General features: G+C 42.4%; 89 protein-coding genes (1 of these 89 cut by a window edge). 77 read left to right on the top strand and 12 right to left on the bottom strand.

The annotated features are described in order from the left end of the window. The 64 genes from MLE17_RS07425 to MLE17_RS07110 all read left to right on the top strand — a co-directional run. Positions 1-1,479, top strand: partial view of a two-component regulator propeller domain-containing protein gene (locus tag MLE17_RS07425; RefSeq protein ID WP_243348123.1) — the 3' portion only. 1,287 nt of this gene lie to the left of the window's left edge; only the last 1,479 of its 2,766 coding nucleotides appear in the window; its start codon lies off the left edge, out of view; it ends in the stop codon at positions 1,477-1,479. 809 nt (positions 1,480-2,288) lie between these two features. Beyond that, entirely contained in the window at positions 2,289-5,630 is a 3,342-nt protein-coding gene (locus MLE17_RS07420) for a SusC/RagA family TonB-linked outer membrane protein (protein WP_243348122.1), read from the top strand. Positions 5,631-5,647: 17 nt separating this feature from the next. Further along, positions 5,648-7,816: a RagB/SusD family nutrient uptake outer membrane protein gene (locus MLE17_RS07415; RefSeq protein WP_243348121.1), complete on the top strand. Its 2,169-nt coding sequence runs from the start codon at positions 5,648-5,650 to the stop codon at positions 7,814-7,816. Positions 7,817-7,842: 26 nt separating this feature from the next. Beyond that, on the top strand, positions 7,843-8,787 hold the full coding sequence (locus MLE17_RS07410) for a DUF5017 domain-containing protein (RefSeq protein ID WP_243348120.1): 945 nt from the start codon (positions 7,843-7,845) through the stop codon (positions 8,785-8,787). A gap of 25 nt (positions 8,788-8,812) precedes the next feature. Further along, positions 8,813-9,415, top strand: coding sequence for a hypothetical protein (locus MLE17_RS07405; protein ID WP_243348119.1), 603 nt, complete (start codon positions 8,813-8,815; stop codon positions 9,413-9,415). 469 nt (positions 9,416-9,884) lie between these two features. Beyond that, the gene (locus MLE17_RS07400) at positions 9,885-11,723 is read left to right on the top strand and encodes a beta strand repeat-containing protein (RefSeq protein ID WP_243348118.1); all 1,839 of its coding nucleotides are present in this window, start codon (positions 9,885-9,887) and stop codon (positions 11,721-11,723) included. A gap of 227 nt (positions 11,724-11,950) precedes the next feature. Beyond that, positions 11,951-13,975: a carbohydrate-binding protein gene (locus tag MLE17_RS07395; RefSeq protein ID WP_243348117.1), complete on the top strand. Its 2,025-nt coding sequence runs from the start codon at positions 11,951-11,953 to the stop codon at positions 13,973-13,975. 233 nt (positions 13,976-14,208) lie between these two features. After that, on the top strand, positions 14,209-16,872 hold the full coding sequence (locus tag MLE17_RS07390; RefSeq protein WP_243348116.1) for a DUF4979 domain-containing protein: 2,664 nt from the start codon (positions 14,209-14,211) through the stop codon (positions 16,870-16,872). Between the two features lie 415 nt (positions 16,873-17,287). Beyond that, on the top strand, positions 17,288-23,275 hold the full coding sequence (locus tag MLE17_RS07385; RefSeq protein WP_243348115.1) for a beta strand repeat-containing protein: 5,988 nt from the start codon (positions 17,288-17,290) through the stop codon (positions 23,273-23,275). A gap of 107 nt (positions 23,276-23,382) precedes the next feature. Then, positions 23,383-25,731 (top strand): T9SS type A sorting domain-containing protein, encoded by a 2,349-nt coding sequence (locus MLE17_RS07380; protein WP_243348114.1) that lies wholly within the window; start codon positions 23,383-23,385, stop codon positions 25,729-25,731. Positions 25,732-26,003: 272 nt separating this feature from the next. After that, positions 26,004-27,941 (top strand): glycoside hydrolase family 127 protein, encoded by a 1,938-nt coding sequence (locus MLE17_RS07375; protein WP_243348113.1) that lies wholly within the window; start codon positions 26,004-26,006, stop codon positions 27,939-27,941. A 31-nt stretch (positions 27,942-27,972) separates the two neighbouring features. Then, positions 27,973-28,953: a family 43 glycosylhydrolase gene (locus tag MLE17_RS07370; RefSeq protein WP_243348112.1), complete on the top strand. Its 981-nt coding sequence runs from the start codon at positions 27,973-27,975 to the stop codon at positions 28,951-28,953. Positions 28,954-29,228: 275 nt separating this feature from the next. Beyond that, positions 29,229-31,124, top strand: coding sequence for a glycoside hydrolase family 97 protein (locus MLE17_RS07365; RefSeq protein WP_243348111.1), 1,896 nt, complete (start codon positions 29,229-29,231; stop codon positions 31,122-31,124). Between the two features lie 27 nt (positions 31,125-31,151). Further along, entirely contained in the window at positions 31,152-32,822 is a 1,671-nt protein-coding gene (locus tag MLE17_RS07360; RefSeq protein WP_243348110.1) for a hypothetical protein, read from the top strand. A gap of 19 nt (positions 32,823-32,841) precedes the next feature. Next, complete coding sequence (locus MLE17_RS07355) at positions 32,842-35,127, top strand: heparinase II/III family protein (RefSeq protein WP_243348109.1); 2,286 nt, start codon at positions 32,842-32,844, stop codon at positions 35,125-35,127. A gap of 227 nt (positions 35,128-35,354) precedes the next feature. Next, the gene (locus MLE17_RS07350; RefSeq protein WP_243348108.1) at positions 35,355-37,358 is read left to right on the top strand and encodes a glycoside hydrolase family 97 protein; all 2,004 of its coding nucleotides are present in this window, start codon (positions 35,355-35,357) and stop codon (positions 37,356-37,358) included. Between the two features lie 529 nt (positions 37,359-37,887). Beyond that, the gene (locus MLE17_RS07345; RefSeq protein WP_243348107.1) at positions 37,888-42,666 is read left to right on the top strand and encodes a T9SS type A sorting domain-containing protein; all 4,779 of its coding nucleotides are present in this window, start codon (positions 37,888-37,890) and stop codon (positions 42,664-42,666) included. A 237-nt stretch (positions 42,667-42,903) separates the two neighbouring features. Beyond that, positions 42,904-43,083: a hypothetical protein gene (locus MLE17_RS07340; protein ID WP_243348106.1), complete on the top strand. Its 180-nt coding sequence runs from the start codon at positions 42,904-42,906 to the stop codon at positions 43,081-43,083. A 315-nt stretch (positions 43,084-43,398) separates the two neighbouring features. Beyond that, complete coding sequence (locus tag MLE17_RS07335; RefSeq protein WP_243348105.1) at positions 43,399-43,953, top strand: sigma-70 family RNA polymerase sigma factor; 555 nt, start codon at positions 43,399-43,401, stop codon at positions 43,951-43,953. A gap of 67 nt (positions 43,954-44,020) precedes the next feature. Beyond that, positions 44,021-44,608 carry an RNA polymerase sigma-70 factor gene (locus tag MLE17_RS07330; protein ID WP_243348104.1) on the top strand — a complete coding sequence of 196 codons (588 nt, stop codon included), beginning with the start codon at positions 44,021-44,023 and terminating at the stop codon, positions 44,606-44,608. Positions 44,609-44,707: 99 nt separating this feature from the next. Further along, positions 44,708-45,715: a FecR domain-containing protein gene (locus MLE17_RS07325; protein ID WP_243348103.1), complete on the top strand. Its 1,008-nt coding sequence runs from the start codon at positions 44,708-44,710 to the stop codon at positions 45,713-45,715. 24 nt (positions 45,716-45,739) lie between these two features. Continuing rightward, a complete protein-coding gene (locus tag MLE17_RS07320) occupies positions 45,740-49,174 on the top strand; it encodes a SusC/RagA family TonB-linked outer membrane protein (RefSeq protein WP_243348102.1) in 3,435 nt (1,144 codons plus the stop codon). A 3-nt stretch (positions 49,175-49,177) separates the two neighbouring features. After that, positions 49,178-50,953 carry a RagB/SusD family nutrient uptake outer membrane protein gene (locus tag MLE17_RS07315; protein WP_243348101.1) on the top strand — a complete coding sequence of 592 codons (1,776 nt, stop codon included), beginning with the start codon at positions 49,178-49,180 and terminating at the stop codon, positions 50,951-50,953. Between the two features lie 607 nt (positions 50,954-51,560). Then, complete coding sequence (locus MLE17_RS07310; RefSeq protein WP_243348100.1) at positions 51,561-54,902, top strand: SusC/RagA family TonB-linked outer membrane protein; 3,342 nt, start codon at positions 51,561-51,563, stop codon at positions 54,900-54,902. A gap of 23 nt (positions 54,903-54,925) precedes the next feature. Next, the gene (locus tag MLE17_RS07305; RefSeq protein ID WP_243348099.1) at positions 54,926-56,710 is read left to right on the top strand and encodes a RagB/SusD family nutrient uptake outer membrane protein; all 1,785 of its coding nucleotides are present in this window, start codon (positions 54,926-54,928) and stop codon (positions 56,708-56,710) included. A 406-nt stretch (positions 56,711-57,116) separates the two neighbouring features. Beyond that, on the top strand, positions 57,117-59,915 hold the full coding sequence (locus MLE17_RS07300; protein ID WP_243348098.1) for a heparinase II/III family protein: 2,799 nt from the start codon (positions 57,117-57,119) through the stop codon (positions 59,913-59,915). Between the two features lie 83 nt (positions 59,916-59,998). Further along, positions 59,999-61,642: a glycoside hydrolase 43 family protein gene (locus tag MLE17_RS07295; RefSeq protein WP_410795604.1), complete on the top strand. Its 1,644-nt coding sequence runs from the start codon at positions 59,999-60,001 to the stop codon at positions 61,640-61,642. Positions 61,643-61,674: 32 nt separating this feature from the next. Further along, complete coding sequence (locus tag MLE17_RS07290) at positions 61,675-62,835, top strand: MFS transporter (RefSeq protein WP_243348097.1); 1,161 nt, start codon at positions 61,675-61,677, stop codon at positions 62,833-62,835. A 42-nt stretch (positions 62,836-62,877) separates the two neighbouring features. Next, complete coding sequence (locus MLE17_RS07285) at positions 62,878-64,080, top strand: glycoside hydrolase family 88 protein (RefSeq protein WP_410795603.1); 1,203 nt, start codon at positions 62,878-62,880, stop codon at positions 64,078-64,080. Between the two features lie 458 nt (positions 64,081-64,538). Beyond that, the gene (rpsL, locus tag MLE17_RS07280) at positions 64,539-64,955 is read left to right on the top strand and encodes a 30S ribosomal protein S12 (protein WP_243348096.1); all 417 of its coding nucleotides are present in this window, start codon (positions 64,539-64,541) and stop codon (positions 64,953-64,955) included. 149 nt (positions 64,956-65,104) lie between these two features. Continuing rightward, a complete protein-coding gene (rpsG, locus tag MLE17_RS07275) occupies positions 65,105-65,581 on the top strand; it encodes a 30S ribosomal protein S7 (protein WP_243348095.1) in 477 nt (158 codons plus the stop codon). Positions 65,582-65,605: 24 nt separating this feature from the next. After that, positions 65,606-67,729 carry an elongation factor G gene (gene fusA / locus MLE17_RS07270; protein WP_243348094.1) on the top strand — a complete coding sequence of 708 codons (2,124 nt, stop codon included), beginning with the start codon at positions 65,606-65,608 and terminating at the stop codon, positions 67,727-67,729. Between the two features lie 31 nt (positions 67,730-67,760). Next, complete coding sequence (rpsJ, locus tag MLE17_RS07265; protein ID WP_243348093.1) at positions 67,761-68,066, top strand: 30S ribosomal protein S10; 306 nt, start codon at positions 67,761-67,763, stop codon at positions 68,064-68,066. Between the two features lie 21 nt (positions 68,067-68,087). Beyond that, positions 68,088-68,705: a 50S ribosomal protein L3 gene (rplC, locus tag MLE17_RS07260; protein ID WP_243348092.1), complete on the top strand. Its 618-nt coding sequence runs from the start codon at positions 68,088-68,090 to the stop codon at positions 68,703-68,705. Next, entirely contained in the window at positions 68,705-69,325 is a 621-nt protein-coding gene (rplD, locus tag MLE17_RS07255) for a 50S ribosomal protein L4 (protein ID WP_243348091.1), read from the top strand. The genes rplC and rplD overlap by 1 nt, the downstream gene beginning before the upstream one ends. A 20-nt stretch (positions 69,326-69,345) precedes the next feature. After that, positions 69,346-69,636, top strand: a complete 291-nt coding sequence (gene rplW / locus MLE17_RS07250; RefSeq protein ID WP_243348090.1) for a 50S ribosomal protein L23 — start codon at positions 69,346-69,348, stop codon at positions 69,634-69,636. 7 nt (positions 69,637-69,643) lie between these two features. Next, positions 69,644-70,468, top strand: coding sequence for a 50S ribosomal protein L2 (gene rplB, locus MLE17_RS07245; RefSeq protein WP_243348089.1), 825 nt, complete (start codon positions 69,644-69,646; stop codon positions 70,466-70,468). A 21-nt stretch (positions 70,469-70,489) separates the two neighbouring features. Next, complete coding sequence (rpsS, locus tag MLE17_RS07240) at positions 70,490-70,759, top strand: 30S ribosomal protein S19 (RefSeq protein WP_243348088.1); 270 nt, start codon at positions 70,490-70,492, stop codon at positions 70,757-70,759. A gap of 49 nt (positions 70,760-70,808) precedes the next feature. After that, entirely contained in the window at positions 70,809-71,219 is a 411-nt protein-coding gene (gene rplV / locus MLE17_RS07235; RefSeq protein WP_243348087.1) for a 50S ribosomal protein L22, read from the top strand. A 10-nt stretch (positions 71,220-71,229) separates the two neighbouring features. Further along, positions 71,230-71,964, top strand: coding sequence for a 30S ribosomal protein S3 (gene rpsC / locus MLE17_RS07230; protein ID WP_243348086.1), 735 nt, complete (start codon positions 71,230-71,232; stop codon positions 71,962-71,964). Between the two features lie 27 nt (positions 71,965-71,991). Next, positions 71,992-72,423 (top strand): 50S ribosomal protein L16, encoded by a 432-nt coding sequence (gene rplP, locus MLE17_RS07225; RefSeq protein WP_243348085.1) that lies wholly within the window; start codon positions 71,992-71,994, stop codon positions 72,421-72,423. A gap of 7 nt (positions 72,424-72,430) precedes the next feature. Then, the gene (gene rpmC / locus MLE17_RS07220) at positions 72,431-72,628 is read left to right on the top strand and encodes a 50S ribosomal protein L29 (protein WP_243348084.1); all 198 of its coding nucleotides are present in this window, start codon (positions 72,431-72,433) and stop codon (positions 72,626-72,628) included. Between the two features lie 9 nt (positions 72,629-72,637). Continuing rightward, the gene (rpsQ, locus tag MLE17_RS07215; RefSeq protein WP_243348083.1) at positions 72,638-72,895 is read left to right on the top strand and encodes a 30S ribosomal protein S17; all 258 of its coding nucleotides are present in this window, start codon (positions 72,638-72,640) and stop codon (positions 72,893-72,895) included. A 5-nt stretch (positions 72,896-72,900) separates the two neighbouring features. Next, a complete protein-coding gene (rplN, locus tag MLE17_RS07210) occupies positions 72,901-73,266 on the top strand; it encodes a 50S ribosomal protein L14 (protein WP_243348082.1) in 366 nt (121 codons plus the stop codon). 15 nt (positions 73,267-73,281) lie between these two features. Next, positions 73,282-73,602, top strand: coding sequence for a 50S ribosomal protein L24 (gene rplX, locus MLE17_RS07205; protein ID WP_243348081.1), 321 nt, complete (start codon positions 73,282-73,284; stop codon positions 73,600-73,602). After that, entirely contained in the window at positions 73,602-74,156 is a 555-nt protein-coding gene (gene rplE, locus MLE17_RS07200) for a 50S ribosomal protein L5 (RefSeq protein WP_243348080.1), read from the top strand. Before rplX ends, rplE begins: the two co-directional genes overlap by 1 nt. 5 nt (positions 74,157-74,161) lie before the next feature. Further along, entirely contained in the window at positions 74,162-74,431 is a 270-nt protein-coding gene (gene rpsN, locus MLE17_RS07195) for a 30S ribosomal protein S14 (protein WP_243348079.1), read from the top strand. A gap of 55 nt (positions 74,432-74,486) precedes the next feature. After that, positions 74,487-74,882, top strand: a complete 396-nt coding sequence (gene rpsH, locus MLE17_RS07190) for a 30S ribosomal protein S8 (protein WP_243348078.1) — start codon at positions 74,487-74,489, stop codon at positions 74,880-74,882. 17 nt (positions 74,883-74,899) lie between these two features. Further along, positions 74,900-75,457: a 50S ribosomal protein L6 gene (gene rplF / locus MLE17_RS07185; protein WP_243348077.1), complete on the top strand. Its 558-nt coding sequence runs from the start codon at positions 74,900-74,902 to the stop codon at positions 75,455-75,457. Between the two features lie 21 nt (positions 75,458-75,478). Continuing rightward, positions 75,479-75,820: a 50S ribosomal protein L18 gene (gene rplR, locus MLE17_RS07180; RefSeq protein ID WP_243348076.1), complete on the top strand. Its 342-nt coding sequence runs from the start codon at positions 75,479-75,481 to the stop codon at positions 75,818-75,820. Positions 75,821-75,825: 5 nt separating this feature from the next. Beyond that, positions 75,826-76,344: a 30S ribosomal protein S5 gene (gene rpsE, locus MLE17_RS07175; RefSeq protein ID WP_243348075.1), complete on the top strand. Its 519-nt coding sequence runs from the start codon at positions 75,826-75,828 to the stop codon at positions 76,342-76,344. Between the two features lie 17 nt (positions 76,345-76,361). Next, positions 76,362-76,538, top strand: coding sequence for a 50S ribosomal protein L30 (gene rpmD / locus MLE17_RS07170; protein WP_243348074.1), 177 nt, complete (start codon positions 76,362-76,364; stop codon positions 76,536-76,538). Positions 76,539-76,567: 29 nt separating this feature from the next. Further along, positions 76,568-77,014, top strand: a complete 447-nt coding sequence (gene rplO, locus MLE17_RS07165; protein ID WP_243348073.1) for a 50S ribosomal protein L15 — start codon at positions 76,568-76,570, stop codon at positions 77,012-77,014. A gap of 4 nt (positions 77,015-77,018) precedes the next feature. After that, the gene (gene secY, locus MLE17_RS07160) at positions 77,019-78,353 is read left to right on the top strand and encodes a preprotein translocase subunit SecY (RefSeq protein ID WP_243348072.1); all 1,335 of its coding nucleotides are present in this window, start codon (positions 77,019-77,021) and stop codon (positions 78,351-78,353) included. A 5-nt stretch (positions 78,354-78,358) separates the two neighbouring features. After that, positions 78,359-79,141: a type I methionyl aminopeptidase gene (gene map, locus MLE17_RS07155; RefSeq protein WP_243348071.1), complete on the top strand. Its 783-nt coding sequence runs from the start codon at positions 78,359-78,361 to the stop codon at positions 79,139-79,141. A gap of 5 nt (positions 79,142-79,146) precedes the next feature. Next, positions 79,147-79,365, top strand: a complete 219-nt coding sequence (gene infA, locus MLE17_RS07150) for a translation initiation factor IF-1 (protein WP_243348070.1) — start codon at positions 79,147-79,149, stop codon at positions 79,363-79,365. Positions 79,366-79,376: 11 nt separating this feature from the next. Beyond that, entirely contained in the window at positions 79,377-79,493 is a 117-nt protein-coding gene (ykgO, locus tag MLE17_RS07145) for a type B 50S ribosomal protein L36 (protein WP_243348069.1), read from the top strand. Positions 79,494-79,523: 30 nt separating this feature from the next. Beyond that, complete coding sequence (gene rpsM / locus MLE17_RS07140; RefSeq protein ID WP_243348068.1) at positions 79,524-79,904, top strand: 30S ribosomal protein S13; 381 nt, start codon at positions 79,524-79,526, stop codon at positions 79,902-79,904. 9 nt (positions 79,905-79,913) lie between these two features. Further along, positions 79,914-80,303, top strand: coding sequence for a 30S ribosomal protein S11 (gene rpsK, locus MLE17_RS07135; RefSeq protein ID WP_243348067.1), 390 nt, complete (start codon positions 79,914-79,916; stop codon positions 80,301-80,303). Between the two features lie 111 nt (positions 80,304-80,414). Continuing rightward, entirely contained in the window at positions 80,415-81,020 is a 606-nt protein-coding gene (gene rpsD / locus MLE17_RS07130) for a 30S ribosomal protein S4 (RefSeq protein ID WP_243348066.1), read from the top strand. Between the two features lie 11 nt (positions 81,021-81,031). After that, a complete protein-coding gene (locus MLE17_RS07125; RefSeq protein WP_243348065.1) occupies positions 81,032-82,024 on the top strand; it encodes a DNA-directed RNA polymerase subunit alpha in 993 nt (330 codons plus the stop codon). A 4-nt stretch (positions 82,025-82,028) separates the two neighbouring features. Further along, a complete protein-coding gene (rplQ, locus tag MLE17_RS07120) occupies positions 82,029-82,502 on the top strand; it encodes a 50S ribosomal protein L17 (protein ID WP_243348064.1) in 474 nt (157 codons plus the stop codon). 234 nt (positions 82,503-82,736) lie between these two features. Continuing rightward, positions 82,737-85,055, top strand: coding sequence for a DUF5703 domain-containing protein (locus tag MLE17_RS07115; RefSeq protein WP_243348063.1), 2,319 nt, complete (start codon positions 82,737-82,739; stop codon positions 85,053-85,055). A 150-nt stretch (positions 85,056-85,205) separates the two neighbouring features. Then, positions 85,206-85,754 carry a hypothetical protein gene (locus MLE17_RS07110; RefSeq protein WP_243348062.1) on the top strand — a complete coding sequence of 183 codons (549 nt, stop codon included), beginning with the start codon at positions 85,206-85,208 and terminating at the stop codon, positions 85,752-85,754. Between the two features lie 78 nt (positions 85,755-85,832). Here the strand turns inward: MLE17_RS07110 and MLE17_RS07105 are convergent, their stop codons facing one another. Next, positions 85,833-86,360: a hypothetical protein gene (locus tag MLE17_RS07105; protein ID WP_243348061.1), complete on the bottom strand. Its 528-nt coding sequence runs from the start codon at positions 86,358-86,360 to the stop codon at positions 85,833-85,835. Between the two features lie 73 nt (positions 86,361-86,433). Beyond that, a complete protein-coding gene (locus tag MLE17_RS07100) occupies positions 86,434-87,186 on the bottom strand; it encodes a hypothetical protein (RefSeq protein ID WP_243348060.1) in 753 nt (250 codons plus the stop codon). An 807-nt stretch (positions 87,187-87,993) separates the two neighbouring features. On the opposite strand from MLE17_RS07100, the gene MLE17_RS07095 reads away from it, so the two are divergent. Next, positions 87,994-89,688 carry an Eco57I restriction-modification methylase domain-containing protein gene (locus MLE17_RS07095; protein ID WP_243348059.1) on the top strand — a complete coding sequence of 565 codons (1,695 nt, stop codon included), beginning with the start codon at positions 87,994-87,996 and terminating at the stop codon, positions 89,686-89,688. Here the strand turns inward: MLE17_RS07095 and MLE17_RS07090 are convergent. The 4 genes from MLE17_RS07090 to trhA form a co-directional block, all read right to left on the bottom strand. Continuing rightward, a complete protein-coding gene (locus tag MLE17_RS07090) occupies positions 89,685-90,800 on the bottom strand; it encodes a hypothetical protein (RefSeq protein WP_243348058.1) in 1,116 nt (371 codons plus the stop codon). The two genes, MLE17_RS07095 and MLE17_RS07090, sit on opposite strands and share 4 nt — an antisense overlap. Before the next feature lie 6 nt (positions 90,801-90,806). Next, a complete protein-coding gene (locus MLE17_RS07085; RefSeq protein ID WP_243348057.1) occupies positions 90,807-91,046 on the bottom strand; it encodes a helix-turn-helix domain-containing protein in 240 nt (79 codons plus the stop codon). Positions 91,047-91,287: 241 nt separating this feature from the next. After that, positions 91,288-94,110 carry a M16 family metallopeptidase gene (locus MLE17_RS07080; RefSeq protein WP_243348056.1) on the bottom strand — a complete coding sequence of 941 codons (2,823 nt, stop codon included), beginning with the start codon at positions 94,108-94,110 and terminating at the stop codon, positions 91,288-91,290. A gap of 123 nt (positions 94,111-94,233) precedes the next feature. Further along, positions 94,234-94,881 carry a PAQR family membrane homeostasis protein TrhA gene (trhA, locus tag MLE17_RS07075; RefSeq protein WP_243348055.1) on the bottom strand — a complete coding sequence of 216 codons (648 nt, stop codon included), beginning with the start codon at positions 94,879-94,881 and terminating at the stop codon, positions 94,234-94,236. Positions 94,882-95,092: 211 nt separating this feature from the next. On the opposite strand from trhA, the gene MLE17_RS07070 reads away from it, so the two are divergent. The 7 genes from MLE17_RS07070 to fucI all read left to right on the top strand — a co-directional run bounded on the left by MLE17_RS07070 (position 95,093) and on the right by fucI (position 103,460). Next, entirely contained in the window at positions 95,093-96,025 is a 933-nt protein-coding gene (locus tag MLE17_RS07070; RefSeq protein WP_243348054.1) for an aldo/keto reductase, read from the top strand. A gap of 351 nt (positions 96,026-96,376) precedes the next feature. Beyond that, positions 96,377-97,300, top strand: a complete 924-nt coding sequence (locus MLE17_RS07065; RefSeq protein ID WP_243348053.1) for an amidohydrolase family protein — start codon at positions 96,377-96,379, stop codon at positions 97,298-97,300. A gap of 42 nt (positions 97,301-97,342) precedes the next feature. Next, complete coding sequence (locus tag MLE17_RS07060; protein WP_243348052.1) at positions 97,343-97,723, top strand: L-rhamnose mutarotase; 381 nt, start codon at positions 97,343-97,345, stop codon at positions 97,721-97,723. A 224-nt stretch (positions 97,724-97,947) separates the two neighbouring features. Next, positions 97,948-98,964 (top strand): zinc-binding alcohol dehydrogenase family protein, encoded by a 1,017-nt coding sequence (locus MLE17_RS07055; RefSeq protein WP_243348051.1) that lies wholly within the window; start codon positions 97,948-97,950, stop codon positions 98,962-98,964. Positions 98,965-99,119: 155 nt separating this feature from the next. Beyond that, positions 99,120-100,439, top strand: coding sequence for an L-fucose:H+ symporter permease (gene fucP, locus MLE17_RS07050; RefSeq protein WP_243348050.1), 1,320 nt, complete (start codon positions 99,120-99,122; stop codon positions 100,437-100,439). 167 nt (positions 100,440-100,606) lie between these two features. Then, positions 100,607-101,590: a GntR family transcriptional regulator gene (locus tag MLE17_RS07045; RefSeq protein ID WP_243348049.1), complete on the top strand. Its 984-nt coding sequence runs from the start codon at positions 100,607-100,609 to the stop codon at positions 101,588-101,590. A gap of 82 nt (positions 101,591-101,672) precedes the next feature. Next, positions 101,673-103,460 carry an L-fucose isomerase gene (fucI, locus tag MLE17_RS07040; RefSeq protein ID WP_243348048.1) on the top strand — a complete coding sequence of 596 codons (1,788 nt, stop codon included), beginning with the start codon at positions 101,673-101,675 and terminating at the stop codon, positions 103,458-103,460. Between the two features lie 222 nt (positions 103,461-103,682). Here fucI and MLE17_RS07035 read toward each other — a convergent pair whose 3' ends face one another. Continuing rightward, positions 103,683-104,198, bottom strand: a complete 516-nt coding sequence (locus MLE17_RS07035; protein ID WP_243348047.1) for a V4R domain-containing protein — start codon at positions 104,196-104,198, stop codon at positions 103,683-103,685. 386 nt (positions 104,199-104,584) lie between these two features. Here MLE17_RS07035 and MLE17_RS07030 point away from each other — a divergent pair, with 386 nt between their 5' ends. Beyond that, positions 104,585-105,481, top strand: coding sequence for a prohibitin family protein (locus tag MLE17_RS07030; protein WP_243348046.1), 897 nt, complete (start codon positions 104,585-104,587; stop codon positions 105,479-105,481). Positions 105,482-105,547: 66 nt separating this feature from the next. Here the strand turns inward: MLE17_RS07030 and MLE17_RS07025 are convergent, their stop codons facing one another. The 4 genes from MLE17_RS07025 to MLE17_RS07010 form a co-directional block, all read right to left on the bottom strand. Further along, positions 105,548-106,609 carry a DUF4831 family protein gene (locus MLE17_RS07025; RefSeq protein ID WP_243348045.1) on the bottom strand — a complete coding sequence of 354 codons (1,062 nt, stop codon included), beginning with the start codon at positions 106,607-106,609 and terminating at the stop codon, positions 105,548-105,550. Positions 106,610-106,734: 125 nt separating this feature from the next. Next, complete coding sequence (locus MLE17_RS07020; RefSeq protein ID WP_243348044.1) at positions 106,735-106,980, bottom strand: hypothetical protein; 246 nt, start codon at positions 106,978-106,980, stop codon at positions 106,735-106,737. A 24-nt stretch (positions 106,981-107,004) separates the two neighbouring features. After that, positions 107,005-107,403 (bottom strand): NifB/NifX family molybdenum-iron cluster-binding protein, encoded by a 399-nt coding sequence (locus tag MLE17_RS07015; RefSeq protein WP_243348043.1) that lies wholly within the window; start codon positions 107,401-107,403, stop codon positions 107,005-107,007. A 219-nt stretch (positions 107,404-107,622) separates the two neighbouring features. Continuing rightward, the gene (locus MLE17_RS07010) at positions 107,623-109,140 is read right to left on the bottom strand and encodes an NAD(P)H-hydrate dehydratase (protein WP_243348042.1); all 1,518 of its coding nucleotides are present in this window, start codon (positions 109,138-109,140) and stop codon (positions 107,623-107,625) included. Between the two features lie 345 nt (positions 109,141-109,485). On the opposite strand from MLE17_RS07010, the gene hpt reads away from it, so the two are divergent. The 4 genes from hpt (at position 109,486) to pgeF (ending at position 112,821) form a co-directional block, all read left to right on the top strand. Beyond that, positions 109,486-110,019, top strand: coding sequence for a hypoxanthine phosphoribosyltransferase (gene hpt, locus MLE17_RS07005; protein WP_243348041.1), 534 nt, complete (start codon positions 109,486-109,488; stop codon positions 110,017-110,019). Positions 110,020-110,030: 11 nt separating this feature from the next. After that, positions 110,031-110,600, top strand: a complete 570-nt coding sequence (locus MLE17_RS07000; protein WP_243348040.1) for an adenylate kinase — start codon at positions 110,031-110,033, stop codon at positions 110,598-110,600. Positions 110,601-110,909: 309 nt separating this feature from the next. Continuing rightward, positions 110,910-112,043, top strand: a complete 1,134-nt coding sequence (gene obgE, locus MLE17_RS06995) for a GTPase ObgE (protein ID WP_243348039.1) — start codon at positions 110,910-110,912, stop codon at positions 112,041-112,043. Beyond that, entirely contained in the window at positions 112,030-112,821 is a 792-nt protein-coding gene (gene pgeF, locus MLE17_RS06990; protein WP_243348038.1) for a peptidoglycan editing factor PgeF, read from the top strand. The genes obgE and pgeF overlap by 14 nt, the downstream gene beginning before the upstream one ends. Positions 112,822-113,315: 494 nt before the next feature. Here pgeF and MLE17_RS06985 read toward each other — a convergent pair. Further along, a partial coding sequence (locus MLE17_RS06985) for a hypothetical protein (RefSeq protein WP_243348037.1) occupies positions 113,316-115,343 on the bottom strand: 2,028 nt, incomplete at its 5' end.

Raw genomic sequence — 115,343 nt, 5'->3', positions numbered from 1 at the left:
TATGGAGCCTCAAAAGCTCCGGATGGCTTTGTTTGGATTCCTACTCATAGCGGAGTCGTAAAATGTAATATCCAGGGAACTCCCTCTATTGTGAAAATTGTTAGTGGCGAAAATGAGTTAAAAACCAATGTCTTTGTATCCGTTTATTGTGATCGGTCAGGAAGAGTATGGGTGGGATGTGATAAGGGATTGGCTATCTATGACTCCAAAAAAGAGAAGTTTATTCGTTCGGAATTTTATTTATCGAAGACTAAAGGACAGGCTGTTTCCTTTTTGGGTGAAGAAAATGGCAATGTATGGGTTTGCGTATTCGACGCAGGACTTTATCTTTTTGATAAGAATCTTAATCTCAAAGCTCACTATACGGTTAAAGACGGATTACCTGATAACTCTGTCGTAGGTGTTCAAAAAGATCAGAGAGGTGATTTGTGGATTTCAACAAAAAATGGCTTTGCTCGTTTGTCCAAAGGGAAAATTCGTTCGTTCTCGTTGTTGGATGGGCTTCCCGGCCTTTTCTTCCTGCAATCGGCAAACGGACAGGATGATTCGGGTAATTTGTGGTTTGGGGGTGAAAACGGTCTGATGTATTTCAATCCATTGCATATCCAGGAAAATCCGATAGCCCCTGAAACCGTGATATCAGATGTGCAGATTAAAAACAGGGATGTTGTACCGGTTTTAGATAGAAGTTTTTTGGGTAAATATTATCCTATCACAGTCAAAGGTAAATCGAATAGCCTGAAAATCAGTTTTGCGGCACTTAACTTCTATAATCCGGAGGATAACCGGTTCCGGGTTATGTTAAAAGGCTATGATCAGGAATGGAGAAGCCTTGGTAATGTGAATAACGTGGAGTATAATAATTTACCTTCAGGGAATTATCAGTTCATTGTATATGGAGCTAACAATGAGGGCTTATGGACTAAACGACCAGCTGTATTGCCTATCGTCGTAAGTTACTATTTTTACCAAACGACCTGGTTTATAATTTTTTGTATTCTTATTGTTGTGGCTATTCTTTATTGGGTATTTATCTATTACTTTAAGCGGACAGCGATTAAAATCAAGAACCAGATACTTTCATCATTACCCACTAAAGAGCCAGTAAAACTTAAATTCAATGAAGATAAAAGTAAGGAAATTCTAGAGGTGGTGCGGAAATATATGGAAGAAGAGAAGCCATTTCTTAATGTCAATCTGAAACTATCCGATGTTGCTGAAGCCACCCAGATTCAACAAAATGAAATATCGCACGCCATTAACCAGTTTCAGGGGCAAAGTTTTGCCGATTATATTAATGGGTACCGGGTAAATGAGCTGATTGAACGGATGAAAACGGATAAAGAATCCAACCTGAAAATAACCGGTATTGCTTTCGACTGCGGATTTTTCTCAAAAGCCTCTTTCTATCGGGCATTTAAAAAAGCAACGGGTATGACACCTGGTGAATATTTCAAAGGAGCCGGTTCCGAGGTGTAATCATCTCAGCCGGGCTGCATTTTTCCACGGATATCAGATTTCTGAATTGTGAATCTGATGTCCGTTTTTTTTTACGTGTCATGTCTCACCTTTCTGCCTGATTTTTCACCACTTTCTTTTTGCGGATAGACTATTTTTAAGGCTCTATAACGGTTTGTATGGGTAATACTTTTTAAGGCAGATGCAGTCATAATTATTTAGCCACGAATACACGAATAAGAAAGTGTCTTTTCTTTTTTCAGTAATGAAAAAAGATTTGTGAAACTACGATTTCATTTCACCTGACTAACAAAAGGTTATATGCTGTTTTTAATTCGTGTATTAACTTCGTTGATTTTCAATTCGTGGCTAAAATCATTTAGATAGAGTTTATCATAATTTATTTCACGAAATCCTTTAGGGAAATTCTTTCCCAAAAGGAAGATAGAATTGATGACTACCAACACAAACCGTTATAGAGCCATTTTTAATGCCCCATGGACCTGATGTCCGGATTGAGCTGGTAATGTGTTGTGAAGTAGTCTTTTATACACTTGTAGGCTAAAATCGCAAAATGGTCGCAAAATGCATATTGAGACCACCTTTAATAGTTTATATAATGTGTTTCGGGAGTTTGTAGAATATTTTTGTGCCATACAAACAAACCTATTATACCCTTGATCCGTTTTTTAGAGAGACTAGTACATGGAAAATATTCTACAGAATTTTTTAGAAAAGCACACCATTGCCCTTCTGTTTTTTCGGGAATGTAAAGAGGTATTTTATGGATATTCAGAATAGATAAATCCCTAAATTAAAATCCATATTGCATGAAAATTAAATTCGATTTTCGACGGTTATTGTATAGCCGTTTATCCCGCAAAGCACGACTGATGTTGCTGCTTTGCCTGATGTCGTGCACGACTGTGCTCTATGCGAGTCCCGGTGTAATGGAACAAGCATCGATGCAGCAGACATCTCAGCAGAAGACTATTCTGGTAAATGGTATCGTAACAGATGCACAGGGCGAACCCTTAATCGGGGTCAATGTAATTGTCAAAGGAGCAGCAGGTGGAACCATTACCGATATTGATGGTAAGTTTAGCGTTAAGGTTCCTAATGAGAATTCTACCTTACAGTTTTCCTATATCGGTTTTAAAGCGAAGAGCCGTGTGGTTGGAAAAGACCGAATCCTGAAAATTACGCTGGAAGCGGATAATAAGATGATGGAAGAGGTTGTCGTTGTTGGTTATGGTACAGCAAAACGGAAAGACCTGACCGGTGCAGTTGGTCGCGTGGACGTGGAAGAGCTACAGAAAGCTCCGGTAAAATCACTGGATGAAGCTTTGGCCGGACGTGTAGCCGGTGTACAGGTCATTTCAGGTGATGGACAGCCGGGTTCTAATGCCGAGATTGTTATCCGTGGGGTGGGCTCGGTGACGCAAAGCACAGCTCCGTTGTATGTGGTAGATGGATTTCCTCTGGAAGAAGCCAATTTTAACTCCATCAATCCGAATGATATTGAATCGATTGATGTGTTGAAAGATGCTTCATCGACAGCTATCTATGGAGCCCGGGGTTCTAATGGTGTGGTTTTGATTACGACCAAACGGGGTAAATCAGAAAAACCGACAATTACTTATAATGGCTATTACGGAGCTCAGAAACCGGTGAAAACCATGGAATTGCTAGATGCATACGAATTTGTCCGTTTGCAGAATGACGTAACTCCCGGATATGCTACTGGGACTTATTTAACCACTGGTAGCGGATTGAATGTGAAAGATCTGACATTTGAGAACTATAAGAATGTCGCTGGGATTGACTGGCAGAAACTCTGTACCAGAAATGCTCCTGCTTTCCAGAATCACTCCATTTCACTCTCGGCAAAAACGAATAAGACAGCCTATACCGTCTCTGCATCCTATACAGGGCAGGAGGGTTTGGTCATTCAGAGTGGCTTTGACAGATATCAAGGGCGTTTTACCCTGGACCAAGATATAACGGATAAGTTGAAGGTAGGAATCAATGTAAACTATTCTAATGCCACGACTACTGGCATTGCCGGTAATTCACAATTTGGCGGTAGTGCATATTTTTCTTTTATGACTAACCTTTGGACGTATCGTCCTGTTCTAGGTGCGGAAATGTCAACTGAAGATTACGATTCTTATCTGAATACGTTGGCAGACAGTGAAGACCAGACCCGTATCAATCCTTACCTTTCAACTATTAATACGGATAATTCTTCTGTAAATAAAGTCTTTACTCCGAATGGATATTTGCAGTACAAACTGACTAAAGATTTAATGTTTAAATCGACTTTTGGCCAAACTGTAAACACGAATGAGGCTTACAACTTTAATAATTCAAGTTCAGCAAACGGAAATCCCTATTCCGGTTTTGGTAGAGTTTATGGCGTTAATGGAAGCCGAAGCAATTCACAAACAACAAGTACATTGAATGAAAATACGTTGACTTACAATAAAAAGTTCAATAAGAATAATGTCCTAAACGCATTGGTTGGTTTTACTTCACAGGAATATAAACTTACATCTTCTGGTTTTGCCGCAACGAACCTGACTAGTGAAAGCCTTGGGATCAATGGCCTATATTTGGGTACGCCTTATTCTGTTGCGTCATATGCTTCTTCCAACAGAATGGAATCTTTCTTAGGTCGTGTAAATTACACCTTGATGGATAAATATTTATTTACAGCCTCAATGCGTGCTGATGGAAGTTCGAAGTTTGCACCTGGTAACCGTTGGGGGTACTTCCCGTCAGGGGCTTTTGCCTGGAGAATTAATCAGGAGAAATTCCTGAAAAATGTTAAGGACCTGGATAATGCCAAACTCCGCATATCCTTTGGCGCAACGGGTAATAACAGGGTCGATGATTACGCTTATTTGTCAAAATTGACATCAAGCACATCTTCGAATCTGGTATCCTTTAATGAGGCAAATACTGCCGCCCTTTATCTTTCACAGATGGGAAACAAAGCGTTGAAATGGGAGACCGGAATTCAAACTGATATAGGTCTTGATGTTTCACTTTTCAAAAGCCGGTTGAATATTGAACTGGATTATTACAACCGTGAAACAAAAGACTTGTTATTGAATGCAACAATGCCATATTATTCTGGTGTAAGTAGTGCGCTTAAAAATGTAGGTAAAGTAAGTAATAGTGGTATTGAGTTGTCTATCAATACTGTGAACTTTTCGAATAAGACGTTTAAATGGACCTCAAACTTCAATATTACGTTTAACCGTAACCGCCTGAAAGCATTAAATAGTGGGGAGACAGAGTTGTTAACCTACAAGAATTTTTATGGCTCAAATACAGTATCTTATCCTGCGTATATAGGAAAGGTCGGTTCTCCTGTTGCCATGTTTTACGGATATATATGTGAAGGCAATTATCAGTTAAGTGACTTTTATAGAGTGCAAAATGGTGGGTCAGGATATACTTATGTTCTTAAAGAAGGACTTCCATACTATGGAACTAAACAGACAATTAACAGCATCAACTCCAATCCGGCGCAAAACTGTATCCAACCGGGAGATGTAAAATTTAAAGACCTGAATGGTGACGGGTACATTGATCAGAATGATATGACAACCATCGGAAGCCCTTATCCGGTTCATTTCGGAGGTCTTACCAATACATTCTCTTACAAAGGATTTGATTTGAGTGTGTTTCTGCAATGGTCGTATGGAAACGACATTATCAATGCAAACCGCCTGATAATGGAAGGTTCGTTGAATACACCTAGTACAAATACTACCGGTTATGTGGGTATGATTCGTTACAATCAATATGCTACCTATGCCAATCGTTGGACTTATACCAATCCAAGTAATCTTTATCCAAGAGTAGATGCGCATGCTGGAGGTAGCCGTGCCTGGTCAACCCGTCTGATTGAAGATGGATCATATCTGCGTCTGAAGACTTTACAATTAGCATATAATGTACCTGTGAAACTGGTTAAGAAAGTGGGTATTTCAAATGCCCGTTTTTATATTTCGGGACAAAACCTGTTGACTATTACAGGCTATTCGGGAATTGACCCTGAAGTGTCGACTGCATCGGGTAGCAACCTGACACCCGGATTTGACTTTTCACCGTACCCGAGAACCAAAGTGTTAACCTTGGGTACTACTATAACTCTTTAATCTTTAAACTACAATCTATGAAGCGAATAGTATTGTTTCTATCCATATTTGGCGTCATCCTGACATCTTGTAAGGATTATCTGGATACAGAGCCGACCGGTTCTTTGACTCCTTCAAATTCGTACGCTTCCAAAAGCCTGATTACAAGTGCACTGGCAGCAAGCTATCTGGGCCTTAAATCGGCTTATGTTTACGGTCAGTTTTATCCGGCCTATGAGAATGCTCCTACGGATGAATCATTCTTTTTTACATCCAATCCGACTTATCCGTATGCTTATTATAATAATCAGGCCAGTGATAACTCTCAGTTATTGAACTTTTGGCAGCAGTGTTATGTGTCAATTAATAATGCCAATACGTTGTTGGCAAATATTGATGCTTCGGCTGCAAAAGGAGGAGTGGATACCACCTATGTAAGAAAAGCAAAGGGTGAAGCTCTCTTTCTGAGAAGCTATTATTATTTTCTGCTTACACAGTGGTTTGGAGGTGTACCAATGTTGACTCAATCTATTGAAGATCCAAATAATATATTGATTGAACGTACTCCTGAAAAGGAAATGTATGATCAGATTATAGCTGATATGATCCAGTCAGAAAAATGGTTGGATGGACAGACATCAGCATCTATGGGATATTCAGACCGGGTAACGCAGGACGCTGTGCGGGGAATTCTGGCTCGTGTGTTTTTGTATGCAGCCGGAGAGCCTGTTAATGGTACCAATAAATTCTCTCAGAGCGAATGTTATCATCAATCGGCAATCTGGGCCAGTAAATTGATTAAGGCCGGAACTCATGACCTGTTGAGCTCCTATAAACAGGTATTTATTGATGAGGCGCAAAATGCATATAATACTGAAAATATCTGGGAAATCGGATTTAACCAGTTTGGAGTAGGGGTAGTCGCTGCGAGTGGTACAATTGGTGTGTATTGCGGACCGACTCACTCTTATCTGAGAAGTTCCACGACTGATGATTATGATGGTTATTGCTACAACTATCTGAGACCGCATCCGCGTCTGTTCCTTTCATACGAAGCAGGAGACTCGCGCAGAGACTGGAATATAGCTAATTATTCATTCAAAAGCTCCGGATACAGCACAACTGCTTCAAACTATTACAATGATGCAAAAGTACCATTGGATACTACTAAATTGTGGTCAAGATCAGCGGGGAAATGGCGTAGAGAGTATGAACCTGTATCAAGTCGTTTGGTGAAGAACAGTTCTGCTGAGAACTTTCCGGTATTGCGTTATGCTGATGTATTACTGATGTATGCTGAAGCTCTGAATGAAATAGATAGTACGACTGTCAATGGATGTACGCTTACCAAATTTGATGCAATCAATAAAGTACGGGCCAGAGCGATTTCAACAAGTCGTGTTGTAGATCACATAAGCTGGACTACAGGTACTGGGTATACATCAGATCCTGTTGTAACTGTTTCTGGAGGCGGAGGCTCCGGAGCTGAAGTTACGATTGCCAGTCAGTATCTGATGAGTACAACTACAAACAGAACAATTTATCCTCTGCTTACAGTACAAGGGAGTGGATATACCACGGCTCCGACCGTTACAATCGGAAATGGTTGGGCTGCAAATACACCTTACAAAGTCGGTGATCAGGTAGCAGCTCCTAATGGTAAGCTCTACACGGTAACGATGGCAGGTACTACCACGACAACTGCGCCAACCAACTCATCAGGTTCTTCAGCGGCAGCGACTACCGGTGCGGTATTCTATTATGTAGGAACAGCCGCTAAAGCGGTTGCATACCTCAGTGATATGCCAAATGTAAATCTTAGCGGTCTGAATAAGAATGACTTCCGTGCGGCTATCATGATGGAACGCTACCATGAGCTGTGTTTTGAAGCATTACGTTTGCAAGACCTTCGAAGATGGGGTATCCTGATTCCTATGGTTAAGGATTTGGCAAATGACCTGAATGCGACGAATCTTACCGGTTTTTATATCAAAAATGCAGATGGTTCAAACTCATCTTATTTCCAGAAGTTCAAATGGAAAATGATAATACCTGGAACTGCAGAGCTTTCCGCCAATGATGTCATTTACATAAACAGTGACGTTATGTATCCGGTTACCAACATTGGAACAAAAGACCTTTATTGGCCGATTCCTTTGCGGGAGCTTAATCTCAACTACAAATTAACTCAGAATCCGGGCTATTAATTTTTAATACTGAAAAAACTGAATTTATGAAGAAGCTAATATTCATATTACTCACATCAGTTGCGTTATTCTCATGTAACGACGTAGCTGTCAATACACCGGATGATTTTACCGTAAATACCAATATCGTTGCCAAAGCAGGAGATACCATTGTCATCACAAAGGGAGATACAGTGAATTTTAATTTTACGGGAAATCCGGATTATATAACTTTTTTTCCCGGGACACCCGGTTATGAATATCGTTATTCGGGAGTAGCCCAGCGTGATGGAGATTCGAGCCTTGTCTACTTCTCAACCAAACTGGGCGCAACAACAGGAACAACAGGGACGCTTACCGTGTTGGCATCTAACGACTTTACAGGAACAATGGATTCTGCCAATATCAAAAAAGCGACCTGGGTGCCGGTTACGCAAAAGTTTAAGTTAGCAACGACTACAACAGCTGTCGAATCTGGAAAAGTTCGTATAGATACCATTTCGGGGATTGATAAAAAACGTCCGGTCTATTTTGCTTTCCGGTTTGTCTCTGATTCTATCAAAACCACTACGGATATCACTAAACCATGGATGATTACTGCATTTTCATTTACCAATTATTTCTCCAATGGTATTACATATCAGTTAGCGAATGATATGAGATCAGCCGGTTTTGTAACTAAGAGTTTGAAAAACAGTTCCAACTATTGGTATTTCTCAAATTCGACGCTGACATTTGCCATTAATGCTAAAAGTGTTGGTACTGCAGGGGACGAAGACTGGGTAATTTCACGGGCATTGGATATGAGATGTGTGCCGGCTGATGCCGGACTTGTTGTTAAGAGTCTTAAAACAACAGGTTTAATCACTTCGTATTCTTATGTGTTCACACAAACCGGAGTGTTTACTGCATCATTTGTGGCTAAAAACCAATCTTACGATACCGCTAAAGATGTGGTTAGACAGATGATTGTAAAGGTTGTAAATCCGTAATAATAATCAGATAAATCAATTCAATATGAAGAGAAAACAATTTGTTTATACAATACTATCCGTGATGGCCATGTTTATCTTAATGGTAATGCCGGGCTGTAAGAATGCGGATGAAGAGACTCCCTATACTGATTATGGTGTGTCTGTATTTGAGGGCTATGGAGATGCAAAACAGGCAGGACTTGATACTACTCTGGCGACAGGAGACACAGCCCTGGCTCGCGTCAGAACAAAGTTCTATGCTACACTGGATAATAATTCCAAGGTATTTACCGTCCGGATTACATGGTACAATCTGCCTAATGCTGCTATAAAGGCGCAGATATTTTCTCCTGCTGATTCCAGCGTTTTTGTATCTGCCTATTCAATGTGGGATGTAAATACAGCGTTGTCCGGTAAATCCGGTTGGGTAGTTGCTTACAAGATGGAAAGTACAATGCTTCGAGATGAAGATGAAGTTCAACTGAGAGCCGGTAAATGGTATTTTACGGTTACGACTGCCGACTTAGATGCGGTTAGGAGTACCAGTAAAGCCCACACCGTTCCGATTAATGGCGTGAGTACGGTCGGATACGGCATTGCCCGTGGACAGGTGAAGTTCGTCCGAACATTCTACAAGAATGACTAACTAATCTATTGAATATTATGTATGCGACTCTTCCGATTTGATGGTAGAGTCGCATTTTTTTATACCCATCGAATAGATGGGTTAAATACTCGGGGCGTGGTGCAAGTGTTTGTTATATAACTGGTTGATGTTGGTGTGGCGGTCTCGTGTCAGTGAAAATAGTCGCAAAATGGGAAATGAGACCACTTGCCTGAATTAATTCTTCCACTTTTTTTTCTGGTATAATATATTTGCAGTGAACATTAGTTCCTGATTTATCAACCATTAAGAGAGCAATTTTGTTAAAGTAGAATTAACCGGATGCCTAGTGTTTTTTATAACTTAAAATAATACATGTAATAATGCAAACGCGAAAACACGCATTTCTAATGCTTCAATTGATGACTTAAAGAGTTTTTTAGCAGCTCAATCGAAATGATTATGATATTTGTATTTTGAAGATATTTTAAATAACTTAATTTGAACAACTATGAAAGTGAGAATTTTTACTTTAGTCGTCGTTTGTGCAGCGTTTTGGGGCATAAACACAAATGCATTTGCACAGGCTTCCGGCGAATATATCGCAATCGCAGACGGTGATTACAACACAGTCGCTACCTGGGGTATTTCGGATGGGGCTGGTGGAACTACTGCTGCAACTGTTCTTCCGGCAATAACTAATAATGTCTGGATACCCGTCGGTCGTTCTTTGACCATTACTACATCAACAGTAGGATTAGCGAAAGATCTGCACATTGCCGGAACATTAACCTTGGGCGCTTCGACAACATCCGGACAATCTGTTAAAGCAAACGGAAATCTTACTATTGAGAGTACCGGTATACTTACTTCTACAACTGCAAATGCGGGGTATGTTAGTAGTGTAACCGTGGGAAGTGGAATTAACTCCTCTTCTTCAACTTGCACTATTCAGGTGGATGGTCAATTTGGTTCTTCATCAGCAACAACTACTGCAGGAAGCGGTATCCGTTTGTTCTGTGATGCCGGATATACAACTCTGGTAACAGGTTCCGGGAAGTTTAATATTGCGAGATTCCAAATCGTATCAGGAAATGCACGTACTCAGAATATTGTCATTGATATGGATGCAGCTATTCTGAATAATGCCAGTGCAACTCCAACCTTAAGCATTGTAAGCGGAACCAATGGAGCAGTCGCAAAAACACTGACCATTAATGCGGGTAAAACGGTAACCTTCTCAAATAGTGGCAATGCGTTACTGCATGGACAAACAGGTACTGCATATCCTACAGGTACAGGCGGTAATATCACCTATGACATTCAGGGTACTTTGAATACCGGTACCGGAGGTGGATTGTGGTTGAATACAACTTCGAATACTTCAAGTTCTACTCAGGCACTCACTCTCCGAATTGGTGCTGCCGGAAAATTAATCTTAGGCGGAAAGATAAACACAGATGTGAGTCAGCCCGCTACACAGTCTATCGTTTATGATTTTGCAGCCGGTTCAACGGTTGAGTATAGCGGAGCTACAGCAGTGACATTTACAGGTACAAACCAGAAGTATATGACCGTTTTCTCTAACCTGATTATGAATAATACAGGAGGAGTAACCCTTCCGGTGGCTACGACCACCAATAATCTGACATTGACAGCCGGTACTATTTCTCTGGGTGCGAATAATCTAAACGTTTCGACTGCTATCAGCGGCGGTTCATCCAGTAGCTACGTTGTAACTGATGGTGCCGGTGTGCTAAACACTCCTGCAGCCGCATCTGCAACTACTGTTTTCCCGATTGGCCCATCCACTACGGCTTATGCTCCAGCTTCAGTAAATCCTGCTACAGCGACAACTTTTGCTGCGAGAGTGAGTGCCAGCCATGCCGGAGCTGCTCCAAGTGGTTATAGCCTCAATGCGGAAGAGTGGAAACTGACTCCAACTGCAGCTTCTTCAACTGTAGTTTCATTGACTCCTACTACTGCGACTTACAATGTCGGTACTGTTATTTTCCATTGGAATGGGACTTCATATGATGTTATTGCTGATACTTACAATAACGGAGTTTACACGGCAACAACCAGCACTTTTTCCAACTCTTTTGCGACAGGAGGATCAGGCACTACAGGTGTAAAATCAATTCAAAACGAGAGTGTATTAGTTTATAGTGCTAATGGGAAAGTGATTATTGCCAATGCAAATATTGGTGATGTAATAACTGTCTATACAGTAAGTGGAAGTAAAGTTATCGTTCTAACTGCTTCTTCTAGCCAAATGTCTATTGAACTTCCTAATGGACTATATATCGTAAATGCAGGAGGTAAATCCGTAAAAGTTTATGTGAGATAATAAGTTTAGTGTGTTGTAATATATCTATGAGTAACCGGAGGATTCGTTTTGTTTTCTCCGGTCTCTTTTTCTGACCTTATCCTATTGACCCTAATTCACCCATGATTCAAAAAATATACTGCAGAAAATTGCTTCTGATTTTTGTGATGCTTTTCTCTATTCAACTAATATTTTCCCGCAACTTTGTACACCCCGGTATTTCTCACAAATTATCAGATTTGGAGCGGATGAAATATATGGTACAGGCCGGCAAAGAGCCCTGGACTTCATCGTTTACAAAGTTACAGGCTAATAGTTATGCCAAATATACTTACACTGTACAGTGGAAAACAGACTCTGTTCGGGTAGTGGAAAATTTGTCATCTAATTACGAGAAGTTTAAATACGATGCATTGGCCGCTTACTACAACTCTCTGATGTGGTATATTACAGGAGATGTGCGCCATGCCCAAAAGTGTGTGCAGATATTTAATGCCATGAAGAATATTCGCAGCATCGTTTCTGCGACAGAAAGTCTGGGGGCAGGTCGTGTCATCTGGAAGTTGCTGGAAGGAGCTGAAATTATCAAAAATACCTACACCGGTTGGCAACAGACAGATATTGACGCGTTTAAAGCGATGTTGGTTTATCCCGGTTATTCTACATCAGTTGACCACTCAGGTGACGCAGAACATTCGTTTTACTGGGCGATGTTTAATGGAGACTTTGGACGTCATGGCAACCAAGGCCTTTTTGGAATCAGGGGTATCATGGCGATGGGTATTTTTATGGACAATGAGATAATGTTCGACCGTGCATTGCGCTATCTTAAAGGTCAGGCTCACCGTTCGGATGATTTGCCTTATGTGTCAGGTCCGACGATTGTCAGTTCTTCCCCTTCAGCTACGAATAGCTATTTTGATACATATACTCTGAGTGCACCCTATATTCAATCAACAATAGAAGATTATGGATATAACGAGGTGATAAAGAATTATATCTGGGAAAATGGTCAAAGCCAGGAGTCTTCCCGTGATCAAAGTCATGCTTTGTTGGGGGTATCCATCATTAATACGATGTGTGAGATGGCCTGGAACCAAGGGGAGGATATTTACAGCTTTTTGAATTATAGACCATTGTTGGGTCTTGAATTCTATAACCATTATAATGTCTCTTACAATTTTTCATTCACAGATCAGCTTACATCCTGGGAGCCAACGGTCTCTACCGGAGAATTTATTCAACGACGAGACCGTAGTGCCAGATGGTATTCAAAGGCTATAAATCCTTATTCCGAAAGCGACTTTGTGAATGTAACCAGAGGTACTTTTGTTACTTCCGGAAATGCCCCTGTTTGGGAGATGGTACTAGGGCATTATAAATCAAGATTGAATTTACCTCAATCACAATATAAATGGACGGTCAGATGTGATAGTATTTCCCGAAAAAACTTTGGTTATGAGCAGCAGGGATTTCAGGTGGATCATCCCGGATTTGGTGGGTTAACTTTTCACAGGGTAGATAATTGTCCGGGCGATCCGTGTACATTTGTTAATAGGCAACCCGTTTACGGAATTCATATGCTGCCGGGCAAAGTGGAAGCCGAAGATTTCGACTTTTTTTCCGCACAGGGACAGAGCCGGACCTTTTACGAATTGTCAGGAACGAAGGTGGCTAACGATTATCGCCCTGATAGTGCAGTTACAATAAAAAGCTGTTCTGCCGGAGGGTATAAAGTCAGCGATATGGCGGCCGGAGAATGGCTGGCCTATACCGTTTACGTTCCATCTACTCAGAAATATTCAATTAAAGTAAACTATTCCGCTCCATTATCCGGTTCAAGATTGAAAATAGCTTTAGGCGGAACAGATAAAACCACAGAAATCGCATTACCCTCCACGGGTGCTGGTATCTGGTCGGATTATACCTTAAGTGGAGCAGCAAGTCTGACTTCCGGAATACAGGATTTACGTGCATATGTTTCGGGTGTATCAAATAATCTGGAACTGAATTCTATTTCCATTCTGTCAGAAACTACTGCGACGGATGAGGTAAGAATAAGTTCATCGTATCGAGTCTTTACAGAGGAAAACCGGATTTATATAAATGGCGTTTTGCCCAATGATATGCTGACTGTTTTTGCCATCAACGGTACACAAGTGAGGTCATTTCAGGTTACAACCGATCCAGTTTCATTCTCTTTACCCAAAGGGATATATATCCTGAACGTTCAGTCACGAGATAATTCACAGAGATTCAAAGTAGTGATCTAATAATATCCTTATGCCGAAATGAGTCTTACTTTGGAATATGAGACTAGAAATGCACGAAATTTCCTGTGTTATTTCCCTGAAATGATGATTTTTGTAAAGCTTCCTTTTTTATATCGGAATGCCGAATGAATCTGAATACAAACCCATAATAACCTATTCGTAAAGTGAATTCGTCTACATTATTAACCCGTTTACGGAAGATTAATCTGCTATTAATTCTTTCTGTCCTACCCATGTTTGCCGTTGCTCAGCGAACGTTTGTCCATCCCGGTATTTCACATAAACTATCCGACCTGCAACGGATGAAAGATATGGTTAATGCCGGTATTGATCCCTGGAAAACTACTTATGCCCGGTTACAGGAAAATAAGTATGCCAGCTACAATTATAAAGTAATGGGGGACAGTTCCAGAACAGAACTGATTACCACTACCGGAGATTACAACAAGCTTAAATTTGACGGACTCGCGGCCTACTACAACTCTCTGATGTGGTATATTACCGGAGATAAACGTCATGCCGAAAAAGCTGTCCAGATATTTAAAGCCTGGTCAAACCTGAAGCGGATGAAAACCGGAGGTACCGACTGTCTTGATGCCGGTCGTGTGATTTGGAAAATTGTTGAGGCTGTCGAAATCATCAAAAATACTTATCCCGGATGGAAAAAAGAGGATATTGATAAGTTTAAAGCGATGATTGTTTATCCGGGTTATTCCAGTAAAGAAGTACCCACACAAGCAATTAAAAACGGTGATGTAACTTTCTATTGGTATATGTATAACGGTGACGCCGTTCGTCACGGTAATCAGGGATTGTTCGGATACCGGGGGGTAATGGCCATGGGAATTTTCCTGGATAATGAGATTATGTATGACCGGGCATTGCGTGCGTTAAAAGGCTTGCCTCATCGTCCCGATGATCTACCTTATCCTGCTGGTCCTCCGGTAACGACTACCTCTCCTTTGCCCTCGTCGAATGCCTACTACGATGAATTCAAAATCACCGCGCCATTTGCACCGGACAAAAAGATAGAGGATTATGGTTACAATGAGGCGATTGAAAATTATATATGGGAAACCGGACAAGGGCAGGAGACTTCCCGTGACCAGGGGCATGCTGTCTTGGGGGTATCCATTATCCTGACGATATGTGAAATGGCCTGGAATCAGGGCGACGATATCTATAGCTTTCTCAATAACAGACCACTGAAAGGAATGGAATATGCTCTGCGATACAACCTTTCATATAAATACTCTTTTCCGGACCAGCCTAAACCCTGGGAGCCTACCGAGCAATCAGGCGAATTTATCCAACGAAAAGACCGCAGTGGACGCTGGTTGTCCAAAGCCCCCAACCCCTACAATGGAAACGATTTGAATCGTTTAACCAGAGGTGTTAATGTCGTATCAGGCCAGACGCCGATAGAAGAATTGGTATTGGGGCACTATCAGGGGCGTTTACAAATGAAGGATGATTCTGTAAAATGGACTCGTCGGACTTTGGATATAGTCCAAAAAGAAACCGGAGTAGAGCAGGGCGGATTCGACGTGGACCATCCGGGGTGGGGGGGCCTGACCTTCCATCGTCCGAAAGATTGTGCCGGAGACCCATGTACATTTGTCAACGGTCGTCCTGTTTTTGCATTGCCTACTATTCCCGGGAAAATTGAAGCGGAGGATTTCGACTTTTTTCAAACTAAAGCCAATGGTAAATCATATAATGACCTAACGCCGACCAATACCGGAGGGAAATATCGTACGGGAGAATCTGTTGATATTTCTACTTGCCCGACCGGTGGCTATCAGGTGGTAAATATCCAGCCGGGTGAATGGCTCAATTACACAGTCAATATTCCTATCAATTCAGCTTACGATGTAAAAATCAATTATGCGGCAGCCAATAGTAACGGTAAAATCAAGGTTGCTTTTGATGGAGCAGATAAAACGACTTGGGTAAATGTGCCTTTCGGCGGTGAAAGTTCGACAGCAGCAACTGATTTCAAGACAGTGACCATTGCTAAACAGATCCCCCTTTCAGCAGGAGTGCAATCCATAAGAATCTACTTTGATGGAGCTGCGAATGCTTTTACACTGAATAATATTCAGATTGAGCTGAATCCCGCCGGGCCGAAAAAAGTGGTGCTGAAAGCTAAAGAGACTAAGACTAGTATTCAACTGGATTGGACTATGGAAAATATCCTGGCGAAATCTCAGAAAATATACCGTGGAACAACCCTGGATTTTAAGGCGGCGACTGTCTTGGAAGATAATGTGTCAGGCGATAGCTTTAATGACAGAAGCTGTGCAGCGAATGTTGAATATTATTATTGGGTAGCCGTAACGGCAGTGGATGGTCAGGAGCAGCTTTCTCTACCTGTAAAAGCGGTATCACACATCGGGCTGGTTGATGATTGCTTCAAGGAGGATAATAAGCTTTGGGTTGTTGCAACAAACGGAGCCTCTTCTGAAATAGTTGATAATGCATTGAAGGTGATTTTTACCACCATGGAAAATGGTAAACTTCGTGGAGATATAAAACGGAATGCAGAACTAGCACTGCACGCCGGAAACTATCCGATTCTGGCTTTTAAAGGTACTTTTCCTGAAGTTGCAAATCTCCAATTGGCTAGCAACCTGGGGACTTTCGGAAACGGTTCAAATAAATTCAAGAAAATGGGGGATAACGTGATTTATTATGACCTGTCTACGACTCCGTTTGTCTCAAAAGAGATGAATAGCTTTATCTCCAAAACAGAAGCAACTGTCATTCCGGCAGGATTATCTTTGAAAGTAGCTGATGTAACCAGTACAGAAGAGGGCTATACTATATGTTGGGTAAAGACCTTTAAGAGTGTGGATGAGCTGAAAGCATTTTTGAAGTCTGAAAAAAGTAATTAGTAAAAAAGGAACAACCTATCTTTTTATCAGCGCGATGTTTCTCTGAAAAGGGGATGACATCGCGCTTTTTTGTGAAGGAAATATTGTGTTTTTATGTATATGAAATTCGTTGTTTCTCTGAAGATGGTTGTTTTATTGTGATTTATATGATTGCAATATAGCCCCCTTGGTAAAAAAGAGTCTCATTTCTCATAATGAGACTTTATCCGGTGATTTGCATTTGGGCATTGCATATTGGTGTCTCTATATTTGCTTCACCAAAAATCAAATCGATTAATCCATGAAGCATTATTTTACCTCTTTCTTGCCGGAAAATTCATCCGGATAAAATTCCTCTTTTAATCAATTGAGTTAATAGGTCAAAATAACCAATTAACAGAGAACTATCCAATTATTAATCTATTAATTTCATTACATGAAAAGAAAACTTTTCCCCTTAATTGCCGCCATAATGGTTTTGGCGTTATGGCAAAGTAACCTGTTTGCGCAGGCTTCCGGAGACCTGGTTTATACGGGTACATCCGGAGGTAGTTGGCATACAGCATCTAACTGGAGTGTATCCAACGGTTCCGGTGGATATTCTGGTATGTCATCGGCGATACCGACTACATCGAATAATGTCTGGATTCCGGCTGGTGTAATTGTATATCCACAGTCTGGCAATAACACCGGAGGTTCCTTTAAATTTATAGCCAAAGACCTGCATATTCTTGGAACATTGAATTGTCGAAATTCATCAACAGACTATGGAACTGAGAATTCTCAGTTCCTGGGAAATGTGTATGTAGAGTCAACCGGTACAGTCAACGATGCCCAAAAATGGATTATGGGTAACAGTACTACGACCGGAGCTAATATAACCGTAGCATCAGGTGGAAAACTCTATTTTGCGGCAGGTTCGCGGTGGTTCTTCTGTGGAGCAGACGGTAGTAATATCACGATAACCAATAACGGTAACATAGGGGCTGCTTCCTGGGCTGCCAATGCCGGTGCTTTAGTTACTATGGGGGGGAGTTATAATGGTAATGTAAACCTGACTTTTACCGGTTCAGGAACATATATCCTTCAAAAAATCAATGCTGATAATTACTCTCCCAGATGTAATATTATCATTGACCGGGATATGACTTTAACTGCCAATTCCGGAAATGCGGTTTATCTGGCTAAAAGTAATAGTGTAAGTAGTGGTTCTAACCGTTCATTTACCATCAATAGTGGTAAAACGGTTACATTGACATCCGGTAGCTGGTTTGCCAACAGCGCTTCGAATACAAGTACCGATTGTAACAACAACTATAATATCAATGGAACATTGGATGCCTCAGCGGCATCAATCTATTTTGCATGTCCGAATAATGCAGCTACCGATAGTACCGGACAGAAAAATAAGCAGGTTATTAATCTCGGAGCTAATGGTGTCCTGAAATGTGGAAGCACTATCAAAGTTGAAAAATTCTACTCTACTCAAACGTTGGCTGTAAATGTCGCTACAGGTGGAACAATTACTTATGCCGGAACGGCTTATCAAACATTCCCCACTGGAAATACTTTTTCAGTAACCGCATCGCCTTATTCTTTGTTGGGGAATTCCAATTCTAATGTATCATTCACAAGTACAAGCGCGACGACTCTTACCCTGAATAATGATTTGACAATGGGGCAAAACCTGACACTTGGTGCGGCTACGACTTTGGCAGGTGCGAGCAATCTGTCAATTAACGGAATCTTAACTCTTGGGGGAAAATTAACCAATAATACCGGCGCAATCACATTAGGAAACAATGCGTCATTGAGTGGAGTCAGTTCTTCCAATTATATTGACCTGACCAATGGCGGAAGCTTCACAAGAAATGGTGTTACGACTGCTTCCTCATTATTCCCGATTGGTGTGGGTAGCTATACACCGCTAACCCTTGCCAATACAACCGGAACTCCCAATATCACAACCAAAGTCAAAACGACGATTGATAATGCGGTAGAAGATGCTACTAAGATTGTAAATCTGCAATGGTCCGTAACCGGAAGTTCTGCTTCGACTTCTGATATTACTTTCCAGTTTAACGGTTCAAATAAAGCTTCTGCATTTGATGTCGCTTCTACCTGTGATTTAGGTAACTACACCAGTGCATGGACTGCAGTAAATGTGAATACTCCAGCGGGGACTGACCCTTATACCGTCTCTGCAACCGGATTAACTATCCCTACAACCAATAATCTTTATGTAATAGGTAATACCGGTAAGGTTGTTCGTTTGGCTCCAACCAATACGACCTGGACCGGTGCGGTTGACAACGATTGGTCAAAAAGTGGTAACTGGTCAAACGGAGTGCCAGATAATACTCTTGATGTTGTTATCCCTACATCTTTAGCAACCTATCCTGTTATTTCTTCGTCTTATGATATTAAAGGCTTGAACGTTGCTAGTGGAGCATCGATTACCAATAACGGAACTCTGAATATCACTGGAGCCGATATTTCTGTAAATGGTTCATTGTCTGGAAATGGAGCATATAAACTTTCCGGAACAGTAGCACAGGCCATCACGGGTACTATGTCTGTCAATCATTTGACCCTCAATGATATTTATGGAGTGACAAATAATGGAACACTCATTGTGAACACAGATTTAACTGTTATCGCCGGTGGAATCAGTGGGACTGCTCCGGTTTATAGTGCAGACTTGCCGGTTACGTTTACCGGTACCGGGACTACGGCTACCGGATTGATTTTAAGTCCTTCATCCGGCAATGTCGGAACTTTGACAATTAATGGTGCCGGAACACTGAGTCTGTCAAATGCTGCTCAGGTAAAAGCATTGGCACTTACTGCCGGTATTTTGAATAACAGTTCAAATATTATAACTGTTACCGGGTCTGTTACCCGTACTGCGGGTATGTTGATTTCTGCTCCCGTTTATAGTGGTAGTATTCCTGTAAATTATGTAGGAACTACAGCAACCAATTCAGGTTATGAGATTTCTCCGGTATCAGGTTCGGTAAGCATTTTTACCTTAAACGGCAGTGGCGTTTATACTGTTACAAGTCCGATTGTATCATCAGGTGACATCAATGTCGCTTCAGGAACCATGCAAATGTCGGCAAATGTATCTGCCCAAAATATAACCATAGCGGAGGGTGCGGTGCTGAATTCAAGCATTGCAGCTACCACAACTTCACGTTATGCTTTGACATTAGGGAATGGTGCTGCCGGTAATGATGCCGTTCTGACTGTAAATGGTACTCTCGGTAACTCAACTAAATGGGCGAATGACGGTATTGATATTCAGGTAAGTGGTAATGCCAAAACCTTTACAGTAAACGGAGCCGCTTCAGGAGTTATTGGTGTTTCAGGATTACGTCCCGCGGTTGATGCAAATTCACGCACTTTGGATATTGTTATCAACCATGATATGTATCTGGACCGGGATAATGGTGGTGCTGCCAATATTGAACCGACACTGACTCTTCAGAACGGAACCTGTGTGTATGACCGCACACTTACGATTGCAGCAGGCGCTACTGTTACATTCCGCGGAAACTGTGCTTTCCATGGTTCAAAAAACACAAATACACAAGCCGATGAATTGGTCAACAACTATGCAAGCTCTTCAGCCAACCAGGGTAACTGCACCTACATTATTTCAGGAACCCTTGATATGGCATCATCTTATACCAGTACAACTTTCAACCTGAATACCTGTTCTTTTGCGGGTAATACACAGGCTGTACTTGTGGATGTGAAAAACGGCGGAACATTGAAACTGGCAAACATTGTGAAAATGTACACTGCACTGGCTAACCAGACTTCGGCAATTGTGGCGGAAGACGGTTCCAATGTCGCATTTAACTACAATGGCGCACAAACCTTTTTGGCAACAACCGGAGGGGGTACTGTTCCTACACTTTCATTCTATAACCTGACAGTGAATAATACCAGTGGTATCAGTCTTGCTAATCCGATGACGGTCAGAGGAACATTGACATTGGCCACAGGAGGCATTACCGGAAGTGCCGTAATAATGGGTGGAACTACTCAACAAACTATCGTGCCTAACGGATACTCAATCGATAACCTGACGATTAATAATGCAGCAGGTGTACTTGGGGCTCCAACTGTTGGTAACACTCTGTATGTAACCAACGGTGCCCTTCAGGATTATTCCAATATGACTAACTGTACCATCGTGTTTAACGGAACTACCCCTCAAACAACCGGAACCGGTCTTGCTACCGTTAAAAATCTGGTTGTTAATAATGCCAGTGGCTTGACATTGGCTACTGCTCCGACGATTACCGGCGTATTGACCCTGACCAGTGGTAAACTTTTTCTTGGCAACAATAATCTGATTATCGGTTCAACAGGTTCAATCGCAGCTCCATCAAATTCATCTTACATCGTGACCAATGGTTCAGGTTTATTGGTGATGAATGCTCCGGCTGCAACATCTACTACATTTCCAATTGGTACTGCTACTACCTTCAATCCGGTAACGCTGAATCCTGCTACGGCCAGCAACTTTTACACCAGCGTAAATGAAGGAAATACACCAGCCTTGCCTACAACGGATGCCACAATCCTTCCGGCGAAATCATTGAACCGTACCTGGAACATTACACCGGTAACTCCTTCAGCGACTACGCTTACTTTAGGCTATAATGGCAGCACTGATGCTAATGCAAGCTTTGATAATAGTGGAGCTGATATTGCGCTACTGCATAACAATACTTCCGGTAATTGGGAGTATGTGGGCTCTGGAGCGGTCACACCCGGTATTGGAACTACAACGGCGAAGACTGCAACACTTGAAAATATCAATTCATTTTCTCCATTCACCATCGTGAATCCGGTCCCTGGAGCAGTATATGTAAATGGTGGAGGGGGAACCTTCAGTGATGTTTTCCGTTCAAAAGCAAATGGAAACTGGAATGGTTCAACAACCTGGGAACTATATGATAATACGTCGTCAACCTGGGCGGCAACAGTATTATCTCCGACGTCAACCAGTACAGTAACAATCAGTGCAGGAGATACAGTGACGATTACTACTCAAGCCGGAGTAGGTTCATTAACTATTGAGCCGACAGCAGTCTTGAAATCATCGGTAAGCGCTTACACTTCTACCCCGATTGTTCTGACAATTGGAAAAGCATCTTCAGCTATTCACAATAACGGACTCTTCGGTTGTGCTATCGGAAGCAGTGCTGGTACAGTAGGTGACGGTATTTCATTGGCTTTGGCATCGAACTGTGCTTCATTTATATTAAACGGAACAGGTCAGTCTGGCATTGGAAATCTCTATACATTAGGCGGTTCTAATAATCTCGTTGCGGTCATTGACCAGGATGTGCAATTCAGATATACCACATCTGCAGCTAAGAAAACGGCATTGACTTTGGTTGATCCATCTGCAACGGCATTTACCGGTTCAAGAACGTTAATTGTAAACGCAGGTAAAACCGTTTCCTTCCTGAACGCAAACAGTTGCCTGCATAGTACAACTTTCTCATCTACTGGTTCATTTACCGAACAGCAAGGCAATATCACTTACGATATTCAGGGAACACTTGACCTTAAGGGCGGTAATGTCTATATCACCTCCACCACTGATGCCACTTCTCCTGCTCAGGCAGTTAAACTGAATATCGGTGCAGCCGGCAAACTGATTGTTGGTGGAGATTTCAGCATGTGTAAAGTTCAGTCAACTCAGGCTGTCTTTGTAAATATTGAAAATGGTGGATTGTTAGATGCTTCAGCGGCACCATTAAGCGCTGCGAACTTCTACGGACCTTCCACCAATTCAACTTCAGGTTACGGTTCAAACTATGTCTGGGTTGTAATGGGCGGCATAAACTCATCTTATTCAAGACTATGTGGAACTGGATCCAATACCAAAGTCTTTAATATTGCTGTAGCTCCTGCATCGGGTGATTACACCAGTATTTATGGTAATCCGGTATCGTTAAGCACAAACTCTTCACTATTTACTGATGTTTATTCAACCAGTGTGGCAGTTGGTAACTTCCCGGCAAACTATTCCTATTCGACCAACTATGCGTTGAACAGAACCTGGAAAATAGAGCCGTCGAAAGGACCAAATGCTTATCCGACCTATATGAAATATGGATTTACAGGTGGTTCGGTAGATGCCAATTCGGCTTATTCACCGACCTATCCATCCTATACGGCATGGTACGGAACTACAATCAATGCGGGTGCTACTGACTTGTATATGTACAATAATCTGACCAGCAGATGGGCTATCTTAAGCTTTACCAATAACATTGCACCTGTTTCAGGCACGATGGGTACTACCTGGCAGATGAACTTTAATCCGGTAGCCGGATTCGTAGCTCCCTATTACTTTAACCTGTTCAATATGGCAGTTCCATTGAACTGTTATTAATCAATTCAGCAAGGATAAATTATAAAGAAAACCTGACATATATTGGCGTTGACCAATATATGCAGGTTTCAAAGAATACAGTCAGCAACATAAAATATTATTGACAAATGAGATTTAATAGCATAATTAAGAAAGTCAGCTTGTTGGCAAGCTTGTTTTCTGTGTTCTGTTTAACAGATACACAGGCACAGGTGAACGCTCCGGGTCAGGTATGGCAATGGGCTATAGATGTACAGGGTGCTGTAAATGCGAATGGGCAACCGCGTGCATATATGTGGATTCCTCCTAATTGTACCAAAGTTAAAGCGATGATGCTTGCCCAAAATAATATGGAAGAACTTTCAATTCTTGAAAATCAGCAATTCCGGGATTCTCTGGCATCTATTGATATGGGGGAAATCTGGATATCACCCAATTTTGACCTGAACTTCAACTTCCAGAACGGTGCCGGAGAGATTTATCTACAGATGGCAAAGGATTTGGCAAGTGTCTCCGGATATTCGGAGTTGATAAACGTGCCTGTTGTACCTATAGGACACTCAGCCTCAGCAAATTTCCCATTTGCATTTGCAGCCTGGAGCAATGAGCGTACTTTATGTACAGTGTCGGTAAGCGGTATGGCCCCGTATGATTTTACGAATCAGTTTGGCCAAAACTTTTGGTGCGGTCGTCGGGTGGATTATATTCCCCATTTGACCTGTATGGGTGAGTTCGAAGGTGCAGGTGATTACAATAATTCTACCTGGACAAAGATTTATAACCGCATTGATACGAATCAATATACTCCATTCTGCTTTCTTCCTATATCAGGGGAATATCATTTTGCTACTTCACAACGGAAAACCAATTTCATTGCCTACTTCATCAAAAAAGCGATGCAATACCGTATGGCAGAACCGGCTACAGACTCTAAGTTAGCTGTATTAAATCAGATAAACCCCATGACTACCGGATGGCGTGTGGACAGATGGCAAAAGGATATGCTTCCCCGTTACGCCCCAGCGCCGGTTGCTTCATATACCGGCATCAGACGTGAGTCATACTGGTGTTTTGATCAGGATATGGCATTGAGGATTGAGGATTTTAAAAGTACCTATTTTAGAAAAACACCTTGTTTGATAGCTTACAATCAAAGCACCACACCTGGTGTTGTTGGGACTAAAGTACCTCAGACTAATAATCACGTACAATGTACCCTTAGCTTTATTCCGCTGAATGATAGCCTTGATTTTGAATTGTCTTCTTCATTTCTGGATTCAATACCGGCAGTGAGTGGACGTTGTGCCGGATGGATGAGTACAACAAATCCTTCTACCGGAGTTGTAACCAATGGTACAGTTGGTGCCCGTATTGGTCATCCTGCTGACAACAGTTTGTCTGTTATTGATCGGGAATTAGGGCCGATTGCCAAACTGGGTGTCGATCCGGCTACCGGTATCACAAAATTCCGTATGAGCATGGAAAGAGGTCTGGGTACAGGACTCACCAATTATCAGCAATACTGGATCTTCTCGGTGGCTCATCCGGGGGATGCAACCTACAAAGCTTCGGTTTTGCAGGCCGATATGAGTGTGAATGTGTACAATACTTCAGGATTGGCACAAACCATTACCTTTCCGCAAATTGCAAATGTGGCAAATGTATCAGCCGGTCCGGTTACGCTGAATGCAACTTCCAGCATGGGAATGCCAGTGCAATACTTTATCGAGGAAGGACCGGCTCAATTGCAGGGAAATAAGGTCGTATTTACCAAAATCCCGAAAAGTGCGAAATATCCTGTAAAAGTAACTGTTACCGCCTGGCAATGGGGCCGAAATGCGGCATTGGCTACACGCCTTGGAGCTTCTCAGGTTCAGACAGCACCGCAGGTGAAAAATACGTTCTACATTTTGTCAAATGTTCAACCTGTTATTGATTTGAATAAAATCGAAGCAACATTGGTGAATTCGAGTCTGGTAAATGTTTCCTGGAAAACAAATACAGAGGTGAATACATCTTCATTTGTTGTTGAAAAGAGCCCGGATAATACTACCTGGGTAACTCTGGGTACGGTTACTTCAGCCGGTGCCGGTTCGTCCTACCTTTACAGCGATACGAATCCGGTGGATGGTATTAATTACTATCGCCTGAAAGTAATCAGCTCAGATGAGAGTTATGTATATTCTGAAGTGGTGTCTGTTTCAAAAGGCATTGCTACTTCCATAAAAAAGCCTGCGACTGAAGTCCTCAGTTTGGTAAAAGTAGGTAATGTCATCGAGGTTACAGGTGCAAAACCAAACGCTGAAATGACTTTGTCGTTGACAGATGCTTCGGGTAAAGTGTTATTTATCAAACAAGAAGTAGCTTCTTCATTAGGTACTGCACAAGTTAAGTTACCCATATTGGCTACGGGAGTCTATATGGTAAATGTGAATTCAGACAAAAAAGCCAAAACGTTGAAGATTGTAAACGACTAAAGATACCAACCCTTCATTTTTTATTCTATTCTTTTGACAGCCGGATGCATTTATATGTTTTCCGGCTGTTTTTGTATTTAGATGAACTTGTAAACTTGTGTAGAATTATCAAATCCGGTTTTCTTAAAAAGAGAATTGTCTCAATATGAAAATTGAGACCAATTGCATTAATATCTGTTTTATATTGGTTTTGTTCGAATCTACCTTTGTAATGGAATACATGCTCCGTGATGAGTAAGCCAGTCAATATCCTAATTATTAATCTGAAATAAATGAAGTACACTTCCCGTTTTTTTGCAATCATTTTACTCTCTCTCTTCTTGCCTAAAACAAAGGCACAATCTCACTATCCCGGTCAACACAAAGGGAAAATGGCATTGACTGACAAGTTTACCCCTAAAGTATCCAATTTCGATTTGCAGGACGTCCGCTTGCTCGATAGTCCGTTTAAAGAAAATCTGGAGCGTAGTACCAAGTGGATGCTCTCCATTCCCGTTAATTCCTTGTTGCACTCGTTTCGCACGAATGCAGGGATATTTAGTGGCAACGAAGGCGGTTATTTCGTGGCGAAAAAACTGGGAGGCTGGGAGTCATTGGACTGTGACCTGCGTGGCCATACCACCGGACATATCCTATCCGCTTTGGCGATGGCTTATGGCTCGACAGGCAACGAAGCGTTTAAAATCAAAGCAGACAGCCTGTTGAAAGGATTGGCCGAAGTGCAGGAGGTGCTTAACCAGGATGGTTACCTGAGCGCTTTTCCACAGAATCTGATTGACCGTGCGATTGCCGGACAACGTGTGTGGGCACCGTGGTACACACTGCATAAAATCTACTCTGGGTTGATTGACCAGTATCTCTATTGCGATAACAAAATGGCGTTGGATGTTGTGAAAAAGATGTCCGGCTGGGCATACAACAAACTCAGCAAGCTTACGCCCGAACAACGCAAAACGATGCTTCGCAATGAGTTTGGCGGAATGAACGATACTTTTTACAACCTTTATGCCGTTACCGGCAATCCGCACGACAAGTGGTTGGCAGAGTTTTTCTACCACGAAGATGTGCTTGACCCGCTTAAGAAAGGCGAAGATATCCTTAATCCCAAACATGCTAATACCTTTATTCCAAAGTTGATCGGACTTAGCCGGGATCTGGAAATAGAAGGAGATAAAGGGCAGAATCAGATTGCCGACTTCTTTTGGAATATTATGATTGACCATCATTCGTTTTGTACCGGCAGTAACAGCGATAAAGAACATTTTTTCCAGCCTGATACGCAATCCAAACACCTGACCGGTTACACCGGTGAGTCGTGTAATGTTTATAATACTTTGAAACTGACCCGTCACCTGTTTTCGTGGAATCCCGATGTGAAATACATGGATTATTACGAACGAGCTTTGTATAACCACATATTGGGACAGCAAGACCCTACCACTTCGATGGTTGCCTATTTCTTGCCGATGTTGCCGGGTGCGCACAAGCTTTATAGCACACCGGATAGTTCGTTCTGGTGTTGTGTGGGGACTTCATTTGAAAGTCAGAATAAATTCGGGGAGGAAATTTATACTTACAATAATAAAGGGGTAATGGTTAATCTTTTTATCCCTTCCGTATTGACCTGGAAAGAAAAAGGGCTGACCCTTCGTCAGGAAACCAATTATCCCGCAGGGGAAACCACCCATCTGACTGTGGAGAATGCCCCTTCTGGTAAAATGACCATCGCCATCCGTTATCCGGCCTGGGCGGTATGGGGCGCTACCGTTAAGGTGAATGGTAAAAAGGTGAAACTGTCTCAAAAAACGGGCACTTATATTGAATTATCCCAGAACTGGAAAAAGGGGGATAAGATAGAGGTGACTTATGCCATGAAACTGCATGTAGTTCCAACTCCCGATAATGCCAATAAAGCGGCCATTGGTTACGGCCCGATTATTTTGGCAGGTGAAATGGGTACGAAAGGAATGGTGCCTCCGGCTCCTCACTCTGACCCAAAAAAGTATAATGATTACTATACCTACAACTTCAATGTTCCATCTGACCTGGTTCATGAGTTGACATTAGACCGGAATAATCTGGATAAATACATCAAACCTGTTGCCGGAGCCGATCGTCTGACTTTTCAGACCGTAAAAGAAGGAATTCGGTTAGAACCTCTTTACCGCGTCCATCGTCAGCGTTATGTGGTGTATTGGGATTTAAAATGATTTGGACATCAAGCTATTTAATTGTAAATATATGAAGAAAAGAATCTTAGGGATTTTATTTTTTAGTGCATTCATTGTGTGCGTATTTGCGCAGAAAAGAGAAATAATACAACCGGGTGAAATATGGCCAGATGTAGATGGTAACCATATTCAGGCTCATGGCGGTGGTATTATAAAAATAAAAAAGACATATTTTTGGTATGGAGAGCAGCGTTCTCAGGGATTAGATTCAAAATACAGGTATGTAAGTTGTTATTCTTCTGAGGATCTTATAAACTGGAAATTTAGAGGAAATGTTCTAAAAATGTTACCACCGGATTCAATGGCTTCAAACTGGATTTTAGAAAGACCGAAAGTCTATTACAATCAAAAGACCAATAAGTATGTCATGTATTTCCACCTAGATGATGCCAAATACCGGACAGCTCAAGTGGGTATAGCAGTATGTAATAAACCTGATGGTGATTTTAAATATGTACGTCGTTTTCGTCCTCTTGGATGCCAGAGTCGGGATATTGGCCAGTTTATTGATGATGACGGTTCGGCATATCTGGTATTTGAAGACCGTCCTACCGGCTTCCATATTGCGAAATTATCAGATGATTATATGGACATCGTGAAGGATATGACAATAGTGAAAGCCCACATGGAAGGAGGAGCAATCGTGCATTATGAAGGCTTGTATTACTCGATCGGTTCGGAATTGACTGGTTGGAGAGCCAATCCGAACAAGTATGCTACGGCTCCATCTCTGGAGGGTCCCTGGACTGAATTTAAAGATATTGCACCAGCGGCAACGAATACTTATGGTTCGCAATCCACAATGTTAATAAAAGTAGTGGGTTCTAAAAAAACAACGGTGATTTTTATGGGGGATCAGTGGAGGCCTAAAACTCAATGGGATTCCCGCTATCTTTGGATGCCATTAGAAATAGGAAATGGAAAATTGATTCTTCCACAACCTAACCCCTGGAAAATTAATTTAAAAACCGGTGAAGCTACTGGTCTATAGGCTTCATCCTAAATAAAATCGGTTGGCTTAAATTTACCTGAACTATTAAGAGCCTGTTTAAATTTTACCGAAACATTTTCATATAGGGAGAAGAGTCTCCTTCCTTTGCTCCTTTTTTAGTCTCTTTCGGGCATATTTTTCACTTTTCCCCCTTGATTTAGCCCGCTAAATCTGCGGGATAAAAGCAAAAAATCTATCTCAAAATAGTCCTGAAAAAGTATCGCAATAAAATTTAAACAGGCTCTTAGTGTCTATCAAAAATCACCAATACATCAATGAACTACCGCATCACGGCACTATTGCCGCATAATGTTAAGAATTATAATTTATTTGAACCAATGACATCTATACCCAAAGCACTTCTACCTATCTTGCTGTTGAGCTTTTCTCTTCAGCTTTTTGCTCAAATAAAGACGCCTGTTTCCATTGAAGCCCCGGATAAAATGATAAAGGCGGAGTTTTCTGTCGATGAACAGGGTAACCTTCTGTATCAAATCTCTTGTTTTGGAAAAAAAGCCTTAACCTGGTCTTCGCTTGGATTGAATACCAATGTCGGTATTTTAGGTGAAAATACAATCATAACTGCAAGCAAAGTAAATTCGGTCAATGAGAAATTTCACTGGACTTTAGGAGAAAACGATATAATCAACAACCATTACAATGAGCTTACTTTATCCTGTGTTTCGTCAGGGAAACCTTTTGATATGATTGTCCGGGTATTTAACGGCGCTGTTGCATTCCGATATAAAGTTTCAAAATCGTTGAATACCGATGGAAATCGTATTTATGGAGAACTGACATCCTTTCATTTACCCAAATCAACTACTATCTATCAGTACAATCAGGAGTCGGTATTTACTCCGATGCTGGTTGATACAATGCCAAAGACTTGTGATTTCCCTGCGACGTTACGAACTTCCGACTTCTACTACAGCATAGGAGAAGCAGAGAACAACTGGTACACCAAAGCCGAGCTTAAAAAAGGCAATGAATCGAATTCATTGACCGTCGCTTATGTGCGGGATAAAGAAGTTGTGGCTCAAAATGAGTTTGCAACACCCTGGCGCACTGTGGCTATTTCCAAAACAGCCATTGGCCTGCATGAATTTGCTGATTTATATCTGAAACTCAATTCAACCACTGTAAAAGACGTTCCTTCATGGATTAAGCCAGGTAAACTGATCCGTTCGCAGTTGAATACTCAGTCAGGACTCGATTGCATTGACTTTGCTGTGAAACATAACCTGCAATACATTATGTTTGACGCCGGATGGTACGGGCATGAATTTCGCTCCTCTTCCGACCCGACTCAGGTTATAGAGCAGATGGATTTGCCGAAAATTATCAGTTACGGAAAAGAAAAAGGAGTAGGTGTGATTCTTTACGTGAATAAAGTGGGCCTTTATGCCAAACTCGATACCATTTTGCCCTTATATAAGAAATGGGGTGTGGCCGGCTTTAAATTCGGTTTTGTGGACGGACTATCCCAGCAGGGAATCAGCTGGCTTGATCAGGCTATTCGTAAAGTAGAACATTATGGATTTATTCTGGATATTCACGATAATTACAAGCCAACCGGTCTGAGTCGTAAATATCCAGCATTGCTTACCCAGGAGGGGATTCGCGGCGATGAGAATCGTCCGGATGCTTTTCATACAACTACTTTGCCATTTACCCGGTTTCTGGCAGGTCCGGCTGATTTTACCTTCTGCTATCCCAATTCCCGCGAAAGTTTCAGCAAAAACCTGAAGGTGACCAAGGCTCATCAGTTGGCATTGTCTGTGGTCTACTTCAGTCCGCTTCAGTCTCTCTACTGGTATGGAAAACCGTTGGATTATAAAAATGACGGAGAAATTGAGTTTTTTGATCAGGTACCTACCGTTTGGACAGAATCGCACTATCTTACCGGTGAAATAGGGGAGAATATCTCCGTAGCGCGTCGAAGTGGCGATACCTGGTTTATGGGTAGTGTAACCGGGCTGAAAGACTGGAAAGGCAGGATAAAACTTGATTTTCTGAAACCGGGAGTAAAGTACGAAGCAACCGTCTATGAAGATAATGGAAACGAAAGTATTCGTAAGACAACGCTTCGTGTGAAAAATGGGGATTTATTCTCATTGGATCTTAAAGCTAAGAGTGGCCAGGCTGTGATTATTCGTCAGGCTAAATAAATGAATTATGAACTAAATTTTGAAGGGATGATTTTCAATGTAATGAATTCTTATTTAAGATTATCCGTAATTGTATTGCTTCTGTTAAGTAGTTACGGTCTTGGTTTTGCACAGGTATGGCAATGGTCTGTACCGGTAAAAGGAGCCGGTATCGACAATAATGCCCGTGCTTTTCTTTGGGTACCTGAAGAATGTAAGCAAATACATGGTTTGATACTGGCGCAGCACAATATGGAAGAAATCTCTATTCTCGAGAATCCGGTTTTTCGTAAAGAGATGGCCAAAATTGGTTTTGCCGAAGTATGGGTGTCTCCTTCTCCGAATGTATTGAAGTTCTACGATTTCAGTATAGGGGCTTACGAAATTACCAATGCATATCTGGATAGTCTGGCTTTTGTGTCTGGTTACGATGAAATACGTTATGCTCCGGTGGTGCCTATCGGACATTCGGCTGCGGCCAGTATGCCTTACTATTTTGGCGTAAGAAATATGGCCAGGACTCTGGCTTGTGTATCTGTAAGCGGACAGTGGCCTTATGTGCGGGAGGGGAACTTTACTCCTAATATATGGACTAAAGAGCAGACATTGGATTATATTCCATGTTTGGAGACAATGGGAGAATATGAAGCAGCTGCCACCTGGTCAAAAGAGGGCCTAAAAGAACGTCAGGAGCATCCGCTGTTACCATTGAGTATGCTGGCTGTACCGGGTGAAGGGCATTTTGCCAGCTCAGACCGAAAAGCGGCATTTATTGCCTTTTATATCCAAAAAGCAGCACAATATCGTTTGCCAAAAACGCAGGAGAAAGGAAAGTCTATTGTCTTAACTCCAATAGATCCTACAAAATCAGGCTGGTTGGCCGAGAAATGGAAAAGAGATTCTGGGGCATCGGTTTCTCCGGCTCCTATCTGTCAATATCAGGGTAATCCCAAGGAGGCATTCTGGTTTTTCGATAAGGAAATGGTTGACCGGGTTCAGGAATACCAGTCGTCATTTCGTGGATTGAAGCCGCAATTGGTGGGCTATATTCAGAATGGTAAAATGGCTGAACAGCGAAATACCCACATTCAGGTGACGATGAAATTTCTTCCTGCAGCTGATGGTATGACATTCCATCTGAAGGGCGGCTTCTACGATACGGTACCTGCTGTAAGTAACCGTCTGACTGACTGGACGCAACTGCCTGTAGGCACAAAGCTAGGCCATTCTAATAATACAGAGGCTATATGTCTTGAGCGTATTTGTGGGCCTTCTAAAATTATAAACGATACCACCTTTAAGTTTCAGCTTGATCGGAGTGTGGATTTGTCAGGTAGTCGTTACTCCTTAACATTTGCAGTGAAACATCCGGGTGATTTAGAATATAAATCAGCCGTTCAGCAAGGTGATATTAATATCCCTGCGGTTTTAAAAGAAGGTAAAAGTCAAACAATCACTTTTTTACCGATTGCTAATCAAAAAGCTGGAGTCAGGTCTTTGAAATTACGGGCTACTTCTGATGCAGGAAAACCTGTCCAGTTTTATGTCCTTGAAGGTCCGGCGGAAGTAGATCGGAATATGTTGAATTTAACCCCCATACCTCCGATGGCTAAATATCCGGTCAAAGTAACGGTTGTGGCCTGGCAATATGGAAGTTCTGTAGAACCTAAACTTAAAACGGCAGAACCGGTTATCCGTAGTTTCTATTTAATGAAATGATAAACAGAAATATAAATAAATGAAAAAGCTAAGTTTTATATCTGTAGGGATATTTATTTCAATTCTCACAATTGCGTCTCAAAAGATAAAGCATCCCTCCATGGTCTTTACTCCAGACCGTATTCAGCAGGCGAAACAGGGTATAAAAGAAGACCCCAAAATGGCAAAAGCCTGGGACGAAATCAGGCAGAATGCTGATGCTGCTTTGAGTAAAAATGATTTGCTTCAAACGGATTATCTGGCATTGGCTTATTTGATGACCAATGACAAAAAATATGCAGAGAAGACAAAATCCATATTGTTGAGCTCCGTCAGAGGAAAAGCCTGGAGCAGCAGCGATGAGATGTTGATTCGCAAACCAGCCTGGCGCTCAGATTTGAAACTATCCGAAAAATGCAAAATCAGTGCGATAGCCTTCGATGGGATTTATAATACGTTGTCGGTTGATGAACGGAAAGAAATTGCTCAGGGTCTTTATAAATTTGGTGTTGAACCATCCCTGGGGGATTGGTTGCTGGAACCGACACGGATACATTCGCTCAATACGATGGGACACAACTGGTGGACGGCTTGTGCCGGCATGGGCGGATTGTTGGCAACAAGTATTGAAGATGAGGTTCCGGAGGCGGGAAAGGCTGCGGCAAAACTGTATGGACAGTTGCCGGAATGGTTCTCCTTTGCCGGAGACGTGCTACAAAATAAAATGAAAACGTTTGATGAAAACGGCGGGATGTATGAAAGTGTCAACTATGCCAATTTTGGTATCAGTGAAGCTCTGTTGTTTCGTTTAAGCTGGCAAAATGCCCATCCGACGGTAAAGCCCAACGAGATTCCCGAATTGGCAAAGATTCCTGATTTCTTCATGCATGTCTGTTATCCCCGTACCGGAATCCTCTACAATGTCTATTTCGGAGACGGTAGAGCAAATCCATCGGCTGAAAATACATTGATGTTTTTGTATGCACTCGGACAAAAGAACAAAAATATTTTGTGGTACCTGAACCATGTATCCGATGGTCAGAATCGGGAAGGATATTACAGGAATACCCCTGTCGGATTCCTCTATTTCCCTGATAGTAAGAATGCACCGGATGTGCCGCAGCTGAACAGTTCCCAAATTTTCCCGGATTTCGGATGGGCGACTTTTCGCAATTCCTGGGAAAAGAATGCGACCATGCTGGCCGTCAAAAGTGGCCACACGTGGAATCACTCCCATGCTGATGCCAACTCATTTATCATATTCCATAAAGGCGATAAGATAATCAAGGAGGCGGGGAACTGCTCTTACCCTAATCCGGAATATAAAGACTATTTTTTCCAAAGCCAGGCTCACAATGTGGTATTATTCAATGGTGAAGGTCAGCCCACGACCCAGCAATACGAAGGCTCAATGCTTGACGGGCACCTTTCATCCCGGATTGACGCCGGCAATATCAAGTATATTTTGGCAAATGGTACCGGTCCGTATTCGGATAATTTTAGCCGGAATTTCCGCCATTTTCTCTGGATAGACAATGTCATTTATATCCTTGACGATTTGAAAACGTACAAGTCAGGAAAGTTTGAATGGCTGTGGCATACGGAAGGTGAAGTAAAGAAATCAGGAATTGATTTGAATGTCACCAACAAAAATGCATCGGTCGTTATTCGTCCCATTTATCCTGAATACCTTGCTCCGTCAGCTTTTCTCCACGATTACCCGACTTTCTCGTATGTGCAGGAATTGCAGGGTCCGACCGAAGACCTGAAAGGTAAAGAGACCTACTATTCGTTTAAATATCCGGTAGAATCGAACCGCATAAAAGGATTGACAGCGATAATCCTCAAAGATTCGGTCAATGAAAAGGCATTGCCCAAAATGGAACGCATCGAAGGCAAAGACTGGATAGGAGTAAGGGTAAGAAACAAAGGCAAGATAACGGATATTATCATCAATCAATTGGCTGACGGACGATTGATGCACTCCAATTCCTGGATTTGGGCTGAAGGCTGGGAGACTGATGCTTATATGTTTGCGGTTACTTATCCTGAAAATGCTAAGCCGGAAGAGGCATCTCAATACTTTATTGCTTACGGTAGCGCTCTGAGACGGAATGGCGAATCGTACTTCGGCTCTCTTTCCAAGTTGTTTGTTGTTCAGAAAAATGAGGGGAAGAAAGTCGAATTGACAGTTGAAGGCCAACCCTTGATAAATGCAACTTTTTGTAGTCCGATCAAACCAGCTTCACTGATTTTGAATGGTAAAAGCGCCGACGTTCATTATGAAAGCAAGCAACTCACTGTACAGCTAGATAGTAGGAAATGAAAAGGAACTTTGAATCTGTAAAATATATGGAATGGGCTTCTGGAAATAACTGAAATATTGATAGGCACAATCATTATTTGACGCTTAAAGCCGGATAGTAGTATCAATATCTAATATGAGACTATTATCCGGCTTTGTTTTTTTCTATTTTGAGTATGAGACTGTAGTTTTGTTCTCATTATCTCAGGCATCACTTTCTAGCCAATCTATTAATCATTCTAACGTTTATGAGGAAGACACATTTTCTTTTTTTGATTTTGTTGGCATTGGTCCAACCTATCTTTTCGCAAAACATTATTAAGGGTACTGAAGCCCAGGTAAGTTCTCCGGACGGAAATTTTATATTCAACTTTTACCAAAAGACAACTCCGGAAGGTAAAAAACAAATGTATTATTCGGTGAATTTCAAGAATAAGTCGGTTATCCTGGAGTCTGAACTGGGACTGAATGTGGAAAACCAACTGTTCGAATCTGCGCTGGCTATTCCCAACGATGAAAGCAAGCTATGGTGTGAAAATCTGAGTCTGACGAATATCGCTAAAACGACAGTCAATAAGACCTGGAAGCCGCTTTATGGTGAACGTAGTACAATCGTTGACAATTACAATGAGTTGATCATCGATTTCGATAAAAACGCAGAAAAAGAGAATGCTGCAAGTGAGCATACCGGTGTTGGGTATGACCGTCGCCGTAATTATAAAATGAGCCTGATTGTTCGGGCCTATAACGAAGGTGTGGCATTCCGTTATTTTATTCCTGAAAATACAAACGGACTGTTTATGCACATCACCGGAGAGCAAACCCAGTTTACCATGCCGGAAGGAACGTTGGCTTATTACGAACGTTGGGCTCAGGGTCCTTATTCTTTGCAACCTTTGAAAAACTGGCCGGATGAATGTGAACGCCCGCTCACGTTGAAGTTGACTAACGGTCTGACTGTCGCATTGGCAGAAGCCGAAATGATTGATTACTCCCGTGGGAAGTTCCGCTTGAACACAGAGAAGCCCAATACAATTCAGCTATCCATGTATGATTGTGCCGATGTGATTACCGCCTTTGGCACTCCCTGGCGTGTTATTCGTGTGGCCGATACCCCGGGAAAACTGATTGAAGGGAATGATATCATGCTGAACCTAAACCAGGAAAGTCAATTGGCAAACACCAATACGGATTGGATAAAGCCCGGAAAATCTATCCGCGTGATAAATCTGACGATGAAGGGAGCAATGTCATGTGTCGATTTTGCTGCTGCCCGTAATTTGCAGTACATCCTTTTTGATGCCAGTTGGTATGGTCCGGAGATGAAGATGTCGTCGGATGCCAGCAAAGTGGCGGCAACCAAAGATATAGATTTGCAGAAGGTTATTAAGTATGCCGCAAGCAAAGGCGTTGGACTGTTTTTGTATGTAAATCAACGTGCTTTGGTTCAGCAGATTGATTCGCTTTTCCCTTTGTATGAAAAGTGGGGGGTAAAAGGAGTGAAGTTCGGCTTTGTACAAATAGGTTCCCAAAAGTGGACCAGCTGGGTACATGAGGCTGTACGTAAGGCTGCCAGATACCACCTGTTAGTAGATATTCACGACGAATATCGTCCAACTGGTTATAGCCGTACTTACCCTAATCTGTTGACTCAGGAGGGAATTCGCGGTAATGAAGAGATGCCGGATGCCACGCACAACTGTATTTTGCCGTTTACCCGTTTTCTCGCTGGTGCCGCTGACTATACGGTGAGCTATAATAGCTCGAGAATTAAAAATACCCACGCTCACCAGTTAGCATTGGCAGCCATCTATTACAGTCCGCTTCAGCACCTTTACTGGTATGATAAACCGGAAGATGTGGTCAATCAGCCGGAGATTGAGTTCTTTGATAAAGTAAAAACCGTGTGGGATGATACCAAAGTACTAAGTGGGGAGATTGGCCAGAACATTGCTACCGCAAAACGTTCGGGTAATGACTGGTTTGTAGGGGTGATAACCAATACAGAAGCACGCGAGATGACTTTGCCTTTGAACTTCCTTACTCCAAAGCAAAAATATGTCGCGCACATCTATGTGGATGATGAAACGGTGCAGACTAAAACCAAAGTGAAGATGCTGAAGTATATCGTCACTTCAAAAGACCAGTTGAAGTTTGCCCTCAAGGCGAGTGGGGGAGCAGCGGTTCACCTGGAACCTGCGAAAGCAGAGGATTTGAAAAAATATAAAAGCTTGCCTAGGGTGGAAATGTAATCGTCAAGCGATTGTGTGATTTTTGTAAAAGAGGTGTGGTATCTTTCTTAGTAAAGATATTGCACCTCTTTTATTTTTCCTATACCTAAAAGGCTTTTGTTTATTGAGTCTCAAATCCCATATTGAGACTTCTTCGGGCGTGAAATAAAGGGGGGCTTGTGGCTTTTGATAATAGTTTTGCAGCGTGTAAAAACAGTGTTATGTAAAGAGACTAATCACGAATAGATTAACTGATTACATTTTACTCTTCAAATTGGAGATAACCTAAATCATGGTAGTGCCTGAAAAGCTGATACACCTAAGAGTTTCTTCTATTTACCGATTACATGAACTTTCTTAGTTTGAAGTTAAGTTAATCATCATTCTCCGATAGTTTTCATAGTTAGATAAAAGTTGAGTGATTATTCCGGAAAGATTTGGAACTGTTTTCCGACAGTTCCAATATCTGGATGGATAATGTGATTTAACCTAATTTCTCCCAGATTCAGACAATCTAATGAATCTCATATTGCTAACTTAATCACCAAACATGAATAGAAAGTTATTTACTTTATTTGTGGCTATTATGGGCTTAGCGTTGTGGCAGACAAATGTGTATGCGACGACTTACACTGCAACAACTACAGGTACCTGGACTACAACAACTTGGTCTCCAACATCTCCTACCGGACTGGCTACAGACAGTATCGTAATTAATTCAGGTATTACGGTTACACTTGCTGCAAATACTACTTGTGGAGGTATTTATGTCGCTGGAACTCTTGCTTCTGGTGCCTATAATTTAACCTGCGGGAATATAAATATTCCAACAGGTGGTATTCTCCAAGGTGACAATACTGCCGGAGGAACTGTACGAACATTATTGACGACAGGAAACTGGATAACTGTAAATGGAACTTTGGGTTCTACTACAGCAGGCACATCTGGTGAAAATTACCGACTTTATCTTAATGCAGCTGGAACAACAACAATAACGGGTAATGGCACAATTGGTATTGCACGAATTCAAGCGGCAAATGCCTCACCGGGAACAAGTGCAAATCAAACATTTGTAATTGATAATAATATAGAATTAAGAAGTAATAACTCAGTAACCGGTCAATCAGCTTTTAATCTGACTCCTGTGGCTTATGGTTCGTATACGAAAACTCTAACCATTAATGCAAACAAAACAGTAAAACTATATTATGCAAGTACATCATTTGGTGGTTATCAATCATTGAGTTTATTGCCATGGAATTCAGTTCAAGGTGGTAATGTAACAATTAATATCAATGGTACATTAGATTGTAGTGCGGGGCAGTTTAATTTAGCAACAACAAGCGGATCTTCTACAACTCAGAATATCACCATCAATGTTGGTAGTACAGGAAGCTTGCTTTTGGGTTCTACAGTACGAATGTACAGACCACAAAGTGGCCAAAGTATCAATATTAATGTTGCTGATGGTGGCGTTATTGATGGGTCTTCTTCTGCAATGTCATTTTTTAATACCGGGTCTTCAGCACTTACTGGAGTCTCAACTAATACTTCTGCACCAACAACTGCAGCAACTGCCGCTATAACCACTTCAACGAACTGTATTTATTCTGTTAATGGAGGTTTAGGTGGTACCGGCTATACTGATGGTGCAGCAGTTACAGTTTCAGGTGGTGCTGGATCGGGAGCCATTATAAATCTAATATGTAATTCAGTTGGTGCAATTATTGGTTATGATATTGCCGATGGAGGTACAGGCTATACTTCTGCCCCAACAATTACTCTTCCAAGTACTTCTGGTACGACAGCAAATGCTCCTACGGTTTCTGTGACGAATGCTAGTACTTACAGTATTAAAACAATTACTTTATCTACTGGTGGATCTGGATATTCTCAGAATGGTTTTGTTACAGTTAATGGTACTTTTACAAACTCACAATATACTCCGTGTATAATTGCTAAAGTATCTGGTGGTGTAGTAACTGGTTTTTATAAGCTGCATGGAGGGAATGGAACTGCATCAATTACAGCCACCGTTATTGGCGGTGGAGCTCCAACCCAATGGTTTGCCATTAATGGAACGAATCAAACTGGTATGGTGAAAGTAAACGCCTCTGCATACACATCAAACCCGGTTTGGATTGGTACTTCTAATTCAAATTATGATCCAATTACAATAACACCTACTGCTAATGGAGTGTTTTCAACAAATGTTCATACTACAACAACCAATTTCCCAGCTAAATACAGTACTTCAATTAATCAGGTTGAATGGGCTATTACGCCGACTACTGCCGCTACTGCTGATATTTCATTGACTCCCCACAGCTATTTGGTTAATTCAACCCCGATTATTGCTCAAAAAAATACAAGTGTATGGGTAGAGAATAATGCTTCGTTTAGTAGTCCAATTTTCACTAAAACAAGTATGACTTTACCGGCTTCTCAAAATCTTTTTACAACAGGAACTTCAGGAGCTTATACAGTTACATCGGGTACGACTGGTGATTGGGGAACGGCAGCAACTTGGGCAGATAATGTTGTGCCTTCCGCGAATGATAATGTCGTAATTGCATCGGGGCATACAGTTACTGTTAGCTCGCCTGCAAACTGCGGAAACCTGACAAAAACAGGAAGTTTGATTACTAATGCTAATCTAACGGTTCTGGGAAGTCTTTCTGGCTTAGGAAGTCACACAGGTATAGCAAAAACTATAATGACTGGATCTGGAGTGGCCATCGGCAAAGGATCAACTAGTAACCTGGAAATAGCAACCGGCTCAACAGCCAATGTAATAACCACAACTGGTGACGTGACAGTTAACGGTGATCTGACTGTAACAAGTGGGAAATTTACTATGGGGGCTAAGGTATATACTAACAACATTTCAATTGCTAGTGGCGCCATCATGAATGCAGATAATGGTGCCAGTAGTCAGTTTTTACGAAGAATTTTGACGGTTGGTAATGGATCTGCAGGAAATGCTGTCACCGTAACTGTGAATGGAACTTTGGGCAGTGGAACACGATATAGCAATGATGGTATAGATATGGAAGTTCATGCAAATGCAAAAACTCTTACCATTGGTGGCTCTGCAGGTACAATTGGAATTGCTTGTTTACGTCCTGCTGCAAATGCAGATTCGAGAACATTGGACATTACCATTAATCAGAATATGACATTGAACCGAGATAACGGTGGCGCTTCTAATATAGAACCGGCATTAACATTGCAGAATAATACTGGAACTTATGCACGAACACTAACTATACCTACAGGGGTCACTGTAACTTTACGTGGTAATGCTGGATTACATGGATTGAAAAACTATGTCAGCGGAAGCGATGAATTACTTAATAACTATGCCAGTTCTTCACTAAACCAAGGAAACTGTACCTATAATGTGAATGGTGTCTTGGACTTAAGTTACAATAATTCCATTTGCAATCTGAACACTTGTTCTTATACCGGTAATACACAGGCAGTAACAATAAATATAGGTTCGACTGGTACATTAAAGCTCGGTAATATCGTAAAGATGTACACTGCGCTGGCAGGTCAAAGTGCAAGTATTGTTCCTGCAGCCGGTTCAACTATAGAATATGGTTATAATGGTACACCAACATTCTTGCTGACAACGGGAAATGGTACAGCTCCTGCATTACCAACTTATTCAAATTTGAGAATTAACAATACAAGTGGTGTAACATTCCCAAGCCTGTCAACTGTAACTGGTGATTTAACATTGACTGCGGGATATATCGGGAGCTCCGTAACGATGGGGGGCTCATCTGCCCAAACGGTCAACGGTAATGGAAAAACAGTAGCAACCCTGACCATCGCCAATACAACCGGCGTATCACTTGCAAGTAACCTTACTGCAACTATCCTGAATATCAATCCTGGAGCCAAGCTTACAAATAACGGAGCCTTGAATGCGCCAACCTTTAATATTCTGAGTGATGCTACCGGTACAGGGACCTATCTGGATAACGGAACCACGGCTGCGACAGCCAATGTACACCAATACCTGACAGGAGCCGGCGGCACAACTCCAAGCGGTCGCTTCTGGTATATCTCGTGCCCTGTCGCAAGCAGTACTTTGCAAGGATTAACCGGAACTACCACTAAGCTATGGTATTATAATGAGTCGAGTGCTTCTTATTCAGGCCCTTATACTGATTTAGCTACTTATCCTTTCTCCGTAGGAAAGGGTTATGTCACACGCCTGGGGGAAACCTCTACAGCAAACTTTACCGGAACGCTGAATACGGGAAGTCAACCCATTAATTTGACAAGCCAGGGAACAACTGCCAAAAAAGGATATAACCTGATCGGAAACCCGTATCCTTCTTATCTGAACATCGAGGCAGTAGGTCTGACCTCTTCAACTACTGTATTGACTACGGTATGGTTCCGCTCAAATCCGGGTAATGATGCCACACAAATGGCCTTTGATACTTATAACGTATTATTGCATACCGGAACCAAACCCAGTGGTCATTCTGCGTCAAAATACATTCCACCTATGCAGGCATTTTGGGTAAAAACAAAGGCTGATACAACATTAAACTTTACTAATTCAATGCGGGTTCACCAGGATTCTACACTGAATAAACTAAAAAGCGCGACTGTTGACGAGCAAACTCAGGTAATCCGCCTGCAAGTATCTAACTGTGCCTATAGCGACGAAGCGTTACTGGCGTTTACCTCTAGCGCAGCCGACAGCTACGATGCCTACGATTCACCTAAAATGACAAACAACGTGGACTCCATTCCTGAGATCTATACGTTAGCCGGTACAGAGCAAGTGGCCATCAACGGACTGAATAGCGTAGCGAACAATCCAATGCTGGCATTAGGTTTCAAAACCGGCCTGGCCAATACAAACACTTATACCATTCAGGCAACAGAAGTGTCGAACCTTAATACGGGAACTCAGGTGGTACTGGTGGATAACGTAGCCAATATATCGACCGATTTGACTGATGGTACAGCTTATACCTTTACCTCGTCATCAACCAATACGGCAAGCCGATTTACTTTACGTCTAAATACCGGATCGAATGTTGCTACCGGATTGACTAAAACAATCGATGCCCAAAACTTCGTGATTTATCCAACCGGTAAAGGTCAGGTTGCAATCGTAAAGAAAGGTGCAGCCGGAAATGCCAATGCAAAAGTTACCAACCTGCTGGGTCAATCAATACTCACAACAGCATTGGTTGATGAAACCACAGTGTTGGGAGAGAATCTTTCGACTGGGGTATATTTGGTCAGTGTGAAAACAGCCAATGGACAATTTACGAAGAAAGTAATTATCGAATAATCGAAGTCGGATCAAGAAACAGTTAAGAAATAATCTGAATGAAAAGAAGCGGTAGTACTTTACACCGTAGATTGAAAAAGTTGATTTGGATAATGAAATATCTCTGATACTACAGTCAGATGGTTTAAACGGCGATACTCCTCCCGGTGAACCAACCAGATATTTACCGGACTATTTTTCTAACGATCCGTATAACAACAATCTCGACTAACTGTGTAGTCGTCTAAAATTCCAAATATGAGAATACTTAAAGAAAAGAAAATCTACATACATCCGCAGATAGAAGAGGTTTGTCTGGATAATGAAATCACATTAATTATGCAATCCAACAACGATGCAGACACTCCGCCGGATGATCCGACGGGATATGCATCAGATTATTTCAATAATGATCCTTACAAGAATAATTTAGGATAATCTTTAGAATGCTCTCTGTAAAAAGCGGCGAGCTTTCCTTCGAACTTTTTATATTGGTGTTTTGATAAAGTTATCTATTGCTTTAGATGATTGTTAGTGTTAGGTAAAATTGATACTTGAAGATTGATTGTGTGTTTGGAAACGGGAACTGTGAGCAATTGTAGTCCCGTTTTTCTTTTTTGTAGCGATTATAGGTGATTTGCATCACAAAAGAGTCTCACTTTATATTTTGATACTTCTTTGCAATGTGGATATAAAAATAAAAGAAGGGATACGGCATAATTTTGTTCCTGTCAATATGAAATCGTTTTGAACATGAAAGCCACATCACCAGCTACCAATAACCTTCGAAAAAAAGATTCCATTCCTGGCCTGGATATTTTTGAAAAAGCTTACCGGGATTATTTTACCCGGTTGGAACTTTATGCAGCTTCCATTTTGGCCGAAGATGAAGCTACGGATGTGGTGCAGGATGTCTTTTTGTATATGTGGAATAATATTGAAGAGTTTACAAAATATTCTTCGGTTTATGCCTATCTTCGGCGGATGGTTTACTGCCAGTGTGTGGATCAGATTCGTCACAACAGAATCGCTGAAAAATACATATCCGAACAGCTTTATGTTTCGGATTCAATCCGGAATGATGTGGATTTAACCGTTTCTTACCGGGAGCTGGAACGTATATATAATAATATACTGGAGGAAATGCCCCCCAAACGGCGGGATGTGTATGTGTTACAACAAACGACCGAACTTTCACTAGCCGACATTAGTCTGAGAATGAATATTTCGGTCAAAACTGTGGATTGCCATCTGGCAAATGCAAGGAAGACTCTTCGGCAAAAACTGATTAGTTATCAGTCCCGGTAGATTTTTATCAGGTTTGGTGGGTATTTCCTCAAAAACAGACTAACGCCATTAGAATCCTTCAAGTATTATGAAAAACAGAATTGTTGACACGAATCTGCATTTGTCAGATTTTAAAGAGATATACAGAAAGCTCTATCCGAAGCTATCTGTTTATGCGACCTTGTTTTTGTCACAGGACGAAGCACATGATGTTGTTCAGGAAGTGTTTGTTTCTGTCTGGGAAAATCAAAGTCTGATTATGGAGGAAGCGTCCATCCATTCGTATCTTTACAGAGCCGTTTATAACCGATGCATTGATGTCTTGCGTAAGCAATATACCAAAGAACAATATGCTTCAACTGTTCGGACGGAGATTCTGGAGAAAGAGGCGAATTATTTCCATCCTGATAATCATGAGATAGAGAATCGGCTGTTTTCGCAAGAACTTTATGATACAGTGCATTCGGAAATAGAAAAACTGCCCGCCAAATGCCAGGAAGTATTCAGGCTCTATTATTACGAACAGAAAAGTGCCAAAGAGATAAGTGAAGCACTCGATTTATCCAGAAGCACGGTTGAGAATCACATCTATAATGGCATGAAAACATTGAAAAAAAGATTTTCCAACTATCAGTTTATACTGTTCCTGCTTTTGATACAACTCCCTCAATGGTGAAATAGATGAAAAGAAAAAATAGCAGGAGGTTTTAGGTATAATCGGTTTTACTCACGTAATACTATTAAAGGGTAAGTATTTTCAATAGGTTAATCACAAATGGAAACAAAATACAGAGAACTGATAAATAAATATCTTGATGGAGAATGTTCAGAAGGAGACCTTCTGGAGCTCAATCATGCTCTTGATACATCGGAAGAAGTCAGGGCTGAGTTTGTCGAAACGAAGCTAATGAAAGCGTCGGGTAGTTTCGCTTACTTCTCTGATGAAAAACGGATTGATCGTTCGTTTGAAGAGCTGATGGCACGTGTCGGAGAGGATTCTTCTGACGCCGGAAAGTTGAGGTCTACAGTTCCTTTATTCCGAAAATTACTGAATTATGCAGCGGTACTTGTCGGAATCATAACGGTTGGACTTGGCGGGTATTTCCTTTATCAAAAGACTTACGCTACTTCCGAAATGCTTTCAGCCGTTGCAACGATTGAGAAAATGAATATCCGACTGGAAGATGGAACAGAGATTACGCTGGACAAAAACAGTACGTTGCAATATCCGGAACACTTCGAAAAGAACAGTCGCAATATTGAAATAGAGGGCCATGCCTTTATGAAAGTGGCCAAAGACAAACAACGTCCATTTCGGGTAAAAGCCGGAGAGGTATATGTGCAGGTATTGGGTACTCAGTTTGATATCAGGACTGAAAAAAATATTTCGGAAGTGGCTTTGATAGAAGGATCGGTCGATATACGTGATAAGCAACAGAAGAGTCTGTACCGGATGAGACCCGGTGATTTCGTTTCATATCATCCAAAGCAGAAGAAGCTCCATTATAAAAGAATCAATTCCGGACTTTATCTTTCCTGGTTGAAAGGCGAGATAGACCTGAATGCGGTCAACTTTGGCGAACTGGTAGAGGTGCTCCAACGTTACTATCACAAGAGGATGGTGGTGCAATCTCCCGAGCTGAATAAGTATGAGTTGGTTGTAAATCTGTCACTTGATATTCCCGTTGTAACCATGATGGAGGCATTATCAAATGTAGCTCCAATTAGTTACCGGATTACAAATGACTCCATCCTGATCTCTTCGAAGAACAGGCCCAGATAAGATCTGTTAAATAGAACTAATAACATGTTATACAGTCGGATGACTGGTACATCTTTCATAGCATACAATCGTTGTGGTATAAACCGTAGGATTATACCACTTCTCTTTTTTTTGTTCGTTTCTTTCCCTTTAGCTTCGCAAAACAGCGCCGACTCATTATCATTCCGCAATGCATCCTTAAAGGAAGTAACCCGCATTTTTCATAAAAAAGAGGGCTTCAATTTTATCTACAACAAATCGCTGGAGCTTATTTATGGTAAAAGAACAATCGCTCCGTTTCGATACAGCCGGATAGAACAGGCTCTGGATATTGTACTGGATAAGACGCCTATCCGGTATAAAAGAATTGATAATGTCATAGTCCTCAATCTTGATAAGTCGTACGGGGGGGCTTATGATATAAGAACTGTAGCGGGTGTAGTAGTGGATGAAAAAGGTGCGCCCATGCCCTCGGTCATAGTAATTCCCCGGGGAAGCCCCAACGGTACTACTACCAATGTGCGAGGGGAGTTTAAGATTGATGTCCCGGCAGCGGTGAATTCTTTGAGCTTTTCTTATATCGGTTATGAAAAGAAAGAGTTACCCATTGGAGAACGTGAACCGATGCGGGTAACGATGACTCTGTCGTCACAACAGATGAATGAATTGGTCGTTGTGGGGTATGGGGCGAAAAGAAGAGTCAATATGACCGGTGCTGTAGCTTCAACGACTCCTGATTTCTTTTCCCAAAAAGGATTGGTGACAGAGCCTTTACAAGCGCTGCAGGGCGCTGTTCCCGGATTAACCGTTACACGCACTTCCGGTCAACCCGGCGGAGAGGATTGGCAGATGGAGATTCGCGGAGCGACATCGATAAATGGTACGACGCCACTGGTGATTATAGATGATGTCCCGGGGGATTTGTCTTCAGTGAATCCGGATGACATTCTGACTATCTCCGTCCTGAAGGATGCATCGGCATCCGTTTACGGAGCGCGTGCCGCAGGAGGGGTAATTCTTGTAACAACCAGAACCGGAGAGTCTTCACGTCCTGTTTTCAAATACAAAGGGAATGCCCAGTTAAAAATTCCCGGACTGATGCCTAAGCTGATGAATATGCAGCGATATATGGAAACTTTTGAAGAGGCCTATTTAAATGATGGGAAAACAGTGCCGTTATATACGCCGGCTGTCATAGCCATGTTTAAAGATCCGGCATTGAGGCCTTCAGCAGGGTGGGTTCCGGCTATATCGGGAGCGGATTATGTCGATTATGTTTTCACCGATCAGGATTGGCGAAAAGTGCTGTATGGAAATGCTTTCTCAACTTCTCATAATCTGGGTGTGTCAGGTCGTTCTTCCAGGGTGAAATATTTGTTGGATGTGGGTTTTTTGAGTGACGGGAGTCCGCTTCAGTGGGGGGCAGATGGAAATGACCGGGTAAATATACGGATGAAAAGTACCTTCATTGTGAATGACCGGTTGACCATCGAGCCGTTGTTGGCGTTTGACGGACAATACACCAAGCACCCATCGCTCAACTTTAATATCGATATGGCGCAACCGGGTTTCCCTACATCGACTTTGACCGGAAAGCCTTATGCCTGGGGGGGGCAGGAAACACCGAACTGGATAGCCGAACTCGGAGGGGTGCGGAACGATTTGAATAATCGCTTTAATTCGCGGATAAAAACAATCTGGAATATCATAAAGAACCTCTCTTTTACAGGTATGGCAGCGGCCAATTACGGAGTAACCGACCGGAGGGAAACCCGCAATTCCATCAAATGGTATGATTATGTGGGGAATTATCGCCGGACGGATCCATCTCAGAATAGTATTAGTAGATATTACGCTACGAATTTTTATTATAATTTCAGTGGTTATTTTGATTATTCTCCTACACTTCCCGGTGATCAGACATTAACTGCCATGTTCGGCGGTTCAGCCGAGCAAAGTTCAGATAACTGGTTTTCAGCATCGCGGCAATCATTGCTTTCGGAGAATGCCTATACGCTTAATCTGGGGACAACCGGTATTGCAAACGATGAAGGTAAAACGGCCTGGGGGCTTTCTTCCGGTTTTGCCCGTCTGAATTACAGCCTTTTCAATAAGTATATGCTTGAACTGAATGGCCGTTACGATGGTTCGTCCCGTTTTATCACCAGTTCCCGATGGAAATCATTTGGCAGCGTATCCGGGGGATGGCGTATTTCACAGGAGTCATTTTTGAAAAACCGGGAATGGCTGGACGATCTTAAGTTAAGGGCTTCGTGGGGGACGATGGGGAATCAGAGTGGGATTAATCTCTATGATTATGCGCAATTAATCACCATTGTTACGCCAAGTGGAGTGGTAAACAGCGGCAATCCTGTTTTTGGTTCCGATGCCACGTTGGCTCAAACGGCTTTCCAATCCCGGATGGTAAGTCCTAACCGAACCTGGGAAGTAGTGGAACATAGTAATGTAGGACTTGATATTACTGCTTTCAGACAGCGCTTTTCGGTCTACTTTGACCTCTTTCAGAAGTATAACCGGAATATGTTGATTGATGTAGTCTATCCCAAAATGTTGGGAGCAATACCTCCCAAGACAAACAATGGCCAACTTAGGACTCGTGGCTGGGAGGCAAGCCTGAACTGGCGCGATAAGGTACAATCCCTGCAATATACCATAAACTTAGCTATCAGTGATAATCAGAATAAGTTGCTAAATCTCGGGGGAGCGGATACATATACGATTGGCCTGAATGCTGCTCGCGAAGGATATCCGTTAAATTCCTATTTTGGTTATCAGAGAGCAGGGCTTATCGAGACGGAAGAGCAATTGAAATCTTACAAGGCAATGGCGTTAAAAGGAGGCATTATACCGTCAAATATTCGCATCGGAGATATTATGTTTAAAGATATCAGTGGAGCAGAAGGTAAACCTGATGGTAAAATAGATACATACGATGCTACTTTTCTCGGAACGGATGCTGTTCGCTTTCCTTTTTCCATTACGACAACATTAAACTGGAATTCGTTTGATTTTCAACTTTATCTGCAAGGCGTCGGAAAACGTACGATTTACCGGGAGACAAGCCAGCGTGGCGCAATGTATCGTTGGTGGCTGGGGCAACTGGATAGCTACTATGGAAAAACATACAGTACAATTTATAACCGGTTGGGTTCTGATTTGATGCCGCGATTGACTGCCGATAACAGTTTGGCTGAATACAATTACGCCTGCGCTGACTGGAAAATGGAGAATGCAGCCTATTTACGGGTGAAAAGTATCGTAGTCGGATATTCCTTTTCACCATCAGTATTGAAGAAACTGACAATTAGTTTTCTGAGGTTTTATATTTGCGGAGGGGATATTTTTGAGATTCAATCCATCAAGGATGGTTATGATCCCGAGAGCGTACGTAATCCATCCGGTAAAAGTCGTTATCCGTTTTGCCGGACTGTCACCTGTGGGTTGGAATTTAAATTCTGAACAATGGAAAGAAAGCTGAATCATATTTTATTACTGGTGTTCCTGATCATTTTGGCTGGTTGCAATAGAGCATTGGATTTGGAAGTGGAGGATACCATAACCGATAATGAGTTCTGGGGATCTGCTTCTGATTTCAAGCTGGCAGCTAATGCATTTTATCCATATCTGAATACTTTTGAACAGATCATAAACAGAGATTTGTGTGCCGATTTATTAACGGGGTCAACCAATAATATCAGTAATTCAACCTATACCATTCCTCAGTCGGATGCTGCAAACTGGGATACTCAATGGACCCGTATCCGTGCGATCAATGTGTTTCTGCAAAAGGCACAAGCTTATCCATATCCCGGTGAGATTAAATCGTTGGAGGGTGAGGCCTTCTTTTTCAGAGCCTATATCAATTGGTTATTGTTTCAGAATTATGGCGCGATGCCGATTGTGGATCGGGTAGTCGGATTGAATGATACATTGCTGTATGCCACGCAAGCGCCATGGACAAGATATGTCGATTTTATGATTGACGATTTGAAAAAGGCAGTTGATCGCTTGCCGCTTGAATCGCAGATAGCCCAAACCGATAAAGGTCGTATTTCAAAAGGGGCGGCACAATCCTTATTAGCCCGGATTGCCCTGTTTGAAGGTACCTGGCAAAAGTTTAGAGGAAACCCACAGAGGGCTCAGGAGATGCTCACCATTGCCGTTGATTATGCCAGACAGGTGATGGAGAGCAAGGAATACCAGCTTTTCTATGATGAGCGTTTGTCAGATTCACGAATTACTGGGGAGACGATAAATACCAGTTATCGCTATCTTTTTATTCTGGAGAATCCCCAATCCAATCCGGTTGGTATCACTAAAAGCGCCAATAAAGAGTATGTCCTGGCGAACCGGTATGATGATAAATTGCGGATTATGAATTATAACTTAAGCCATGCTTTGGTTACTAGCGCATTTTCGCCTGACCAGAAGTTGTTGAATCTTTATTTATGCCGTGATGGACTTCCGGTTTCGATATCCCCTTTTTTTCAGGGGGATTCCTCCTGGTGTTCACAATTTGCAAACCGTGATCCAAGGATGATTCAGTCCCTAAAAGTTCCGGGAGTAAAATACTGGAAATATGGTGTTCAGGGGAGAGTCAACTGGACAGGAGACTCTCTTGACTTGAGTACAGCGTTGATTACCAATCCCAGTATCGGGCAAGTTACCATGACGGGTTTCAGCTCGTTGAAATTTATAACCGAAAGAAATGTGGCTCTCTATTACGAATCTCAGGATTGCTCCATTATCCGGTATGCGGAAGTTTTGCTGAACTATGCTGAGGCTCAGTATGAATTGAATGGCAACATTTCTGATGAGAATTTGAATGCCTCCATCAACTTATTGCGGGACAGGGTAGGGATGGCGCATCTGACTAATTCGCTGGTAAATGACCATCATCTGGATATGCGCGAAGAGATTCGCCGGGAGCGTACCGTTGAGCTTTATTGTGAAGGTTTCCGTTACGATGACCTGCGCAGATGGAAAACTGCTGAAACCGAAATGTCCCAGGCGATACTGGGTGCCCGGATTACGGGAACACCATTTGCCCAAACCGACACTTTTCCCGACAAAAGCATGTACATTCCCCCCGTGACATCCGGTAAGTTGAATGCCGATGGTTATTATATCGTGGAACCAGCCGAAAACCGGACATTTCTCCCAAAGCATTATTTACGACCTATTCCTTCTGTCGAAGTACGCATTACGCGACTCAAACAAAATCCGGGTTGGGAGTAGTTGCCTCTCTCGCATTTCTGTGTGCCTCCCTCGCATTTCTGCCTGCCGCTCTCGCATTTCTGCCTGCCTCTCTTGCATTTCTGCATGCCACTCTCGCATTTCTGCCTGCCTCCCTCGCATTTCTGTGTGCCTCCCTCGCATTTCTGCCTGCCGCTCTCGCATTTCTGCATGCCGCTCTCGTATTTCTGCATGCCTCCCTCGCATTTCTGCATGCCGCTCTCGCATTTCCGCACGCCGCTCTCGCATTTCTGCATGCTTCTCTCGCGTTTCGGCGTGCTTCTATAACATTTCTGCGTGCCGTCCTCGCATTTTTCAGAGATTTCTCCCTAAAATTCTCCATTGCTCTGTAAATCGACTACCGGCCTTCTTAGTTAAAATGCGATACAACGCATTTCCCATATACGAATTTATAGCCTTCTTCTGCTCTAGAACATGTATTTTGCTTTGGGTAAAAACGCTACCTCATCCGAACTATAATTGAAGTAAATACCATGTTTCACTCAATTTATAATTCTCTTCTTATGGAAAATCAAAGAATTGAAAGGCAGGAAAGAATGATTCAGGTTTATCTAAATGTGTTTTTTGTTAACTATTAAATTTTTACTGCATGAAAAGTAAATCTTTTAATCAACCGTTGCATTTCAGACGGTATGTGGGTAAAGCGGCTACGTCCGGTTTACTTTGTTTGATGTTGTTCTCTTCGGTACAGACAATGTATGCCGGAGAAAGTGGAGTTGCCAATCAGCAGGTGACCCAGCAACAAGGACAAATTGTAACCGGTACTGTTACCGATGCCAAAGGCGAACCGCTGGTAGGTGTAAATGTGTCTGTTAAAGGAACGACCAAGGGAACGATTACCGACATCAATGGTAAATATAGTCTTCAGGTACCGGTTCCGAATGCTACATTGGTCTTTTCGTATATTGGGTATCTCCCAAAAACACAGGCAGTCGGCAATGCCCGTACATTGAGTGTAAAATTGGCCGAAGATACCAAAGTGATGGATGAGGTGGTGGTCGTAGGTTACGGTACGCAGAAGAAGGTAACTCTGGCCGGTGCCGTTTCTACTTTAGGAGAGAAGACTTTCAGCGATCGCGGGGTTATATCGAATCCGGTAGCAGCTATTCAGGGGCAAGTGCCGGGAATGGTGGTTACCCGTCAAAGTTCAGCTCCCGGACGTGAGGACTGGAGCTTTAAGATCCGTGGTCAGGCTTCGGTAAATGATCCCGGAACATTGGTATTGATTGATGGAATCCCGGGTAGTATTGCCGATGTCAATCCTGACGATATTGACAATATTTCAATCCTGAAAGATGCAGCCGCAGCTATTTATGGATCCCGTTCTGCCGGTGGTGTGGTTTTGGTAACGACCAAACGAGGTAAGAATCAAAAGACAACAGTCAGTTATAAGGGAAATGTTGCCCTGAAGACCCCGAGCATGCAACAATCATTTATGAATATGCAGCAGTGGGCTTCTTCTATCGAAGAGGCAGTTCTGAATGATGGAACCGCTCCCGGCTCAAGTATTGGTGCATTTCCTTATTGGGCGATTCAGGCGATGAAATCAAACGATCCCCGTTATATGGGAACTGTCCAGAACTATTTGGTGGGACCGAATGCCGGAAGTATACACAATATCGGTTTTCTGGATATCGATATGAATAAAGAAACCTGGGGAAATGCTTTGTCTAACTCTCATAGTGTAAGCGTGGCCGGAGGTACGGAAAAGAACCAGTATAATATTTCCGTTGGTTTGATGGATGATAAATCTCCTTTGCGGGAAAAGTGGGGCGATGATCAATCGAAGCGATATAATATCCGGGCCAACAATGATATAAGAATCGCTAAATGGTTTGATCTGGGTACCGATCTTTCTTTTGACCGGAGAAGTAATGTGTATCCGATGCAAAGACCCAGTGCTATTGCCGGTAACCCTCCCGGTTCTCCCTTGTTGACCAAAGGCGGTAATCCATTTGGTTGGGCATCAAACATGACTCCTGTTGTTGCTGCAAAATTCGGAGGTCAGCAAACTACCAATGTCAATAGCTTCAAAGTAAATATTGCACCTAAATTCCATCTTTTGAAGGGACTGGATTTATTGGGAAATGTATTCTTTAATCCCTGGGATGTCAATAATATGGGATATCAGAATATCGTGACCTGGTATGATTATGATGATGTACCTTACTCATATTTAAGTCCGAATAGCAGTTATGTAAACAGGGAAGCAAAAACCGTAATGAAAGAGCAATATCAGGGCTATTTCAATTATAAGACTCAGCTAAAAGGTATTCATTCGTTGGATATCATGGCAGGAACTTCGTACGAAAAAGAGAAAGCGACCAGCTTTATAGCTGAAAAAACGGGGCTTTTAGTGCCTGATTTACATTCCCTAAACACAGGAACAACCTACAGTAAAGCTACAGATGCTATTACTTCATGGGCCATGGCTTCTTATTTTGGTCGTGTGAATTATACGTTGAAAGATCGTTACATACTGGAAGCCTTAGGACGTTATGATGGTTCATCCCGTTTTATTACCGGTAAAAAATGGGCGCCGTTTTATGGTCTTTCAGCCGCATGGCGTCTTTCGGAAGAATCATTCCTGAAGAAACTGGATATTTTCGATAACCTGAAAATCAGAGGCTCTTACGGAACTACAGGTAATCAAGCCGGAATCAACCTGTACGATTATATTGCCTTGCTGAATATGAATACCGCTTCCGGAAATACGCCAAATTATCCGTTGTTTGGTTCAGTAGCGGCTCCGACGCTGGGACAAACCATTACGGAAAAGAACATGGTTTCCACCGATCGTTCCTGGGAGGTTATTACCACAGCGAACATCGGTATTGATTTTGCCTTGTTGAAAAATAGATTAAGTGGTTCATTTGACTATTTCCAAAAGCGGAATGATGGAATGCTGGTAAACGTAACTTACCCGCAAACACTGGGAGCAACAGCACCTCAGACAAATAATGGATCCATGTCGGTTAATGGTTGGGAAGCTTCATTAGGTTGGCGCGATAGAATCGGAAAGGTAAACTATTATATCAATGCCAATATCAGCGATAGTCGCAATAAATTAATCACCATGCAGAATGCAACCCTAAAAACATGGAATGCAAGAACCACTTATCTGGTAAACTATCCGATTAATACCTACTGGGGTATGGCTTCTGACGGATTGATTAAAGATGCAGATGATTTAGCCGCTTATAAGGCAATTATCGGCTCTGACGTGATTAGTTCAAGCCTTTTGCGTATCGGTGATATGAAATACAAGGACCTGGATGGTGATGGAAAAGTAACCAAAAGTGATGTGAAAAACCTTGGCGACAATACTCCTCACTATAGCTTTGGTGTAAACCTGGGCGCAGACTACAAAGGCTTCGATTTGTCTATGATTATTCAGGGCGTAGGCAAGCAAACGATTATTCGTAACGCTTCTGCTGCTACCATGTTGGTTGCTAATACTTATCAAAACCAGGGGACAGTATGGTATGGTAAAAACTGGAGCGATATTGCAGAGAAATATCCGAATCAGCAGGTTACCTATATTGAAAATGATGGTTCCACTACGACCACAAATTTATTACTGGCTTCAGTAAATAAGGATCCGAATGCTGTACCTAAAACGACAAATAACGGAACCATTCGTACTTACAACTATTTGTATTCCGATGCCTGGTTCAGAAAGCAAAACGGAGCCTATGCCCGTATGAAAAATATCACCTTCGGATATACTTTGCCCAAAACATTTGTGAAAAAGATGAGTGTAGAAAAACTAAGGGTTTATTTTTCAGGAAACGACCTGTTTGAGATTACAAAAACAAAAGATGGCTGGGATCCTGAAGCAACCGCAGAAGATCCATTCGGTGGAACAAACGGTTCAAACGCATATCCATTCATGCGCACCTACTCGTTTGGACTTGATTTGACGTTTTAATAATTAACGAAAGGAAAAATACGATGAAAAAATATAGATATATCACATTACTGTGCATTGCCTTAGTGATGGCTTCATGTAACAGCATGCTTGACCTGAAACCTGAAACCGATCCGTCGGACGCTTCGATGTGGTCTAATGCCAACGCATTTGAGAAAGCGGCCAATAACTTTTATACCTGGCTTCCGTATATGCAAAATCGCTCCGGATCGAATGGGGTTTACAGTTACGGATTGATGGATAGAGAAGAAATGGGGGATATGCGCATATCCGATCCTTCTACAGCCGCGAATACCACATCCAATTCAACCTATACAAAAGTCGATGTTGATGCCGTTTATCAGGAGTATTTTAAACAATTACGTGCAGTAAACTTATTCCTGAAAAATGCAGCTTCTTATGCTAAACCGGATGAAATAAAGAAATATGTAGCTGAAGCTCAGTTCTTCAGAGCCTATTATTCCTATCTGGTTTTTGTAGATTATGGTCCCCTTCAGATCATTAAGGATCCGTTAGAGGTCAATTCGGAAGAATTATATGGCGCAAGAGCTACCCGGGATGAATTTGCCGATTTTATTATCAGCGATCTGGAGGCTTCTATTGGTAGTGGTGCGCTGCCATTGCAGTCGGCCATTCAATCAACAGCGAATAACGGACGTATCACTCTGGGGGCAGCCCAGGCCTTACTGGCGCGTGTGTGTCTGTTTGAAGGTACCTGGCAGAAATATCACTTTAATAACACCACCCGTTCGAAAGAGCTATTGAAAAAAGCTTATGAAAATGCAACCCTGGTGATGAGTGATAACTCTTATGCTCTATTCTATAACTCTTCGTTAGGCGTAAAAAGCTATCGTTATATGTTTATTCTGGAGAGCACGACAAAATGTAATCCTGCCGGAGTTCTGAAAGATGCGAATAAGGAATATATTTTCCGTAACCGTTTCGATGAAACCATTCGTCAATCCGGACAAAACAATACACACCGGGGGAGAGGCATGATGATTTCCCGGAAAATGCTGGAGATGGCATTGGATAAGAATGGAAATGCAACTACACCCGATTATACAACAGCACTCAACAGTTGTTTCAAGAATCGTGATCCACGTATTTCCACCACATGTGGTGGAGTCGGTGAACTGTATTGGAACTACGAAGCGGGAAGTACATTTAACCGGGATAAAGCCGATAGCCTGAAAATGACCTATCGGGCCTGGGGCGGCAATGGATTCTTGTGTAGTAAATTCGGCGGCGAACGTTCCGCGACTAATACAGCAGATGGTTTTGATGTGCCCATTATTCGTTTAGCTGAAGTCTATCTCATTTACGCTGAAGCAAAATGCGAATACCAGGATGGAACACTGTCTGATGATGATCTGAATAAATCTATTAACAAACTTCGCACCCGGGTCAGCATGCCGAATTTGACAAATGCGGTAATTCCAACAGGCTCTACTCTGTTGAATGAAATTCGCCGGGAACGAAATGTTGAACTTTTCCTCGAAGGTTTCCGCTATGATGACCTGCGCCGTTGGAAAACTGCTGAAGTAGAAATGAGCAAAGCGTTGGAAGGTATCTGGATGGGTACAGGCTCTGCGTTTGCAAAAAGCTGGACGCTCAGCTATCCGTCACTTAGTAAATCATATTCCTATACTCCGGTTGAAGCAAATAAATTTACTGTGAGTACAGAGGGATACACAATTCGTGAGGCAGCCTCGGCAAGGGCATTTCAACAGAAACATTACCTGCGTCCGTTGCCGACTAAACAAATTGAATTAAATCCGAATCTGGAGCAAAATCCGGAATGGTAATTTATAAATCAATAGAATTAGATTATTAGAGGTAAATAAGCAAATTAGGTTGTGAAGGAGGCCTCCTTGCATTAGCAGGGAGGCTTTTTGCTTATTTTATTGACAAGAAAATATCAGTAAAGTCACTTTTTATGGCTGAAAAAAAGAGATTCATGGCTTAATGTATTTGTGATTACTGGTGTCTGTAATGTGTTGATATTTAGTTTTATGTCTGGGGAAGTAGTCTCACTTTATAAATTGATACTCATTTGGCCTGAAACTATTCTCTGTTGAAACAGTCAGATTGTACCTTTGCTTTATCCAAAATGGACTGGTAATGTCAATTCAGATTCATCGAAAATATAAATAACGAATAATATGCCTGACATATACCCTTGTCAGGTCATTGAAGAAGATATAATCAAACATGAAAAAAGCACTTATCTCATTCGCTCTTTTTACTTCCATTATTGCCACCTCTGCGCAGCAAATCCCATTGCCAAAACTCCAGGATAGCTATCCGAGAATGATGACCGATGCAAAAGGAAAAGGAGAGCTGAAAAATTTAATCAGTAAGGAGCAATGGGCAAAAGATCTTTATTCAAAGCTTCAAAAAGGCATTGAGCCCTATGTGGAACGTCATCAGTCCGATCCGACCTGGATTGTTTCCCGTCTTCAAATGTACTGGAAGAATCATTACGATACCATTTTTATAAATGACCGGGTTTATGCCTATGCAAAGGGGCATGCACCGGTTCCAACCGTACGTTATTCAGGGGCGCGAGATCACGTAACTATTTACAAAAAACCAAAGCTGGAAGACATCAAACCTTATATGGATGATGAGCGTGGTTTGTGGTTGATTAACGGCTCAAAACCTGGCGAGACATTTGAATGGGCTGATCCTGCACAAGCCGGTAAAACCGTTGAGGCAATCAACACCGAGATTATGGGCATGGCCGGAAAGGCTGCGTTTTTTTATTGGTACACAGGTGATGAACGTTATGCAAAGTTTGCCGCCGATATATTTGATACCTACATGACCGGTATTTATTACCGCAAAGAGATGATTGACCTCAATCATGGTCATCAACAGACCTTGCTCGGCCTTTCGTCATTTGAGACCATTCAGGAAAAACTGATTGCCGATGTTGCCGCTACCTACGATTTCCTGCACGATTACCTGAAAGCGAAAAAAAGTAACAAAATCGAGATTTACGAGTCGGCACTGAAAAAATGGGCTGATGTGCAGATTGCCCACGGAGTCCCTTTCAATAACTGGAACCTGATGCAGGCCCGTTTTATCTTTGACCTGGGTATGGTATTGAATAATAACAAAGCCTATCCAGATGGTAAAGGCCGTGAATATTATCTCGACTATGTGCTGAACCAAAGCGGAACCCGTCAATGGGCATTGCCAAAACTTGCAGCATACGGATATGATATGAAGACCGGTATCTGGGCAGAATGTCCGGGCTATTCCACCAATGTGGTGATGAGTGATTTCGTCGATTTTACCTCCTTGCTTGACCGTTCGCTGAATATTGACTTACCGACCTATTTGCCTGTATTGTATAAAGCGGTGACCGCTCCCATGCAGTATATTTTCCCGAACCGCGATATGTCAGGTTTTGGAGATACCGGTTATCATCCACTTTCGCCAGAGCCGGTGAAAAAAATGATTGCCAATGCTCAAAAAAACAATAAACCGGAGTGGGAAAAACTCTTCACCGGACTTTATAAGTTATTGCTGGCTAATACGGGAGAGGAGAAAGCCGCACCGAAAAACAGTGTGGAATCTTTCTTCACAGATAAAGATGTAAAGATTAAAGAGAATATTTCCGCGGCTAAGGTTGAGGATTTTATTACAAATACCTTTTATGCACCGAATGTAAGCTGGTTTGTACAACGCAATGGCATGGACAAACAAAACGGTCTGATGATTTCGGAATACGGCTCCAAAGGCAATCATGCTCATGCTAACGGTGTGGCGATGGAGCTTTACGGAAAAGGGTTTGTCCAGGGGGTAGAATCCGGTATTGGTACCAGCTATTTCCAGCGAGATTATGCTGAATACTATTCGCAATTTCCGGCCCACAATACAGTCGTGGTAGATGGGATCTCTTCCTATCCGGTGATGAAAAGCAATCATGCATTTGATTTGCTGAGTGCATATCCCGCTTCGGAACGTAAGAGTGGTTTTTATCCCAATATTTCTTTTTCTAACGTGATGTTTGTAGAACCGGAAACCCAGGCCGATCAAAACCGTATGTTGAGCATTGTCCGCACCGGAGAAACAAGCGGTTACTATGTGGATATTTTTCGTTCCCGTAAGCAACGGGGCGGAGATCGTTATCATGATTATTTCTATCACAATCTGGGCCAAGACCTTACATTGATGGATAATCAGGGAAAAGCTTTGGAATTAAATTCTACAGAAAAACTTTGTTTTGCAGAAGGTGACCTGATGGCCTATGATTATTTGTGGGATAAAAAATCGGTTCGCAGCGCACAGGATTTCAGAGCTCAGTTTGCGATTCGCAACAAGGGGAATGATGTCTTTATGAATGTCTGGATGAAAGGGCAGGAGGGACGAGAAATCTTCAATGTAAAATCACCTGCTACCAAATCGTTTAAGGGCGCATCGGGAGGTCTGCCTTATGATGTAAACAAATCTCCGCTACAGACGCTGGTTGTCCGTCAGGATGGAGAGGCATGGACAAAACCCTTTGCGGCGGTATTCGAACCTTCGTCATCTTCAGCGCCGGCATCCGTTCGTCAGATTTCATCATTCGATGCCACCGGAGTTTCAGCCGGATTTGTTGGTTTGAAAGTGGAAAGTAAATCAGGGCGTACCGACTATATCTTCTCTTCGGATGATTTGGCTAAGACAGCTATTTACAACGATATGAAGGTGAGTGCTACCTATTCGGTGATTTCAACCGAAGGCAACGGTTTTACCCTTTTTATGGGAAATGGGATACTGGCTTCGAAAGGAGATTTTCAGATCAGTGCGCTTGTGCCCGCCACAGCAACACTGGAATTTAAAAACGGAGTGTATGCTTTGACTGCTGATGCCGCAATCACTCTGAGCACCCCGATGTCTTACACGGAGATGATTGGTTCTCAGAATGGCAAAGAGACAGTATATAAAGGAAAAGCGATTGACGGTAAATCGTTGTTCGAACTGCCGGCATTAAGTTTTGGCACAATTATTCTGAGATAAACGAATAAAAAAGATAGGTGAAATATACAGGGTGACCGTCTTACAATCTGGTAAAAGAACAACTAAATACGAAATATCGATATATGAAGAAAAACACATGTCTCATACTGCCTGCTTTTCTCTTAATGACAACTGCCGGGATCGTGTCTGCACAAAGCCAAAGTGGCACACCGTATGTGTCAAAAGTTTGGGTGGCAGATCAGGCGAACGGGACTTATAAGAATCCGATCATCAATGCCGACTATTCCGATCCTGATGTTTGTCGGGTAGGCGATGACTACTACATGACGGCATCGAGTTTTGGTTGTGCTCCGGCAATTCCCATTTTACACTCTAAAGATTTGGTAAACTGGAAACTGGTCAACTATGCGATGAAACGGGTCGTACCTGATGAAGTTTTCAGTAAACCCATGCATGGAAAGGGTGTTTGGGCACCGTGCATCAGCTATCACAAAGGAGAGTTTTACATCTATTGGGGAGATCCTGATTATGGCATTTACATGATTAAGACCAAAGATCCGTTCGGTGAATGGAGTGAACCTGTGCTGGTGATGGCCGGAAAAGGTTTGATTGATTCCTCTCCATTGTGGGATGATGACGGACGTGTCTATCTGGTACATGGATGGGCGGCTAGTCGTGCCGGACTAAACAGCATATTAACGGTGAATGAGTTGAGCGCAGACGGTTCGAAGGTGATTGGAGAAACAGCTCTGGTTTATGATGGATTGCCTCAGGGCAATAGTACGACCGAAGGCCCGAAATTCTATAAACGCAATGGCTTTTACTACATCATGGCTCCGGCAGGTGGCGTTGAGCAGGGCTGGCAGATCGTGATGCGTTCCAAAAATGTGTATGGTCCCTATGAATGCCGGACTGTAATGGCTCAGGGTAAAACCAACATCAACGGACCGCATCAGGGCGGTTGGGTGGAAACACAAACCGGTGAATCCTGGTTCATCAATTTCCAGGACAAAGCGGCTTATGGTCGTGTCATTCACCTGCAACCCATGAAGTGGATCAAAGACTGGCCGGTGATTGGTGACGATAAAGATTGTGACGGATGTGGTGAACCTGTTTTGACCTGGAAAAAACCGAATGTTGGCAAAAGCTGGCCGATAGAGACCCCAGCCGAAAGTGATGAGTTTAACACCGAAAAGCTGGGCTTGCAATGGCAATGGCACGCCAATCCGAAACAATCGACCGGAATGCCTTCACGCAATGGTTATTATCGGCTTTATGCCGAATATACACCGGAGGATTACATAAATTTTTGGCAGGTGCCTAACCTTTTGTTGCAGAAAACTCCGGCTGATGAGTTTACAGCAACTGTCAAAGTCGATTTCTATTCACAGACTCAGGGAGAGAAGACCGGTCTTATCGTGATGGGATGGAATTACTCACATTTGTCATTAGTGAAAAAGGAAAAAGGCTATGCTATTGAGCAAGCAGTTTGCATAGATGCTGAAAAAGGAAATCCTGAGAAAATTATCACTTCTAAGGGGATCAGTGTATCGAAAGTCTATCTTCGTGTTCAGGTCAAATCCGGAGCGATGTGTAGTTTCTTCTACAGCATTGATGGTAAAACCTTCATTCCGGTTTGCGAACCCTTTAAAGCCCGTCAGGGTAAATGGATTGGAGCTAAAGTGGGTATGTACTGCCTGAGCCCGTTGAAGAGCGGACCACGTGGATATGCTGATTTAGACTGGTTTCACGTTGAAAAATTCTAATGTTAAATATCAATTTGCTGAATAATAACTATATGAAAAACGAAAATTCAATTTCAAAAATCCTACCGGTTCTCTTCGGGTTCTTTATTATGGGATTCTGTGATGTAGTTGGAATTACCTCTACGCACGTAAAAGCCGACTTTGGCTTGAGTGATACACTGTCGAATATGATTCCGGTGGCACTCTTCTCTATGTTCCTGATTTTTTCAGTACCGACAGGTATTCTGATGAATAAACTGGGACGTAAGAAAACCGTATTACTTAGTAACGTTATTACCGTAATCGCGATGTCCATTCCACTAATTGAATATAGCTTCGTGATGGCACTGGTTGCTTTTGCCTTACTGGGTATTGCCAATACTATCCTTCAGGTTTCATTGAATCCGTTATTGACTAATGTTGTAAAAGGGGATAAACTTACCAGTAGCCTGACTGCCGGACAGTTTGTAAAAGCTATCTCCTCGTTTTGCGGTCCTTATATTGCGGCCTATGCTGCTGCTCAGTTAGGTAACTGGCAATATATTTTCCCGATTTATGCTGTAATTACCTTGGTCTCAACTTTCTGGTTATTGGTTACACCTATTGATGAAGAGATGGCGGAGGGAAAAGCTACCAGCTTTAAAAGCGTACTGGCATTGTTGAATGACAAGACAATCTTTTTGTTGTTTCTCGGAATCTTGTTTGTAGTGGGAGTGGACGTTGGTTTGAATACCGCCTCTTCAAAAATCCTGATGGAGCGTTGCGGAATGGATCCTATCGAAGCCGGTAAGTTTGGTCCAAGTATTTACTTCGCTTTCCGTACAGCCGGAGCATTCTTCGGAGCATTTCTTTTAGCAAAATTCGCTCCTGCCAAATTTTACCAACTTAATATAGTAATTGCAGTTATTGCTTTGACTGCTTTGATTTTTGTACAAAGCCAATACCTGATTATCGCTCTTTTTGGGGTAGTTGGATTTACTGTGGCAAACGTGTTTCCGATTATCTACGGTAAAGCAATTCAAATTCATCCGGATAAAGCCAATGAAATCTCAGGACTAATGATTACCGGAGTATTCGGAGGAGCTGTGATTCCTTTCCTGATGGGAATGATGTCGGATGCGTTTTGTTCACAGGCAGGTGCTGTCATAATTATTCTGGCAAGTGCAGTTTATTTGATGTTTTGTGCATTTTCAGTTGTACCTGACAAAGAGTAATTCAGCAAATTATACTAACTATCTGTTGAAAAAGTGACTAATATGAAGAATAGAAATCTGTTTTGGGTGATGATTGCCTCTGTCGCGTTAGTCTCCTGCAGTGTGGCGAAGAAGTTTGATGTGAATGAAAGCCTGAAATATTGTGATCGTCAGGTGGAACGTTCCCTCAAAGAATTAACTGTTGACACTTTGCTGCCCCGTAATATTGCCGATACCGCAAAAAACTGGAAGCTGGTAGATTATAAAGACTGGACCAGCGGTTTCTGGCCGGGTATTCTTTGGTATGATTATGAATTCACCAAAGATGAAAAGGTAAAAGAGAAGGCGATCAAATATACCGAACTTTTGAAACCGCTTTCTGAAAATCCGGCTTATGACCATGACTTGGGCTTTCAAGTGTTTTGCAGTTATGGAAATGCATATCGCCTGACAAAAAATGAAGATTACCGTAAACTGATTGTTCGCACAGCTGATACATTGGCAACACTTTTCAATCCTCGGGTCGGGACAATTCTTTCATGGCCCCGCATGATTAAAGATAAAGGTTGGCCTCACAATACTATCATGGATAATATGATTAATCTGGAACTGCTTTTCTGGGCCTCAAAGCACGGTGGTGGTCAGAATCTTTATGATATTGCGGTAAAACATGCCGAAACGACCATGAAGAACCATTTCCGTCCGGATTACACTTCATATCATGTTGTCCTTTATGACACTATAACCGGGAAGAAGATAAAAGGGATGACTCACCAGGGCTATTCTGATAGTTCTATGTGGGCGAGAGGACAAGCCTGGGCTATTTATGGATTTACGATGTGTTATCGTGAAACTAAAAAACAGGAGTTTCTTGATTTTGCTCAAAAGGTAACGGAGCCATATATCTCCCGTTTACCTAATGATTATATTCCATATTGGGATTTCAATGCCCCGGATATTCCTAAAGCTGCAAAAGATGCGTCGGCTGCTGCGGTTGTAGCGTCAGCTTTGCTTGAGCTTTCAGGTTATGTAAAGGAGCAGCAACAGGCTAAACGGTATAAATATTTTGCTATGAAAATGATCGTTTCATTGAGCTCTGATAAATATCTGAGCGGGAACTTAAAACCTTCATTCCTGCTTCATTCAACCGGTCATTGGCCGAATAAATCTGAGATAGATTATTCCATCAATTATGCCGATTACTACTATATTGAGGCGCTTACCCGTTTGAAAAAACTGGAAGAAGGAAGGAATATTCTGGAATAATTTCTTGCTCGAATCATAAAAAGGCCGGATTTGCTCATTTAAGCAAATTCGGCCTTCATTTTTTAGGCGCATTTTAGCCTGATGGTTACATTAAAATCACGTTGGATAAAATTCAACAGACTCTAAGTCATGTTAGGGGTATGATTGTCAATGGTCGAAAAAATGATGAAAAAGTAGGGACTGTAATATTGAAGCACCAATGATTGTTTTCGTTTTAACCCTGAAGGATGAATTTCATTTCGGCTCATTTGCTCCAGCTAATCGCCTCAAAATGTTATATTTTGAAAAAACTTGCCTGTTCGGTTGAAAATCACTATCTTTGCACCACTTTTTGGTCGCGAAATAGCAGTTTTTCGAGGTAATCGCTTGATTACTCGAAAATAATGCCTATTTTTGCGCTCCATTTTGCATAATCACAACAAGTATAAATAAACTAAGTATTTTAAAGTTCTAAAGAAATGCCTACAATTCAGCAATTAGTTAGAAAAGGAAGAGCGGACTTGGTCGATAAGAGTAAGTCTCCTGCGTTGGACTCATGTCCTCAAAGACGTGGTGTTTGCGTGAGAGTATATACTACTACTCCTAAAAAACCAAACTCTGCAATGCGTAAAGTTGCTCGTGTGCGTTTGACTAACGGTAAAGAGGTGAACTCTTACATTCCGGGAGAAGGCCACAACCTGCAAGAACACTCAATCGTATTGGTACGCGGTGGTCGTGTAAAAGACCTTCCGGGTGTACGTTACCACATCGTTCGCGGTACATTGGATACAGCAGGTGTAGTAAAACGTACTCAAAGACGTTCTAAATACGGCGCAAAACGTCCTAAACCAGGTCAGGCTCCAGCAGCTGCAGCTAAAGGCGGAAAGAAAAAGTAATTAAACGCCCAGGCTCGAGATTAAATTAATTAGTATTAAAGCTGGTTTGAGTTTTTGTAAGGCTCATCTAGGTTGAGTAAATGAACCCGGCGGGGGGATTTGAAGATTTATACAAAGCAACCAAAAACAAGAACACAATTTTTTGAAAAATGAGAAAGTCAAAACCAAAGAAGAGACTGGTATTGCCAGATTCTGTCTTTAATGATGTAAAGGTTACCAAGTTTGTTAACCACCTGATGTATGATGGTAAAAAATCTACCTCATATACTATTTTCTACACTGCTCTCGAAACCGTTAAGGCTAAATTGTCTAACGAAACTCTGTCTTCTCTCGAAATCTGGAAAAAAGCCCTAGAGAATGTAACTCCGCAAGTGGAAGTTAAATCTCGTCGTGTGGGTGGTTCTACATTCCAGGTTCCTACTGAAATCCGTCCGGATCGCAAAGAATCAATTTGTATGAAAAATCTTATCCTCTATGCTCGTAAGCGTGGTGGTAAGACTATGGCTGATAAGTTGGCTGCTGAAATTGTTGACGCATTCAACAGTCAGGGTGGTGCATACAAACGTAAAGAAGATATGCACAGGATGGCTGAAGCTAACCGTGCATTTGCTCACTTCCGTTTCTAATCAAATAATTAAGGTAAAAATAAGATGGCAGCAGCTGATCAAAATCTAAAATATACCAGAAATATTGGTATCATGGCTCACATCGACGCCGGTAAAACAACTACGTCTGAGCGTATCTTGTTCTACACCGGTCTGTCTCACAAAATCGGTGAGGTACACGATGGTGGTGCTACAATGGACTGGATGGAGCAGGAGAAAGAGCGTGGTATTACCATTACTTCTGCAGCTACTACCACTACCTGGAATTACGGTGGTGAAAAATATAAAATCAACCTGATTGACACTCCGGGGCACGTTGACTTTACCGTAGAGGTAGAGCGTTCATTGCGTGTGTTGGATGGTGCTGTTGCAACTTTCTGTGCGGTAGGTGGTGTTGAGCCACAGTCAGAAACTGTATGGCGTCAGGCTGACAAATACAACGTACCACGTATTGGTTACGTAAACAAAATGGACCGTTCAGGTGCGAACTTCTTCGAAGTTGTTCGTCAGCTGAAAGATATGTTGGGCGCTAATCCTTGTCCTATTCAAATTCCAATCGGAGTAGAAGAGACATTCAAAGGAGTAGTTGACCTGATCAAAATGAAAGCAATCATCTGGAATGATGAGACAATGGGAGCTGACTACTCTGTAGAAGAGATCCCTGCTGCTGAATTGGCTGAAGCACAAGAGTGGAGAGATAAAATGCTCGAAACTGTTGCTGAATTTGATGAGACTTTGATGGAGAAATTCTTTGAAGATCCATCGACCATCACTGAAGAGGAGATCTACAACGCATTGCGTAAAGGTACTCTTTCTATGGCTATCAATCCAATGATGTGTGGTTCTTCATTCAAAAACAAAGGTGTTCAGACTCTGCTTGATGCAGTATGTTTGTACCTGGCAAGCCCGCTGGATACTCCGGCTATCGAAGGTCACGATCCTCGTGATGAAGAGAAAGTTCTGTCAAGAAAACCTTCTACAGATGAGCCTATGTCAGCATTGGCATTCAAAATCGCAACTGACCCATTCGTAGGACGTCTTTGCTTCTTTAGAGTTTACTCTGGTCAGATCGATGCAGGTTCGTACGTGTACAACCCTCGTTCAGGCAAAAAAGAACGTATCTCCCGTTTGTTCCAGATGCACTCAAACAAACAAAATCCTAAAGATTTTATTGGTTGTGGTGATATCGGTGCCGGTGTAGGTTTCAAAGATATCCGTACCGGTGATACTTTGTGTGACGAAGCAAATCCGATTGTTCTTGAGTCAATGTCATTCCCTGAGCCTGTAATCGGTATCTCTGTTGAGCCTAAAACTCAGAAAGATATGGATAAATTGGGTACCGGCCTGGCTAAATTGGCTGAAGAGGATCCAACCTTCCGTGTAACTTCCAACCAGGATACAGGTCAGACTATTATCGAAGGTATGGGTGAGCTTCACCTTGAGATTATCATCGACCGTCTGAAACGTGAGTTCAAGGTAGAATGTAACCAGGGTCGTCCTCAGGTGTCTTACAAAGAGGCGATTACACAAACCGTAGAGCTTCGTGAGGTTTACAAGAAACAATCGGGTGGTCGCGGTAAATTTGCCGATATCATTGTGAAAGTAGGTCCTGTAGATGCAGGCTTCGAAGGTTCTTTGCAATTTGTGGATGAAGTAAAAGGAGGACGTATTCCAAAAGAATTTATCCCTTCAGTCCAAAAAGGATTCCAGAACGCAATGAAAAATGGAGTTTTGGCAGGTTATGTAGTTGATACATTGAAAGTGGTTCTTGTGGATGGTTCTTTCCACCCGGTTGACTCGGATCAGTTGTCATTTGAAATCTGTGCAAACTTAGCATTCAAAGAAGCTTGTAAAAAGGCGGGTCCTGTTCTTCTTGAACCTATGATGAAAGTAGAAGTGGTAACTCCTGAAGAAAACATGGGTGATATCATCTCTGACTTGAACAAACGTCGTGGCCAGGTTGAAGGAATGGAAACCAGCCGTTCAGGCGCTCGTATCGTGAAGGCTAAAACTCCGCTGGCAGAAATGTTCGGTTATGTTACTTCATTGCGTACAATCTCTTCTGGTCGTGCGACATCTGCAATGACTTTCTCTCACTACGAAGAAGTATCGGCTTCAATCGCGAAAGCTGTACTTGCTGAAGTAGGAGGTAAAGCAGAACTTTTATAAGAGTAAAATCTGAAAATAGCTATAATAAAAAATGAGCCAAAAAATTAGAATCAAATTGAAGTCTTTCGATCACACTTTGGTTGACAAATCAGCTGAGAAAATCGTTAAGACTGTGAAGGCAACAGGTGCTGTAGTAAGCGGTCCAATTCCACTTCCTACTCACAAAAGAATCTTCACTGTAAACCGTTCGACTTTCGTTAATAAAAAGTCAAGAGAGCAATTCGAATTGTCTTCATTCAAAAGACTGATCGACATCTACAGCTCAACTGCAAAAACAGTTGATGCATTGATGAAACTTGAATTGCCAAGTGGTGTAGAAGTAGAAATCAAAGTTTGATATATTTAAATTAAAAGTGAAATGCCAGGATTATTAGGAAAAAAAATCGGAATGACATCCGTTTTCAGTGCCGATGGTAAAAATGTACCATGCACTGTTATCGAAGTAGGTCCTTGTGTGGTAACTCAAGTGAAAACCGTTGAAACAGACGGTTACGAAGCTGTACAGTTGGGTTTCATCGAGAAAAAAGAGAAACACACCAACAAACCTGAAAAAGGACACTTCGAAAAAGCTGGAGTAGCTCCACAAAGACACTTGGCCGAGTTCAAAGAATTTGAAAGCGCGTACAAAGCAGGTGATGTATTGACAGTTGACTTGTTCGAAGAGAACGGTTTCGTTGACGTGGTAGGTACATCAAAAGGTAAAGGTTTCCAGGGTGTTGTGAAACGTCACGGATTCGGTGGTGTAGGTCAGTCTACCCACGGTCAGCACAACCGTTTGAGAGCTCCCGGTTCTGTGGGTGCCAGCTCATTCCCTTCTCGTGTATTCAAAGGTATGAGAATGGCTGGTCAGACAGGTAACGCTCGCGTAACTGTACAAAACCTTCAAGTGTTAAAAGTGATCGCTGAACACAACCTTCTTCTTGTGAAAGGTTCTGTACCAGGATGTAAAGGTTCAATCGTTTTAATTGAGAAGTAATGGAACTTAGTGTATATAACATCAAAGGAGAAGCTACAGGGAAAACTGTTGTACTCAATGACTCAGTATTTGGTATTGAGCCTAACGACCACGCTATCTATCTTGACGTAAAACAGTTTCTGGCTAATGGCCGTCAGGGAACTCACAAATCTAAAGAAAGAAGCGAATTGTCTGGTTCAACCCGCAAGTTGAAAAGACAAAAAGGTACCGGTGGAGCTCGTTCCGGGGATATCAACTCACCGGTTATGGTAGGTGGTGCCCGTGTATTTGGCCCTAAACCACGCGACTATCACTTCAAGCTGAACAAAAAAGTTAAATCTTTGGCTCGTAAATCAGCATTGGCTTACAAAGCACAAGAAAATGCAATCATCGTAGTAGAAGATTTCGCTTTCGAAGCACCTAAAACTAAAGAGTTCGTAGCTCTGACTAAAGGCCTGCAAGTGGCTGATAAAAAGTTAGTTTTGGTTTTAGCAGACCAAAATAAAAACGTATATTTGTCGGCTCGAAATTTGGAGAAAGCATCTGTAGTTACAGTGCCTGAATTGAACACATTTAAAGTGCTGGATGCTAAGTGTTTAGTTCTTACTGAAGCTTCACTGGCTGTAATCAATAATTTTTAAAGTAAAGGAGACTGAGCAATATGGGTATCATTATTAAACCAATCGTTACAGAAAAAATGACTGTTCTGACCGAAAAACGTAATGTTTACGGTTTTCGCGTTTCTCCTGATGCTAACAAAATTCAGATTAAAAAAGCAGTTGAAGATCTTTACAGTGTAACTGTATTAGATGTAAACACCATCAACTACTCAGGTAAAAGAAAAAGCCGTTACACTAAAACCGGTATCATCGCCGGTAAAACCGCTTCTTACAAAAAAGCGCTGGTAACTTTGGCTGATGGTGAAGTAATTGATTTTTACAGCAATATTTAATTAGAAAATGGCAGTACGTAAATTTAAGCCCGTAACACCGGGGCAGAGACACAAAATTATCGGTGCTTTCGATGAGATTACTGCAAGCGCACCGGAGAAGTCTCTTGTTGTAGGAAAAAGAGGAACAGGTGGCCGTAATAACAACGGTAAAATGACCATGCGCTACATCGGTGGTGGTCACAAACAAAAGGTTCGTCTTATTGACTTCAAGAGAGAAAAAGACGGTGTTCCAGCTACAGTGAAAACAATCGAATACGATCCAAATCGTTCGGCTCGTATCGCATTGTTGTACTATGCTGATGGAGAGAAGAGATATATCATCGCTCCAAACGGCCTGGAAGTTGGACAGCAAATTATGTCAGGAGCTGAAGCTGCACCAGAGATTGGTAACGCACTTCCCCTGAAAAACATCCCTATCGGTACTATTATCCACAACATCGAACTCCGTCCAGGACAAGGTGCTGCAATGGTACGTTCAGCGGGAGTATTTGCACAGTTGACTTCGAGAGAAGGAATCTATGCAATTATCAAATTGCCTTCAGGTGAAACCCGTAAAATTCTTGCAACTTGTAAAGCAACGATCGGTGGTGTAGGTAACTCTGACCACGGACTCGAAAGATCAGGTAAAGCAGGTCGCTCAAGATGGTTAGGCCGTCGTCCTCGTAACCGCGGTGTGGCAATGAACCCTGTGGATCACCCAATGGGTGGTGGTGAAGGACGTTCATCAGGTGGTCACCCAAGATCACGCAAAGGATTGTACTCTAAAGGTCTTAAGACAAGAGCGCCTAAGAAGCAATCTACTAAGTACATCATTGAAAGAAGAAAAAAGTAATCTGATTAATTGAGTTAAACTATGAGTCGTTCGCTTAAAAAAGGCCCATATATCAATGTGAAGCTTGAACAAAAAGTTTTGGCTATGAATGAGTCCGGTAAAAAAACCGTGATCAAAACATGGGCAAGAGCTTCTATGATCTCTCCGGATTTTGTAGGCCATACAATAGCAGTTCACAACGGTAACAAATTTATCCCTGTTTATGTAACTGAGAACATGGTAGGTCACAAACTAGGTGAATTCTCACCTACCCGTACTTTCCGTGGACACGGCGGTAACAAAAAGCGCTAATCCCGTTTACAGGACACATTAAATTTGATTTTTAAAAGAAACATTTAAAATGGGTGCAAGAAAAAAAATATCAGCAGATAATAGAAAAGAAGCCCTGAAGACCCAATACTTCGCTAAGCTGACCGGCGTTCCTACCTCACCGCGCAAAATGCGCCTGGTAGCGGACATGGTTAGAGGCATGGAAGTTTTCCGTGCACTTGGTGTATTGAAATTCTCTTCTAAAGAGGCTTCTAACAGAATGGAAAAATTGCTGCGTTCTGCAATCGCTAACTGGGAACAGAAAAACGATCGTAAAGCAGAAAGCGGTGAATTGTATATCTCTCAAGTATTCGTTGATTCAGCAACAATGCTTAAAAGATTACGTCCTGCTCCGCAAGGACGTGGTTACAGAATTCGTAAACGCTCGAACCACGTAACATTGTTTGTAGATACAATGGAAAATAAAAACACTAACGCATAAGAGACGCAAGATGGGACAAAAAGTAAATCCGATTAGTAACCGTTTAGGAATCGTACGTGGTTGGGACTCTAACTGGTACGGTGGCAAAAACTGTGGCGATATCTTGTTGGAAGACGCAAAAATCCGCAAGTATATGAGCGCGCGTCTTGCTAAAGCAAGTGTTTCTCGCATTGTTATCGAACGTACACTGAAGTTGATTACTATCACTGTTTGTACAGCTCGCCCGGGTATCATCATTGGTAAAGGCGGTCAGGAAGTTGATAAACTCAAAGAAGAGTTGAAAAAAATCACTGACAAAGATGTACAAATCAATATCTTCGAAGTGAAAAAACCTGAGTTAGATGCTGTTATCGTAGCTAACAACATTGCTCGCCAACTCGAGGGAAAAATCGCTTACCGCAGAGCTGTGAAAATGGCAATCGCTTCTACTATGAGAATGGGTGCAGAAGGTATCAAAATCCAAATCTCTGGTCGTTTGAACGGAGCTGAAATGGCTCGCTCAGAAATGTACAAAGAAGGACGTACTCCTCTTCACACATTGAGAGCTGACATCGACTACTCTTTGGCTGAAGCGCTTACTAAAGTAGGTTTGTTGGGCGTGAAAGTATGGATCTGCCGTGGCGAAGTTTACGGTAAAAAAGACCTTACTCCACAATTCACTCAGCAAAAAGAATCAGGTCGTCAACAAGGCGGTAACCGCGAAGGTCAAAAACGCGACGGCGGATTCAAGAGAAGAAAAAAGTAATTTAACTAACACTGAATTTTACAGACAATGTTACAACCGAAGAAGACAAAGTTCAGAAGACAACAGAAAGGCCGCATGAAGGGTATTGCTCAACGCGGAAATCAGTTGGCATTCGGTTCTTTTGGTATCAAGGCTTTACAGTCAAAATGGATCACTGGCCGTCAAATCGAAGCGGCTCGTATCGCGGTAACACGTTATATGCAACGTCAGGGACAAATCTGGATTCGTATCTTCCCGGACAAACCTATCACTAAAAAACCTGCAGAGGTACGTATGGGTAAGGGTAAAGGTTCTCCAGAAGGATTTGTTGCCCCTGTTACTCCAGGTAGAATCATCATCGAAGTAGAAGGTGTACCGGCAGAAATTGCTAAAGAAGCATTGCGCCTGGCTGCTCAGAAACTTCCGGTTACTACTAAACTAGTTGTACGTCGTGACTACGATGATAACGCAAACGCATAATTAAAGTATGAAAGTAGCAGAAATCAAAGAATTAAGCACCAAGGAGTTGATCGAGAAAATTGATGCAGAATCAGCAGCTCTTGATCAGATGAAGCTTAACCATGCCATCACTCCTATGGACAGTCCTGCTAAGATTAAACAACTCCGCAGAGACATCGCACGCCTGAAAACCGTTTTGGGCCAAAGAGAACTTAACGAACAATAATTGAGCCTGATGGAAACAAGAAATCTTAGAAAAGAACGCGTAGGTGTTGTTTTCAGCAACAAAATGGATAAAACCATTACTGTAGCGGTTAAATGGAAAGAAAAACACCCTATCTACGGTAAATTCGTTAATAAAACGAAGAAATATCACGCTCATGACGAGAAAAACGAATGTAATATCGGTGACACCGTAAAAATCATGGAAACTCGTCCATTGAGCAAATTGAAAAGATGGAGATTAGTTGAAATAATCGAAAGAGCTAAGTAAGAAAAATGATACAACAAGAGTCAAGACTAATTGTAGCTGATAACAGTGGAGCAAAACAAGCTCTTTGTATCAGAGTATTGGGAGGAACCCGCAAACGTTACGCAACTGTAGGTGATATCATCGTAGTTGCAGTAAAAAGCACTATTCCTTCAAGCGACGTAAAAAAAGGCGCTGTGTCAAAAGCTGTTGTAGTAAGAACGAAAAAAGAGATCCGTCGTGCAGATGGATCTTATATTCGCTTCGATGACAACGCTTGCGTATTGTTGAACAACGCTGGTGAGATCAGAGGTAGCCGTATCTTCGGCCCGGTTGCAAGAGAGATTCGTGCAACAAACATGAAAATTGTATCACTCGCACCAGAAGTGCTTTAATTCCTAAATTAGAGAATGAGTAAGTTACATATCAAAAAAGGCGACATGGTTTTCGTGAACGCCGGCAACGATAAAGGTAAAACAGGTCGTGTACTTGAAGTACAGATCTCTAAAAGCCGCGCTATCGTAGAAGGTGTAAACATGGTATCTAAACATGTAAAACCAAACGCGCAAAATCCTCAGGGAGGAATTGTAAAAAAAGAAGCTCCTATTCACATTTCGAATCTTAATGTAGTAGATCCGAAAACCAACAAACCAACCCGCGTTGGTCGCAAACTGAACGAAGCAGGAGTTTTAGTACGTGTATCTAAAAAATCAGGAGAGGAGATCAAGTAATGAATACTGCCAGTCTTAAACAAGAATACAAAGAAAGAGTAGCTCCTGCGTTGATGAAAGAATTTAACTACAGCTCTGCGATGGAGGTGCCAGTTTTGAAAAAAATCGTAATCAACCAGGGTCTCGGTATTGCAGTAGCAGATAAAAAAATCATCGAAACTGCAATCAACGAACTGACAGCAATCACAGGTCAGAAGGCAGTAGCCACCTTGTCTCGCAAAGACATCTCAAACTTTAAGTTGCGTAAAAAAATGCCTATCGGCGTTATGGTAACTTTGCGTCGTGAGAAAATGTATGAGTTCCTTGAACGTCTCGTTCGCGTTGCTTTGCCACGTATCCGTGACTTCAAAGGTATCGAAGGCAAACTCGACGGAAGAGGTAACTACACCCTTGGTATCCAGGAGCAAATCATTTTCCCTGAAATTAATATCGATAGCATTAGCAAAATTCTCGGAATGAATATTACCTTTGTGACCTCTGCAAAAACAGACGAAGAAGGCTATGCTCTTCTGAAAGAATTTGGTTTACCATTCAAAAACGCTAAAAAAGACTAATTGACATGGCTAAAGAATCAATGAAAGCCCGCGAAGTGAAAAGAGCTAAGCTGGTTGCTAAATATGCCGCTAAACGTGAACAACTTAAAGCTGAAGGCAACTACGAAGCTTTGCAAGCACTTCCTAAAAATGCATCTCCTGTTCGTTTGCACAACCGTTGCAAATTAACCGGAAGACCGAAAGGATATATCCGTCAGTTCGGTATTTCACGTATTCAGTTCCGTGAAATGGCATCAGCAGGACTTATCCCGGGTGTGAAAAAAGCAAGCTGGTAAATTTTTATAGTGTTAAATATTGTCCGGACAACCGGATCAATTTAATTTTCAAATCATGACAGATCCTATCGCAGACTATTTGACCAGACTGAGAAACGCGATTAAAGCAAATCACCGCGTTGTTGAAGTTCCTGCGTCAAATTTGAAGAAAGAAATTACTAAAATTCTTTTCGAAAAAGGCTACATTCTTAACTATAAGTTTGTAGAAGAAGGGCCTCAGGGCTCAATCAAGATCGCTTTGAAGTACGATCCAGTTAACAAAGTTAACGCGATCAAAAAGCTGATCCGTATTTCTTCTCCCGGTTTACGTCAGTACACCGGTTACAAAGAAATGCCGAGAGTATTGAACGGTTTGGGTATCGCTATCTTGTCAACTTCTAAAGGAGTAATGACAAACAAAGAAGCGGCTGACCTTAAAATCGGTGGTGAAGTTATTTGTTACATCTATTAATCAGGGAGGAATACAGAATGTCAAGAATTGGAAAATTGCCTGTCTCTATCCCTGCTGGTGTAACCGTTACTTTTGCTGACGGCGTAGTAACTGTAAAAGGTTCAAAAGGAACCTTGTCACAAGAAATTACAGGTGGTATTGAAGTCGCTGTAGAGGAAGGAAAAGTAGTTTTGACCCGTCCTTCTGACGAAAAGCAACAACGTGCTTTACATGGATTGTATCGCTCTTTGATCAACAACATGGTAGTAGGTGTTTCTCAGGGATACCGCAAAGAAATGGAACTTGTTGGTGTTGGTTACCGTGTTTCAAACCAGGCTCAACTTGTTGAGTTCTCTTTGGGATACAGCCACAACATTTTCTTGCAACTGCCTGCAGAGGTTAAAGTAGAGACCAAATCAGAGAGAAATAAAAACCCGTTGATTATCCTTGAATCAGCAGATAAACAATTGATCGGACAAGTTTGTGCTAAAATCCGTTCGTTCCGCAAACCAGAGCCTTACAAAGGTAAAGGTATCAAGTTTGTGGGTGAAATTATCCGCAGAAAATCAGGTAAATCTGCAGGTAAGGGTAAATAATTCATGTAAAAAAGCAAGACTATGTTAAATAAGTTAGAGAGAAGACTGAAGATTAAACAACGCGTACGCGGAAAAATTAGCGGTACTGCCGACATCCCCCGTATGTCTGTTTTCAGAAGCAACAGTCAAATATACGTTCAGATCATCAATGATCTTGAAGGAAAAACTTTAGCTGCAGCTAGCTCACTGGGTCTTGAGAAAGCCCCTAAAAAAGAACAAGCAGCGAAAGTAGGTGAACTTATCGCTAAAAAAGCAGCTGAGGCAGGAATTACAACTGTTGTATTCGACCGTAACGGTTTCCTGTATCACGGTAGAATTAAAGAATTGGCAGATGCTGCCCGTAACGCTGGACTTAAATTTTAATCATCATGTCAGGAATCAATAATAGAGTTAAAGTAACAACTGATCTTGAATTAAAAGACAGATTGGTTGCAATCAACCGTGTTACCAAAGTTACTAAAGGTGGTCGTACATTCAGCTTCTCTGCAATTGTGGTTGTAGGTAACGAAGACGGAATCGTAGGCTGGGGCCTTGGTAAAGCAAGCGAGGTAACTACTGCTATCGCTAAAGGCGTAGAAGCAGCTAAAAAGAACCTGATCAAAGTTCCCGTACTGAAAGGTACTATTCCTCACGAACAACTTTCAAAATTCGGTGGTGCTGAAGTTTTCATAAAACCAGCTTCTCACGGTACCGGGGTTAAAGCCGGAGGTGCGATGCGTTCCGTACTTGAAAGTGTTGGTGTGACCGACGTATTGGCTAAATCAAAAGGTTCTTCAAACCCACACAACCTTGTAAAAGCTACAATGGTTGCTTTGAGCGAACTCCGTGATGCTTATACTGTTGCTCAAAACAGAGCTGTTTCGGTAGAAAAAGTATTTAAAGGTTAATTAAGGAGGACTCAGAAATGGCAACTATCAAAATTAAACAAGTTAAGAGCAGAATCAAATGTCCTGCGACTCAAAAAAGAACTTTGGATGCTTTGGGATTGACCAAACTGAACAAAGTTGTTGAGCACGAAGCTACTCCCCAGATCATGGGGATGGTAGCTAAAGTACAGCACCTGATCTCTGTAGTAGAATAATTGTTTGTAAAAAGTAAATTTATAAGGATATGAATTTAAGTAATTTGAAACCTGCTGTAGGTTCTGTTAAAACCAGAAAAAGAATCGGACGTGGTACCGGATCAGGTATGGGCGGAACATCTACAAGAGGTCATAAAGGTGCTAAATCAAGATCTGGTTACTCTCGCAAAGTAGGATTCGAAGGGGGACAAATGCCTTTACAAAGACGTTTGCCTAAATTCGGCTTCAAAAACTTTAATCGCGTTGAGTACAAAGCGATCAATTTGGATACTTTACAAGAATTGGCTGAGGCTAAATCATTAACTAAAATCGGTGTTGACACTTTGATCGAAGCTGGTTTCATCTCATCTTCTCAATTGGTTAAAATCCTTGGAAACGGATCTTTGACTATCAAATTGGAAGTAGAAGCCAATGCTTTCTCAAAATCAGCAGAAGCTGCAATTATCGCAGCAGGTGGAACCGTAGCAAAACTCTAATACAATGAGAGCAGTTGAAACCATAAAAAACATTTGGAAGATTGAAGATCTGAGAAGTCGGATCATTACTACACTACTTTTAGTAGCAGTTTATCGTTTTGGATCATATGTAGTACTTCCGGGTATTGACCCACAAGCCTTGACGGCTTTGCGTTCGCAAACAAATAGTGGCTTATTGGCGCTTCTGGATATGTTTTCCGGTGGTGCGTTCTCTAACGCTTCTGTATTTGCGTTGGGTATTATGCCTTATATCTCTGCTTCAATCGTAATTCAGTTGCTCACCATTGCTGTTCCTAAGTTTCAAAAGTTACAAAAAGAGGGAGAAAGTGGACGTCGAAAAATGAATCAATATACCCGTATTCTTACGGTTTTGATTCTTTTCTTCCAGGCTCCTTCTTATTTGATTAACTTGAATGTTCAGCTTAAACAGGCTGGAGCTGCTATGCCTGGTGGCATGTGGTTTGTGATTTCATCAACTATTATCATGACTGCCGGTAGTATGTTCGTAATGTGGTTAGGTGAGAGAATTACTGATAAAGGAATTGGTAACGGTATTTCGTTTATCATCCTTGTAGGTATTATCGCTCGTTTGCCTAAATCAATTACTCAGGAGTTTATCCTGCGTACTACTGAAAAAACCGGTGGTTTGGTAATGTTCCTGGCTGAAATTATTTTCCTCCTGTTTGTAATTGCTGCTGCTATCCTCCTAGTGCAGGGAACACGAAAAGTCCCCGTACAGTATGCTAAGCAAATTGCAGGTAATAAACAGTATGGTGGGGCCCGTCAGTATATTCCGTTAAAGATTAATGCTGCCGGTGTGATGCCAATCATTTTTGCTCAGGCAATTATGTTTATTCCTATCACAATTATCGGCTTCTCGAAAGTTCAGGGTGTAGGTCCTTTCCTTCAGTCATTTATGAATCACACAGGATTGGGTTACAACATTACTTTCGGTGTTCTGATTATTCTCTTTACCTATTTCTATACCGCGATCACTATTCAACCTAATCAAATGGCTGAAGATATGAAACGCAATAACGGATTTATTCCAGGTATAAAGCCAGGTAAAAAGACAGCTGAGTATATTGACGAAATCATGTCACGTATCACTTTACCAGGATCAATCTTCCTGGCAATTATCGCTGTAATGCCTGCATTTGCAAGCGTGTTCGGTGTAAGCCAGGGCTTTTCACAGTTCTTTGGCGGAACCTCTCTGCTAATCCTTGTAGGTGTTGTATTGGATACATTGCAGCAAGTAGAAAGTCACCTGTTGATGCGCCACTATGACGGATTATTGAAGTCAGGTCGTATTAAAGGACGTACTGCTGCGGCTTATTAAAAAAGATGATTTATATAAAGACTGATGAAGAAATAGAGCTGATTCGTCAGAGTTCGCTCCTGGTCGGAAAGACTTTAGCCGAAGTGGCTAAGTTAATCCGACCCGGGGTAACAACTCTCGAATTGGACAAATGTGCAGAACAGTTCATTCGTGATCACAAAGCCATCCCGGCTTTCCTCGGTTACAGTGGCTTCCCTAATACGCTCTGCATCTCACCCAATAGCCAGGTTGTTCATGGCATTCCAAACAATCTTCCGTTGAAAGATGGAGACATTGTCTCTGTCGATTGTGGAGTATTGATGAATGGGTTTTATGGTGATTCTGCCTATACTTTCTGTGTAGGTGAAGTAAATGAAGAAACAAAACGTTTACTTCAGGTTACGAAAGAATCCCTTTACCTTGGAATCGAACAGGCTGTTCACGGGAAAAGAGTAGGAGATATTGGTCATGCTGTACAAGAGCACTGTGAACGTCACAACTATTCTGTAGTAAGAGAGCTGGTAGGTCACGGAGTAGGTCAAAAACTACACGAAGCCCCGGAAGTTCCCAACTATGGACGAAGAGGTACCGGACCGATGCTTAAATCGGGAATGGTTATTGCAATTGAACCTATGATTAATCAAGGTTCCAAAAACATTCTCTTTGAACGTGACGGCTGGACTACCCGTACTAAAGACGGGAAAATGTCAGCTCACTTTGAGCATACTATTGCTGTTCGTCCCGGAAAAGCAGATATTTTATCTTCATTTGAATTTGTAGAAGAAGTATTAAACAATCAATCCAAATAGGCTAAATGTCAAAACAATCGGCAATCGAACAAGACGGGGTCATCATTGAAGCGTTGTCAAACGCGATGTTCCGTGTAGAGTTGGAAAACGGACATGAAATCACCGCGCATATTTCTGGTAAAATGCGTATGCATTATATTAAGATTCTACCCGGTGATAAAGTGCGTGTAGAAATGTCTCCTTACGATTTAACGAAGGGGAGAATTGCATTCAGATACAAATAAAAAAAACAGATATGAAAGTAAGAGCATCTTTGAAAAAGCGTACTGCTGACTGTAAAATCGTAAGAAGAAAGGGTCGCTTATATATTATTAACAAGAAAAATCCCAAATACAAACAGCGTCAGGGATAAATTACTAATTTTGCAAAATAATTCAAGTGTATGGCTATAAGAATAGTTGGTGTTGACTTGCCGCAAAATAAAAGAGCTGAAATTGCGTTGACTTATATCTTCGGAATTGGTCGTAGCAGTTCAAATGCTATCTTGGAAAAAGCAGGAATCGACAAAGATACAAAAGTAAAAGACCTGACAGATGACCAAGCTGCCAAAATTCGTGAGATCATTGGTAGTGAGTACAAAGTAGAGGGTGATCTGCGTTCTGAAGTTCAACTGAACATCAAGCGATTGATGGATATCGGTTGTTATCGTGGTGTTCGTCACCGTATCGGTCTGCCTTTGAGAGGACAAAGTACTAAAAACAATGCCCGTACTCGTAAAGGTAAGAAGAAAACAGTTGCTAACAAGAAAAAAGCTACTAAATAATAATTAAGTATGGCAAAAAAGACAGTCGCCGCGAAAAAGAGAAATGTGAAGGTTGACGCTAACGGACAACTTCACGTTCACTCATCGTTCAACAACATTATTGTTTCGCTTGCTAACAGCGAAGGACAAGTTATCTCATGGTCTTCTGCAGGTAAAATGGGATTCCGTGGTTCTAAAAAGAACACTCCCTATGCAGCTCAAATGGCTGCACAAGACTGCGCTAAAATCGCATTCGACCTTGGCTTGAGAAAAGTAAAGGCTTATGTTAAGGGACCAGGAAACGGACGTGAGTCTGCAATTCGTACTATCCACGGTGCCGGAATAGAAGTAACTGAGATCGTTGACGTTACTCCACTTCCACACAACGGATGTCGTCCTCCAAAAAGAAGAAGAGTTTAATTCAAAATCCGAAGTTTAGAGTCATAATTTGTGAAAAGGTTGCACCAAATCCTCTCTGCAATCGCGGCTGCACTGATTGGGATTCTAAGTTGACACTAATTAAAAAAACAAATGGCAAGATATACTGGACCTAGAACTAGGATTGCTCGTAAATTCGGTGAGGCTATTTTTGGACCTGATAAAGTTCTTTCTAAAAAGAACTATCCTCCCGGACAACACGGAAACGGAAGAAAGAAAAAAACATCTGAGTATGGTATTCAGCTGCGTGAAAAACAAAAAGCTAAATATACTTACGGTGTTTTGGAAAAACAATTCCGTATCTTATTTGAAAAAGCTTCACGCACAAAAGGTATTAAAGGTGAGGTGTTGCTTCAATTACTCGAAGCTCGTCTTGACAACGTAGTATTCCGCATGGGATTGGCACCAACCCGTGCAGCTGCTCGTCAGTTGGTTTCTCACCGTCACATCGTGGTTAACGGTAAAGTGGTAAACATTCCTTCTTTCTCTGTTAAACCAGGTCAGGTGATTGGCGTTCGTGAAAAATCAAAATCTCTTGAGGTAATTGTTGACGCTTTGGCTGGTTTCAACCACAGCAAATATCCATGGTTAGAATGGGATAAAACTGCAATGTCAGGAAAATTCCTTCACATGCCTGAGAGAACTGATATTCCTGAAAATATCAAAGAACAGTTGATCGTAGAATTGTATTCTAAATAATAAGTAATTTCATGGCGATATTAGCATTTCAAAAACCCGATAAAGTTATCATGCTAGAATCGGACGCAACATTCGGTAAATTCGAATTTCGTCCATTGGAGCCCGGATATGGCATCACCGTAGGTAATGCATTACGCCGAATCCTCCTTTCTTCGTTAGAAGGTTTCGCGATTACTTCTATCAAAATCGACGGAGTAGATCATGAATTTTCTACTATTCCGGGAGTTATAGAAGATGTTACAAACATTATCCTGAATCTGAAACAGGTACGTTTGAAACAAATCGTTGAAGAGTTCGAAACTGAGAAAGTCGCTATAACTGTTTCGGGTACTGAAGTGTTCAAAGCGGGTGACATCAGTAAACAATTATCAGGTTTCGAGGTGCTTAACCCCGAGTTGGTGATTTGCAACCTGAGCCCTTCGGCTAGCTTTACAATTGAATTAACCATTAACAAAGGACGTGGATATGTACCGGCTGACGAAAACCGTAACTTGTCTGACGATGTTAGTGTAATTCCCATTGACTCGATCTATACTCCGATCCGCAATGTGAAATATTCGGTTGAAAACTACCGTGTTGAACAAAAAACTGACTACGAGAAACTCGTTATTGAGATTGCTACAGATGGTTCTATCCATCCGAAAGAAGCCTTGAAAGAAGCTGCTAAGATTTTGATCTACCACTTCATGTTGTTCTCAGATGAAAAGATTACTCTTGAACTGAGCGACACTGAAAGCGGCGAAGATTTCGATGAGGAAGTATTGCACATGCGTCAGTTGTTGAAAACAAAACTGGTTGACATGGATCTTTCTGTACGTGCTTTGAACTGTCTGAAATCAGCAGACGTAGAAACACTGGGTGAGCTGGTTCAATACAATAAAGCAGACTTGTTGAAATTCAGAAACTTCGGTAAGAAGTCATTGACTGAATTGGATGAGTTGCTTGAAAATCTGAACCTCTCTTTTGGAATGGATATTGCTAAATATAAATTAGACAAAGAGTAAAGTAATGAGACACAATAAGAAATTCAATCATTTGGGTCGCACACACTCTCACAGACAAGCTATGTTGTCAAATATGGCAGCTTCTTTGATTTTGCACAAACGTATCTTTACTACTGTTGCAAAGGCAAAAGCACTGAGAGTATATGTTGAGCCTATCATCTCTAAATCAAAAGAGGATACTACTCACTCAAGACGTGTAGTATTTAGCTACCTGCAGAATAAAGTTGCGGTAACTGAACTCTTCCAGGGTGTTGCTGCGAAAGTAGCAGACCGTCCGGGTGGTTACACTCGTATCCTGAAAACAGGAAACCGTTTGGGTGACAACGCTTCAATGTGTTTCATCGAATTGGTTGACTACAACGAAAACATGTTGAAAGAAAAAGCTGCTAAGAAAACCAGAACTCGTCGTTCTACTAAAAAAGCCGCTGACGTTGCTCCTGAAGCATCTGCTCCTGAATCAACTGAATCAGCTGAGTAATTCTTTCAAAAGCTCATATAAAAAGACCGTAGGCTTCTGCTTACGGTCTTTTTGCATATATACCTTTCTCTAAAAAGATTCTGTTCCTTCCCTTTTTGTTTGTATTTCATCAAAAAGCATACTCTATTTATCGTTTCAATTAGCTTTCAGGGTTTATGGCTTGAACGTGTGCAAGTATTGCCTTATTTTTGTTATATCATTATCAGACCCTTTACTCACTAACTACCTGCATTCATGAAAAAACTATGTGCTGTAGCCTTTTCAGGTTTACTGTTCCTTTCTATATTTAGTAGTCAGCTTCAAGCTCAAACTAATTCCCTTTCATCCTATGAAGTGACATGGCATAAGCAGAGTGTTAATTCCAGCGAATCGATGCCGTGCGGGGGTGGTGATATCGGGCTAAATGTATGGGTGGAAAATGGGGATATTTTATTCTATATTTCCCGCAGTGGTACTTTTGATGAAAACAATGCGATGTTGAAGCTCGGCCGGGTTAGATTGAATCTAAATCCTAATCCTTTTTCCGGTAATGACTTTATGCAAACCCTTCAACTGGAAAAAGGAAGGGTAAAGATTACCGGTGGTGGTACTGATGTCTTAATTTGGGTGGATGTCTTTAGACCGGTTGTTCATCTGGAAGTGAAGAGTCCTAAAGCTGTAGATGCCATTGCTACTTATGAGAACTGGCGTTTTGAGGATTTTGTGCCGGTTACAAAAGAGTTTCGTTCCAATTCGTTTAAGTTTCCGCCTAAAAATATAGATGTTAAGACCCATAAAGATAACGTTGCTTTTAGCGGTAATGAGGTTATGTTCTATCATCAGAACCGGATAGATACTGATGATGCTTTTGATATTACCGTTCGTCAGCAAGGGATGGAATCGGTGAAGGAACAGATGCAGAATCCATTGAAGAATCTTGTCTTTGGTGGTACAATGAGCGGAACTAATATGATACCTGATGGTACAGTCTCCGGTAAATATATCAATACCACCTTTAAAGGCTTGAGATTGAAAAGCGCTAAACCTTCCTGGTCCATTCAGCTGGAATTAGCTTTATATGTGGCTAAAGTGGGAGATATCGAACAGTGGAAAGTTGGTTTGGAGAAAATAAAGAACGATGCAAAACTGAATGCCAAAACTGCAGAACGTAAAACGCAGGATTGGTGGAGTCAATACTGGAACCGTAGTTACATTTCTATTGAAGGGAATACTACTGATGCCAAATGGCAGGTGGGACGGAACTATCAGCTTTTCCGTTATATGCTTGGATGCAATGCTTACGGGGATTATCCGACCAAGTTCAATGGCGGTTTATTTACTTTCGACCCCGTATTTACCGATAGTACGAATCTGGGGACTCCTGATCACCGTAACTGGGGCGGAGGACTGATGACGGCTCAGAACCAACGGTTGGTGTACTACCCGATGTTTAAGAGCGGTGACCTGGATATGATAAAGCCGCAGTTTGATTTTTACCTGCGCTCGCTAAAGACAGCTGAATTGAGAAGTGAAGTTTACTGGAAACACAAAGGCGCCTGCTTTACCGAACAGCTGGAGAATTTCGGTTTACCCAATATGGCCGAGTATGGATGGAAACATCCGGCTGACTTCGATAAGGGAATTGAGTATAACGCCTGGCTTGAATATTCGTGGGAGACCTGCCTCGAGTTCTGCTATATGATGCTGGAGACCGAACGTTACGAAGGCCGTAATATCAGCTCCTATATCCCATTTATCGAAAGCTGCCTGACTTTCTTTGATGAACACTATCAAATGCTGGCCAAACAGCGCGGAGCGAAGATATGGGATGGCAATGGCAATTACGTCTTTTATCCAAGTTCCGCGGCAGAGACCTATAAGATGACATATAATTCAACTACCTATATTTCGGCACTCAGGGTGGTGCTTACCCGTCTCACAGAGTTGCCTAATTCTTACCTCACTGATGAACAACGGGAGAAGTGGACACTGATGCTGAAACGTATCCCGCCCGTTCCGACCCGTACGCTGGATGGTAAGATGAAGCTGGCTCCCGCTGAAAATTGGGCGCGTATTCAGAATACTGAAACGCCACAGCTTTATCCCGTCTATCCCTGGGGATTGTATGGTGTGGATAGACCGGACCTCGATGTGGCACGCAATACCTATCTCTACGACCCGTTCTGTGTGAAAAACCATCATCATGAGAGTTGGGCGCAGGCTGCGATTTTTGCAGCCAGACTGGGGCTGACCGACGAAGCAAAAAAATATACCGTACTCAAGCTACAAGATGGTAAACTGCGCTTTCCTGCCTTCTGGGGGCCGGGACATGACTGGGTGCCTGACCATAACTGGGGTGGATCGGGAATGATTGCACTGCAGGAGATGCTGATGCAGACTCATGACCGTAAGATTATCCTCTTGCCGGCCTGGCCGAAGGATTGGAATGCCAGATTTAAGCTACATGCACCCTACAATACCATTGTGGAGGGTGAAATCCGCAACGGGGATATACTAAACCTGAAGGTTACGCCCGAAAGCCGTCGCAAGGATGTGGTCATCTGGCACGAATAACAGGATTGCCATGACCAGACGAATAGTTATTGGAGCAAGATACGATATAGCTCCCATTTCTGTTTTATTGAATGAATCTCTGCGATTCGGAAAATGTATCGCTATTTTTGCTTATTTTGCAGAGACTTTATTCATTGTAACTCATTCGCCATGTTGAAAAACGTAATTATACTTCTCCTGTGCTTTGTGTTTTCTAACCAAATCGTCAACGCTAAAGAGCCTTTGCTGGCCAATATGCCCGGTAATGTACTGGTGGGAATTGGTACCGGGTTTGATTACGGGGGAATGTTGGGAGGGAACCTGACTTACGAGTATAACCATAATCTGGGAGCCTTTGTCGGTTCCGGTGTTACCTATGCCGGAGTGGGTTATAATGTGGGTGTAAGATACAGGGCAAACCGGAAAAGCGATACGCCTCACTTTGCACCTTATGCCCTGGCGATGTATGGTTACAATGCGATGCTTTCGGTAGAGAACCAGCAGAGCCTTAACCGGCTTTTCTATGGACCATCTGTCGGTATCGGACTCGATTATTTTATCAATCCGAAAGAAAGCCGCACCCGATGGTCGCTTGCGTTATTGGTTCCGATCCGGAATAATTCTACGTATGACAATTATCTTCAGGATAACCAGATTCTACAGAAAACTCATTTGTCAGCAGTCGCTTTATCTCTGGGCTATTTCTTTGATACGAAGTAATCAGAATATATATCAAAAAGCTCCCGCTTGCTAATCAGTGCAAACGGGAGCTTTTTGTTGCTATAATCTTATTCCTTCTTAAGGTATTTGACGAATAAGTTTTTCAATATCTGTGATGAACTCTGCTATTTCATCTATTGGCTCGTGAATCTTTACGGCAAGTTTACCCTCTTTTAGTCTGATTCCGGAAATACTGTTCTTCAATAAAAAATGAGCAAAACTTTCGTTGAATTCACTATAGCTCCAGTCTTCAAACTTCATATAATAAGGCTTTGGAAGAATACTTTTGATTTCATAAGGGGTAAATAATCGTTTGATTATAGACTTTCCTGCTACAAATTCTCCTTTGTTATTGATTCCGGATATGAATAGTTCTAATCCGGCATATTCATGAGCATCTCCTTTACCCTGAGTTGTCTGATACTTGATGAATTTGATATTATAGGTTAGATTATTCCTGATAAATACAGAATCTATCTCATATCCGAATCCATTACAATAGCCGTTGCAATCAGCGCCTAACGTTTGAAGTTGCATCTCGATATTTTCGCAATAATTTCTGTTTGCAACAAGAAAGGATGAATAAGGAAGTTCGTATTCTATCATTGAAAAGTCCGTGTTAATCTCTGAAATATCATCAAATGTCTTTTTTATTCAGTTTTGAAGTTAATCACAACACCTACATCTCCATCATCCCACTCCACGAACCGGCCAATTCCGGATGGCGGGTATTGAACCAACGGAAATAGATAAAGAGTTTCTTACCCTGGAATGCCGCACCGATATCGAGGGTAAAGGAGGCGCGGGAGGAGAGCCCCGTTTTTAATCCGGGGTCATTGGCCGAGAGGGGAGGAGTATCCCCGATGCAGTAGAGGTATTGTACGCAATCGGCACCGGCAACAATACCTGGCCGTTGAGCCGTGCTGCCCAAACATTTGATATAGGCCTGTCCACCACCGATTGGCTTAAGGATAGCTCTTACAGTATCTTTGACAGGCGTTATGGAAATGGTATGTGTTTTCTTTTGAAGTAATCCTCTCTTGATATTGAAGACCGCTATATCTGTAACAGTAACTTGTGGCGATGTTGAGATACGGTCCAGCAAGTGATATTTGGCATCAAAAGTCACTGTGCGGGAAATTATCAACAGCAATTGGTCTTTAATAGCGGTTGTGCGGCTATAACTTTTGTCGCTGTATAGCTTATAGAGCGGTTTCCATTCCTCTGCAAAAGCAATCCACGTGGATATATCCTCAGGGGAAAGCTCCAGCCTTTCACCATTGGTTATCGGAGTGCCTGCAATCAAATATCTGCTTGTAGAGATGATATAGACGTTAAACGTGCTAATCATACGGGGGATTCTCGAACGGTCCGGCATACTATTGTATTTCCAAATATTGGTTTTATTGTTTTGCAAATTAAAAAATATCATTGAATAAGCAATGCTTTTCTTCCATTAATCTGCAATATTCCTGTTTTAAAGTGCATTTTTCCCGTAACAGATGTTTTTATTCCCGCTTCGTCGTGCTTTATCGGGCAAACGTATCGCTTCAATCGAACTACAAGTGAGTTTGTTATGGCAACACAGTTGCTAGTAAGAACCGGGCTGTGCTTTATTCCGATATCGAGTCGGCTTGTAGTCACTACGATGTGCCTCGTAATGACTACAAGCTTGCTCGATGTCCCAACAGTCATGACTATTCGACCTTCGAGGTGCTTTGTAGCTCGAAAAGTCATGACTATTGGAGCTTCGAGCTACTTTGTAGTTTCAACAGTCATGACTGTTGAAACTACAAGCCACTATGTAGCGACATAAAAGTGCTTTGAAGCTTGAACAGTCATGACTATTCGACCTTCGAGCTACTTTGTAGCTCCAATAGTCATGACTGTTGGAGTAACAAGCAACTATGAAAACCGAACAGTCATGACTGTTTGGGTAATGAAGCGGAGTGTAGAAGTTCTGTTGAACTATGATAGGGCGTTGATATTCAGTGTTTATTGAGCTGATTATTCTGTAGTCTGATTGATGTGGAGCGATGGGATTATGATTAACTATGATATGAAAAGAATCCCTTGCGATGTACTGATAAGGGACATGCAGGGGATATTGATACGGTTGGTTTAGATTATGAGTTCGTTTATAAATGGTATGATGACTTTCGATTGAACTAACTACTTTAATAAAAATAGAATTCTTATGCCAAGGGCTTAATTTCTTATCTTTGCAAAAAGATTTGAGATGAAAGAAGTAACTATAAAAAATTCCGGAGCTACATTTACCCCTACAGAATTGGCTGATTTTCTAGCTGATAAATTAATTGGTGAATTAGACCTAAACGGATTATCCTCATTAACCGTGCTTGACCCGGCTTGTGGAGAAGGAGAGTTACTTAATTCTTTCGCTCGAAAGTTTAAGGTTCAAAATAATCAGCTAAATCTGGAGATAAAAGGATTTGATACCAATCAGGATTATCTTCATGTTTCCCAATCTATTCTTTCTGATTTTAAGAATTATAAAATAGACATCCGGCAGGAGGATTTTCTTGAATCAAATGGGGCTTGTGTGCAAGCCATGGACCTTTTCAGCCAACAAACTGTTTCAGAATATGCGGATGTAATTATTGCGAATCCTCCTTATGTCAGAACTCAAATATTGGGTGCTGATAAAGCCCAGGAAATCGCTAAGAGATTTAATTTAAAGGGCCGCGTTGACTTATATTATCCTTTCCTGATTGCGATGACAAATGTTTTAAAAAAAGGAGGATTGATAGGGGTCATAACATCTAATCGCTATCTCTTTACCAAAAGTGGAGAATCTATCCGTAAATTTCTTCTTGAGAATTATGAATTGCTGGAAGTGATTGATTTGGGTGATACTAAAATATTTGATGCAGCAGTATTGCCTGCAATTTTTATTGGTCGTAAAAAAAGTAGTAATCATAAGTTATCCCAACCGTGTCGTTTTGCTAAAATATACGAAGAGCGCATTTCCCCTGATATAAAAGCAATTCCCTCAGATTCTATTTATAAAATCCTCTCAACAAGTCAGTCTGGAGTGTATGATATAGAAGAAAAAAGATATGCTTTTAATGTTGGGTTGTTGAAGCATTCACCCGATAAATCAGATATTTGGCAAATGACTACCAGTGATGAAAATAATTGGATAGAAAAAATTAAAACAAATTCATCTTTTCTGATTGGAGATAGGTTTAAAGTCAGAGTCGGAATTAAATCTTGTGCAGATAATGTCTTTCTACGAGAATCATGGGAGAATGAATCAATTGTACCTGAATCAGATTTATTTAAAAAACTCATTTCCCAGGAAAACATTCAGCGTTGGGGAGCTCAGGCTGAAAATGATTTGAAAGTTCTGTATCCGCATTACGCACAAAGTGGGAAGCGTTCCGTAGTTGATATAAACAATTATCCTAAGGCGAAAGCCTATTTTGAACTACATAAAGAACAACTTCGCAGTAGAAAATATCTAATAGATGCCGGTCGTAAATGGTACGAAATGTGGGTACCTCAAAATCCAGCTTTATGGCCCTTCCCTAAATTGGTGTTTCCTGATATCAGTATTGATGCACGCTTTTATTATGATGAAGCCGGTGCGGTAGTAAATGGAAACTGTTATTGGATTGTGGCACAGAATGAAGCTGAAAAAGAGTTGTTGTTTCTAATTCAAGGAGTATCAAATTCCAATCTGATGTCACGTTATCATGATTTGTGCTTTAATAATAAACTATACTCTGGTAGAAGACGGTATTTCAGTCAATACATTGAGAAATACCCTATACCTAATCCCCAAAGTGAATATTCAAAAGAGATAGTGTCGATAGTAAAAGAACTAAATGAGCTCTCATCTCAGAATAAAGAATTCCGGGAATTGGAAACCAAGCTTAATGTTTTAGTGGAAAAATCTTTTGGATTCTAAGGATTGACCACACATTGCCCTTTGTAAGTATCAAAGAACGACATTGGGATTGAGCGTTGGCATTTATAGCTTACATCACTCACATAGGTGAATAGTTCTCCCAGTTTTTCACCAGGAGCCAGAATAATTCCTTCAATAATATCTGTTGCCGGATTAGTCAACGCAATTAAATATCTTACGTCGAAAGTGGTGAGATTGTTTTCGGGACTGACCAGCTCTTCCTTTTCCGGACTGAATTTCCCCAAGTCAACAGTTTGTGTATCCTGTACTTTAACCTCCAATAATTGATTGGGAATATCGGGGAAGTTTCCGGCAAGATTTTCATCCTCATTCATTTCATAGCCCAATAAATCAAGAACCATTCTTTCAAGAGCCTGACCTCTGTTTTTAGTTGTGTTGTTATCGAGTTTCTTTCCAATTAGCTTCTTTGCAACCAGCTCAATTAATAGATTAATCGAATATAAGCTGTTGACAGAGGCCTCTTTGGCCATATAATCTTCAGGCTTTTCATAATGGTCTGTAACCAGATAGGACAACTTTCGGCTATCAGGAAAAGATAGAATCTTATCGAGGCTGGAGTAAATCTGCTTTCTTACTTTATTGGAAATCAGGAGCTGATGTTTAATGGTTGGTTTGCCGAATTTTCCGAAGTTGGCTTCTATATAATCAGCTGTTAGGATAAAAATAGATTCTACAATTGAATTTTCAACATCAACCTTGACCAATACATATCTTATATCATCGCATTTAAGAGAATCACCTGATTCGTATTTTACAAGTATCGTTTTACAATTGGGTATCCTATTCCATACCTGAAGATTGTATGAAGTTCTACTGGTTATTATGTAGCTGTCAATAAACTCACGGACCATCTTCGGAACACCTTTTTTCTTTGGAGGTACAATCTCATATTCACCTTCTAATGCACCTTCGGGCAATCCATTCGTAAGAAGTTGATTGGCGATAAGTTTTCTTAGATTGGCTCCATCTGTTCTTGTTTTTCCGGTTAGTTTAAACTCTTTACCTACTAAATCTTTGAATATTTGAGGCAATTTGTTGATGTCAGTCAGTAGTGTAGAGGTTTTCGGTGGAGTTTTAAATGCTTTATCCATAATTACCTATTTTTCGGGAGTTTTATCAGGAATAAAATATGAGATAGGTTGATTGTATAATTCAGCCAAATCAAGCAGAAGTAAAAAATCTACTCGTCTTGCACTATTCTCTATTTTTGATAGCTCGCTTTGTGAAATTACTTTTGTTTCAGCAACCTGTATTTGAGAAAGGTCGGCTTTCTCCCGAGCTTCGATAAGTTTTGCTGAAAGGATTCGCCTTTTTCTTGAGTAATCGTTCCTGTCCATAATTTTTCAATATTCAGATGAGCAATATTAAAAAGAATAATTCACTATTCCATTTTGGAATAATCGGGGATAGGAGTCTAAAGATTTGCTTCCGGTCTGTTTTTGCAAGGGATATTAAAGGCTGGAAAATAAAAAGCGCACCCCTGAATATCAATATTCAGAGATGCGCTTAATTACGTATTGATTGGGTGACTTCAAGTCACCCAATCAATAAAAAGCTTACTTATTTATTCGACAGACGCTACTCTTTCTTCTTTCCATTCATAATGACTTCCACGTCATTACCCTGAGCGAGGATGTAAGCGGCAAACTTCTTAATCTTCTCCACATTCATGCTGTTGATAACGGCTTCATATTGCGTATGGAAGTCCTGTTTATCCATGTAAGCATTGTAGAGGACACCTGTCCAATAGTTATTTTCACGAAGGTCTTCCTTGTGCTTTTTGAGCATAAACTCTTTCACCTTATTTAAGTTGACTTCGGACGGACCGTTTTGTGCGATGTTTTTCAACTCCTTGTAAACGATGTCGAGAAGTGTATCACGCTTCTGCTCGTTAGTGTCAAAGCCAACCAATAAACGGAACTGTTCCTTCGGATAGTTCGATACGGAACCATTCACACCCACACCATAGGTACCGCCCTGGTCTTCGCGTGCTTTTTCGGTATAGACGATATCGAGAATCTGGTCGAGCATGCTCATTTTGATTTGGTTCTCGAGTGTATAAGGGCATTTACCCGAATAGATGGTGTACACGGTCGATTTAGGTGTCTCCATCGCACGGTCGAAGTGGTGCTTGATGATGCCCGGATGGATAGTCATTTTGATATCGGCATACTTCTCTTTCTTGCCTTTGGCAGGAAGCGAGGCGATGTATTTTTCCACCAACGGTTTGAGCGAATCTGCATTTACATTCCCCACAAAGAAGAAGGTAAAATCAGCAGCATTGGCAAAACGTTGCGCATAGATATCCATGATGCGTTTGTAGTCCACCTTATCAATCATATCGGCCTTCATACGTTTCGCACGTGGATGGTCGCCGTACATATCGTGGTAGAGCGAATCACGATAGATGACCATCGGGTTGGCTTCGTTATTCTCCAGCATCGCTTTGGAGCGTTTCTGGTAGCTAATGAACGCGGCGCTATCGGTACGCGGAGCCGTAAAGGTCAGATAGGTGAGCTGCATCATCGTTGCCAGGTCTTTGGGCGAACAAGAGCCACCAACGTTCTCTGTTGTGGTACCGATACTGGCCGATACACCGGCTTTTTTACCCGCCAGTACTTTGGGTAAATCAACCTTGCTGTAGTTTCCCAGACCATTGATGCCAATCACATCGTTCATGGCGAGGATGTTGATAATCTCTTTGTTGTCAAGTAGCGAATTCCCTCCGAAGCTGACCGCTTTCATCAGGATTTGGTCCTCTTTGAAATCTGTTTTCTTTAAAACGACTTTCGCCCCGTTAGATAAGGTCCACACAGTAGCACCATACTTTTTATCTTCAGTCGATTTGATGACTTTACCCGGCTTAGGCTCGTTTGGTACGAGCGGCTCGTTGGATACTTTGTCCTGATATGGCGTCAATTCAGTCGTCTTGGCTTTTTCAAAGACTGAAAGCAACTCCTCTTTAGTCGGATACTTCAATCCCTCTTTTTGCGGGCCGGAAACGGTAATCACCACGTTGGAATCGCCCAGCAGCTCCTGGATGGATTGATTCACCTGCTGCAAAGAGAGCTTCGGCAAGACGTTGTTCATGAAGTTATATTCGTACTCGATACCCGGAATGACTTCACCTGTAGTGAAGTGGCTGACATATTCACGGACAAAACTACCGTTTTTAAGCTTGTTGCGTTCCTGGTAAGTGCTCTCCATACTGCGGAGCATATTTGCTTTGGCACGTTCGAGTTCACTTTCTGTAAATCCGAACTTATCCACCCGGTAAAGCTCCTTCACGAGGGCTGTCATAGACTTGTCGATTTCCCCCTCCTTGCATACGGCATAAGCAGTCAGTGCATCCTTGGTGCGGGAGACGAGATACTCCCCGTCTTCCACCTCGGCGCCCACGAAAGGCGGGTTAGCGCTTTGGGTAAGTTCAGACAAGCGGTTGTTAAGCATCATCTGACCTAGACCGGTGAGGTAATTCTGGACCAAAGCAATCGCAGTCGGCTTCACCTCCTCCGGTAGCGGATTGTGTTTGAAGAATACGGCAATGGTTGTATTGGTCGCCTCTTTATCGGAAGCCACCGACACGAGCGGTTTTACGTTATCGGGCACCGGATACATGATACGTTTGGCCGCATTGACCGGTTTGGGAATGTCAGAGAAGATTTTCTTCAGTTTAGCCTCCACCTGGTCCACATTCACATCACCGACAACGATGATAGCCTGCAAATCGGGACGGTACCATTTTTTATAATAGTCACGCAGCGCCTGGTATTTAAAGTTATCCACCACACTCATCAGACCGATGGGCATGCGGTAAGCGTATTGGGAGTTTGGGTAAATCTCCGGGAACATCTGCTCCCAGATTCTGTCCTGTGCATCACGGCGTGTACGCCACTCTTCGTGGATAACACCCCGTTCTTTGTCAATCTCTTTATCATCTAAAGAGATAAAACCCGACCAGTCGTGCAAAATCAGCAGGCAGGAGTCGATGATGGTCTCTCGCGTCATCGGCACGTTCGACATGTTGTACACCGTCTCATCAAAGGCGGTATAAGCATTCAGGTTTTCACCGAATTTCACCCCTATGGTTTCGAGGTAATTGATAAGCGCCTTGCCTGGATAGTTTTTGGTGCCGTTGAAAGCCATGTGTTCGAGGAAGTGGGCCAAACCGCGCTGCGGTTCTTCTTCAAGAATAGAACCCACGCGCTGTGCGATGTAGAACTCGGCACGCTGTTTGGGCTCTTCGTTGTGCCGGATGTAGTAAGTCAGACCATTGTCAAGCTTCCCGTAACGAACTTTCGCATCGATGGGAAGCGGCTGCATCTGCTGCGCCACTACCGGAAGGGTAATGAGCGATAACAGTATGCTCACTGTCAGATTTTTGCTAAATATTTTTCTCATCTCTTGATAATTGTATGTGATTAAATGCAAATGTACTATTTATCAGGAAAGTGAATATCTAAATGAATCGTTTGTTTGTAACAAAAAATAACGATGAGAGTAGTTTTCAACAAAGAAGAGTATTTATTTGACATAACCGTAGATAGTCATAAAATGACAAAAGCTGCCGATGAGGACAAACAGGTGAAAGATGGCGTGATTGAACTTCAGCTTTTTAAGACTGTATAAGACGGCACCGACAGTGTAGGATATGCCGCCCGCCAATAACCACCAAAGCCCTTCAACGGCCAGGTTGTTGATTAATGATTTAGCCGCAAAGACTACTATCCAGCCCATAGCCACATACATAATGGTAGAGAGGAGGTTGTATTTCCCCGTGAAAAAGAGTTTCAACACAACGCCGACCAATGCAGCCCCCCAGGCAACCGCAAAGAGTGCCCAGCCGATTTTTCCATGCAGCGTGACCAGCGTAAGCGGGGTATAGGTACCCGCAATGAGGACATAGATGGCGGCATGGTCAAAGACATTCAATCTGCGGCGGCGTATGTCGGTTCGCGCACTGTGATAGATTGTGGAAGCGGTATATAACGTGATAAGGCTCACTCCGTAAATGATAAAACTGACCAAATAGCGGCTTTGCCCGTTCTCAAGAGCCTGCCTGATGAGCAGAGGCAGAGCGATAAAACTCATTAGCATACCCAATCCGTGTGAAAGGATATTGAGCCGTTCTTCTACGGCGGAATAGTATTTGATTGGTTTGTTATTTCCCATGCGGTTGTTTCGTTTTTATTTGAATGGATACGCATTAAACCCTTTATGGAGAGCTGGTGTTCATTTTGATTTCCCCAAAAGATGTAAAAAAGAACAGGCAAATCCCTTTTCCGCAAACCTTTGCATAAACAAAATCAGGTAGTTGAGTGATAATCCGAAAGAAACCGCTATACTTTTACACTCCTGAATCAGAAAACCCCTAATTAAACTTATGGAATATCGTGAAATCGGTAAGACGGGACTGAAAATATCAGCCCTGAGTTTTGGTGCGTCATCACTGGGTGGCGTGTTTCACTCCCTGAAGGAGAGCGACGGCATACAAGCCGTGCATACAGCTGTAGATAACGGATTGAATTTCATTGATGTATCTCCCTATTACGGTCATTACAAAGCGGAAACTGTATTGGGTAAAGCCCTGAAAGAGGTAGACCGCTCAAAATACATCCTGTCCACAAAAGTGGGCCGCTACGGCGAGAATGGTGTAAACTGCTGGGACTATTCGGCTAAAAAGGCGACCGAAAGTGTTTATGAAAGCATGGAACGCCTGAATGTGGAGTTCATCGACCTGATAAATGTACACGATGTAGAGTTTAGCGACGTGAATCAGGTTATCAACGAGACGCTTCCCGCCCTGCATGAACTTAAGGCCAAAGGCGTGGTAGGCCATGTGGGAATTACCGGACTTCCGCTAGAGCTGTTGAAATATGTAGTGGAAAATACGAAAAAAGGAGTAGTCGAAAGCATCCTTTCCTTCTGTCACTACTGCCTGAATGACGATGCGTTGGTGGATTATCTGGATTTCTTCGAAGCCAATGAGGTAGGAGTGATCAATGCCTCTCCACTCTCAATGGGAATGTTGACCGAACGTGGCGCTCCAGCCTGGCACCCGGCTACACCTGAGTTGAAAGCGGTTTGTGAAAAAGCGGTTCAGCACGTGAAATCAAAAGGTGCATCCATCGAACAGATGGCTATGAAATATTCGGTGAGCAATCCGCGTATCTCTTCAACTCTTTTCAGTACAACCAGCTCTGAGAATGTCCTGAAAAATATCAAATGGATTGAAGAGCCGCTCGATGAGCAATTGTTGCTGGAAGTGCGCGAAATCATCGGACCATACTTCCGCGAAACCTGGGAGAACTCATAATAAAGACAGGTTCTATAACGAATGGTATGAGTGACATCGTTCCTTAGGAAAACATTTTCCTAAGCTTCGTGTAATTATTTTATTGGATAGAGTACTTGTCAAATAAAACAGCCACGAATTCACGAATAAAAACCAGAAGCACCAAATCATTTGATTTTCAAATAAAAGCCTAATGACACAAATCCTTTCCCAATATTGGGAAAGAAAAGATACTTTTCTATTCGTGGATTCGTGGCTAAATGATTTTGGTTGTTTCATCCTTAGAATACTACTAGTACAAACCGTTATAGAGTTATAAAACACTTCGAAATTTATTTTTGTCCAAAGGCATTAGCCTGAAACATTCAAGATATGGATTACAAAATAATTGACGCGCATGCCCATTTGTGGCTCAAGCAGGATGCCGTGGTGGATGGCAAGGAAATCCGCACCCTGACCGGCGGTAAAAGTATCTTTCTGGGGGAAGTCCGCCAGATGATGCCGCCCTATATGGTGGACGGAGCCAACACCGCCGAAATCTTCCTGGCCAATATGGACTATGCGCAGGTTTCCGGGGCAGTCATTACCCAGGAGTATATCGACGGAAACCAGAATGAGTATCTGCTGGAGGTGGCTGCAAAATATCCAAATCGCTTTTTGGTGTGTGGGTTGGCTGAGTTTCGCAAGCCCGGCTACTTCGAGACGGTAAAAACGCTTCATGAGAAGGGCTTTCGTGCAGTGAAAGTCCCTGCGCAACGACTCCTGTTGCCAGAGGGACGCATATATCTCACCTGCGACGAGATGATGAAGACTTTCAAATTCATGGAGGAAAAGGGGATGATCCTGTCCATCGACCTGGCCGACGGAGCCGAACAGGTGAAAGAGATGGAAGAGGTTATTGCCGAATGTCCTAATCTGAAAATCGCCATCGGTCACTTTGCGATGGTGACCCGTGCCGACTGGCAGGAGCAGGTGAAGCTGGCCCGCCACAAAAACGTGAGGATAGAGTCTGGCGGAATCACCTGGTTGTTTCATCCGGAGTTTTACCCGTACAACGGAGCCGTATGGGCCATCAAAGAGGCGGCTGAACTGGTCGGTATGGAGAAGCTGATGTGGGGCTCGGATTATCCGCGTACCATGTCGGTGATTACTTATCGCATGTCGTATGACTTTGTACAAAAATCAAACCTGCTGACGGAAGAGGAAAAGGCAAAATTCCTGGGACGAAATGCAGAGGCTTTCTATGGCTTCAGCAACTTGCCTGAATTGCCCTACATCCTTTCGATGGTGGAATAAATCAACAAACCTTCTTTCTGTTTTTTCCTAATACATTAATCCATGAATCTGAAATCAGGATATCCGGTTAAGCAATTTGACCAACCGGTAAAACGTTACTGCCAGACACTTGAACTTAAGTATGACCCTGCCCTCATTGAGGAATACAAATATTGGCATCGGCCCGAGAATCGTTGGCCGGAAATTCCACAAGGGATTCGTGAAGTAGGAATTCTCGACATGGAAATTTACTTGTTGGGAAGTTTGCTCTTCATGATTGTGGAAACACCGCTTGATTTTGAGTGGGACAGTGCTTTTGCCAAACTGGCAGTCCTGAACCGCCAGGCTGAATGGGAAGAGTTTATGGCTAAATTCCAGTTGACAAAACCCGGCGCTTCTTCAGCTGAGAAGTGGGTATTGATGGAACGGATTTTCAGTCTGTAGATTACTCCTGATTTCAATTTATGAGTGTAAATAGAGAACACAGAAAATATAAAGCCACGAATTCACGAATCAAAAGAGATGATAACAACTTTACGTTGGTTAAGAATCAGATTTTGCGAATAACACCTATCCTTTTTCAGAAATGAAAAAGGAGAAGATGCATATTAAATTCGTGTCGAAGCGGCTTAAAAGCATAAACATTGAACAATAACAGAATAACAACGATGAAAGCAGTTCAAATCCCGGCACCCTCAGAGATGTGTGTCGTAGAGGTTGCCAAACCTCAAATCAAAAGCGATGAAGTTTTATTGCAAATTAAATATGTCGGCTTCTGTGGCTCTGACCTGAATACCTTCCTCGGTAAAAATCCGATGGTGAAATTGCCGATTGTTCCGGGTCACGAAGTGGGAGCGGTAATTGCCGAAATCGGCGAAAACGTACCTGCCGGTTTCGAGGTAGGTATGAGCGTAACGTTGAATCCATATACCAATTGCGGTAAATGTGCATCGTGTCGCAATGGCCGTGTAAACGCGTGTGAATTCAACCAGACTTTCGGTGTGCAGCGTGATGGCGCAATGCTCGAATATCTGGCTTTACCCTGGGGAAAAGTAATTCCGGCTGAAGGTATCTCTCCGCGTGATTGCGCCCTGATTGAGCCGATGAGTGTGGGCTTCCATGCGGTTGACCGTGCTCAGGTGACCGACCTTGATAACGTAATGGTAATCGGTTGCGGTATGATTGGTATGGGAGCGATTGTTCGCGCTTCATTGCGTGGCGCTACCGTTATCGCCGTAGATATTGACGACGAAAAGCTTGCTTTAGCTAAAGAATATGGAGCAAAATACACCATCAACAGCAAAAGCGAAAACGTGCACGACAAAATGCGCGAATATACCGGAGGCTTTGGCGCTGATGTAGTGGTGGAAGCCGTTGGAGCACCTCCCACTTATGTGATGGCTATTGATGAGGTGGCATTTACTGGCCGCGTCGTTTGTATCGGTTATGCTAAAAGCGAAGTGGCTTTCCAGACCAAGTATTTCGTGCAGAAAGAATTGAATATTATGGGTTCGCGTAATGCGATGCCGTCTGACTTCAGAGCGGTAATCAACTATTTCCGCAATACGAAAAACGACATTACCAGATTCATTTCAGCTGTTGCGAAACCGGAAACCGCTAAAGATGCAATGGAGGCCTGGGCTGCAGACCCTGGCAAAGTATTCCGCGTATTGGTTGAGTTTTAACCGGAACTATTTCTGAGACATAAAAGCAAACGCAAAGTCGATAAAATTGCATGGATTCAATTATTTGGACTGTAATCAGACCGACTTTGCGTTTAATTCCTTTATTTTGTTTCCGAAACATATCCCTGAATCATTTACCTTTTTATATCTGAAACATGTCAAAACACAAAATCGTAAGCAGAGAAAATCTGCTGCCGTTTATCCTTGTAACGGCTCTTTTCTACCTGTGGGCAGTGCCCAACAATCTCAATGATATCCTGATTCCGCAGTTCATGAAGTCGTTTGAACTGAATCGTCTTCAGGCTGGATTGGTTCAGTCGGCTTTTTACATGGGGTATTTCCTTTTGGCGATGCCTGCCGCTTACATCATGGACCGTTACAACTACAAGACGGGAATGATTATTGGTTTGCTGCTGTTTGCCGCAGGAAGTTATATGTTTTATCCTGCAGCTATGACCGGAACGTACGGTCTGTTCCTGACAGCACTGTTCGTTATTGCCAGTGGTCTGGCTTTCCTTGAAACCGGTGCAAACTCCTTTATCTCCGTGCTTGGTGACCCGGATACTTCAGCCCAACGTCTGAATTTCTCCCAGGCATTTAACCCGCTGGGTGCGATGAGTGGGGTATTGATTGGAAATATATTTATCTTCTCCGGCGTTGAACACTCCGAAGCACAGGTAAATGCGCTGAAGGCGGCTGGTAAATACCAGGAATACCTGCACGGTGAGATTATGCGGGTAATTCCTCCTTATATGGTGATTGGTACTGTGATTCTGGTGATGGCCTTCCTGATCTGGAAAGTGAAGTTTCCTGCCGAAACAGAAACCGGAACGCATGACAAATTAGACACAGAAAAGCCAAGCGGCCACGGACATTTCTCAAAACTGTTCCAGTATCCTCACTTTGTAAAAGGTGTTGTTGCCCAGTTCTTCTATGTGGGCGCACAGGTAGGAACCTGGAGCTATATGATTCCTTACATTAAGGATTATCTGGGTAAATCGGAAAAAGAGGCCGGTGGATTCCTCTTTGCATCCTTGTTAGTATTCGGTTTTGGCCGTTTTGTTTCTACAGCATTGATGAGAAAAGTCAACCCGCATAGTCTGATGGGACTGTACACGATTATAAATGTCGTTTTGGTTGCTCTTGCCGTTTTATTCCCGGGAGTTATCGGTGGGTATGCGATTGTGATTACCAGTTTCTTCATGTCGCTGATGTTCCCGACCATTTTTGCATTTGGCGTGAAAGGCCTTGGACCGAATACCAAAATCGGTGGTTCTATGATTATCATGGCCATTATCGGTGGTGCCATCTGGACGCCAATCATGGGGCTGATTGCTGATAAAACTCACAGCATGGCGTGGGCGATGATTGTTCCGCTGATTGGATATTTGTACGTAATGTACTACTCTTACATCGGTTCAAAACCTTCCGGTCCATTGTTTGACGGCGATGAGAAGGTGGTTATTTCGCACTAAATATCTCATTTCGATAATTAAAATCCTGTGGTAGAAAGTTCTATCACAGGATTTTTGCTATTTTTGGATTCCAAATAAGATAGCTCTGTTGTAAAACATATCTATAGCTAATTCATCTCCCGCATTACCACCTTATCTTTGCATAACAGTTCAGGATAGATAATTCAATGAAAATCAAATTCTCCCATTCAACATCAAAAATAAAATCAGTAGTAGATGGTGTGTCTCATGCTATCATGAAAGGAGAATTAAAAGGGGGCGATAACCTGCCTTCTATCAACGAGATGAATCGCCGGTATAAAGTGTCGCGTGATACTGTATTTAAGGCCTATCTTGAACTTAAAAGAAGAGGACTTGTAGATTCCACTCCCACTAAAGGGTACTACGTAACCGGCGAGGTGAATCATGTCCTTTTGTTGTTGGATACCTATTCCGCATTTAAGCAAAGCCTTTATAATCAGTTTGTTTCTAACTTGCCGAAAAGCTACAAGGTTGATCTTCTATTTCACCAGTACAATCCGCATTTGTTTGAAACCATCGTGCGGGAAAGTCTGGGTAAGTACAGCATGTATGTGGTGATGAACTTCTCAAACGAAGAGTTGTCGGACTGTTTGAGTTCAATACCGACTCAGAAGCTGCTCTTGCTTGATTTCGGTAGTTTCGATAAAGGAGAAATACCTTATCTGTGCCAGGATTTTGGGGAATCCTTCTATAACTGTCTGGTTGAGGGGAAAGAGCAATTGCTTAAATATAAGAAGTTTGTGTTTCTATTCCCGGAAGAGCTTTATCACCCACTGACTTCCATTGATTATTTCAACCGTTTCTGTGAAGAGAACAATCTGGAGAGTGAGGTGATTCGTGAGCAATCAGAATGGAAAGGAGTGGAAGCATCGACACTGTATCTCTGCATTCTTACTGAGGATATGGTGAAAGTGATTAAGGAAGCGGATGCGGCCGGATTTACATTGGGCGAAAATATCGGATTGATTTCCTATAATGAAAACCCTGTACTTGAGGTGATTAAAAATGGCATTTCTTCTATTTCTATCGATTTCGGTCTGATGGGAGCGAAAGCGGCAGAATATGTCAAGACCAAACAATTAGTCCAGGAGTTTTTACCAACAGAACTTATTTTAAGGGGCTCGGTGTAGCTCTTTTTTTGAGAATAAAACAGCATAGTTCAGCATTGTCTGTTTAATTATAAAACAAAACGATTTTACCATAAACACAAAAATGAAGACCGGAAGATATCAGGGAGAGAATCCTAAAGTAGGTATTCGCCCGATTATTGATGCACGTCAGGGAGGCGTTCGTGAATCCCTCGAAGTGCAAACCATGAACATGGCTAAAAGTGCCGCAGAACTGATTAGTTCTACTCTTAAATACAGCGATGGTACACCCGTACAATGCGTAATCGCTGATTCAACCATCGGCCGTGTAGATGAAGCGGCAGCCTGTGCTGAAAAGTTCAGACGTGAAGGTGTGGGCGTTGTCCTTTCCGTTACTCCTTGCTGGTGCTACGGAAGCGAAACCATTGAATACGATGCTCAGGTGCCAAAAGCGATCTGGGGATTCAACGGAACAGAGCGTCCGGGTGCGGTTTATCTTGCTGCGGCATTGGCCGGTCACACTCAGAAAGGCCTTCCTGCATTCGGTATTTACGGAAAAGACGTACAGGATAACAGCGACACTTCTATTCCGGCTGATGTTAAGGAGAAAATCATCCGTTTCGTTAAATCAGGCTTGGCAGTAGCAACTTTGCGCGGTAAATCCTATTTGTCTATAGGCTCTGTATCTATGGGTATTGCAGGTTCTATCGTGGATGCGGATTTCTTCCAAAGCTACCTCGGCATGCGTAGCGAGAATGTCGATATGACTGAAATCCTTCGCCGCATAGAGCAGAATATCTTCGACCCAGAAGAGTTCAAAAAAGCTATGGCGTGGACTGAAAAGAACTGTAAAGCTAACGAAGGCGAAGACTTTAACGATGCCGATAAACTCAAATCCCGTGCTGAACTGGATGCCGACTGGGAATTTGTTGTGAAAATGACCCTTATCATCCGTGACCTGATGATTGGTAACCCGAAATTGAAGGAACTTGGTTTTGCAGAAGAAGCATTGGGACACAATGCCATTGCATCCGGCTTCCAGGGACAACGTCAGTGGACTGACTTCAAACCAAACGGTGACTTCTCTGAAGCGATTCTGAACTCATCTTTTGACTGGAACGGTATCCGTGAAGCATTTGTAGTGGCTACAGAAAATGATGCGTTGAATGGTGTGGCGATGTTGTTTGGTAAACTGTTGACCAATACCGCTCAGGTATTTGCCGATGTTCGTACTTACTGGAGTCCGGAAGCGGTTGAGCGGGTTACCGGTAAGAAACTGGAAGGCCTTGCTGCAAATGGACTGATTCACCTGATCAATTCCGGTTCTGCCGCTTTGGATGGTTCCGGCGAACAAACCAAAGAGGGACAACCTGCTATGAAGCCTTTCTGGGAAATCACAGAAGAAGAGGCGGATAAATGTCTCAAAGCAACTACCTGGTTCCCTGCTGCGCGCGGTTATTTCCGTGGAGGTGGTTTCTCGTCAAACTTCCTGTCAAAAGGAGGAATGCCCGTAACCATGGCTCGTGTGAATCTGGTAAAAGGCCTTGGCCCTGTTCTTCAGATTGCTGAGGGTTGGACAGTCGATATTCCTGCTGATGTTCACCAAATCCTGAATGAGCGTACCGATAAAACCTGGCCAACCACCTGGTTTACTCCGCGTCTGACCGGTAAAGGAGCCTTCCGTGATGTTTATTCGGTGATGAATAACTGGGGCGCAAATCACGGTGCATTCAGCTACGGCCACATTGGCGCTGACCTGATTACACTAGCCTCTATGCTTCGTATTCCGGTGTGTATGCACAACGTGGATGATGAACAAATCTTCCGTCCGAGCGCATGGGCTTCATTTGGTATGGATGCCGAAGGCTCTGATTACCGGGCTTGCCAGACATACGGAGCACTGTATAAATAATTTTTGAATTAGCAGATTTGAGAATTAGCAAATTAGCAGATGGGCTTAATCTTTAAATTCTCACATTTTCAAATCTGCTAATCTGCTAATTGATTTTTATCTTCATAATAGTTGTAAATCTTTGTGGTAGGAGTTTTGTAACCAAATGATGGATAAACAAAAAGAGCTGACCGGAATTTCCAGTCAGCTCTTATTTCTTGTTTACTCAGAGACAGCTGTTTTTTATTTCTTCTTGATCTCAAAACGGCAAAGCTTATTGCCGTTTGACCAGCAGTCGATTTCTTTCACTAGAAAATCTATCCCCATATATTCTCTCAGGATACCGGAGATGAATCCTTCATCAAATCCGCAGACGGTTTCTTTACTGTCAGGCAATCCGGAGCAATCGAGGTCTTCCGAGACAGTGACAATAAAGTGCAGGTTTCCAAGATCTGTTTTTTCTACTTCAAGAAGCCCGATGTTGAACTCTTTTAGTTTATCTGCCAAATGTATGAAAAACTGGCAAGCATCAAGATTTGTATCCAGATTATTTATGCAGAACTCCATTCCGGCCATTAATCCGGCATTGTAGAATATTTTTTGTGCTGCCTTGCCTCCATATTCCAGAGCAATGGCACTGCGAACAGAAAACTGGAGCATACGGTAAATCGAAACGTATGTCGTGTTTCCCAATTCCGGACGACCTAATTCTATATCACCCAAATCACTCCATTGGAATGTGTAGTTATCTTCCCTCATATTGTTGAAATCACTTTATTTATAATAGATTTAGATGCTATCTAAATTGTAATCAGCTTCTTATATGACCCTGTAAGACCGACCGGGGTGGTTGTAAACACCTGCTGTTATACTTTGTTGGTGTGTTATGTTGTTGAAAAACAGTGTGATGTGATTTAGTGGCCAGGCCTTTTATTTAGATAACCATTTGTTTGCGACAATAAATTACTAAAAAACTGTCAGTAATAAAAATGATGACAGGTGATTAATCGTATTTACAACAATGTAATGATTACAACGCAGGGGGACCTCTTCTCTCTTTCATTTGTTTGAATTTCTGGCAGATAAACGTTGGGGAAACAAAAAATGACTACATTTAGTGCGTTTAACTTTTAAATCAGAATACTATGGTACTTGTAGTTCTTGGAATAATAGTCTTGATTGCCGGGGGCGTTGTTTCTAAAGTGGCAAAACCGACGGCTGTTTATGGCCGTTTTGTAAAGATTGCCGGATTGGCGCTTGTCATCCTTGGATTGGGTGTTGCCTGTATCGTTCAGATTGAGCCCGGAGAAGTTGGTGTACAAAAACTTTTTGGGAAGGTCAGCAATGAAACTCTGGAGAGTGGATTAAATGTGATAAATCCATTAGTAGATGTTGTGCCGTTTAATATAAAAACGCAGAACTATACCATGTCGGGTGTCCACGATGAAGGAGACCGAAGTGGAGATGATGCTATTCGCGTGCTTTCGGCTGACGGGCTTGAGGTGGTTATTGATCTCACGGTACTATATAAAGTGATCCCGGCTGAAGCTCCCCGAATTTTAAGAGAAATTGGCCCCGACTATATTAACACCATAGTCCGGCCTATTTGCCGTACCAAAATCAGGGATAATGCGGTTTATTACGATGCGGTAGCGCTTTATTCCACGAAGCGTGATGAGTTTCAAACGCGGATTTTTAAAACCATTGAACACGATTTTCAGAAACGAGGACTCGTATTGGAGCAATTGTTGGTGAGAAACATTACTTTGCCCAAATCGGTCAAACAGACCATAGAATCGAAAATCAATGCTGAGCAAGAAGCGCAGAAGATGACCTTTGTCCTGCAAAAAGAGCGTCAGGAGGCAGAACGGAAAAGAGTGGAGGCTCAGGGTATTGCCGATTACCAGAAAATCCTGAGCACCGGACTGAGTGATAAACAGCTGCAATACGAGATGATCAAAGCCATAGCGACATCTCCCAATGCAAAACTGATTATTATGGACAGTAAGAAAAGTGCCCCGATAATTGTGGATGGAAAATAAAACACTTATATACGAAAAAATCCCCGGCCAATTAAACTGACCGGGGATTTTTTCGTATAAGTGAGTTTATTGCATCATACTGATAATAGCTCCTGTTTCAGGGTTTAGAATGACTTTACCCGGAGCTTTCTTGTCATTAAACAGGTTGGTCGGGAAGTTAGCCTGAATACCAAACTGTGTCATGGTAAATTCCTGTGTCAGCAGCGGCTTGTTGTCGTAAGAAACCGTTGCTTCTCCTTTGCCCGGAATGTTATAAATTAAGCCTTTCTTCTCCTTTGCTTTTTGTTTCGGGTCTGGCATAAATTGCTTCCGGTCGGTGGCTTTCAGGTCAATGTAAACCGGTCCGCCGGACAGGTTCTCTTTTTCCACTAACCCTAAATGTTTGGAGAAGCGGAACAGTACCTGGTGGTTCACTTCGTCACCAGTCGGTATGTATTTGATTCGGGCAAATTGTTTTTCCACCTGAGTAGTACCCATGAAGAGAGCCATCAGAGAACTTTCCTGCTCATCCAGTTGAGCAAATAACACCTTTAATCCCTCACCGTCTTTAGGGGCATTTTCAGCATCGCCGGCAAGTAGGTCGGTGCGGCTTTCCCGCAGTTTGAAGATTTGTTTGGCAGCCACTTCAGCCATTTTAGCAACAGAGCCTGACGCCAGGGCTTCTTCCGAAAGCACGTTTTGTGTCCGGGTGGGTCCTGCTTTTAATATCTGATTTTGTGGTAATTCCGGAATCCTGACAGATATGGTATCGGGATTTGTATTTACAGCACAGAGGATGCCATCGCTATTGAGGATGATATAGGGCAGCGACGATTTAAACTGCACCATGCAGGCGCTTTTTTTGTCAATGGTCGAATGAGAGAACGCCGCGACTTTGTCTATTGTAAAGAAGGTGCTGTCGGCAACTATGGGGTTATTGATTCCCAGTAACTTTTCTGCATACCGGAAGTAAGGACCGGCTTTCAGTGAGGTTTTGGTATATTCAACATCAAAGTATAATACCGTTTTGGGCAGTGAATAGCTCAGGCCGAAATCGCTGGCCTTGGTTGCTGAAAGTTTTTGCCATTCTGTCTGGCTGTAAGCAGATAAAGAAAACAGCAGTCCGCAAAGGAAAAGTATCTTTTTCATTGAAGTGCATTTTTAGAAATAACCGGATAATCGTAACTGGATTACCCTGAAAACCGGACTTCAAAATTAACAATTAAATTTCTGAAACCGACAAGAATGTGGGAAAATGCACTTACCTGTACTCTTTAACCTTGAGGAAAGAGGTGGTAAATCGCTTCAGCCTGTTTGATCAGGTCCACTTCATCCGTTGTCTGGCATTTGACATGGACCATATCGAAAGCTGCCGAAAACTCATCCGGGGTAAATGACATGTCGCTTCTATCCAGCAATTCGTGTAGTTCTTTCTTGTTTTTACAGGAAAAACAGGTTTTGCGGAAATCGGCATCACCGGTAATGTTCCGGATAAAAAGGATTGCGTTATTGAGTGCCATAATGATTCAGAGTTGAGATGAGTGTTAGTTTTTGCAAGCGGTAGACGAGCAACTGTTACAGGATGTGCCACAACCGCTGTCTGTCAGTGCGTCGTGGATGGTAAACGGTTCCAGTTTACGGTTGCGGAACAGGTCGAGGTTGCGCTCCAGTTCGGTTCCCCTGGATTTGTAAACCTTCAGGCCATTGTCGTTGAACAGCCCGAGAGCCATAAACTTGATATGGTTGGTAATCACACCGCAGATGTCCTGATTTGCAAATTCTTTTGCAATATTGCCGGTCAGTCGGATAACCTGACTGGCTTCCATCCAGTCGAGATGATTTTTCTCAATGTCATAAAGGCAAACGTGACTTGAGGTGTTAAAGCCATCGGCGATGGTCAGTTTGTGGGCTGAATTGTCAACCACCGGAATCATGATTTTCATAACCTGCTGATTTTTGAGTTGAACGTATTTTCGTTATTTCAACTATTACAAATGCAGTGCCAAAAATATAAATAGGTTGATAATCAGTAGGTAGGTGCGTGGGGCGGTTTTGTTTCTACAAAAATGTAGCTAATATTTTTTGCCTTTTGACGGGAATGTAGGAGATGAAAAATCCCCGGCAAAGTGAATTTACCGGGGAGTAATATCGTTATAATGGATTTATTTCAACGTCTTAAAAGCTCTGCCCAGCGCAGCAATGATATCTCCGGCAATCAATGACTCTTCCGACTGTTCGTCTAATGCCAGGTCACCGGCCAGGCCATGCAGGTAAACACCCAGGCGGGCAGCCTCTTCGGCTTTGTAGCCTTGAGCGAGCAAAGCGGTAAGGATGCCGGTAAGTACATCTCCCGAACCTGCCGTTGCCATGCCCGGATTACCGGTGCTGTTGAAAATCAGGTTGCGGTCAGGAGTCGCAATAAGCGTGTAAGCTCCTTTGAGAATGATAGTCACATTCATTTGACGGGCAGCATTTTGGGCTTTGGCAATGCGGTCGTAAGAATATTTACTTTGGCCGAAGATACGTTCAAACTCCTTCACGTGAGGCGTGAGGATGCTGTTTGCCGGAATTTGCTGCAATAACTCTTTCTGGTTGGCAATGATGTTGAGGGCATCGGCATCGATAACCATCGGTTTCTGGCACTCGCTGAGCAGTTTGCGCAACATCAGTGAGACGTCACTGCGGGTAGAAATGCCCGGTCCGACAGCTACCACATCGAAATTATCCGGGATGGAAACTTCGGTAACCAGTTCATTCGATTTATCTGCGAGGAAAATAGCTTCGGGGACAGCCGTTTGCAATACCGGGCAGTTGTGGGCGGCGCTTTGTACAGTCAACAATCCGGCACCTGAACGTAATGCCGCTTTCGCTGCCAGAACGGCTGCACCGGCCATACCGTAACGACCCGATACCAGAAGTACATGTCCGTATCTTCCCTTATGGGCGAATTTCTCCCGTTTTTTCAACAACGGTTTTACATCTTCGAGCTCCTGAAAGAAGAGGTTACTTGGCGTTTGCTCAATGGCTTCGGGATGAAGCTGGATGTCAAGCACTTTCCATTCACCTACATAAGCCTGATTTTCACTCAGGAAAAAGGCCAGTTTGGGAAACTGAAGGCTCAGTGTGAGGTTTGCTTTTACAATAACCGGCTCATCAGCCTGGATATTCTCCTCACCGGCCATTCCGGAAGGAATATCGATCGAGACTACGTAACCTTTTGAGTTGTTGATAAAGTTGACGACAGCCGCAAATCCACCTTCCAGCGGACGATTCAGTCCCGAACCGAATAGTCCGTCCACGAGAATGCTGTTGTCTGTGATTACCGGTTTTTCAAATTCGCTGCGGATTTCGTAAATGGTCTCCGGGAATTCAGCGAAGAGGAGGTCCCGGTTGGCTTCACATTCCGGAGTCAGCGCTTTGTTTGTGCTGGCCGGATTGAACAGATAGGTTACCACTTCATAGCCTGCATGAAGCAGCAAGCGGGCTAATGCCATCGCATCGCCCCCGTTATTTCCCTGTCCGGCAAAGATAAAGACCTCCTTATCCCTGGAAAAACGGGTGGTGAATTCATGGAAAAGCGCTTGAGCTGCACGTTCCATCAGGTCAAGGGATGAAATGGGTTCGTGTTCGATGGTGTATTGGTCGAGTTGACGAATAATATTGGTTGAAAAGAATTTCATATGTCAATAATGATTTTTTATTTTGTTTACATCATGAAACTCGCATATACTGTCATTCTCTTTTGTGGACGTAAGTGCATGCTCGTTTCAAATTTCAAGAAGTTAGTAATTGATAATTGTTGAATGTGATCATTCGGAACGCAAATTTACAAAAACATACTGCGCTTGGATAAGCCGGAGTCTGTTTTTCCTGAAAATCAGCAATTGTCCATACTTAAATTAGATGTAAACGGGCCGTATGTGCCTGATTTGTGGATATAAATGTGTATTTTTGCAGCCTAAAATTCAAAAGGAGAGGGGTGTTGAGCCTCTGAGCACCAATTCGGTATTAGTTAACAGTCGGTTATGAGCACTATTCAGGTCAAAGACAAAACCTTCACGACTTATCTAAGCAGTGAAAAGATACAAAGCCGTATTGCAGAACTGGCTGAGACGATCAATCGCGACTATGCCGGTAAAAAGCCACTGTTGCTTTGCGTGCTCAACGGTGCTTTTATGTTTGCAGCTGACTTGATGAAGCGCCTGACCATCGAATGCGAGATTTCATTTGTACGGGTAAAATCCTACGAAGGAACGCAATCGACCGGTGAAGTAAAAGAGTTGCTCGGCCTGACCGAAGAGATTGCAAACCGTGACGTGATTCTGGTTGAAGATATTGTGGATACGGGACACACGCTCTCGTTACTGCTAAAGGATTTGCAATCTCGAAAACCGGCTTCGTTGCGGACTGCGATTCTACTACATAAACCGGAATCGGTAAAAGTCCCTTTGACGCTCGATTATGTGGCTTTTAAAATTCCCAACGATTTTATCGTAGGCTACGGGCTTGATTACGATGGATTTGGCCGCAATCTGAATGACATTTATGTAATTTGTTAATATAACTCGAAATGTTGAATATTGTAATTTTTGGAGCTCCGGGTTCTGGTAAAGGTACTCAGAGTGACTTGTTGAAAGAGAAGTACAGTTTGTTCCACATCTCAACCGGAGATGTTTTAAGAGCTGAAATCAAAAATCAAACCGAACTGGGTAAAACAGCAGAAGGCTATATCTCAAAAGGTCAACTCGTGCCGGATGCTTTGATTATCGATATGTTGGCCGGTGTATTGGACAGCAACAAAGATTCTAAAGGTGTTATCTTCGACGGATTCCCACGCACATTGCCACAGGCAGTTGCATTGAAAGAGATGTTGAACGCTCGCGGAACGGATGTTTCTGCAGTTGTTGCATTGGAAGTTGAGGAAGCAGAGCTGATCGATCGTCTGTTGAAACGCGGACAAATCTCAGGTCGTTCTGACGATAACTTCGAAACAATCAAAAGCCGTCTGGACGTTTACAACAACCAGACTTCTCCGCTGATCAACCACTACAAAGAAGAAGGCAAATACAAAGGCATCCACGGAATGGGATCAATCGACGATATCTTCGGTCGTATCTCTGACGTGATTGAAGCTATCTAATATTTCTTTTGTCGGGAAGCAATAACGCGACTGAACAAGTTGTTTCAACGTGCGATATTGCTTCCTGATTTTTTCAAAGAGGGTATCTTAATAGGTAATAGTCAACTCAAAATGTTGCATGTTGTACGTTTTAATTGCCCCAAGCCCCTAAAGGGGATGTTGGTAAGTGCAAATTAATTCCGGGATACCACTAATCAAAGTCCCCTTTAGGGGTCCCGATAGCTATCGGGATAGGGGCGGGGATATAGATAATCTTAAATTTGATTGACTATAGAAAGCCGCTTTAATATCACTCGTAACACAGTAAACATGGATTCAAATTTTGTCGATTACGTAAAAATCTATTGTCGTTCAGGAAAAGGAGGAAGAGGCTCTACCCACCTGCACCGTGAGAAATTCGTAGCCAAGGGTGGCCCCGATGGCGGTGATGGCGGTCGTGGCGGTCACGTGATTTTGCGGGCGAACCGCAATTACTGGACTCTGATTCACCTGAAATATCAGCGACACGTGTTTGCCGGACATGGAGAATCGGGTGCAGGAGACCGTTGTACCGGAAAGGACGGAGAGGATAGAGTAATCGAAGTGCCATGCGGAACTGTGGTTTACGATGCCGATACCGGTGAGTTTATCTGTGACGTTATGGATGACGGTCAGGAGGTAGTCTTACTGAAAGGTGGTCGCGGTGGTCAGGGTAACTGGCACTTCCGTACGGCAACCAACCAAACACCGCGTTTCTCGCAGCCGGGTGAGCCTGCTATCGAACGTGCCGTTATTCTGGAATTGAAGTTGCTGGCCGACGTTGGTTTGGTCGGATTCCCGAATGCCGGTAAGTCCACACTGCTATCTGTTGTGTCTGCGGCTAAACCAAAGATTGCGGATTACGCTTTTACCACACTGGTGCCTAACCTGGGAATCGTTTCATACCGTGACAACCGATCGTTTGTGATGGCTGATATTCCGGGTATTATCGAAGGCGCTTCAGAAGGAAAAGGTCTAGGATTACGTTTTCTTCGCCACATCGAGCGTAACTCTGTGTTGCTCTTTATGGTGCCTGCTGATGCCAAAGATATTCACGAAGAGTACCGCATTTTGCTTCGCGAATTGCAGAATTACAATCCGGAATTGATGGATAAGCAACGTCTGCTGGCGATTACCAAATCGGATATGCTTGATGAGGAGCTGATTGCCGAGATGAGAAAAGATTTGCCTGAAATTCCTGTTGTATTTATTTCATCGGTTATCGGAACCGGAATCCAGGAGCTGAAAGACATGGTCTGGAAAGAACTTAATACTGAAGCTCCTAAAGCAGTTACTCACCGTAATCTTGAAATCAGAAAACGCGAAGTAGAGTTAGATGATGAGGATGCCGATTGGGATGAGTTTGATGACGATGATGAATTTGAACAAGACTATGATGAACTCGACTGGGATGATGAAGCATAGTCCCGAACTGCTTCGTTTTCCTTCTCTTGAAAAATATACCGGATTGACCCACTTCGTGACCACGCGTCACGGAGGGGTGAGTACCGGAAACTATGACTCCTTTAGTCTCGGACTCTTCTCCGGGGACAATCCCGATTCCGTTGCCCAAAATCGCACAATCCTTTGCAATGCCATTGGCATTTCTTCCGATAAACTTTTTATTCCTTACCAAACTCACAGTGACCTGATTGGTGTCATTGACGGGGATTTCATTTCCCAAAATGAGAACCAACAAGTTCAACTACTCAATGGCGTGGATGCTCTCATCACTGATCAGACTGACATCTGCATTGGGGTGACGACAGCCGATTGTGTACCCGTATTGATTTATGATCCTGTAAAAAAGGTAGCCGGATTGGCTCATGCCGGATGGCGGGGGACAGTGGCCCGCATTGCCGGTAAAACAGTCCGTAAGATGAATGTGAAATTCGGCTGTAATCCGAAGGATTTGGTAGCCGCGATTGGCCCTTCTATCGGTCCCGATGCCTTTGAAGTGGGGGCAGATGTGGCAGATGAATTCCGCCGGAACGGATTTGCCCAGACCATTCTTTCCAGTAACCACAAACAGCATATCGACCTCTGGAAAGCAAATCAGCAGGATTTGCTGGAAGCCGGACTGCAACCGCATCAAATAGAGATTGCCGGTATCTGCACCTTTACCGAACATGAACGCTTCTTTTCTGCCCGCAGATTGGGGGTGAAATCAGGGCGATTGGTGACGGGAATCATAATCCGGTAATAGTGAGTTGTTACTGATTTATTTGACAAGCTGGATAACCGTCGTTTTCCATTCATATCACCGATACTATCTTTGCACACCCCGCATTCACTTTTTCTATAGTCAATTCGGTTATCTCAGTCATTCCGAATGAATATTCCGGTATTTTTAATCCGGATATCAAACTGAAATACCCTTCACAAAGATGCTTTCATCCGATCATCCTCCTATCAACTTGCCTATCCACCCACATTTAACCCTGATATAACCCTTATCAAATCCAGATATAACCCCCATTTAATAAAATATGGATTTAATCTGGATGAAAAGTGATTTTAATATCAGGGGATTATCTTTACGTATGCAACTAGGCAAGAAGGAGCATAAAGGTTGCTATGAGCGGAATTTTAATATTTGTTACTTCTAGTGGTTTAGGTGAATATCCGGATATTCAATAAAAAGAAACCTCCACCGGAAATCCCGATGGAGGTTTTTAAGGTTTAAAGAACTAATACTTAGAATAATCTGATGATTCGTTTAGAAACAGAGCCCTGATCGGTACGAACTACACAGATAAAGATAGATTGGTTAGCTGCCAGGTCAGAGTCTAAGATCATGAATGACTTAGTGACGCCTGCTTCAAGGCCGTCGCCGACATAAGAAGTAATGAGTCGTCCGGTCAAATCATAGATATCAACTCTTGCAGTACTGGAATTAACCGGTGACATTACCTGTACTTCGGTAAATGCCTTGAACGGGTTAGGTACAACCTGTACGGTTATATTACCACTTTCAGTCGGAATAATGCTTGGAGCATCTGATGTTGCTGTAGCAGATCTTACTGCCGGTGGGAAGAAGATGTACTGACATTCGTCAGCTGCTTCATTGAACATAGATACAGCATTGTTGATTGCACTTAATGAAACTCCTGTATTAGCACCTCCTAAGGCATCACTAGCTAACTTCAAGATGTCTGTAACAGTGAACGGAGGAGTGAAATGACTCCATACTGCGTTCGGAATCGTGTAGGTTACAGCATCGCCTAATGGATAATTAGGTAAAGCTAAAGAACATCCGGCAGCACCTCTGGTGTAGAAGCTTTGGTTGTAGATGTTGACTGTACCCAAATTAGGATCTAACCTTAAGTTCAATGCCAGAGTTATTGTTTGAGCAAGCAAAATGTTGTTCAATCTACCTTGTTTGGTCAACAGCGGACCAGGAACACTTCCTAAGTTACCACAACTCCAAGGTCCAATCGGAATTACAGCAGGTGTGCCTCCACCTGGTAAGATAGATCTTACACAAGCTGCATTGCCGGCATCAATAGTAAATAATCTTGGAGATATACCGATAACGATCGGTGTATTCAACAGATTCTGTACCAAAGTGTAACCCGGAGTGCCATCGCAGAACTTGCCTTTTTGGTTACCGTAGAAACCTTGAGTCAAAGAACAGTAGCTGGTTAAGCAGTTTTCGATAGTAACGGAGACTGGTTTCATGTCAGTACATCCATAAGGTGTTGTAGCCTTGATTTGGTAAATGCCTGATTCTGATACTGCTTCCGGATGAAGCAACGGAGTTGTTCCATTTTCATAGAAGTAGGTCAGTGTTGCACCGTACAATGTGCTACCGTCAGTTACTGCAGGATCGGTCAGATCTACGGTAAATGGATAACAAACTGCAGAAGGATTGTGGGTTACTAATACAGGTAACGGTTCTATATCTACCTTTGTCGTAATGGAGTCCACGCACCCAGCCGCATTTGTTACGATGACCTTATAGGTACCGGCATTTGCGAGTGTTACATTCGGGATAGACGGATTTTGCAGAGCAGAAGTGAATCCGTTCGGACCTTTCCATAGATAGGATGTGCCACCACCGGAAGTCAGGTTCAAAGTCATTCCAACGCAAATCGGGCTGTTGCTACCGATAGTCGGAGTCGGCAAAGCGTTGATGACCACATTGGTAGTGATAGAGTCCACGCAACCGGCCGCATTTGTTACGATGACCTTATAGGTACCGGCATTTGCGAGGGTTACATTCGGGATAGACGGATTTTGCAGAGCAGAAGTGAACCCGTTCGGACCTTTCCATTGATAGGATGTGCCACCACCGGAAGTCAGATTCAAAGTCTTACCAACGCAAACCGGGGTATTGCTACCGATAGTCGGGGTCGGCAAAGCGTTGATGACCACATTGGTCGTGATAGAGTCCACGCAACCAGCCGCATTTGTTACGATGACCTTATAGGTACCGGCATTTGCGAGGGTTACATTCGGGATAGACGGATTTTGCAGAGCAGAAGTGAATCCGTTCGGACCTTTCCATAGATAGGATGTGCCACCACCGGAAGTCAGGTTCAAAGTCTTACCAACGCAAACCGGGGTATTGCTACCGATAGTCGGGGTCGGCAAAGCGTTGATGACCACATTGGTCGTGATAGAGTCCACGCAACCAGCCGCATTTGTTACGATGACCTTATAGGTACCGGCATTTGCGAGGGTTACATTCGGGATAGACGGATTTTGCAGAGCAGAAGTGAA

Origin of the sequence: Parabacteroides sp. FAFU027, from assembly GCF_022808675.1 — a bacterium.
Lineage (GTDB): Bacteria > Bacteroidota > Bacteroidia > Bacteroidales > UBA7332 > CAXXIC01.
This window is presented reverse-complemented; position numbering and strand designations above follow the sequence as displayed.

Bases quoted from the DNA above. Each gene is read 5' to 3' on its own strand.
- MLE17_RS07420 (WP_243348122.1), top strand. From the start codon at position 2,289: ATGAAAATTAAATTCGATTTTCGACGGTTATTGTATAGCCGTTTATCC.
- MLE17_RS07415 (WP_243348121.1), top strand. From the start codon at position 5,648: ATGAAGCGAATAGTATTGTTTCTATCCATATTTGGCGTCATCCTGACA.
- MLE17_RS07410 (WP_243348120.1), top strand. From the start codon at position 7,843: ATGAAGAAGCTAATATTCATATTACTCACATCAGTTGCGTTATTCTCA.
- MLE17_RS07405 (WP_243348119.1), top strand. From the start codon at position 8,813: ATGAAGAGAAAACAATTTGTTTATACAATACTATCCGTGATGGCCATG.
- MLE17_RS07400 (WP_243348118.1), top strand. From the start codon at position 9,885: ATGAAAGTGAGAATTTTTACTTTAGTCGTCGTTTGTGCAGCGTTTTGG.
- MLE17_RS07395 (WP_243348117.1), top strand. From the start codon at position 11,951: ATGAAATATATGGTACAGGCCGGCAAAGAGCCCTGGACTTCATCGTTT.
- MLE17_RS07390 (WP_243348116.1), top strand. From the start codon at position 14,209: ATGTTTGCCGTTGCTCAGCGAACGTTTGTCCATCCCGGTATTTCACAT.
- MLE17_RS07385 (WP_243348115.1), top strand. From the start codon at position 17,288: ATGAAAAGAAAACTTTTCCCCTTAATTGCCGCCATAATGGTTTTGGCG.
- MLE17_RS07380 (WP_243348114.1), top strand. From the start codon at position 23,383: ATGAGATTTAATAGCATAATTAAGAAAGTCAGCTTGTTGGCAAGCTTG.
- MLE17_RS07375 (WP_243348113.1), top strand. From the start codon at position 26,004: ATGAAGTACACTTCCCGTTTTTTTGCAATCATTTTACTCTCTCTCTTC.
- MLE17_RS07370 (WP_243348112.1), top strand. From the start codon at position 27,973: ATGAAGAAAAGAATCTTAGGGATTTTATTTTTTAGTGCATTCATTGTG.
- MLE17_RS07365 (WP_243348111.1), top strand. From the start codon at position 29,229: ATGAACTACCGCATCACGGCACTATTGCCGCATAATGTTAAGAATTAT.
- MLE17_RS07360 (WP_243348110.1), top strand. From the start codon at position 31,152: ATGATTTTCAATGTAATGAATTCTTATTTAAGATTATCCGTAATTGTA.
- MLE17_RS07355 (WP_243348109.1), top strand. From the start codon at position 32,842: ATGAAAAAGCTAAGTTTTATATCTGTAGGGATATTTATTTCAATTCTC.
- MLE17_RS07350 (WP_243348108.1), top strand. From the start codon at position 35,355: ATGAGGAAGACACATTTTCTTTTTTTGATTTTGTTGGCATTGGTCCAA.
- MLE17_RS07345 (WP_243348107.1), top strand. From the start codon at position 37,888: ATGAATAGAAAGTTATTTACTTTATTTGTGGCTATTATGGGCTTAGCG.
- MLE17_RS07340 (WP_243348106.1), top strand. From the start codon at position 42,904: ATGAGAATACTTAAAGAAAAGAAAATCTACATACATCCGCAGATAGAA.
- MLE17_RS07335 (WP_243348105.1), top strand. From the start codon at position 43,399: ATGAAAGCCACATCACCAGCTACCAATAACCTTCGAAAAAAAGATTCC.
- MLE17_RS07330 (WP_243348104.1), top strand. From the start codon at position 44,021: ATGAAAAACAGAATTGTTGACACGAATCTGCATTTGTCAGATTTTAAA.
- MLE17_RS07325 (WP_243348103.1), top strand. From the start codon at position 44,708: ATGGAAACAAAATACAGAGAACTGATAAATAAATATCTTGATGGAGAA.
- MLE17_RS07320 (WP_243348102.1), top strand. From the start codon at position 45,740: ATGTTATACAGTCGGATGACTGGTACATCTTTCATAGCATACAATCGT.
- MLE17_RS07315 (WP_243348101.1), top strand. From the start codon at position 49,178: ATGGAAAGAAAGCTGAATCATATTTTATTACTGGTGTTCCTGATCATT.
- MLE17_RS07310 (WP_243348100.1), top strand. From the start codon at position 51,561: ATGAAAAGTAAATCTTTTAATCAACCGTTGCATTTCAGACGGTATGTG.
- MLE17_RS07305 (WP_243348099.1), top strand. From the start codon at position 54,926: ATGAAAAAATATAGATATATCACATTACTGTGCATTGCCTTAGTGATG.
- MLE17_RS07300 (WP_243348098.1), top strand. From the start codon at position 57,117: ATGAAAAAAGCACTTATCTCATTCGCTCTTTTTACTTCCATTATTGCC.
- MLE17_RS07295 (WP_410795604.1), top strand. From the start codon at position 59,999: ATGAAGAAAAACACATGTCTCATACTGCCTGCTTTTCTCTTAATGACA.
- MLE17_RS07290 (WP_243348097.1), top strand. From the start codon at position 61,675: ATGAAAAACGAAAATTCAATTTCAAAAATCCTACCGGTTCTCTTCGGG.
- MLE17_RS07285 (WP_410795603.1), top strand. From the start codon at position 62,878: ATGAAGAATAGAAATCTGTTTTGGGTGATGATTGCCTCTGTCGCGTTA.
- rpsL (WP_243348096.1), top strand. From the start codon at position 64,539: ATGCCTACAATTCAGCAATTAGTTAGAAAAGGAAGAGCGGACTTGGTC.
- rpsG (WP_243348095.1), top strand. From the start codon at position 65,105: ATGAGAAAGTCAAAACCAAAGAAGAGACTGGTATTGCCAGATTCTGTC.
- fusA (WP_243348094.1), top strand. From the start codon at position 65,606: ATGGCAGCAGCTGATCAAAATCTAAAATATACCAGAAATATTGGTATC.
- rpsJ (WP_243348093.1), top strand. From the start codon at position 67,761: ATGAGCCAAAAAATTAGAATCAAATTGAAGTCTTTCGATCACACTTTG.
- rplC (WP_243348092.1), top strand. From the start codon at position 68,088: ATGCCAGGATTATTAGGAAAAAAAATCGGAATGACATCCGTTTTCAGT.
- rplD (WP_243348091.1), top strand. From the start codon at position 68,705: ATGGAACTTAGTGTATATAACATCAAAGGAGAAGCTACAGGGAAAACT.
- rplW (WP_243348090.1), top strand. From the start codon at position 69,346: ATGGGTATCATTATTAAACCAATCGTTACAGAAAAAATGACTGTTCTG.
- rplB (WP_243348089.1), top strand. From the start codon at position 69,644: ATGGCAGTACGTAAATTTAAGCCCGTAACACCGGGGCAGAGACACAAA.
- rpsS (WP_243348088.1), top strand. From the start codon at position 70,490: ATGAGTCGTTCGCTTAAAAAAGGCCCATATATCAATGTGAAGCTTGAA.
- rplV (WP_243348087.1), top strand. From the start codon at position 70,809: ATGGGTGCAAGAAAAAAAATATCAGCAGATAATAGAAAAGAAGCCCTG.
- rpsC (WP_243348086.1), top strand. From the start codon at position 71,230: ATGGGACAAAAAGTAAATCCGATTAGTAACCGTTTAGGAATCGTACGT.
- rplP (WP_243348085.1), top strand. From the start codon at position 71,992: ATGTTACAACCGAAGAAGACAAAGTTCAGAAGACAACAGAAAGGCCGC.
- rpmC (WP_243348084.1), top strand. From the start codon at position 72,431: ATGAAAGTAGCAGAAATCAAAGAATTAAGCACCAAGGAGTTGATCGAG.
- rpsQ (WP_243348083.1), top strand. From the start codon at position 72,638: ATGGAAACAAGAAATCTTAGAAAAGAACGCGTAGGTGTTGTTTTCAGC.
- rplN (WP_243348082.1), top strand. From the start codon at position 72,901: ATGATACAACAAGAGTCAAGACTAATTGTAGCTGATAACAGTGGAGCA.
- rplX (WP_243348081.1), top strand. From the start codon at position 73,282: ATGAGTAAGTTACATATCAAAAAAGGCGACATGGTTTTCGTGAACGCC.
- rplE (WP_243348080.1), top strand. From the start codon at position 73,602: ATGAATACTGCCAGTCTTAAACAAGAATACAAAGAAAGAGTAGCTCCT.
- rpsN (WP_243348079.1), top strand. From the start codon at position 74,162: ATGGCTAAAGAATCAATGAAAGCCCGCGAAGTGAAAAGAGCTAAGCTG.
- rpsH (WP_243348078.1), top strand. From the start codon at position 74,487: ATGACAGATCCTATCGCAGACTATTTGACCAGACTGAGAAACGCGATT.
- rplF (WP_243348077.1), top strand. From the start codon at position 74,900: ATGTCAAGAATTGGAAAATTGCCTGTCTCTATCCCTGCTGGTGTAACC.
- rplR (WP_243348076.1), top strand. From the start codon at position 75,479: ATGTTAAATAAGTTAGAGAGAAGACTGAAGATTAAACAACGCGTACGC.
- rpsE (WP_243348075.1), top strand. From the start codon at position 75,826: ATGTCAGGAATCAATAATAGAGTTAAAGTAACAACTGATCTTGAATTA.
- rpmD (WP_243348074.1), top strand. From the start codon at position 76,362: ATGGCAACTATCAAAATTAAACAAGTTAAGAGCAGAATCAAATGTCCT.
- rplO (WP_243348073.1), top strand. From the start codon at position 76,568: ATGAATTTAAGTAATTTGAAACCTGCTGTAGGTTCTGTTAAAACCAGA.
- secY (WP_243348072.1), top strand. From the start codon at position 77,019: ATGAGAGCAGTTGAAACCATAAAAAACATTTGGAAGATTGAAGATCTG.
- map (WP_243348071.1), top strand. From the start codon at position 78,359: ATGATTTATATAAAGACTGATGAAGAAATAGAGCTGATTCGTCAGAGT.
- infA (WP_243348070.1), top strand. From the start codon at position 79,147: ATGTCAAAACAATCGGCAATCGAACAAGACGGGGTCATCATTGAAGCG.
- ykgO (WP_243348069.1), top strand. From the start codon at position 79,377: ATGAAAGTAAGAGCATCTTTGAAAAAGCGTACTGCTGACTGTAAAATC.
- rpsM (WP_243348068.1), top strand. From the start codon at position 79,524: ATGGCTATAAGAATAGTTGGTGTTGACTTGCCGCAAAATAAAAGAGCT.
- rpsK (WP_243348067.1), top strand. From the start codon at position 79,914: ATGGCAAAAAAGACAGTCGCCGCGAAAAAGAGAAATGTGAAGGTTGAC.
- rpsD (WP_243348066.1), top strand. From the start codon at position 80,415: ATGGCAAGATATACTGGACCTAGAACTAGGATTGCTCGTAAATTCGGT.
- MLE17_RS07125 (WP_243348065.1), top strand. From the start codon at position 81,032: ATGGCGATATTAGCATTTCAAAAACCCGATAAAGTTATCATGCTAGAA.
- rplQ (WP_243348064.1), top strand. From the start codon at position 82,029: ATGAGACACAATAAGAAATTCAATCATTTGGGTCGCACACACTCTCAC.
- MLE17_RS07115 (WP_243348063.1), top strand. From the start codon at position 82,737: ATGAAAAAACTATGTGCTGTAGCCTTTTCAGGTTTACTGTTCCTTTCT.
- MLE17_RS07110 (WP_243348062.1), top strand. From the start codon at position 85,206: ATGTTGAAAAACGTAATTATACTTCTCCTGTGCTTTGTGTTTTCTAAC.
- MLE17_RS07105 (WP_243348061.1), bottom strand. From the start codon at position 86,360: ATGATAGAATACGAACTTCCTTATTCATCCTTTCTTGTTGCAAACAGA.
- MLE17_RS07100 (WP_243348060.1), bottom strand. From the start codon at position 87,186: ATGATATTTTTTAATTTGCAAAACAATAAAACCAATATTTGGAAATAC.
- MLE17_RS07095 (WP_243348059.1), top strand. From the start codon at position 87,994: ATGAAAGAAGTAACTATAAAAAATTCCGGAGCTACATTTACCCCTACA.
- MLE17_RS07090 (WP_243348058.1), bottom strand. From the start codon at position 90,800: ATGGATAAAGCATTTAAAACTCCACCGAAAACCTCTACACTACTGACT.
- MLE17_RS07085 (WP_243348057.1), bottom strand. From the start codon at position 91,046: ATGGACAGGAACGATTACTCAAGAAAAAGGCGAATCCTTTCAGCAAAA.
- MLE17_RS07080 (WP_243348056.1), bottom strand. From the start codon at position 94,110: ATGAGAAAAATATTTAGCAAAAATCTGACAGTGAGCATACTGTTATCG.
- trhA (WP_243348055.1), bottom strand. From the start codon at position 94,881: ATGGGAAATAACAAACCAATCAAATACTATTCCGCCGTAGAAGAACGG.
- MLE17_RS07070 (WP_243348054.1), top strand. From the start codon at position 95,093: ATGGAATATCGTGAAATCGGTAAGACGGGACTGAAAATATCAGCCCTG.
- MLE17_RS07065 (WP_243348053.1), top strand. From the start codon at position 96,377: ATGGATTACAAAATAATTGACGCGCATGCCCATTTGTGGCTCAAGCAG.
- MLE17_RS07060 (WP_243348052.1), top strand. From the start codon at position 97,343: ATGAATCTGAAATCAGGATATCCGGTTAAGCAATTTGACCAACCGGTA.
- MLE17_RS07055 (WP_243348051.1), top strand. From the start codon at position 97,948: ATGAAAGCAGTTCAAATCCCGGCACCCTCAGAGATGTGTGTCGTAGAG.
- fucP (WP_243348050.1), top strand. From the start codon at position 99,120: ATGTCAAAACACAAAATCGTAAGCAGAGAAAATCTGCTGCCGTTTATC.
- MLE17_RS07045 (WP_243348049.1), top strand. From the start codon at position 100,607: ATGAAAATCAAATTCTCCCATTCAACATCAAAAATAAAATCAGTAGTA.
- fucI (WP_243348048.1), top strand. From the start codon at position 101,673: ATGAAGACCGGAAGATATCAGGGAGAGAATCCTAAAGTAGGTATTCGC.
- MLE17_RS07035 (WP_243348047.1), bottom strand. From the start codon at position 104,198: ATGAGGGAAGATAACTACACATTCCAATGGAGTGATTTGGGTGATATA.
- MLE17_RS07030 (WP_243348046.1), top strand. From the start codon at position 104,585: ATGGTACTTGTAGTTCTTGGAATAATAGTCTTGATTGCCGGGGGCGTT.
- MLE17_RS07025 (WP_243348045.1), bottom strand. From the start codon at position 106,609: ATGAAAAAGATACTTTTCCTTTGCGGACTGCTGTTTTCTTTATCTGCT.
- MLE17_RS07020 (WP_243348044.1), bottom strand. From the start codon at position 106,980: ATGGCACTCAATAACGCAATCCTTTTTATCCGGAACATTACCGGTGAT.
- MLE17_RS07015 (WP_243348043.1), bottom strand. From the start codon at position 107,403: ATGAAAATCATGATTCCGGTGGTTGACAATTCAGCCCACAAACTGACC.
- MLE17_RS07010 (WP_243348042.1), bottom strand. From the start codon at position 109,140: ATGAAATTCTTTTCAACCAATATTATTCGTCAACTCGACCAATACACC.
- hpt (WP_243348041.1), top strand. From the start codon at position 109,486: ATGAGCACTATTCAGGTCAAAGACAAAACCTTCACGACTTATCTAAGC.
- MLE17_RS07000 (WP_243348040.1), top strand. From the start codon at position 110,031: ATGTTGAATATTGTAATTTTTGGAGCTCCGGGTTCTGGTAAAGGTACT.
- obgE (WP_243348039.1), top strand. From the start codon at position 110,910: ATGGATTCAAATTTTGTCGATTACGTAAAAATCTATTGTCGTTCAGGA.
- pgeF (WP_243348038.1), top strand. From the start codon at position 112,030: ATGATGAAGCATAGTCCCGAACTGCTTCGTTTTCCTTCTCTTGAAAAA.